The sequence below is a fragment of the Pseudomonas sp. GM50 genome (assembly GCF_000282375.1).
Lineage (GTDB): Bacteria > Pseudomonadota > Gammaproteobacteria > Pseudomonadales > Pseudomonadaceae > Aquipseudomonas.
Window position 1 is genome coordinate 56430 of the sequence record NZ_AKJK01000100.1, and the last position, 98766, is coordinate 155195.

88 protein-coding genes, 1 tRNA gene and 2 pseudogenes are annotated in these 98766 nt (G+C 57.8%); 38 read left to right on the forward strand and 53 right to left on the reverse strand.

Translation table 11 applies throughout. The features are described from left to right. Positions 1-370 precede the first annotated feature (370 nt). Entirely contained in the window at positions 371-970 is a 600-nt protein-coding gene (locus PMI30_RS06990) for a DUF262 domain-containing protein (protein WP_008012810.1), read from the reverse strand. A gap of 716 nt (positions 971-1686) precedes the next feature. Here PMI30_RS06990 and parS point away from each other — a divergent pair. The 3 genes from parS (at position 1687) to PMI30_RS0129845 (ending at position 4690) form a co-directional block, all read left to right on the forward strand. Then, a complete protein-coding gene (gene parS / locus PMI30_RS0129840; RefSeq protein WP_032835962.1) occupies positions 1687-2136 on the forward strand; it encodes a type II RES/Xre toxin-antitoxin system antitoxin in 450 nt (149 codons plus the stop codon). Between the two features lie 136 nt (positions 2137-2272). Further along, positions 2273-2941 (forward strand): hypothetical protein, encoded by a 669-nt coding sequence (locus PMI30_RS06985; protein ID WP_008012814.1) that lies wholly within the window; start codon positions 2273-2275, stop codon positions 2939-2941. A 1182-nt stretch (positions 2942-4123) separates the two neighbouring features. Next, entirely contained in the window at positions 4124-4690 is a 567-nt protein-coding gene (locus PMI30_RS0129845; protein WP_032835963.1) for a hypothetical protein, read from the forward strand. 482 nt (positions 4691-5172) lie between these two features. On the opposite strand, the gene PMI30_RS32200 is transcribed toward PMI30_RS0129845, so the two are convergent. The 4 genes from PMI30_RS32200 to PMI30_RS06965 form a co-directional block, all read right to left on the reverse strand. Then, positions 5173-5481, reverse strand: coding sequence for a DUF7693 family protein (locus PMI30_RS32200; protein ID WP_032835936.1), 309 nt, complete (start codon positions 5479-5481; stop codon positions 5173-5175). Between the two features lie 257 nt (positions 5482-5738). Continuing rightward, positions 5739-6935: a relaxase/mobilization nuclease domain-containing protein gene (locus PMI30_RS06975; protein WP_008012820.1), complete on the reverse strand. Its 1197-nt coding sequence runs from the start codon at positions 6933-6935 to the stop codon at positions 5739-5741. Next, positions 6932-7225 (reverse strand): plasmid mobilization protein, encoded by a 294-nt coding sequence (locus PMI30_RS06970; RefSeq protein ID WP_008012821.1) that lies wholly within the window; start codon positions 7223-7225, stop codon positions 6932-6934. Before PMI30_RS06970 ends, PMI30_RS06975 begins: the two co-directional genes overlap by 4 nt. Positions 7226-7648: 423 nt before the next feature. Then, positions 7649-9025 (reverse strand): recombinase, encoded by a 1377-nt coding sequence (locus tag PMI30_RS06965; protein ID WP_008012823.1) that lies wholly within the window; start codon positions 9023-9025, stop codon positions 7649-7651. Positions 9026-9096: 71 nt separating this feature from the next. On the opposite strand from PMI30_RS06965, the gene PMI30_RS06960 reads away from it, so the two are divergent. Next, a tRNA-Leu gene (locus PMI30_RS06960) sits at positions 9097-9181 on the forward strand. A 480-nt stretch (positions 9182-9661) separates the two neighbouring features. Here PMI30_RS06960 and PMI30_RS32205 read toward each other — a convergent pair. Next, positions 9662-9968: pseudogene (locus PMI30_RS32205) on the reverse strand (integrase); the annotation flags it as partial. Positions 9969-10327: 359 nt separating this feature from the next. On the opposite strand from PMI30_RS32205, the gene PMI30_RS06955 reads away from it, so the two are divergent. Next, the gene (locus tag PMI30_RS06955) at positions 10328-11677 is read left to right on the forward strand and encodes a hypothetical protein (RefSeq protein ID WP_008012825.1); all 1350 of its coding nucleotides are present in this window, start codon (positions 10328-10330) and stop codon (positions 11675-11677) included. A gap of 57 nt (positions 11678-11734) precedes the next feature. On the opposite strand, the gene PMI30_RS06950 is transcribed toward PMI30_RS06955, so the two are convergent. Together PMI30_RS06950 and PMI30_RS06945 are read right to left on the reverse strand one after the other, a co-directional pair. Beyond that, positions 11735-14320 (reverse strand): sialidase family protein, encoded by a 2586-nt coding sequence (locus PMI30_RS06950; RefSeq protein WP_008012827.1) that lies wholly within the window; start codon positions 14318-14320, stop codon positions 11735-11737. A gap of 259 nt (positions 14321-14579) precedes the next feature. After that, the gene (locus PMI30_RS06945) at positions 14580-15656 is read right to left on the reverse strand and encodes a nucleoside hydrolase (protein WP_008012830.1); all 1077 of its coding nucleotides are present in this window, start codon (positions 15654-15656) and stop codon (positions 14580-14582) included. A 190-nt stretch (positions 15657-15846) separates the two neighbouring features. Here PMI30_RS06945 and PMI30_RS31795 point away from each other — a divergent pair. Next, a pseudogene (locus PMI30_RS31795) lies at positions 15847-15968 on the forward strand (inositol monophosphatase family protein); the annotation flags it as partial. A 120-nt stretch (positions 15969-16088) separates the two neighbouring features. Here the strand turns inward: PMI30_RS31795 and PMI30_RS06940 are convergent. Continuing rightward, complete coding sequence (locus PMI30_RS06940; protein ID WP_008012832.1) at positions 16089-16925, reverse strand: NAD(P)H-binding protein; 837 nt, start codon at positions 16923-16925, stop codon at positions 16089-16091. A 180-nt stretch (positions 16926-17105) separates the two neighbouring features. Here PMI30_RS06940 and PMI30_RS06935 point away from each other — a divergent pair, with 180 nt between their 5' ends. Beyond that, positions 17106-17771, forward strand: coding sequence for a TetR/AcrR family transcriptional regulator (locus tag PMI30_RS06935; protein WP_008012833.1), 666 nt, complete (start codon positions 17106-17108; stop codon positions 17769-17771). 24 nt (positions 17772-17795) lie between these two features. Here PMI30_RS06935 and PMI30_RS06930 read toward each other — a convergent pair whose 3' ends face one another. The 8 genes from PMI30_RS06930 to PMI30_RS06895 form a co-directional block, all read right to left on the reverse strand. Then, a complete protein-coding gene (locus PMI30_RS06930; RefSeq protein ID WP_008012834.1) occupies positions 17796-18080 on the reverse strand; it encodes a hypothetical protein in 285 nt (94 codons plus the stop codon). 305 nt (positions 18081-18385) lie between these two features. Next, positions 18386-18616 (reverse strand): hypothetical protein, encoded by a 231-nt coding sequence (locus tag PMI30_RS06925; protein WP_008012835.1) that lies wholly within the window; start codon positions 18614-18616, stop codon positions 18386-18388. 378 nt (positions 18617-18994) lie between these two features. After that, complete coding sequence (locus tag PMI30_RS06920; RefSeq protein ID WP_008012836.1) at positions 18995-19252, reverse strand: hypothetical protein; 258 nt, start codon at positions 19250-19252, stop codon at positions 18995-18997. Positions 19253-19309: 57 nt separating this feature from the next. After that, the gene (locus tag PMI30_RS06915) at positions 19310-20347 is read right to left on the reverse strand and encodes a DNA topoisomerase IB (protein ID WP_008012837.1); all 1038 of its coding nucleotides are present in this window, start codon (positions 20345-20347) and stop codon (positions 19310-19312) included. Positions 20348-20422: 75 nt separating this feature from the next. Further along, positions 20423-21502: a molybdenum ABC transporter ATP-binding protein gene (gene modC / locus PMI30_RS06910; RefSeq protein WP_008012838.1), complete on the reverse strand. Its 1080-nt coding sequence runs from the start codon at positions 21500-21502 to the stop codon at positions 20423-20425. A gap of 3 nt (positions 21503-21505) precedes the next feature. Further along, positions 21506-22186, reverse strand: a complete 681-nt coding sequence (modB, locus tag PMI30_RS06905) for a molybdate ABC transporter permease subunit (RefSeq protein ID WP_008012839.1) — start codon at positions 22184-22186, stop codon at positions 21506-21508. Continuing rightward, the gene (modA, locus tag PMI30_RS06900) at positions 22187-22945 is read right to left on the reverse strand and encodes a molybdate ABC transporter substrate-binding protein (protein ID WP_008012840.1); all 759 of its coding nucleotides are present in this window, start codon (positions 22943-22945) and stop codon (positions 22187-22189) included. A 264-nt stretch (positions 22946-23209) separates the two neighbouring features. Beyond that, on the reverse strand, positions 23210-24271 hold the full coding sequence (locus PMI30_RS06895; protein WP_008012841.1) for an NAD(P)H-dependent flavin oxidoreductase: 1062 nt from the start codon (positions 24269-24271) through the stop codon (positions 23210-23212). Positions 24272-24431: 160 nt separating this feature from the next. On the opposite strand from PMI30_RS06895, the gene acuI reads away from it, so the two are divergent. Continuing rightward, on the forward strand, positions 24432-25415 hold the full coding sequence (gene acuI / locus PMI30_RS06890; protein ID WP_008012842.1) for an acrylyl-CoA reductase (NADPH): 984 nt from the start codon (positions 24432-24434) through the stop codon (positions 25413-25415). Between the two features lie 60 nt (positions 25416-25475). Further along, positions 25476-25964 carry a GyrI-like domain-containing protein gene (locus tag PMI30_RS06885; RefSeq protein WP_008012843.1) on the forward strand — a complete coding sequence of 163 codons (489 nt, stop codon included), beginning with the start codon at positions 25476-25478 and terminating at the stop codon, positions 25962-25964. Here PMI30_RS06885 and ada read toward each other — a convergent pair. The 5 genes from ada to PMI30_RS06865 form a co-directional block, all read right to left on the reverse strand. Continuing rightward, positions 25928-27001, reverse strand: coding sequence for a bifunctional DNA-binding transcriptional regulator/O6-methylguanine-DNA methyltransferase Ada (ada, locus tag PMI30_RS06880; protein WP_007900029.1), 1074 nt, complete (start codon positions 26999-27001; stop codon positions 25928-25930). The two genes, PMI30_RS06885 and ada, sit on opposite strands and share 37 nt — an antisense overlap. Positions 27002-27088: 87 nt before the next feature. Further along, the gene (alkB, locus tag PMI30_RS06875) at positions 27089-27769 is read right to left on the reverse strand and encodes a DNA oxidative demethylase AlkB (RefSeq protein WP_008012845.1); all 681 of its coding nucleotides are present in this window, start codon (positions 27767-27769) and stop codon (positions 27089-27091) included. Further along, on the reverse strand, positions 27759-28469 hold the full coding sequence (locus tag PMI30_RS06870; protein ID WP_008012848.1) for a 2OG-Fe(II) oxygenase: 711 nt from the start codon (positions 28467-28469) through the stop codon (positions 27759-27761). Before PMI30_RS06870 ends, alkB begins: the two co-directional genes overlap by 11 nt. A gap of 127 nt (positions 28470-28596) precedes the next feature. Then, the gene (locus PMI30_RS31555; protein ID WP_162232616.1) at positions 28597-28767 is read right to left on the reverse strand and encodes a hypothetical protein; all 171 of its coding nucleotides are present in this window, start codon (positions 28765-28767) and stop codon (positions 28597-28599) included. Positions 28768-28795: 28 nt separating this feature from the next. Then, on the reverse strand, positions 28796-29098 hold the full coding sequence (locus PMI30_RS06865; RefSeq protein WP_007900033.1) for a DUF1883 domain-containing protein: 303 nt from the start codon (positions 29096-29098) through the stop codon (positions 28796-28798). 212 nt (positions 29099-29310) lie between these two features. Here PMI30_RS06865 and PMI30_RS06860 point away from each other — a divergent pair, with 212 nt between their 5' ends. Then, positions 29311-29667 (forward strand): hypothetical protein, encoded by a 357-nt coding sequence (locus PMI30_RS06860; protein ID WP_008012853.1) that lies wholly within the window; start codon positions 29311-29313, stop codon positions 29665-29667. Between the two features lie 72 nt (positions 29668-29739). Further along, entirely contained in the window at positions 29740-29970 is a 231-nt protein-coding gene (locus tag PMI30_RS06855; RefSeq protein ID WP_008012855.1) for a hypothetical protein, read from the forward strand. Between the two features lie 157 nt (positions 29971-30127). Here the strand turns inward: PMI30_RS06855 and PMI30_RS0129850 are convergent, their stop codons facing one another. Beyond that, the gene (locus tag PMI30_RS0129850; protein WP_032835965.1) at positions 30128-30409 is read right to left on the reverse strand and encodes a lipoprotein; all 282 of its coding nucleotides are present in this window, start codon (positions 30407-30409) and stop codon (positions 30128-30130) included. A 139-nt stretch (positions 30410-30548) separates the two neighbouring features. Continuing rightward, on the reverse strand, positions 30549-30737 hold the full coding sequence (locus tag PMI30_RS06850) for a hypothetical protein (RefSeq protein ID WP_008012859.1): 189 nt from the start codon (positions 30735-30737) through the stop codon (positions 30549-30551). A 281-nt stretch (positions 30738-31018) separates the two neighbouring features. Here PMI30_RS06850 and galU point away from each other — a divergent pair, with 281 nt between their 5' ends. Together galU and gorA are read left to right on the forward strand one after the other, a co-directional pair. Further along, complete coding sequence (gene galU, locus PMI30_RS06845; RefSeq protein WP_007900040.1) at positions 31019-31858, forward strand: UTP--glucose-1-phosphate uridylyltransferase GalU; 840 nt, start codon at positions 31019-31021, stop codon at positions 31856-31858. Positions 31859-31987: 129 nt separating this feature from the next. After that, positions 31988-33346 carry a glutathione-disulfide reductase gene (gene gorA / locus PMI30_RS06840; protein WP_008012862.1) on the forward strand — a complete coding sequence of 453 codons (1359 nt, stop codon included), beginning with the start codon at positions 31988-31990 and terminating at the stop codon, positions 33344-33346. On the opposite strand, the gene PMI30_RS06835 is transcribed toward gorA, so the two are convergent. Then, the gene (locus PMI30_RS06835) at positions 33343-34362 is read right to left on the reverse strand and encodes a DNA-binding protein (protein ID WP_008012863.1); all 1020 of its coding nucleotides are present in this window, start codon (positions 34360-34362) and stop codon (positions 33343-33345) included. The genes gorA and PMI30_RS06835 overlap by 4 nt on opposite strands. Before the next feature lie 177 nt (positions 34363-34539). Here PMI30_RS06835 and PMI30_RS06830 point away from each other — a divergent pair, with 177 nt between their 5' ends. From PMI30_RS06830 to ahpF, 3 genes are all read left to right on the forward strand, one after another. Next, the gene (locus PMI30_RS06830) at positions 34540-35478 is read left to right on the forward strand and encodes a site-specific integrase (RefSeq protein ID WP_008012866.1); all 939 of its coding nucleotides are present in this window, start codon (positions 34540-34542) and stop codon (positions 35476-35478) included. A gap of 137 nt (positions 35479-35615) precedes the next feature. Further along, entirely contained in the window at positions 35616-36179 is a 564-nt protein-coding gene (ahpC, locus tag PMI30_RS06825) for an alkyl hydroperoxide reductase subunit C (protein ID WP_007900047.1), read from the forward strand. 125 nt (positions 36180-36304) lie between these two features. After that, complete coding sequence (gene ahpF, locus PMI30_RS06820; protein WP_008012869.1) at positions 36305-37867, forward strand: alkyl hydroperoxide reductase subunit F; 1563 nt, start codon at positions 36305-36307, stop codon at positions 37865-37867. A 177-nt stretch (positions 37868-38044) separates the two neighbouring features. On the opposite strand, the gene gloA is transcribed toward ahpF, so the two are convergent. After that, entirely contained in the window at positions 38045-38566 is a 522-nt protein-coding gene (gloA, locus tag PMI30_RS06815; RefSeq protein ID WP_008012870.1) for a lactoylglutathione lyase, read from the reverse strand. 156 nt (positions 38567-38722) lie between these two features. On the opposite strand from gloA, the gene PMI30_RS06810 reads away from it, so the two are divergent. After that, on the forward strand, positions 38723-39226 hold the full coding sequence (locus PMI30_RS06810) for a DUF4946 domain-containing protein (protein WP_443216310.1): 504 nt from the start codon (positions 38723-38725) through the stop codon (positions 39224-39226). 174 nt (positions 39227-39400) lie between these two features. Here the strand turns inward: PMI30_RS06810 and PMI30_RS06805 are convergent, their stop codons facing one another. The 3 genes from PMI30_RS06805 to PMI30_RS06795 all read right to left on the reverse strand — a co-directional run bounded on the left by PMI30_RS06805 (position 39401) and on the right by PMI30_RS06795 (position 42509). Then, positions 39401-39766 carry a histone-like nucleoid-structuring protein, MvaT/MvaU family gene (locus PMI30_RS06805; RefSeq protein ID WP_007900052.1) on the reverse strand — a complete coding sequence of 122 codons (366 nt, stop codon included), beginning with the start codon at positions 39764-39766 and terminating at the stop codon, positions 39401-39403. A 233-nt stretch (positions 39767-39999) separates the two neighbouring features. Next, positions 40000-41535: an EAL domain-containing protein gene (locus tag PMI30_RS06800; RefSeq protein ID WP_032835947.1), complete on the reverse strand. Its 1536-nt coding sequence runs from the start codon at positions 41533-41535 to the stop codon at positions 40000-40002. A 101-nt stretch (positions 41536-41636) separates the two neighbouring features. Further along, the gene (locus PMI30_RS06795) at positions 41637-42509 is read right to left on the reverse strand and encodes a LysR family transcriptional regulator (protein WP_008012873.1); all 873 of its coding nucleotides are present in this window, start codon (positions 42507-42509) and stop codon (positions 41637-41639) included. 78 nt (positions 42510-42587) lie between these two features. On the opposite strand from PMI30_RS06795, the gene PMI30_RS06790 reads away from it, so the two are divergent. Beyond that, positions 42588-43535 (forward strand): DMT family transporter, encoded by a 948-nt coding sequence (locus PMI30_RS06790; protein ID WP_008012874.1) that lies wholly within the window; start codon positions 42588-42590, stop codon positions 43533-43535. A 248-nt stretch (positions 43536-43783) separates the two neighbouring features. Continuing rightward, the gene (hppD, locus tag PMI30_RS06785; RefSeq protein WP_008012875.1) at positions 43784-44860 is read left to right on the forward strand and encodes a 4-hydroxyphenylpyruvate dioxygenase; all 1077 of its coding nucleotides are present in this window, start codon (positions 43784-43786) and stop codon (positions 44858-44860) included. Between the two features lie 188 nt (positions 44861-45048). Here the strand turns inward: hppD and rarD are convergent, their stop codons facing one another. The 3 genes from rarD to PMI30_RS06770 form a co-directional block, all read right to left on the reverse strand. Beyond that, positions 45049-45936 (reverse strand): EamA family transporter RarD, encoded by an 888-nt coding sequence (gene rarD / locus PMI30_RS06780; protein ID WP_007900067.1) that lies wholly within the window; start codon positions 45934-45936, stop codon positions 45049-45051. Between the two features lie 426 nt (positions 45937-46362). After that, complete coding sequence (locus tag PMI30_RS06775; RefSeq protein WP_008012876.1) at positions 46363-47376, reverse strand: aldo/keto reductase; 1014 nt, start codon at positions 47374-47376, stop codon at positions 46363-46365. Between the two features lie 299 nt (positions 47377-47675). Beyond that, the gene (locus PMI30_RS06770; RefSeq protein WP_008012877.1) at positions 47676-48986 is read right to left on the reverse strand and encodes an MFS transporter; all 1311 of its coding nucleotides are present in this window, start codon (positions 48984-48986) and stop codon (positions 47676-47678) included. A gap of 169 nt (positions 48987-49155) precedes the next feature. Here PMI30_RS06770 and PMI30_RS06765 point away from each other — a divergent pair, with 169 nt between their 5' ends. The 4 genes from PMI30_RS06765 (at position 49156) to PMI30_RS06750 (ending at position 54956) form a co-directional block, all read left to right on the forward strand. Beyond that, positions 49156-50283: a sugar diacid recognition domain-containing protein gene (locus PMI30_RS06765; RefSeq protein ID WP_008012878.1), complete on the forward strand. Its 1128-nt coding sequence runs from the start codon at positions 49156-49158 to the stop codon at positions 50281-50283. A gap of 276 nt (positions 50284-50559) precedes the next feature. Further along, positions 50560-51702, forward strand: coding sequence for a glycerate kinase (locus PMI30_RS06760; RefSeq protein WP_008012879.1), 1143 nt, complete (start codon positions 50560-50562; stop codon positions 51700-51702). A 400-nt stretch (positions 51703-52102) separates the two neighbouring features. Further along, on the forward strand, positions 52103-53728 hold the full coding sequence (locus PMI30_RS06755; RefSeq protein ID WP_008012881.1) for a methyl-accepting chemotaxis protein: 1626 nt from the start codon (positions 52103-52105) through the stop codon (positions 53726-53728). 40 nt (positions 53729-53768) lie between these two features. Next, positions 53769-54956 carry a pyridoxal phosphate-dependent aminotransferase gene (locus PMI30_RS06750; RefSeq protein WP_008012882.1) on the forward strand — a complete coding sequence of 396 codons (1188 nt, stop codon included), beginning with the start codon at positions 53769-53771 and terminating at the stop codon, positions 54954-54956. A gap of 129 nt (positions 54957-55085) precedes the next feature. Here the strand turns inward: PMI30_RS06750 and PMI30_RS06745 are convergent, their stop codons facing one another. From PMI30_RS06745 to PMI30_RS06725, 5 genes are all read right to left on the reverse strand, one after another. Next, positions 55086-56063 (reverse strand): 2-hydroxyacid dehydrogenase, encoded by a 978-nt coding sequence (locus tag PMI30_RS06745; protein ID WP_008012885.1) that lies wholly within the window; start codon positions 56061-56063, stop codon positions 55086-55088. Positions 56064-56084: 21 nt separating this feature from the next. Continuing rightward, positions 56085-57371 carry an MFS transporter gene (locus PMI30_RS06740; protein ID WP_008012887.1) on the reverse strand — a complete coding sequence of 429 codons (1287 nt, stop codon included), beginning with the start codon at positions 57369-57371 and terminating at the stop codon, positions 56085-56087. A 101-nt stretch (positions 57372-57472) separates the two neighbouring features. Continuing rightward, on the reverse strand, positions 57473-58459 hold the full coding sequence (locus tag PMI30_RS06735; RefSeq protein WP_008012890.1) for a sugar kinase: 987 nt from the start codon (positions 58457-58459) through the stop codon (positions 57473-57475). Continuing rightward, positions 58452-59234, reverse strand: a complete 783-nt coding sequence (locus PMI30_RS06730) for a sugar phosphate isomerase/epimerase family protein (RefSeq protein ID WP_008012892.1) — start codon at positions 59232-59234, stop codon at positions 58452-58454. The genes PMI30_RS06735 and PMI30_RS06730 overlap by 8 nt, the downstream gene beginning before the upstream one ends. Before the next feature lie 165 nt (positions 59235-59399). Next, on the reverse strand, positions 59400-60425 hold the full coding sequence (locus PMI30_RS06725; RefSeq protein ID WP_008012893.1) for a LacI family DNA-binding transcriptional regulator: 1026 nt from the start codon (positions 60423-60425) through the stop codon (positions 59400-59402). 271 nt (positions 60426-60696) lie between these two features. On the opposite strand from PMI30_RS06725, the gene PMI30_RS06720 reads away from it, so the two are divergent. From PMI30_RS06720 to PMI30_RS06710, 3 genes are all read left to right on the forward strand, one after another. Further along, the gene (locus PMI30_RS06720) at positions 60697-61518 is read left to right on the forward strand and encodes a hypothetical protein (protein ID WP_008012895.1); all 822 of its coding nucleotides are present in this window, start codon (positions 60697-60699) and stop codon (positions 61516-61518) included. 212 nt (positions 61519-61730) lie between these two features. Then, positions 61731-63785: a hypothetical protein gene (locus tag PMI30_RS06715; RefSeq protein WP_008012897.1), complete on the forward strand. Its 2055-nt coding sequence runs from the start codon at positions 61731-61733 to the stop codon at positions 63783-63785. Between the two features lie 254 nt (positions 63786-64039). Beyond that, complete coding sequence (locus PMI30_RS06710) at positions 64040-66580, forward strand: autotransporter outer membrane beta-barrel domain-containing protein (RefSeq protein ID WP_008012898.1); 2541 nt, start codon at positions 64040-64042, stop codon at positions 66578-66580. Positions 66581-66877: 297 nt separating this feature from the next. On the opposite strand, the gene PMI30_RS06705 is transcribed toward PMI30_RS06710, so the two are convergent. The 5 genes from PMI30_RS06705 to PMI30_RS06690 form a co-directional block, all read right to left on the reverse strand. Further along, positions 66878-67306 carry a hypothetical protein gene (locus PMI30_RS06705; protein WP_008012899.1) on the reverse strand — a complete coding sequence of 143 codons (429 nt, stop codon included), beginning with the start codon at positions 67304-67306 and terminating at the stop codon, positions 66878-66880. A 187-nt stretch (positions 67307-67493) separates the two neighbouring features. Beyond that, a complete protein-coding gene (locus PMI30_RS31930; RefSeq protein WP_008012901.1) occupies positions 67494-67628 on the reverse strand; it encodes a hypothetical protein in 135 nt (44 codons plus the stop codon). 139 nt (positions 67629-67767) lie between these two features. Next, entirely contained in the window at positions 67768-68409 is a 642-nt protein-coding gene (locus tag PMI30_RS06700; protein WP_007900112.1) for a DUF1345 domain-containing protein, read from the reverse strand. A gap of 172 nt (positions 68410-68581) precedes the next feature. Further along, a complete protein-coding gene (locus PMI30_RS06695) occupies positions 68582-71680 on the reverse strand; it encodes an efflux RND transporter permease subunit (protein ID WP_008012903.1) in 3099 nt (1032 codons plus the stop codon). Positions 71681-71694: 14 nt separating this feature from the next. Beyond that, the gene (locus PMI30_RS06690; RefSeq protein ID WP_008012906.1) at positions 71695-72852 is read right to left on the reverse strand and encodes an efflux RND transporter periplasmic adaptor subunit; all 1158 of its coding nucleotides are present in this window, start codon (positions 72850-72852) and stop codon (positions 71695-71697) included. A gap of 296 nt (positions 72853-73148) precedes the next feature. Between PMI30_RS06690 and PMI30_RS06685 the strand changes: the two genes are divergently transcribed. Continuing rightward, positions 73149-73850, forward strand: a complete 702-nt coding sequence (locus PMI30_RS06685; protein ID WP_008012908.1) for a response regulator transcription factor — start codon at positions 73149-73151, stop codon at positions 73848-73850. Between the two features lie 4 nt (positions 73851-73854). Next, positions 73855-75156 (forward strand): ATP-binding protein, encoded by a 1302-nt coding sequence (locus tag PMI30_RS06680; protein WP_008012910.1) that lies wholly within the window; start codon positions 73855-73857, stop codon positions 75154-75156. A gap of 167 nt (positions 75157-75323) precedes the next feature. Here the strand turns inward: PMI30_RS06680 and pncA are convergent, their stop codons facing one another. Continuing rightward, positions 75324-75953 (reverse strand): bifunctional nicotinamidase/pyrazinamidase, encoded by a 630-nt coding sequence (gene pncA / locus PMI30_RS06675; protein WP_008012912.1) that lies wholly within the window; start codon positions 75951-75953, stop codon positions 75324-75326. 327 nt (positions 75954-76280) lie between these two features. On the opposite strand from pncA, the gene PMI30_RS06670 reads away from it, so the two are divergent. Together PMI30_RS06670 and nudC are read left to right on the forward strand one after the other, a co-directional pair. Then, entirely contained in the window at positions 76281-77093 is an 813-nt protein-coding gene (locus tag PMI30_RS06670) for a crotonase/enoyl-CoA hydratase family protein (protein ID WP_008012914.1), read from the forward strand. 6 nt (positions 77094-77099) lie between these two features. Further along, positions 77100-77930, forward strand: a complete 831-nt coding sequence (gene nudC, locus PMI30_RS06665; protein ID WP_008012917.1) for an NAD(+) diphosphatase — start codon at positions 77100-77102, stop codon at positions 77928-77930. On the opposite strand, the gene PMI30_RS06660 is transcribed toward nudC, so the two are convergent. Continuing rightward, positions 77898-78677: a TSUP family transporter gene (locus PMI30_RS06660; RefSeq protein ID WP_007900140.1), complete on the reverse strand. Its 780-nt coding sequence runs from the start codon at positions 78675-78677 to the stop codon at positions 77898-77900. The genes nudC and PMI30_RS06660 overlap by 33 nt on opposite strands. 223 nt (positions 78678-78900) lie before the next feature. Continuing rightward, a complete protein-coding gene (locus PMI30_RS06655; RefSeq protein ID WP_008012918.1) occupies positions 78901-80139 on the reverse strand; it encodes an acyl-CoA dehydrogenase family protein in 1239 nt (412 codons plus the stop codon). Positions 80140-80473: 334 nt separating this feature from the next. Here PMI30_RS06655 and sfnG point away from each other — a divergent pair, with 334 nt between their 5' ends. After that, positions 80474-81568, forward strand: a complete 1095-nt coding sequence (sfnG, locus tag PMI30_RS06650; RefSeq protein WP_008012919.1) for a dimethylsulfone monooxygenase SfnG — start codon at positions 80474-80476, stop codon at positions 81566-81568. 114 nt (positions 81569-81682) lie between these two features. On the opposite strand, the gene PMI30_RS06645 is transcribed toward sfnG, so the two are convergent. Together PMI30_RS06645 and PMI30_RS06640 are read right to left on the reverse strand one after the other, a co-directional pair. Further along, positions 81683-82159 carry a nuclear transport factor 2 family protein gene (locus PMI30_RS06645; RefSeq protein WP_008012921.1) on the reverse strand — a complete coding sequence of 159 codons (477 nt, stop codon included), beginning with the start codon at positions 82157-82159 and terminating at the stop codon, positions 81683-81685. A gap of 56 nt (positions 82160-82215) precedes the next feature. Beyond that, on the reverse strand, positions 82216-82779 hold the full coding sequence (locus PMI30_RS06640; protein ID WP_008012922.1) for a TetR/AcrR family transcriptional regulator: 564 nt from the start codon (positions 82777-82779) through the stop codon (positions 82216-82218). Positions 82780-83020: 241 nt separating this feature from the next. Here PMI30_RS06640 and pssA point away from each other — a divergent pair, with 241 nt between their 5' ends. Then, positions 83021-84364: a CDP-diacylglycerol--serine O-phosphatidyltransferase gene (pssA, locus tag PMI30_RS06635; RefSeq protein ID WP_008012925.1), complete on the forward strand. Its 1344-nt coding sequence runs from the start codon at positions 83021-83023 to the stop codon at positions 84362-84364. A gap of 134 nt (positions 84365-84498) precedes the next feature. Here pssA and efeO (PMI30_RS06630) read toward each other — a convergent pair whose 3' ends face one another. From efeO (PMI30_RS06630) to efeU, 4 genes are read right to left on the reverse strand one after another with little or no spacing between them, the layout of a single operon-like run. Further along, complete coding sequence (efeO, locus tag PMI30_RS06630; protein WP_008012927.1) at positions 84499-85323, reverse strand: iron uptake system protein EfeO; 825 nt, start codon at positions 85321-85323, stop codon at positions 84499-84501. A gap of 19 nt (positions 85324-85342) precedes the next feature. Next, positions 85343-86641, reverse strand: a complete 1299-nt coding sequence (gene efeB, locus PMI30_RS06625) for an iron uptake transporter deferrochelatase/peroxidase subunit (protein ID WP_008012928.1) — start codon at positions 86639-86641, stop codon at positions 85343-85345. Between the two features lie 18 nt (positions 86642-86659). Beyond that, positions 86660-87859: an iron uptake system protein EfeO gene (gene efeO / locus PMI30_RS06620; RefSeq protein ID WP_008012931.1), complete on the reverse strand. Its 1200-nt coding sequence runs from the start codon at positions 87857-87859 to the stop codon at positions 86660-86662. Between the two features lie 8 nt (positions 87860-87867). Further along, entirely contained in the window at positions 87868-88707 is an 840-nt protein-coding gene (gene efeU / locus PMI30_RS06615; RefSeq protein WP_008012933.1) for an iron uptake transporter permease EfeU, read from the reverse strand. Positions 88708-88973: 266 nt separating this feature from the next. On the opposite strand from efeU, the gene PMI30_RS06610 reads away from it, so the two are divergent. From PMI30_RS06610 to PMI30_RS06585, 6 genes are all read left to right on the forward strand, one after another. Beyond that, complete coding sequence (locus PMI30_RS06610) at positions 88974-89990, forward strand: AraC family transcriptional regulator (RefSeq protein WP_008012935.1); 1017 nt, start codon at positions 88974-88976, stop codon at positions 89988-89990. A 357-nt stretch (positions 89991-90347) separates the two neighbouring features. Beyond that, entirely contained in the window at positions 90348-92012 is a 1665-nt protein-coding gene (locus PMI30_RS06605) for an AMP-binding protein (RefSeq protein ID WP_008012937.1), read from the forward strand. A 16-nt stretch (positions 92013-92028) separates the two neighbouring features. Then, positions 92029-92790 (forward strand): SDR family NAD(P)-dependent oxidoreductase, encoded by a 762-nt coding sequence (locus PMI30_RS06600; RefSeq protein ID WP_008012938.1) that lies wholly within the window; start codon positions 92029-92031, stop codon positions 92788-92790. A 12-nt stretch (positions 92791-92802) separates the two neighbouring features. Continuing rightward, positions 92803-93996 (forward strand): acetyl-CoA C-acyltransferase, encoded by a 1194-nt coding sequence (locus tag PMI30_RS06595; protein ID WP_008012941.1) that lies wholly within the window; start codon positions 92803-92805, stop codon positions 93994-93996. 193 nt (positions 93997-94189) lie between these two features. Further along, on the forward strand, positions 94190-95317 hold the full coding sequence (locus PMI30_RS06590; protein ID WP_007900180.1) for an acyl-CoA dehydrogenase: 1128 nt from the start codon (positions 94190-94192) through the stop codon (positions 95315-95317). Positions 95318-95442: 125 nt separating this feature from the next. Next, complete coding sequence (locus PMI30_RS06585; protein ID WP_008012943.1) at positions 95443-96216, forward strand: enoyl-CoA hydratase; 774 nt, start codon at positions 95443-95445, stop codon at positions 96214-96216. Between the two features lie 100 nt (positions 96217-96316). Here the strand turns inward: PMI30_RS06585 and PMI30_RS06580 are convergent, their stop codons facing one another. Together PMI30_RS06580 and PMI30_RS06575 are read right to left on the reverse strand one after the other, a co-directional pair. Further along, complete coding sequence (locus PMI30_RS06580; protein ID WP_008012946.1) at positions 96317-97468, reverse strand: acyl-CoA dehydrogenase family protein; 1152 nt, start codon at positions 97466-97468, stop codon at positions 96317-96319. Between the two features lie 3 nt (positions 97469-97471). Then, positions 97472-98578 (reverse strand): enoyl-CoA hydratase/isomerase family protein, encoded by a 1107-nt coding sequence (locus PMI30_RS06575; RefSeq protein WP_008012948.1) that lies wholly within the window; start codon positions 98576-98578, stop codon positions 97472-97474. Positions 98579-98766 lie beyond the last annotated feature (188 nt).

Sequence of the window (98766 nt, forward strand, 5' to 3'; positions counted from 1 at the left end):
GGAGAATGGCAGGTCGCAGGGTCAATGCGCGCCTCCACGAAGCCTGGCTATCCACTTGCTACAACTCCAAGGCCTATGAGGTTGCTGCTGCACAGAGGCCTCCTTTAGCGTCCATTTTTTTGCCGACCTGTGCCGGTCATCTTTCGTGCGCGCATTGGTTAACCGGAAGCAAAGGAAGGCCTCCACGAACGCAAATGCCTGATCACTAGCACTGCAATTTGGTATTTATGTGCAATGCAATCATGCTAACGGAGCGCGCAGACCAGGAGGTCGAAGGGCATGAGGATCGAAGCCTAGCGGGCCAAGACCCGCGGGCTTGGTTCACGACAGCAGCCCCCTCGGGGCATGCCTCAAACAGAATATATAAAAGCTATTGAGCTGCACGCTGATCGAGCGCGCGAGGCGCTAAACCCTGAGCGTAAAGATCATACGTTTTGCGCAACTCCAGCTCATCGTCGCAGCAGATGCTTGAATGCGCGAAGATGGCTGAAAGGAACCGCTTGCGCTCGACATTACCGAGCTCCGACCATACTCGCGGCAGACCTTGAACGTCTGGAATAGCTAGCCTATCCAAAAAATATTCTTCCAAGCTGTGTAGGCGTTGCTGTCCGTCCAGAACGATTTCGCCGTTTTCCAAGAGCGCTCTGCCCACACCTGAGCTGCACCATTCATTCGAGACATAACTCCCAAGGTCTTGGCCCGACCAGATGGCAGAAATAAAACGGGCCTTCTGACCTACATTCCATACCAAGGGACGCGCCCAGATTGGAACTGGAATACCCATCACGAACCGCGCGGCCCAAGGATAACGATCATGGGTGCTCGACGGATCGGCTTGGTACTTTTCGAATCGGCATGCAAGCACATCAATCGAGTGCTGATGGGTCGTTGTGGGCAAGAACTGTTGAGGCATCTGGATCCTGTGATCTGCATTTTCTTCATCGCGGCGACGCTGAAAAATGATCGACATGTATTTCCTTTGAAAAGAGTGGTGCTACAGGTAGTCGGAGTGTTCACGTAAGCGGTGCAGTCGCCACTCCATACGGTGTCGATCTGCTTGCTGTGCTACAGCATACTGGCCGCCCGAGCCTCGTCGCAGACAAACCCAGGTAGGGAAGAAAATGACTCCGTGTAGCCGCTCGAACGCTCACTGGCTCTGCGCTTGCGATTACCTGGTTTCGTCGGTAAACAATAAAGCGGCGTTCAAGCACTGGGCGAACGTGGATACTGTCAAGCTGGTTCCTTGTCACGTTCATACAGATGAAAAACGGATGGTTCTCAAAAACCTTGAGCGCGATCGAAGAATTTTTTGCCGTAACGGGATGTGAGGTGATGAATCATCGCCCCTTTTAAAGTCCCCAAAAAGGGACATTAACCTCGCTTTTGGCACTTAATGTCCCATTTTTGGGTCATTAACGGATGCCCGTTTTGAGCTCAGCAGAGTGACGACCATCCAATGGCGCTGAATTGGGCAGTGGTAATATCTGTGGAGAAAGGTAGTCGTGATGACTTGGGAAGTGTCCTGAATTTCGTTCAGCCATCAGCTTTGTGATCGAGGCAAGCGGAGCGCGCAGGCCAACGGCCGAAGGCGTGCGGATGGAAGCCCACCGGGCCATGACTGGCGCTTGCGCCAGGCTTGGTTCACGACAGCCGTCCCCGAACGGGCACGCAATCTTAGGTGAATTGATGCAGCCTTTTGTTGAAGAGTATTTACCAGGCGCGCGTTCCTCCGCGGGCTTATGGGCTAGCCTCGGATTACCTAGTCGTGGCTCCGAGCTAAATGAGTGCATCCGTAATGGACTGCCATTTTCTCTACTTGAGAGGCTATCGTTCAGCGCAGAGATTGAGATGAGGGTGCTCAGTGAGAGCTTGGGCATGTCTCGTTCCACGCTGGCGCGGAGAGCTAAAGATGGCCGTTTCACAAGCGTCGAAGGCGATCGCTTGTATTCGCTGGCAACGGTTTTAGACGCAGCTTATGAGCTGTTCGAAGGCGATGTTTCGACGGCGCGAGACTGGATGATCTCACCGGCGCGTGGGCTTGGTAGGAAAGCTCCGCTGTACATGCTGCGCACCAGGGTAGAAACGCAAGCAGTGCTCGACCTCATCGGTCGGCTAGAAAATGGAGTACTCGCGTAAGTAAAGCCATGGCCAATAACTCCAGCACCATTAAGGCCAACGGTCTCACTGAGAATTCGAAAAGTATTTTGCCTCGATAGCTAAAGTTTTTCCGTCAAAAAACCGTTAGGTATAGAAACCACGCGGAGTGTTGGCGATGAGCCCAGTTTCAAGCAAAAAATCTCGATCATTTTATGTCCCGCAGAGCGCTGACTTTTCACACGAAGCCGTAAGCTCGGTGTCTGTGAGGACGGAAGATGGACGCTCTGTAGTTATGACACTTGGGGATTCCCATCATCAATTAAGTGCCCGACAGGCCGACGCTATCGCGCAGGGGCTGTTGATGTCCGTGCTGCGCACTGACCTAGAAATAACCAACATGCCATGGGATGGTGGATGTCATTTGAATGTGGCCTCTCACAACGGAGACCGGGCTGCCCTCAGGTTTCCGGACGACACGCTCTATCATGCCAATGCGACGTTTCGTTATTTCGGAATGTGCTGGTTGTTCGAAGGCACTGGTGAAGACCCCGATTATCCCGCAAACGTGCTGTGTGTCCGCACGCTACATGACGGTGGAATTCTGTTCGGTAAGGGCAATGACAAATACCTGCTATCAGCTCAGCAAGCGCTCCAGCTCTGTCACGATCTCAGCGGCTCTGCTTATTCACTGGAGAACAGGTCATGGAGGGTTTGGGACAAAATGATCGATTGGCAAGCTAGGTCGGACGCCGATGTGACTGATCAAACTCCCGAAGAGAGAGCTCTCCTCAATCACCTCAAAAGCTACAAGATTTGTCGAAAGGCAAAACGCAACGCTAGATAGTTCAGCCAGACTTTAACCTCGGGTGCCTAGCTCTAACAGCACCTAGGTACCACGTGGTATGGCCGAGCAAGTCCCTCCGGGAATGCGAGTAACTTGCTGCGCAGCATCGGTCGATTATTTTTTTCTAGGCTTTCCAGCGTCATCACGCTTATCGCGAACGGAACCGTCCTGATTGCGCGAGCGTGGCTGCACGCCGCCGCCTGGCTTCGGAACGGTTACATTAGGGTTTAGCGGTCGTCTGTCAGTCATGTTGTCGTCCTTGTATAAAACCTTGAGCATTGTTGGACTGGCTCAACCGTGAACGCACATGCCCTTGGGGCTATCTCAGCGTTGATGGCGCCGAAATCCAGCGTAGCAGAGAGTTTCCTTTGAGGACGTGGCTAGACACCCAGCAGCGAAAGGACAGGGGAGGTGATGCCTACGGTTTTCTCACGAAATGCTTAAGCGCATGACGACTCTCAATTACGCGCTCGCGTATCTCCTGGGGATCTATTGACATGCCGCCGTCAGGCGTGACCTGTAGCGTTTTCAATCCGTTTACAGACGCGATAAACGCACGCTCACGTCCTTGTTCAGATAGCGATCTCTTGTCTCGCCAAAACCACGCGATGCACTGCCCAAGCCTGTTCATGTCTTTCTCTGAGCGCCCAGAGTTATGGAAGGCATCATCGACGATGGGAAGAGAAATGTCCTGAGCTTTTTTGCGGCGCCCCTAAACTTTCAGTGAACAGCTACTGCCGGTGACCAGGGCCTGTGACTTCTCCGGCTAGCTGGAGGAGAACCTACAACCTCATGTCTCATCATCAGGGGCGGTTGCAACTCTGCTCCCGCGCCTGCACCGAAGTACCCCTAATACAGCACTCACTCGGGACGTTTGATGCTATCCATCAGATGATCGATATTTCGGGCCCTCGCAGCCCGGCTCAATGTCTCGTTCTGACTGATAGCCTGGCTTGATACGAGTAATCGAGTCCGCATCCCGCTGGGATGCAATTTTCTCAATCCGCTTTCTGCCATGAACCCTTCAATTGTTGCTGGCGGGCAACACGTTGTCATCGTCAACCAGGTAAGTGTGATTTAAAGGCCTGTAATTTTAGTATAAAAAAATATTTAACTTTTTCGCTAAAGTTTTTCGTCCCAGCATCCGTTGTTATTTTTAACAATAAGGCGATGGTGAAGTTTATGAGCAAAACTAAAATGCAACCGGCAGCGTTTTTTGCAGAACGCGAACTCATATACTGGCGTGGGCGTGAGGATGACGAACAGTATCCGTGCCAAGTATCCAGGCAGGTTGATCACTATGTCAGTTTAAATTTAGACATCATGCCTTTTAGATTTGCCGACGCCGTAGCTGAAGATATCGCACACTGTCTTTACGATGCAGTGCTCATAACCGTGGGAAATCTCGCAGGTTTTGTACCAACGCCAGCCTATCGCGACAGTATTCTTGACAGGACATATCGAAAAAGAGTGTCTGGAGAGTGGAGTTTCAGTGCCATTAGTCGGTTCAGCTGCTATGAGACAGAAGGTGACGTCTATGTTGTTGAGCTTGCGACGGATGAAAGCGAAAAAACTGGAAAGGTGAGCGTCTACACAATTGAAGACGGTGGAGTAGAGCTTGTTTTCGATTTCATGTGCTATTCGTTCAGCATGCACGACGCAGTGTGGCTTTCTAACGCTTTGATGGAGGCCATGGGGCGTGACCCACTGGATGCATTGGAAACAGTGAGTGCGGGTTGCAGGCCTTGAGCGGGCATTGGCGTTCGGTGAAACGGTGGCCAGTGTCGACCAGAGAGGAGCAAACAAGGCGTCTTACTCACCCTCATACCGAGTGAGACATCCCGGCTCCAACAGCCATGCGATCGATGGTCTGTAACGTAATTTTGTGCTCTGTAACACTGCTTACGTTACAGCGCATAAAATTAGGTTACAGACCCCAGAAGGCGAAGGGCAGGCAAGCGGAGCGCACAGGCGTGCGGATGGAAGCCCGCAGGGCCAAGACCGGCGCCTCGCGCCAGGGCTTGGTTCACGACAGCCATCCCCGAGCAGGGGCACGCCCAAAACCATAGGCGCCTTTCTACCAGAAGTCTTATCAAAGACCCTCGCCCAGATGGTCTCGCTAACGCTGAACAACCATTGAGTACTGGTTTGATCTAGGATGGCTAATCCCCTGGTCAGTAGGGCTCAGTACGCAGGATTCGCAGCTTGTTCGCTCAGTGTCCGATGGCGGGTCAGATATGACGAAGCAGTTCTTCTAGCTGACGGTGCTCGTCAGGAGATAGAAGTCCGACTGGATCAAAAGCGTCTTTTGCACTGAAGTCATACTTTCTCCCGTCCGGTGAGAAGCAGCTGTCGCAGTAATCTAGGTCACCACAATCGATGAAGAGTGTGATCTCCCATCCGCCGACATCCACGGTCATTAACCCGCAGTAAATCTCGTCCCAACCAGTCTTGGTTATTCGACGCATTGAGCGGGTACCCCTCGAGGTATCACGCAGTATCTGGTAGACCTCATGAGCAGTGAGCATTTTTACCTGCATTTCGACACATGGAGTGGACTGAGCGGGGAAGCCCTCAGAATTTTCACCTCGCCTCCTATTGCTCACTGATTCAGCTTGATTAAAAATATTTTTGTCAAGCCCTTGAAATCAAAAAAAATAAACGGAGTTCTTATATTTGTTACCAAAAAAAAGCAAAGAACCTTCGAGTCGTGCATTTTCAATGCAAAGATGAGGTTTGTTTCGGAGCGCTCTTAAATCAAAAGCTAGCAGCGACTTACGTCGCAAAATAACGAGCATCATTGCCAGAGGTGGCCCTTGCCCGCATCATTCTGCCAATCAGGACTATGTACGAGTTGAAATTGATTCGTGTCAAGCTTGTTCAATCCTTTGCCCGGAATGTATTCGATGTAGTACCTTTCTATATTCGATTCTTTTGCTGTAAAGCCACCACCAAAAATCAGCTCGATAAGTTTCATAATGGCCTCGACAATTTTCATGACTTCGATTTGTCGGGCAGTGAACTTGATGTAGATTCCTTGGTTTCTGCGGCGGAACTCGTAGTAGTAGATTCGGATAGCTCTTTCTTGTTCCTCTGAATCTCGGCGTTTAATTTCTGCCTGAAGTTGATGAATGGTTTCTGAGTCATACGATATTCCTTCTTGCGTAGTGAGTTTGTGCCAGGTAAGTCTTGAGCGCTTGAGCTGTCTGCCGGAGATATGTTTGCCCTGAAACTCAAACGAGATCCCCTTGGGCTGACCTTCGTCGTTGAGAGTCAGATGAATGAAGACCTTCTGTTTCCTTAAGAGCCGTGTGAACGTGAACATATCGCCGTTCTGAGCGTTCGTGGCTTCAATTGCACCGGCGATCTTCGCGATCATTTTGTGCTTTAGCGGGAAATCGTTGTCACGGATCGAAGCTTGAAGTTCAGCGTGAGTAATCGAGACGCCCCATGTGTCTTTCGGCCTTGAGGCTTTGGTGAGGCCGAAACGGTCTTCCAGCTTAGAGACGGAGTCCATGCTGGTGGAGCGCTCGTTGCTGTCCTTTACCACGCTGAAGGTGTCGTCCAGGCGTATTCGGTTGGCGACGATGTGGACGTGCAAATGATCCTTGTCCTGGTGCATTACAGCCACGAATTGATTCGTCTCATCAAAGCCCAATTCAGTCAGGTATGTCTGGACTGCTGAGCGCCATTGAGCTGTCGTCAGGGACTCGCCAGGGCTTAGGGACAGCATTGCGTGGAAGACAGGCTTGATTGGCTTGTCTGAGTCGATAGAGAGTCGTCTGAGAGTCTCGACCTGGTCGAACTCCCGGATCATCTCCAGCACGTCTGTCTCGTCGCCTTGGAGGATTGCAGGAAGGGGATCGCGGCTCATGGTATTGAAGCCAATAGTACGGATTCCGCTGATCTCGTGATCGTGCTTCGTGCAACCAAACATATAGCGGATTCGGTTTTTGAAGGAGCCTGCAGACTTGGGAAAGATCTTGCCGATCATTTCACACCTCCCAGATTCACTTCGGCGATGTACTTCACCTTCTCAAGCAACTCGCAGCCTGGACGGTCGGCGTTGATCATCGAGGCGAGCTTCATGAGCTCACGGGCGATCTGAACAACGTTTTGGCCGACTTTGGGCTTCACCTGGCCGTTAGCTACGAAGTCTCTAATGAACGCGCCTGCTGACTGGTAGCCAGCTTCAGCGATCTTGGTATTCAAGGTTTCAAGCTCAGATTCGTTAAGCCTGAATGTGATGCGAGACTCCTTGTTCTTCTTTTCATTTGCTTTCATTTTGGCCCACCTTTATTGTTTTGATTGTCGAGCCTATTAACGCAACACCCGGAGGGGTGTGAGTATCCAATCGCCTTTTGTCTGACATAGACACAACTGGCTAAAAAAAAGCTCTAAGATCATTATGGGAAATGAGCAAAAGGTGATTCAAGTGTTTTGTTATTGTTTTTTGATTATTTATTTGTATGCCTAATGTTTCGTAATGTGTGAATGCGAAATCGCAGTATAAGAGTGCGAAGTGTTTTGTTTTCGCATTAGGGTGGTGCGGATTCGCAATAGGGGAGTGTGCATTGAACTGATGCTTGCACTAGGGGAGTGCGAATTCGCATTATGGGAGAGCGACAATCACAAGGCGTGACTGTGGTTTCGCTATGACTTAGTGCGAATTCGGCAGGTGTTGAATGATAGGTTGGGTGTTAGTAATTACAGGCTAACGGATTTGGTGCTTAGTGTCCGTGAATCAAGATCGATCAAAGTGGAAAGTAGGCCGCGACAAACATAGTCCCTCTCAAGACCTGCAGATGTAATTATTTCTGCCTCTACTTTTGAGGTTGCGTCTCTGATTTCGGACAGGTAAGCCATTTTATAACCGTCGGTTACATCGACAGACTGGCCGCTACCATCATGATTGCAAAGTACTTTAATGTAAAAAGCACCTACGCCCGCTCGTTCAGCAATTGAAATGAAACTAGCGCGCATGATTTTCCGTGGAAGATTCTTGCCAATACTTGACGAAATCCTTTGCAGAAAATCTCGAACATTGGACTCACTGACCTTTTCTTGCTGAACCCCTGGAAAAACGTAGTCACCAGTTGAGTGTTTCATTGAGTAAAGTAGCTGGCAGTAGGCGGAGTCATTAAGCACCAAATGAAACTCGTGTCCATTTTTCAATGTGTCATCTTCGTTAGTCTTGTTCCGTTTTGGAAAAATCACCGAACGAGTTTTGTGGCAGATGTAGCTTCGTCGGATTTTGCTGATCTCACCTGGCCGCACACCTGAGAACAACATAAATAGTATGGCAGCCGAGACGCTCTTAAAAGAAGTTGGAACATCTCTAAGCGGTGGGGTGTCGGCAATTCTAATACAACCATCAATAAAGCTGCCTAGCTCGTTGGGGTTGATCCGAATCTTATCCCTGCTACTCTCGTGCCATTGATCGGTTTTTTTCATGATGTCTACTGGGCTAAATTTATATATCCGCGCCCCTTCATCATCATGATAAAACGCCATCGAAAAAGAAAAAATCAGTCTCAGTAAGCCAACAGCCTTATTTGCTGAGCGCTCTCGTGGGGCTGTAACGCGACCGTTAGGCCTAACAGCTGGCTTAGTGGTTTCCTCGTGCAAGTTAAGAACGTCTGCTGTCGTGATACTTGAAAGTGGGCGATTACCATATTTCGGTTTAATATGGTTTCGGTAGCTTTTTGTGTAGTCATCAACTGTTGTTTTAGTAAGTTTCTTTTTTCTCTGTATTAAATTATCAAAAGCCATATCCAAGGTGACGCTGTCACGCACAGACTTAGCCTCCTTGGCGTCCAAAATCACGTCAAGGTTGGCATATGTCTTTGTAGCAGACTCCCTAACCATTGGTAATTTGGTAGTCTTGCCGTGGAATGCTCCCATCTTAATCCGGTGGTCTTTTCCCCTAACTTTACGAACGACGTAGAAGGTCTTGCCTCCGGCCTTAGTGACGCGGATTACTAGGCCTTTAGTTTTAGTGTCATAAACGTACATGTCCGCTTTGCCTTCGGGGCATACAAGCGCCTCCAAGGCTTCCTTTGTGAAGTTGATTCTCATAGACATGGGGAGTCCTTACGGTCTTAACCTGTTGATTTATTCTGTCTTTTCGTGTCTAATCGCCGCCTGCTTGCACCGCCTCGATGGTGAAATTGGTAGACACATCGCACTTAAAATGCGCCGCCGAAAGGTGTACCGGTTCGACTCCGGTTCGAGGCACCATCACTCCCCGCACCGCTATCAGATACAGCCTCCCACCCAAAACCCCAAAACTGTCATCTGCGTCTAACGCACCATGGATGATTTTCGTGTTCGGCTTCGCATTTTTTTACCAATTTCAGCTCGTGGGCGCTTGGTAGCTCTTGGGAGCCGCCTGGTAGCTGCCACAAAAAGCCGCCAACATTCTTACCCTGCCCAGCTCAGCTCTCGCCATCCGCTGACTGCCCGGTAAGAATCGAGCTAAGTGATTGATTAGACAAGTTATTAAGCTCAGAAACACGGTCAAAAGCGTTGCTCAGCTCTCGACTGCTTTCACCTGCTGAAGTAGCCCACGGTGACTTAAAATCCCCCGCTCGTAAGGGCGTGCCGGTTCGATTCCGGCTTCGGGCACCATGAATATCAAGGGCTTGCGTGATAAACCTCACGCAAGCCCTTATTTTTTTCCGCGATAATAAAATCCTTTCCGCAATTCGCCGCCGTCGATCACTTTGTCGGGGTTACCTTCATGCCTTTGCGCATTCGAATGTACTGCTCAGTCATGCCGACGATTGTGTGTTTCCGGTTGATCGCGCGCTGCACGAATATTGCCTGTTGATTTCCTCCTTGTCCGTCGCAGCCTTCGCCCGTAAATCGCCGCATTTGAAATGCCTTGGGGGATGCAGTTTTTCGCGCCAATTACCAGTTCGCCGATGATCTCGATTCTGCGCTTTGCCCCTGCCTTTCCTTGCTGAACGAAAAGTTTTCCATCTTTTATGTCACGTTCGTCCGTCTTCGATGCATCGGCCGCCCTGGGGTCTTCGGCGGTCGCAAAAGTATTGATGTGAAAAGGATGGCACTTTTCTGGAAATGGCCTACACCTGAAAGCAAGGAAGAACGGCAAGAGATCGACAGGAGTCGATAGGCAGTATCCCTCGCATCCCCTGCGCACAATCCGTTTCCTCTCTTTTTATCATTCCGGGCAAATCGGCGGGGGGGATTGAGCGCATTCCTCCGGCGCTGCCGAGGAGGTAGAACACCCAATACCCGGTTCACCCGTGAAGCCGGTCTCGGCTATCAAACCGAGCCCCTGAACAAGAATAAAGGAAGCCCCGCATTGACGGGCAAAAGCCCAAACGATGCCAGGCGTTTTCGCTATCAAGGAGATCATCGATGAACCAGCCCCAAGGAAAGCTCACAGCATTCGCGGTGACAGCCGCGTTGTTCAGCGTCGCAGCCCAGGCCGGAACCTACCCTGACTATGGCTACGCACCACCCGACAGCTATACCGGCGCCAAATTCGTACTCAGCCAGAACTATCCCACCACACCGCCCAAAGGCCAGCTACCGGCGTTCTTCAAGAACCTGCCGGCCAAGCAGGACAATAATTTTGAAACCTGGCGTGCCTACATGGACGAAGTGAAAAACTATTGTCTGGAAGGTAATGTCGACGTTAATTGGGACGTCCAGAAAAACAAGGTTCGTCATTGGTATCATATGCCGTGGCAGCACTATGGCCCACTTGGGCGTGAGGGCATTCATGGCTTGACCAAGGAAGCACAGATTCAGAAGCAGCAACTGGCGCCTACCCAAACCGCCACCGGCCAGACGTATGCCGTGGGTATTTACAACGACATTGGCGCCTACACCATCGGCCAGGTCTGGAAAGACCCACAGAACCCTGATCCGAGCTACACCTCACAGCCCAAAAGCTTCGCCAACGGTACAGTCGTGTGCAAGGCACTGTTTGCCGACATCGACCGCAACACCGTGCCGTTCCTGGTCAATCCGGTTTTGTGGCAGGGCTATATCACGGAGACCTTCACGTCCGCCAAGCGCCAGGTGAAGGAAGTCGCCCTGATCCAGATGGACATCGCCGTGCGTGATACCCGCATGAGCGCTACCGGCTGGATCTTCGGCACCTTCCAGTACAACGGCGCCATGACCGGCAAGGCCGGTTGGGACAACCTGATACCGGTGGGGATCATGTGGGGCAACGATCCGAAAGAAACCGGCAATGACTTCACCAACCCGACACCGACCATCACCAAGATCAACACGGCGCTGCAACAGACCGCCATCAACACTAACACCAAGGAACTGCCGCCGACCCACCTGGGCTGGAACGGTCGCCTCAACGGTCCTGTGGACAATCCCAACAGCTCCTGCCAGAGCTGCCACATGACGGCCGAGTCACCGCAAGTGGCGATCATGAATCCGCTGTTCCAGAAAAATCCGCCAGCGGTGGGCTCGTCTAAATGGATGGAGTGGTTCCAGAACATCCCGGCAGGTCATCCGTTCACCCCGGGCAGCCAGAGCACGGATTTCAGCCTCCAGATGTCGGGCGGACTGGTGAACTTCTATCAGTGGAAGTGTGACATGAGCGGGATCTACGAGGACGGCTTCAACGCTTGTACGAAAATTGCCAGCATGAAGTCGAAGATGATGAAGTCCGGCAATGCGGCGCCGCAGCCGATGCAGCGAGTGATCCGCGATCCAAGCCTGGAACAACTGCTCGAGTAATATGCGACAACCTCCGGGCACTTGTTGCCCGGAGGCTTACTCACGCCATTGGCCGATTTAATATTCCCCTTTATCGTTCGAGGTGTTTGGCTGCTGCGTGCCCGTCTTCCCAACGGCGACTTTATTCTCAGGGTTGAGGGCGTATTTCAGGGCCCGTTTCTGCATGGTGCCGGCATCTGGATAACCTACGGTCTCCGGATTCCTGAAGCCGGTGGGGACAACGAAGTTGATCGTATGAGGTTTGGCCGTAGGAGGTTTGATCGCATCAAACAGGAAACTGAAACCTTGTTTCAGTACGGACTGGGCGATGCCGTGACATCCCATACAGCCGCCCATGGTCTCGCTTTGAATGTTGTGATCATAATCAGGCACCCTGATGTTCTTCATGTCGCGCGTATTGGTCAGGATGTGGTCTTTCGGAATGGGGAATGAGTTCCCCCCGCGAAACAGTTGAATCCCCGGCTGGCTGCTTTCGACCATGATATTGGCCAGGTAATAATCCGGGTCGGTTTCAATGCTCGACGGGATAGCCTGCACCCCTTTAAGCCGGTAGTACTTCCAGACCGAATTGTTGAATTCGCTGCTGTCGTTCATTAGCTGCTTGACCTGGTTGTTGACCGCAGTGACTTCGGAATAGATGGTTTGTGGTTGCACTACGCGTATCGGGCCGGCCTGCCCTTCATGGATCCCGTTGCTGCCGGAGTAGACGGGCGGATTAAGGTTCGAACCTACAAAATCGCTCTTGGGCAGGGTAACCTTATGGGTTGTAGTGCCGTCAGAGAAGGTAGCGACCGGTGGTTGCGTCGATAGGGGGTTGGCAATCTTGTCGTAGTTGGCCGGGTAGGTAATCTTGTTGTAGTTGGCGAAATAGTAGAGGCCAGTCGGCGAGTTACTGTCGGGCAATTGCAGGGAATCCTGCTGCTCGAAAGTGGCGAATATGAAGGTCGGGTAGTTGGGCGTCTTATGGATGATATGCAAGGCCACCAGAGCGTAGTCTTCATTGTACGCCACAGGCGCATCATCGCTGCCCTGATAGGTCACCACCGTCGCCGTATGGTAGCGCTTGCGCTGCATTTCCGGAATGTCTGCCAGCTTGCGCCATGCTGCCTTGACCTCCACCGCGCCGTCGGGCAGAACGATATGATCCGGGTAACTGCCGAGGCTTTTCGCATACTCGTAAACGACGGGATTCGCCTTGGCCTCAAACAGGATCTGGCTGTCTTTTGAAGGGGTATAGTCGGTCCCTGTCATTGCCGCTTGCGGAGGGTTGACCGGGAAAAATATAGCGTTTTGTCCTATTTGGGTCGCCTCGTCCAGATTGTTGTAATGAGCATAGCTGGCGCCTGATGCCAAAGGCGCACCGTTGGGGAACTCGATATAGCTGTATTGCGGGTCAGAAGCAAACGGACGCGTAGGGCCGCCTACGGGGTTTTGCTGTTTTTTATCCCCTGGAAACAACTCGGTGCGGTGGGCGAAGGTTTGCCACAACAAGGGGATGGAAGACGCCAAGGGGCTGGACGCCTTGCCCGAATCGGCAAAGCTGCTGCCTGGATTGCCGACGCCGCGGTTAGCTGGTAACGGAGTGTTGGCCGCATTGTTCAGTGCGATAAAACTCCGCCAGGCGAAGGTTGCATAGTCGGTATGGCTGAGGCCCGAAGCCAGATCCGCAGGTAGCTGCGGGTTGTCTGCGGTTAAATCGTTTGCGGTAATGGCATAGGAAACGCCCAGTCCCGACGGGTAGGCAGAATGCCCGGGGAAACTCTTGGAGAAATACGGACTCCAGTTAAGCCCATCCTTTGAATAAAAAGTATTGGAGCTGCTACTGATGAACACGCGCTCGCCGATCATCGTTGCACTGTTCAGAAACGTCTTGCTGGTTATACCCGCCAAGTCTTTCTTCACGCCCCATTGGCGGGCCCGGTCGTAAGTGCGTGCGAATTGGCCGCCATTATAAAGAGAGTAATAGACCCATAAATTACCGTTATAGACGACGGGAACCAAATTCAGAATCGTGTCGGCGCCTTCCTGGAACGCTACATTTTCCCGGTCCCACAGAACGCCGTCATTCGAGGTGACATAGTAAACAGCTTTACCTGCGTTTTCGTTATAAAAGACAAACAATTGCCCGTTATACACGACAGGTTTGTTATTGATGGCCCTATGGAGGGCGGTATCGACAAGATTAACCTTGGACCAAGCGACGCCGTCTTCGGAGCTGATGGTCTTTAAGTGACGACTCTGGGCATCGGCAAAGGTCAATACCAGTTTTTGCTTGAATACGGTAACGGAGACATCACCCAAGATGCTATCCACTGCGAGGGGTTTTGGGGTGGACCAGCTTTTTCCCTCCGCTGAAGTGGAAAAATAGATATGACTTTGATCATTGTTGTTGGACCAAAACATATAAATTTTGCCCTTGAACGACTGCACCACGGGTGTATATAATCCTGTGGGGCGGAATGGCACCATGCTCGTCGAAGAAGGCTTATCGCCTGGGGTATCTGGACTGTCAAAGACATCGACTGCGATCCCCACACCTTGTTGGGGCGTCGCGATGATCACGCTCTCCGCATAAGCCGATGAGACTGCCAATAAACCCCATAGGCACAGCATCAGACGGCTAAGTATCGCTTTAACGTTCATATATCCATTCCTTTGAATGATTTGCTACTACGGGCCGTGGGTGCGCCCTGACAGATGTAGTTGTTCCATTGCTGAAGCGCGATCTGCATTCGCAGCGAGATGTCCGGGTTCAATAGGTTTGCATTCCCCTCCGTTGTAATTCATGGGATAGCGTGTGAACTGGAAGTCATTGACTGCGTTGCGATAGGCAAGCTTCCTCGGAATGGCGACGTCATCGGCAAAGGCCGATGACGTCAATCACGCCAAGAATAGAGGGTATTCACTCATCTGCCGCTACCGCCGTTGCGTTGGCCATGTTTTCGGCGGTGGCTTCGGCCGAGTTCCCTGCAATGGTGTTTAGATAAAGTGCCCTGACGAACCCGGGTGCGGTTCCTAGGGCAACGTCGACCGGAGCGCCAGAGTTATCCGGCACCAACTTCCCGCTTGTATCCTGTTCTTCGTTTAGCTCCTGTTCTACCTGCAGGCCATAGCGGGTAAATTGGATAAGCTGAGGGTCGGTTACCGCGATGGCCGCCAATGGATCCCAAAAATACAGATAGGTGCCGATACCGGGCGCGATGGTCGAGCTTTGCAGCACTTGTGTGAGGAATTGAGCAATCGGGTTGGAAATGCGGGAGAGTTGGCGCAGGAAATCCTGCGTAATGGGGATCTGGTTACATGCGTTTAGCGCAACCAATTGCACTGGGATCCCGCCATTAAAAACATATTGAGCAGCAAGCGGATCCAGGAAGATGTTCCATTCGGCAACATTGTTGGTGTAGTAGGGGGTGTCACCCAGAGCGTCAATAATATTGCCGGCCGCGCCGGGCTGGGCGTATTGCGGCAACAAATTGCCCCCCATCATAACGATGCGGTCTATTTTGGTGAGCAACAAGTCTTGCAATGCGTCGTCGGTTTCAGCTTGCTGGAACAAATGCCCCCACGTCGTACCGCCGCCTATCATTAATACGGTAAAATTATGATCGGCATTTTCCAGTGTTTCCCTTAAGAAAGCGACCGCATCTGTTCGCGCGGGATTCAGGTTTGTTCGCGGAAACGGGGCGTCGTAATGTTGATCCGATGCCTGGCGTGTTTCAAAGGGAAAGGTATTGCTGTACACCATGGGGCGCTGAAAACCAGCGGCGACGGAGATGCGCTCTATCTCAGGGTCATCGAACAGCGTGAGGAAGTTACTGATGTTTTCAACGCCGTGACTTAAGTGAACAGCGCCCACCCCCGTCACTGTGATGCCTTCGACCTTTACCGCGTGATGCTTTAGCAAATACGAGATGGCCATGTAGTCGTCGAAATCGACATCGGTATCTATGAGTAGGTGTGTGAGGGGTTGTACAGACATATGGTCAGCCTCCTGGCTAATGAAGAATTTACGTCCGATGTCAAGTATAGGAAAAATCACCCAGTTCGCCCAAAGATAGTAGACGCCTGTTTAATATCGTCTAGTGGTCTGAGCGATTAATCTATTTATTTACTTATAACGATATGCTATGGATTCAGTGTGATGGATTTATTATGTGCATCACTATTGAGTTGTGGACTCTAACGATGGCACAAGTGATTTTCTGAAGGGATTGAAGGGGTCTGCTTTATCGGTGGGGCTACTGCATAAAGCGATCCCGGTGCTGGGGTTGTATATGCACCTGCCACGCCAACTGAAAGACAAGCCCTTGGTGCTTACCCACCATATCTATCAAAGGCCCGCATGAGAAAATTCATGCAGGCCTTTGTCGTTTCTGTCTCGTAATTTCTGCCAGGCTCCACCCGCTGCGATTCAACCCTCACCGCCCCAAACACCCGTAGCCGCCGTGCGCCGAACATAATCGGTGAAGTCCCGCGCGGGCCGGCCCAGTGCGCGCTGTACACCGTCGGCAATCGGGGTGTTGCGACCATCGAGCACCGTTGTGAAGAGATACAGCACCAGGTCGATCAGCTGAGCGGGCAATTGCTCCTGTTCCAGCGCCTGGCGATAGGCTTGCGGCGGTACGGCGATGAACTGGATATCACGTTGGGTCTCGCGGGCGATTTCATTGACGGCTTCGGCAAATGTCAGCGCTCGTGGCCCTGTCAGTTCATAGAGCTGGCCTGAATGGCCGGGTTTGGTCAGCGCCTCGACGGCGATTTCGGCGATGTCTTCTACGTCGACGAAGGGCTCTGCGATATTGCCGACGGGCAGTACCAGTTCGCCCTGAAGAATCGGCTCCAGAAAGTGCGCCTCGCTGAAGTTCTGGCTGAACCAGCTGGCACGCAGGATAGTCCAGTCGACGCCGCTGTTTTGTATGACACGCTCCGCTTGTTCCGCTTCGACTTCACCGCGTCCGGACAGCAGGACCAGTTTGCTGACGCCGCTTTTGACTGCCAGATCGGTGAACGCCTGAACGGTTTCGACAGCGCCTGGGACGGCGAGGTCTGGCTGATAGGCGATGTAAACGGCGTGGATTCCATCCAGCGCGGCATCCCAGGTGGCTCTATCGTCCCAGTCGAAGGCTGGATTCGCCGCGCGCGATCCCTGGCGTATGGGGTGTCCGGCAGTTTTTAGTCGTTGGGTGATCCGCCGCCCGGTTTTGCCGGTGGCGCCGAGGATCAGGATTGTGTCTTGGGCAGTCGTCATCGCGTTCATCTCCATCGGTTAATGTGAGTGATGCTCACGTTTAAAAGATGATAAACGCTCATGTTCTGCCGTCAACCGACAACATCGAAGAAGCCGACGTATGGCTACTGCCTATTGGGCGCGGTGGTAGGCGGTGCTAAGGTGAGTCCTTGTCATGTTTATTAATCGGGAAATCCGCCAGTGCAAAAGAAAGCAGCCGCTGGGCTCGAACAATCTGTTTCAGAGCAGACCCGACGCAACCCCACGCAGCAACGCAGCCGCGAGCGTCAGGAGCGAATCCTGGGCGTGGCGACTCAACTGATCGCGACCAAGGGCAGCGATCAGGTGAAGATGAGCGAAATCGCCGAACGTTCGGAGATTTCGATCGGCTCTCTGTATCAATATTTTCCCGATAAGAGTTCGATCATCCGCACGCTGGCCGAGCGCTATAACGCCGAGAGTCGTCGCTGTATCGAAGGGGCACTGGCTGCGGTCGAGGATGCGCAAGGATTGCGCGAAGCCTATTCGGACTTGCTCGATCAGTATTACGAGATCGTCCTGGCTACGCCTGCGATGCGGGATATCTGGTCCGGCATGCAGGCGGACAAGCAGCTTCTGGCGCTGGAGCTGGAGGAGAGTCGTGTCGCCGGCGGTTTGTTGGCCGATGCGATGCTGCGGGTGTTTCCCGGCAGCGATGCGCAGCAAGTAACCGATGCAGCCTTTTTGATCTGGCATCTGGGTGAGGCGACCATGCGATTGGCCATCTCTTGCGCGCCCGACGAGGGCCGGCGCCTGGTCGAGGCGTTCAAGCGCATGTCGCTGGGTGAAATCATGGCACCGGCGACCATGAGTACGTTCGAGTCATAAACCGGGCGGGGCCAAGCGTGTCAGCTACACGAATGGCTGGCCGGTAAAACCTCGTGGCAGTCTTTGCAACCCGGGCATTTCGATCAGCCGTTGGGTCCAGGCTGCGCGCCAGTCATTGGCGGTGTGGGTGGCTTTGGCCTTGCGCGCGGCCCGACGTGCAGCGTTGCGTTCGGCTTTGCGCGCTTCTTTGAACGCATCGGTGTTGCGGCAGCTTCTGCATTTCACGCGGGTCAGTATGCTGCTTGAGGTCAGGTTGCTGCCTTTGTGTCCGCAGGCCAGGTGCCCGCCGACTTTGAAGTGAGTGACCATGGGACATCTCCTTCGTGATGTGTAATCGTTCGACAGGCGGGCGAGGGCGTTCGTTCGCTCTATACAGCAGGCAAAAAAAGGCCCGCATGCGGGCGGGCCAATGGGCATTCTTGAAAAGGAGTGGATGCACTGTAGGGGGGGAGTTGTGAAGGCGGTGTGAAATGGGAAAGGGCTTAAACAAAAAAGCCCGGCAAACCTGGCCGGGTGGGTGTGTAGCGCAGACAGGGATAAGCCTGGTGACGATGATGTCACCGATCAGGCGTCCTGACTCAGGCTCTGTCCCTGGTTTGAGTACCGTGGTCGACTCATCTGAAGCGAGGCAGCGGCGGCTCGACAGGTTTGAGTGAAGAGAGCGCGCTGCGAATCTGCGGCGTGTCTTTCTCGATGTCGTTCAGACGATCGCGAATCCTGAGGGCTGTCGGATGCCCCCCTTGATTATCAACCCAATCGGCGATTTCCTTGCACGCGGCGGCAAGGCGCGCCTGACGGGAGTCAAGCAGGGTGAGCAGGGTGGTGATGGACTCTTTCTCGGACATGACATACACCTCCGTTCAAAGAAATCGGGTAAAGGGCAACAAAAAGCCCGCGGGGAGCGAGCTTTCTGCCGATGGGTCGCTGATCCTTCAGCTCCTTTGAGTATAGACCCGGAAATAAAACAGGTCAGCTTCAGGCTTGCTGCCGGTCAGTCAAGTCAAGGCGCCAGACACAAACCTGTGGCGAGGGGGCTTGTCGGAATGCCGCATCACCCCGTTCGGCTGCGAAGCAGTCGCAATTCGGTGCATGCGGTGTGCCTGGCAAAACAGGATTGCAGGTTTTAGGACTGCCTCGCAGTCCAACGGGGGCAAGCCCCCTCGCCACAGAAGCCTCTCGCCGCAGGTTCTTCGCTTGGCATGTCCTTTTCTTGACTGACTGGCTCAGGCTTGCTGGGGCTTCGGCGAGCTGACCGCGTTAAGCCGCCGACATTCGCGCGCGGCGTCCTCTTCAAGATCGAAGCCGTCACCGATGAAGCCACGGGTGCGGGTATCGGTAATGCGATACCAGATGGCAGCATCGGGTGGTGGGTGATCGGGCTCTCCGGCCCGGCGGCCATGAATGATGATCTTGTTGCAGCGTTTCACAACGAAAATGTCTTCCATGGCGTCACCGAAGCTATTCGTATTCAGATCAAGCATAGAAGCCCTTTGAAATCACGCCGGTCAGTTCGTCGGTTTGTTCGCCTCGAAGAGGTCCTACGGTGTTTCGGCCGTTTCGATAAGCTTTTCGAGAAACACAGCCAGCGCGACTTCTTCGGCCCTGAGCCTTTTACGTCCCCTCGATCGCGGCAGTTCGGCCAACGCCCCCTGCATGAAACCATCGACGACGGCCGGGTGGATGTAGCACTTGCGGCAAACCGCCGGGGTATTGCCCAACTGCCGGGCGACATTCTTGACCATTTCCACCACATGCCGCTTCGCGTCGGCTTCCGATTCCCACTGCAACTCGCGCAACACCGCCAATGCCAGTGCGCTGCCGGCCCAGGTGCGGTAGTCCTTGGCGGTGAAATCGGCGCCGGTCAGCGTCTGCAAGTAGGCGTTGACGTCGGAGGAACTGATGGTGTGCCGCTCGCCGTTTTCGTCCAGATACTGAAAGAGGTTTTGCCCGGGAATTTCCAGGCAACGCTTGATGATCCGCGCCAGCCGCCGGTCTTTTACGGTGATCTGGTGCTCGATGCCGCTCTTGCCGCGAAACTGGAACAGGATTGCGCTGCCGTTTACCTCGACGTGACGACTGCGCAGGGTCGTCAGGCCGTAGGAGCGATTGTCCCGGGCGTATTGCGTGTTGCCGACCCGGATCAGTGTCGCATCGAGCAAGGTAATCACCGTGGCCATGACCTTGTCGCGGCTGAAACCGGGCGCGGCCAGCAGTGTTTCCAGTTGTTTGCGAAGTTTCGGCAGGGCCAGGCCGAAGTCCCGCAAGCGCGAGTATTTGTCGGCATCGCGCACTTCCCGCCAGCGCGGGTGATAACGGTATTGCTTGCGGCCACGAGCGTCGCGGCCGGTGGCTTGCAGATGGCCGCGCGGGTCGGGGCAAATCCATACATCGGCGTAGGCGGGCGGCACCGCGAGTGCGTTGATGCGTTTGATTTCATCCGGATCGGTGATGCGCTGGCCCGTCGAGTTGAAGTAGCAAAACTTGCCGCGCAGGAGCTTGCGGGTGATGCCGGGCTGGCTGTCATCGACGTAATGCAGGTCGGGCGGCAATCCGTCGGGCAATGCAGTGTCTGGCATGGCGGCTCATCCTGGGCGGCGAATCATGGGGCGTTAAGCCATTGACCGCGCGCCAACGTCGGGGTGCCGACGGATTCAGGCCAGCACCGCCACCGCTTTGATTTGCGCCCAGAGTTGCTGTCCGGGGTGCACGCCCAATTGATCCCGGGAATAACGGGTGATCCGCGCCAGTAGCGGTGTACCGGCCGCGTTCAGGCGGATCAGTACGTGAGCGGCGTTATCTGCACCGATTTCGCTGATCACCGTGACTGGCAGACGATTGAGAATGCTGCTTTGTTCGGCGCCTTGCAGGCTTAGGCTGACATCCCGCGCCTGGACCTTGCAGCGCAGTGCCTGGCCTTCAGCCATCGGCGAATGAGCGACTCGAATGCTCAGGTCCGTGTTGGGTAGTTGCAGGGTCAACAACTGATAGTCGGCGTCATAGGTGCTGACGTGCCCTTCGATCACCACGCCGGCGTCGTCGCCCAGCGCCAGCGGCAGATCGAGCCGGGCCAGGGTTTCGCCGATGGGGCCGCTGGCCAAAGCCTTGCCATTGCTGAGCAGAACGAGGTGGTCGGCGAGCCGCGCGACTTCATCCTGAGAATGGCTGACGTACAGCACGGGGATGTCCAGCTCATCGTGCAGCCGTTGCAGATACGGCAGGATTTCGTTTTTACGCTGGGTATCGAGTGCCGCCAACGGTTCGTCCATCAGCAGTAGTTTCGGGCTGGTGAGCAGGGCGCGAGCGATGCCGATCCGCTGGCGCTCACCGCCAGAAAGGTTCTGCGGATCACGGCCCAGCAAATGGCCAATCCCCAGCAACTCAGTGGCATGCGCCATGTCGACTCGGCGCTGTTGGCGGGGAATACGCCTGAGGCCGAACTCCAGATTGGCCCGCACCGATAAATGTGGGAACAGGCTGGCTTCCTGGAACACGTAACCGAGGGCGCGTTTATGCGGCGATACGAAAATCCCCTTGTCGCTGTCTTCCCAGACTTCATCGTTGACCTGAATAAAACCCTGCTCGGCCTGTTCCAGACCGGCGATGCAGCGCAGGCACGTGGTTTTGCCCGAGCCGGAATGGCCGTAAAGTGCCGTCACTCCGCGGCCGGGCAGTTGCAGGTCCACATCCAGGGAGAATCCCGAATAGTTCAGTTTCAAGCGCGTGTGAATCATCGATCAGCTCCAGACCGCTTTGGTTTTACGGCTGGAGTAGAGCGCCAGCAATACTGCAAACGAGAACACTAGCATTGCCCCGGCCAGCCAATGAGCCTGGGCGTATTCCATGGCTTCGACGTGATCGTAGATCTGCACCGAGACCACGCGGGTCTTGTCGGGAATGTTGCCGCCGATCATCAGTACAACGCCGAACTCGCCGACGGTGTGGGCGAAACCGAGAATGGCTGCGGTGATGAAACCAGGGCGGGCAAGCGGCAGAACGACACTGAAGAACGTGTCCCAAGGATTGGCGCGCAAGGTTGCAGCCACTTCCAGTGGGCGAGTGCCAATGGCAGAAAAAGCATTTTGCAGCGGCTGGACCACGAACGGCATCGAGTACAGCACCGAGCCGATCACCAACCCCGCAAAACTGAAGGTGAGGGTGCCGAGCCCCAGCGATTGGGTGAAGTGGCCGACCCACCCGTTAGGACCGAGCGCGAGCAACAAGTAAAAGCCGATCACCGTGGGCGGCAGCACCAGGGGCAGGGCGACGATCGCCCCGATCGGGCCGCGCAGCCAGGAGCGGGTGCGCGACAGCCATAACGCAATCGGAGTGCCAATGATCAGCAGGATGGCCGTGGTCAGGGACGCCAGTTTCAGGGTCAGCCAGATCGCGGAATAATCGGCACTCGATAGCGTCATTTAGAGTTGGTAACCGTAGGATTTGATGACAGCGGCGGCTTTCGGACCTTTGAGGTAGTCAACCAGTGCCTGGGCGGCCGGGTTGTCCTTGCCCTTATTGAGGATCACCGCGTCTTGTTTGATCGGATCATGCAGATCGGCCGGAACGATCCAGGCCGAACCGCTGGTGACTTTGCCGTCTTTGTAGATCTGCGACAAGGCCACAAAACCGAGTTCGGCATTGCCGGTGGACACGAATTGGTAGGCCTGGGTGATGTTCTGGCCTTCAACGATCTTGTCTTTGACCTTGTCGGTCAGGCCTTGCCTGGCCAGCACCTGAGTGGCGGCCAAGCCATACGGGGCAGCTTTCGGGTTGGCGATGGACAGATGCTGATACTGATTGTCGCTCAGAACTTTGCCCTTGGCGTCGACGTAACCTTCCTTGGCCGACCACAGCGCCAAGGTGCCGATGGCGTAGGTGAAGCGCGAGCCTTTGACCGTGTCGCCTTCGGTTTCGAGTTTTTTCGGGGTGGTATCGTCTGCCGAGAGGAACACTTCGAACGGCGCACCGTTTTTGATCTGGGTGTAGAACTGGCCGGTTGCACCAAAGGAGGTGACCAGTTTGTGCCCGGTGTCTTTCTCGAAATCGGCCGCAATGGCCTGGATTGGCGCGGTGAAGTTGGCAGCAACGGCGACCTGGACTTCATCCGCCTGGGCGGACCCGAAAGCGAACACGATGAACAGGCACGCGGGGGCAAAACGTGAGGCACGAATGGTCATGGAACGGCTCCGTGGTAGGCGAGATGAAACGCTATATATCGGAATATATAGCGAATTGCCTGTAAACGGAACTTGTTGGATGCAGAGAGCAGGTTTGGCACCGGATTTGTGGTGAGGGCGCTTCCTGTGGCGAGGGGGCTTACCCCCGTTGGGTTGCGAAGCAGCCTCAGAATCTAGAAGTTATCGTAGATTTTGCGAGTGCTACGCACTCGAACGGGGGCTAGCCCCCTCGCCACAGGAAGCCCGCTCCCACAGGTTTTGTGCCTAGTGAGTCAATTTGGCCAACGCCTCATCCGCCAACCGCCGGGTCAGCTCTGCCGAAGTCATTTCAACCCCCAACGTGAACGCCTGACCGGCCCAAAGGCTGCTGAAATCCGCTTCCCCCTTGGCCCGCAGCGGCATCAACGCACCGCCCGCCAGGGGAAACGCCGGCGCCTTGGCGCTCATCGGCCCCAGTTCACGCATCACCCGATTGAGAATCCCGCGTGCCGGGCGGCCGGTGAAAATATTGGTAACCGCCGTTTCGCTTTCCTTGGCCGTTCGCAACGCCTTTTGGTGAGAAGCGCTGACCTTGGCCTCCGGCGTGAACAAATAAGCCGTACCCACCTGGACCGCCGAAGCGCCCAGCAGAAACGCCGCCGCGACACCCCGCGCATCGCCAATCCCGCCCGCCGCAATCACCGGCACATTCACCGCATCGACAATTTGTGGCACCAGGGCAAAGGTCCCCACTTGGCTGCTCAGGTCATCACTGAGGAACATCCCCCGGTGGCCGCCGGCCTCGTAACCCATGGCGATGATCGCGTCGCAGCCATGTTGTTCCAGCCAGACGGCTTCTTCGACCGTAGTCGCCGAGGAGAGGATTTTCGCCCCGGTGGCTTTTACCCGATCCAACAGAGACTTTTCCGGCAGGCCAAAGTGAAAACTCACCACTGCAGGACGAAACTCTTCGATCACTTCGCAGGCCGTATTATCGAACGGAGCGCGATTGCACACCGGCGTCGGCGCGTCGAAATCGACCCCCAGTTCCCGGTAATACGGTTCCAGCAGATTTTTCCAGTCCCGAGCGCGTTGCTCATCGGGTGCCGGAGGTTGATGGCAGAAGAAATTCACGCTGAACGGGCGCTGGGTCTGTTGGCGAATCGTTTTCAGCTCCTCGCGCAACTGCTCGATGCTCAGCATCGCGGCGGGCATCGAGCCCAGGCCGCCAGCGTTGCTCACCGCAATCACCATGGCCGACGTCGTCGCGCCGGCCAAGGGGCCCTGGATGATCGGCAGTTCGATCCCGAGCAGGTCAAGAATGCGGGTGTCTGGCCATTGACTCATGTGCAGTGTTCTCCGACGTCGGTAGAAGCGAATTTGTATCAGCAATGACTGACCCAAGGCCAGTCGAGTTTGAGGATTGGCTTAAAGTCGGCTACGGCGATGTGCTTTCATGTGCTATTTCAACAGCACGACAACTGAGTGATTCCATCGGGAGGCAGTGATGTTCAAAGGCATTTTGATCGACAAGGACGACAACGGTTACCGGGCCACCTTGCAAGAGATCAGTGACGATCAATTGCCTGAAGGCGATGTGACGGTGCGCGTGGCGTACAGCACGCTGAACTTCAAGGATGGCCTGGCGATCACCGGTAGCAGCCCGGTGGTGCGCAAATTCCCGATGGTGCCGGGGATCGATCTGGCGGGCACTGTCGAAGTCAGCGGTCATCCGGACTACAAGGTCGGTGATCAAATCCTGCTCAATGGCTGGGGTGTGGGCGAAGGACATTGGGGCGGATTGGCGCAGAAAGCTCGCCTGAATGGCGACTGGCTGATCCCGTTGCCCAAAGCATTCACCGCCGCGCAAGCGATGGCCATCGGCACGGCCGGTTACACGGCGATGCTGAGCATCCTGGCGCTGGAGCACAACGGCGTGACCCCCGATCAAGGCGAAGTGCTGGTGACGGGCGCCAATGGTGGCGTAGGTAGTTTCGCCATCGCGCTGCTGAGCAAACTCGGCTATCGCGTGGTGGCGTCCACCGGCCGCACCGCCGAGCACGACTACCTCAAGCAATTGGGTGCCAGTGAAATCATCGATCGCGCCACGTTGTCGGAGCCGGGCAAACCATTGGCCAAGGAACGTTGGGCTGCAGTGATCGATTCGGTCGGCAGCCACACGCTGGCCAATGCTTGCGCAAGCACTCGGGCCAACGGCACTGTCGCTGCCTGCGGTCTGGCACAAGGCATGGACTTTCCAGCCTCCGTCGCGCCGTTCATTTTGCGCGGTGTGACCCTGGCCGGCATCAACAGCGTGACCCAACCCAAAGCCAGGCGGATACTGGCCTGGAATCGCCTGGCCAAGGATCTGGACTTCGCCTTGCTGCCGCTGATCAGTCACGAAATCGGCTTGAGTGAAGCCATCGACGCGGCGCCGCGCTTGCTCGCCGGCCAATTGCGCGGTCGGGTGGTGGTCGACGTCAATCGTTGATCATTGATCGTCTCGGCGCCAATCAAACAGACAAACTGTAGAAACAAGGAACTAGCGACAATGGATGTAAAGCTGCGTGAAGTGCTGCCCTTTAGCGTCTCGGGATTGCAGGTGCGAACCCTTAATGCCGCAGAACAGCAGCCAGATACCGCGCGTATCGGCCCTATGTGGGAACAATTTTTCGTTGAGGACGTTTTCGACAAGATCGCCCACAAACAGCCGGATTCCTTTATGTACGGCGTCTATTCCAACTACGAGTCCGACGCATCGGGCCACTTCGATGTAACCGCGGGTGCTGCGGTCACTGCGCCCTCCGAGGACTTTGCGCAGATTCAGATTGAGGGCGGCGATTACCTGGTGTTCAGTGCCAAAGGGCCGATGCCCGACAGCGTCATTCAGACGTGGGGCCTGATCTGGGCTTACTTCGAGGATAACCCGCAAGTTCGCCGCAAGTTCGCCACGGACTTCGAGGTCTACACCGGTCCGGAGTCCGTGGCGGTCTACATCGGCATTCAGGACTCAGCCGCGTTTTCGCGTTCCAGCAACTGACGCTTGCGCTCCACGCCCCAGCGATAGCCCGACAGGTTGCCGTCGCTGCGCACCACGCGATGGCAAGGGATCGCCACCGCCAGGCTGTTCGCGCCGCAGGCCTGAGCCACGGCGCGTACGGCTTTGGGCGCGCCGATGCGCTGAGCGATATCGGCATAACTGGCGGTGCTGCCAGCGGGAATCTCCCGCAGGGCTTGCCACACCCGCTCCTGGAACGCCGTGCCGCGTACGTCCAGCGGCAAGTCCAGGCCAAGCGCCGGGGCTTCGATAAAGCCCACCACTTTAGCGATCAACTGCTCGAACTCATGATCGGCACCAATCAGGTTGGCGCGCCGAAACTTGTCCTGCAGATCACAGACCAATTGATGCGGATCGTCCCCCAGCAGAATCGCGCAGACGCCGCGCTCACTTTGCGCCACCAGAATCGCTCCCAGAGAGCACTGGCCGACGGCAAAACGAATGTCGTTGTTCTGCCCGGCCGCGCGGTAATCGCCAGGTTTCATGCCCAGCAGTTGATCGGCGGCCTCATAGAAACGGCTGTTGGAGTTGAATCCGGCGTCATACAGCGCGTCGGTGACCGTGCCGCCGTCCGCCAGGCGTTCGCGAACCTTGCGTGAGCGATGGGCAGTGGCGTAACCCTTGGGCGTCAGGCCGGTGATGGCCTTGAACACGCGATGGAAGTGGAAACTGCTCAGGCCGGCAGCGTCCGCCAGTTCATTCAACGCCGGTAGCGTCTCGGCGGATTCAATGTGACGGCATGCGGCGGCCACGGTCGTGGCGTGTTGTGCGGCGACGTCGCTTTGATCCTTCGCGGCCCGTTTGCTGGGACGATAACCCGCTGCCTGGGCTTGCTCGGCGGTGTCGAAGAATTCGACATTCTGCGGCTTCGGCAAACGTGCCAGGCTGCTGGGGCGGCAGTAGATGCCGGTGGTTTTCACCGCATACACAAACTGCCCGTCGGCGCGGGGATCGCGCGCGACCACGGCGGCCCAGCGAGGATCGTTCTCGGTGGCGATTTTTGTCGATTGAGTTGTCATGGCTTCATCTCCGTTGACCCGTTTCATGCAGATTAACCAGCCGACAGAGGCGCCACACTCCGGGTCTTGCGGTTGAATTCAACGGTTTCATCCCGCGGTACGAAAGGTGAAGTTGATCCGTTGTTCGCCCAACTGAGGGTGATAACCCTCCTTGATCGGTAATATGCCGTGATAACGCAAACGATCCACGCCGCCCCACACCACGATATCGCCATGCAACAGCGGCACCCGCTGACTTTTGGCACTGCGTTCGAAGCCACCGAACAGGAACGTCGCCGGCAACCCCAAGGACACCGACACAATGGGCGCCGCGTAGGAATCTTCGTTTTTGTCCTGATGCAACGACATCCTGGCACCGGGAATATAGCGGTTGATCAGGCAGGAATCCGGTACGAAATCGATAAACCCTGCCTCTCGCGCCGCCGCTTGCGCCAACTCGAAAAACACCTTAGGCATTTCCGGCCAAGGGTCGCCAGTCTGCGGATCATTGCGGGTGTATTGGTAGCCGCTGCGGTCGGTGGTCCAGCCCCAGGTGCCGCAACTGCTCAGTGCAACCGACATGGTAAAGCCGCCGGGCGTGACCATCTGCCGAAAGGGCGCGGCCGCCAGAACCGACTCCAGGGCCGGTAGCAACCGCTCGAGCCAAGGCAGGGCGAAGCCTCTGAGAACGTAGGATTGTTCGCCGATTTGCTCGCGCCTGGGTTGTTGCTCGGGTTCGGCGTCGGCAAACAGATCGAAGGTGATCGGGCTCATGGGGTCATAGCGCATCGTGAAAGATGATTCCAAGGGTATGCCGTTTTCCACTGTGCAGGCGACTCACCCCGTGACGCATGGTCACTCGGTAATAGCCGCGAACGCCTTTTACCGGGCGCTGATTCACGGCAAAAATCAACGCGTCGCCTTTCTTCAGATCGATGACTTGCGGGCGCGACTGCATCCGTGGACGTTGTTCAGTCAGCACAAATTCACCGCCGGTGAAATCCTCGTTCGGTTCTGACAGAAGAATCGCTACTTGCAGCGGGAAGACGTGTTCGCCGTACAGATCCTGATGCAGACAGTTGTAGTCCTGAGGCCCATATTGCAGCAACAAAGGTGTCGGGCGTTCCTGACCGGCGGCATGACAGCGTTGCAAAAATGCTTCGTGTGATTCGGGGAAACGGGTCGGCAGGTCCATGCATTCGTACCAGCGATTGGCGATCGGAACCAGTCGAGGGTAGAGCGCGCTACGCAACCGGGCCACCGGATCCGGCAGCGGGTACTTGAAGTACTTGTACTCACCACGGCCAAAACCATGGCGAGCCATCACCACTTTCGAGCGAAAGGGTTCGGGCCGGTCGTACAGGGCGCTTACTTCATCGCAAGTCTCATGGCTTAAAAACGATCTGATGACTGCGCAGCCGTCCTGATCGAGTTGCTGCGCAAGCGCGCCCCAGTCGAGGGCATCGTGGTGAATAGGGTCGGTAAACAAGGGTTCTGCCTCCTTGACCAAAAGGTCGAGGCGGCCAGTTTAGTGAGCGTTGCGGGAGTGGACACTCCGGCGCTTGCGGTCGAATTCGAAAGGGGAGCAGACGTCCATGTTGTCGCTCCAGATCGCTTTACAGCGCTTTGCTCACGCTGATCTCGCTGATGACATCTTCAGTCTGGCCATGAATAACGTCCAGTGCAGCCTTGGCTTCTTCTTCGGTGCCGTTTTCCAGCTGGGCGAATTCGAAGCGGCGCTCGCCGTTGAGTTTGTATTTGATGACGTACTTGGTCGTCTGGGCCACGGTCATACCTGCCTGTTTTGGTGTGGGCTCAGCTCAGTTTCGAGCTGGAGCGGCGGATGATTTTGATCGAGTGGGTCAGGGTCGGTTTGCGGGTCACGCTGATCGGCCGGCGATTGACCGTGTCGATGGTGATGTTCCAGAAACCGGTGCTTGGCGCAGTGATGCGGGCCGGGAAGGTGTCGAATGCGCCGCCGTGGTAAGTATGACGGCCGCCATTCTTGAAGCTGCGGAAGTTAGCGTCATTCATCAAGCGGATGTTGCACATTTGGGAGCACTGGATGACGACGATGTCGTCTTCGTTGAGGTGCTCGCGCTGGTGGATAAATTTCATGAGGCGCCTCCAGAAGGGCTTTTTCTACAAAATCAAAACGATAGCATGGGCGATTGGCGCAGTTTATCAGCCCGAACAGGTTATTATCCGGCTGTCGGGGTCCGCTTTGACAATTAAAAACAGTTATTCGGAATTCTATGAGCGATAAAAGCAATGAGCCTCGGAGAAAAACAGTATTTGTGCTGTCGGAGGGTCTTTATCGGAGGTTTTGTATGAAGTGGGGTGTTCTGGTCGTGCCGTTTGCATTGGCAGTGGGTGGATGTGCGACTGTCTCGGACATCAATGAGTCGCTGCCTACTATGAGCGTGATTTCAGGCAAGAAACCCCATGAGTACGCGCAGTGCCTGGTCGAGAAACTGGCCGATAGCCGTGGAGCCCTGCAAGTCGAGCCGCAGAAGGACGGTGTGCGGGTTATCGTGCCGCAGAAGTTCTCGTCGGGGCCGGCAGCGGTGTTTGACATCGAAGATCGCTCCGGCGGCAGCAGCATCAAGCTGCATGAACGCATCTCCAATGTGCCATTGCGCCCATGGGATGTGCGCAATGCCGCCACCGCGTGCATTTCCGGCTGATAAACTACCCCCAGTCAGCATCGATGCCGTCAAAGTCGCGCTTTGACGGCATTGTCATTTCTGGAGTCAAGCATGAAGCGAGAGCAGGTGCGGGAGCGCCACGCAGAGGGTCATATCTGTGCCACCCACGTGATTCAGAACCCGGCGAATCCGGGGGAGTGGATCGTGTTTTTCAAGAAAAGCGCCGGGCGCAGTTTTTTCCTGGTGGATGACAACGATGAAGTCGAGTCCTTCAGTCGCCTCGACGATTTAATCGAGACCGTGCGCGGGCTCGGGATCAAATTCGCCGAAATCCATATGTAGGGGCAGCGAGAAACCTGTAGGAGCGAGGCTTGCCCGCGAAGAACGATGACGCGTAATACCTGAAAAAACGCGGTGCATTCTTCGCGGGCAAGTCGGATCGCCGCACCGCTCGCTCCTACAAGATTTGTGTAGCTCAAGTTTCTCGACATGGGGAGAGTTACTTGCAGACCACCACCACGCTGCGGTTTTTGTAGTTCCCGACGTCGGCCCCCAGGGTCTTGTCGCTTTCCTTGGTCGAAGGTGTGCCGTCGGTACCGACAATTCGATAGCCGGTGCCGGCGCACGAGGCATCGGCTTTTTCGTAGCAACTGGCCCAGGCGTTGGCTTCCCCGGAGCAATCGATGCTCAGGCCTTGCTCGCCATTTTTCAGGTAAGTCGTCTCAGACGTGGCACACCCGCTCAGGGCCAGGACTGCGATCAGTGGCAAAAATTTATTCATGTCGTGATGGTCGTCAGTGATGGTGGCTAAAAGCTGTGACCGCGGCGGCATCGAAAGGTTATAGCCAATGGCCATTTCTTTGCAGGCAATCACAAAAAAGCCCTGCGCAAAGGCAGGGCTGCGTCATGTCAGGCTCAGCTCAAGGCTTGTCCTTGCCACGCCGCTTGGGGGCTGCGGGTTGATCTTGCAACACCGATGCCACTTCGATCGCCAACGCTTCCGTAGGGAACGGCCCGGCAATATTCTCGCCGCCGACGCTGTCTACCCACCACTGGCCGTCTTTCGCCTGATTGATCAGGTACCCGTTAACGCTTTTTGCTGCCGACATCTATCTGCCTCGTTGGCTGGTTCAATCGCACAATGATAGCGCCAAATGCCCTCAACAGGTGCCGATGGGTGTAGGGTGGGGCAGATTGCCTTTCGGCTGATGGTCATGCAGATCTGTCGATCTCTGCTATCTATAAGAGGTTGTGCAATGTATCTGCGGAACTATCCATCAGAATATTTCTCTATGATGGCATCGGTTAGCCAGTGCAGGGCATTGTAAGGTGCCCGCCGCCTGATTAGACTGCGCCGAAACTCGAACACACAGCCCTTTCAAGGACTTATATGATCAAGAAATGCTTGTTCCCAGCAGCCGGTTACGGTACTCGCTTCCTGCCAGCGACTAAAGCCATGCCCAAAGAAATGCTGCCGGTGGTAAACAAGCCACTGATCCAGTACGGCGTCGAAGAAGCACTGGACGCCGGGTTGACCGAAATCTCCATCGTCACCGGTCGCGGCAAGCGTGCTCTGGAAGACCACTTCGACATCAGCTACGAGCTGGAAAACCAGATCAAGGGCACCGACAAAGAGAAATACCTGGTCGGCATCCGCAAGCTGCTCGACGAGTGCTCCTTCTCCTACACTCGCCAGACCGAAATGAAAGGCCTGGGCCACGCGATTCTGACGGGTCGTCCGCTGATCGGCGACGAACCGTTCGCCGTGGTGCTGGCGGATGACTTGTGCGTAAACCTGGAAGGCGACGGCGTACTGACCCAGATGGTCAAGCTGTACAAGCAGTTCCGCTGCTCGATCGTTGCCATTCAGGAAGTCGACCCGCAAGAAACTCACAAGTACGGTGTGATTGCCGGTGAGATGATCCGCGACGACATCTACCGCGTTCACAGCATGGTTGAAAAACCAAAGCCTGAAGATGCGCCGTCGAACCTGGCGATCATCGGTCGCTACATCCTGACCCCGGACATCTTCGACCTGATCGAACAAACCGAGCCAGGCAAGGGCGGCGAAATCCAGATCACCGACGCCCTGATGAAGCAGGCACAAAACGGCTGCGTCATGGCCTACAAGTTCAAAGGCAAGCGTTTCGACTGCGGTGGCGCCGAAGGCTACATCGACGCGACCAACTTCTGCTTCGAGAACTTCTACAAGACTGGCAAGGCTTACTGATAGCGCCTGAGCTGCTTGTATTGAAAAGCCACCTTCGGGTGGCTTTTTCATTTTCCGGCCCCACATAGTTTGCAAAGCTTGCCCAAAGGCCGCCCGCAGGTATGCTGGTGGCCTGCCGAGGAGATAGAAATGGCCTACGATTTTGACCTATATGTGATTGGTGCCGGTTCCGGCGGTGTGCGGGCTGCGCGGTTTGCGGCCGGTTTTGGTGCGAAAGTCGCCGTGGCCGAGAGCCGTTATCTGGGCGGTACGTGTGTGAACGTCGGCTGCGTGCCGAAAAAATTGCTGGTCTATGGCGCGCACTTCGCCGAAGACTTCGAGCAGTCGCAAGGCTTCGGCTGGACCCCGGGTGAGGCGAAGTTCGACTGGGCGACGCTGATTGCCAACAAGGATCGCGAGATTAATCGCCTGAACGGCATCTATCGCAATCTGCTGGTCAACAGCGGCGTGACCTTGCATGAAGGCCACGCGAAAATCGTCGATCCGCATACCGTCGAGTTCGATGGCAAACGCTACACGGCCAAGAACATTCTGATCGCTACCGGTGGCTGGCCGCAGATTCCTGAGATTCCGGGGCACGAGCACGCGATCAGTTCCAATCAGGCATTCTTCCTTAAAGAGCTGCCAAAGCGCGTTCTGGTGGTCGGCGGTGGTTACATTGCGGTGGAGTTTGCCGGGATTTTTCACGGGCTGGGTGCCGAGACCACGCTACTGTATCGCGGTGATCTGTTCCTGCGTGGCTTCGACAGTGCGGTGCGCAAACATTTGCAGGAAGAGCTGACCAAGCGCGGCATGGACCTGCAATTCAATGCCGATATCGAGCGCATCGAAAAGCAAGCCGATGGCAGCCTGAAAGCCACTCTCAAGGATGGTCGTGTACTGGAGGCGGACTGCGTGTTCTACGCTACCGGTCGGCGTCCGATGCTCGACAATCTGGGGCTGGAAAACACCGGCGTCAAACTCGACAAGAAAGGTTTTGTCGAGGTCGATGAGCAGTATCAAACCGCTGAATCGTCGATCCTGGCCCTTGGCGATGTGATCGGTCGGGTACAGCTCACGCCGGTTGCGTTGGCCGAAGGCATGGCCGTGGCGCGGCGTTTGTTCAAGCCTGAGCAATATCGCCCGGTGGATTACAAGATGATCCCGACCGCCGTGTTCAGCTTGCCGAACATCGGCACTGTCGGCCTGACCGAGGAAGAAGCGCTAGAGGCCGGGCACGATGTGGTGATCTTCGAAAGCCGTTTCCGGCCGATGAAGCTGACCCTGACCGAATGCCAGGAACGGACCTTGATGAAGCTGGTGGTGGACGCCAAGACCGACAAGGTCCTGGGCTGCCACATGGTCGGTCCAGAGGCTGGCGAGATCGTTCAGGGGCTGGCGATTGCGCTGAAGGCGGGCGCGACCAAACGTGATTTCGACGAAACCATCGGCGTGCACCCGACGGCCGCCGAAGAGTTCGTCACCATGCGCACGCCAGTCGCGAGTTAATCGTCCTTGCGCGAGGCTGATGCGTCTGGCGCTGTCGCAACGACAGCCGCCAGGCGCACGCTTTCATCCAGGCTTGCCTGCAACTTGATCAGTTCAACTTCCAACGCTTTGTTGATATGCGACTGCTCGTCGATGTTCTGCTTGAGTGACTGACTTTCCAGCAGGGCAATGCGCAAGCGTTCCTGGAGGAGGGTGCGCTCGCTGTCGATCCGGTTGACCTGTTCCAGCAGCTGATCCTGTCGGCTGTTGGTGTGCTTGAGCTGCTCTTGCGACAGGCTCAACTCTCGCAGTGTTCCACGGTTTTCCGTCAGTAAGCGCTCGTTGTCACGATGCAGCTGGGTGATTTCATCCTGACGAATCAGTGCGCTCTGCTGCGCCTGACGCAATTCCATCTGAAGCTGCTGCACCTGACCTTCGTGACGACGCTGTTCCTGCTCGCGCTGGTCTTTGACGGCGTTGCGGTAGTGTTCCAGCGCCTCACGGGCGTGCAGGTGCTTTTCTTCCAGCGAGCGGATCTGCTCGTCCTTGTCCTGCAAGCGTAATTCGAAATCTGCCAGCGCCTGATTCAGTCCGGCGTTGCGGGTTTGCTCGGTCTGCAGCATGGAGCGGGTGTCTTGCAGTTCTGCCGACTCCTGGGTGAGCGCCAGGCTTTGAATTTCGTATTGCTGGTGCAGTTCGATATTGGCCTCGCGGGCCTCGTGCAACTGGGTTTCCAGCTCTTTTCGTTGTTGCTCGAACTGTGCGCGTGCATGGTCGATGGGTTCTTGCGCCTGTTCTTTCAGGCGTTGCGCCAGGCGCGACACCAGGCTTGTCAGCTCATCGTCTATAGGCTCGGAAGGCGCTTGCTCGGGCTCGGCGCCGTCGTCGAGCTCCTTCATATAACGATGGATCGTGGTTTTTGAACCGGTATTGCCCATCTCGATCCGCACCGCGTCGATGCTCGGGTGTTCGCCCCGGGCGAGGATTGCCAAGCGTGCCGCCTGCACCAGTGCCTTGTTTACGCCGCCACGTGCCATGTGTTCTCCTACGATTTGATACTGTGGTACGTACCACTAATATGCGCAATGTACCACGGCACTAATAAAGTTAAAATCTTGATATTTATCATGCGGGATATACTGGTATTACCCCGTGTGATGCGCTGTAATCCAGGTTTCACCCGCTACAGCGGTACGTTTTCGAGAACTGAGCCCATGACCGATCTGGATCGCTACCTGCAAGCCGCCACCCGCGACAACACCCGTCGCAGCTATCGGGCAGCCATCGAGCACTTCGAAGTCAATTGGGGTGGGTTCCTGCCGGCGACCAGTGACAGTGTGGCGCGCTATCTCGTGGCTCATGCGGGCGTACTGTCGATCAATACCTTGAAGTTACGTTTGTCCGCGCTGGCGCAGTGGCACAACAGTCAGGGTTTCGCCGATCCCACCAAGGCGCCCGTGGTGCGCAAAGTGTTCAAGGGTATTCGCGCGCTGCACCCGGCGCAGGAAAAACAGGCCGAGCCGTTGCAACTTCAGCATCTGGAGCAAGTGGTGGCCTGGCTGGAGCAGGAAGCGCAAACCGCCAAGGCGCAGGGCGATCAACCGGGATTGCTGCGGGCCCGGCGTGACACAGCGCTGATCCTGCTGGGCTTTTGGCGCGGTTTCCGGAGCGATGAGTTGTGCCGGGTGCAGATTGAACATGTGCGTGCCAGCGCTGGCTCAGGCATCACCCTCTACCTGCCTCGCAGCAAGAGCGACCGCGAGAACCTCGGTCAGACGTACCAGACGCCAGCCTTGCAGCGCTTGTGTCCGGTTCAGGCTTACATCCAATGGATCACTGAAGCGGCCTTGGTCCGCGGGCCGGTGTTTCGGGGTATCGACCGCTGGGGACATTTGAGCGAGGAGGGCTTGCACGCCAATAGCGTGATCCCGTTGTTGCGTCAGGCGCTGGAGCGGGCCGGTATTGCGGCCGAGCACTACACCAGTCACTCCTTGCGTCGTGGCTTTGCCACTTGGGCCCATCAGAGCGGTTGGGATTTGAAGTCGTTGATGAGTTACGTGGGCTGGAAGGATATGAAGTCCGCCATGCGCTATGTTGAAGCCAGCCCGTTTCTCGGGATGACCCGCATCGCTGAACAGCCGTTGGCGCTGTAGATCACGTTTTCTTCTATTAATACTGTCGACTAATAGCGAAAACCAATCAGCAGCATCAGGTTTGCCAATGAGCCAGCCGGCGATCGACTGGGTAGGATCACCCATCAACTTCTTAACCCCCTGACGGAGAGTCATCGATGCCTATCATCAACAGCCAAGTTAAACCGTTCAAAGCTGACGCCTTTAAAAATGGCGACTTCGTAAAAGTGTCGGACGCTGACCTGAAAGGCAAGTGGTCTGTCGTGTTCTTCTACCCAGCTGACTTCACCTTCGTCTGCCCGACCGAACTGGAAGACCTGGCTGACAACTACGCCGAGTTCCAGAAGCTGGGCGTCGAGATCTACAGCGTTTCCACCGATACCCACTTTGCCCACGCTGCCTGGCACAACACTTCGCCAGCCATCGGCAAAATCCAGTACACCATGATCGGCGACCCGACTCACGCTATCTCCCGCAACTTCGACGTGCTGATCGAAGAAGCTGGCCTGGCTGACCGTGGCACCTTCGTGATCAACCCTGAAGGCCAGGTCAAAATCGTTGAACTGAACGACGGCGGTGTTGGTCGTGACGCTTCCGAGCTGCTGCGCAAAATCAAGGCTGCTCAGTACGTTGCTGCTCACCCGGGCCAGGTTTGCCCAGCCAAGTGGAAAGAAGGCGAGGCCACTCTGGCTCCGTCCCTGGACCTGGTCGGCAAGATCTAAGTCTGTGACGCGCTTCACCAGGGCGGAACTCCGCACCTCCTAAGTAAGCTGCACCGCCCTCAAAAACGCCCGGGCGAGATTCGCTCGGGCGTTTTTTTTCGACACGAATAAAGGAAATCGCCCGTATGTTGGACGCCAATCTTAAAGCCCAGTTGAAATCGTACCTGGAACGGGTCACCCAGCCGATCGAGATCGTTGCATCCCTCGATGACGGTGCGAAATCCCAGGAAATGCTCGCATTACTCAAAGACGTTGCCAGTCTTTCTACCCAGATTACTTTGCTCGACAACGGTGACGACGCACGCAAACCATCGTTCTCGATCAACCGCCCGGGGGCCGACATCAGCCTGCGTTTCGCCGGCATCCCGATGGGCCACGAATTCACGTCCTTGGTGTTGGCCCTGTTGCAAGTCGGCGGCCACCCATCAAAGGCCAGCGTTGAAGTGATCGAACAGATACGCTCGCTCAAAGGCGAGTTCAACTTCGAGACTTACTTCTCGCTGTCCTGCCAGAACTGCCCGGACGTGGTCCAGGCATTGAACCTGATGGCTGTACTGAACCCGAACATCCGCCACGTCGCCATCGATGGCGCGCTGTTTCAGGCTGAAGTTGACGAGCGCCAGATCATGGCCGTCCCAAGTATTTACCTGAACGGCGTCAACTTCGGCCAGGGCCGCATGGGCCTCGAAGAGATCCTCGCCAAGATCGACACCAGTGGCATCGAGCGCCAGGCCGAGAAAATCAGCGCCAAAGCTGCCTTTGATGTATTGGTTGTCGGCGGTGGCCCAGCCGGTGCTTCGGCGGCGATCTACGCTGCTCGTAAAGGCATTCGCACCGGTGTGGCGGCGGAGCGTTTTGGTGGTCAGGTGCTCGACACCATGGCCATCGAGAATTTCATCTCCGTGCAGGAAACCGAAGGGCCGAAACTGGCTGTGGCGCTGGAAGAACACGTCAAGCAGTACGACGTGGACATTATGAACCTGCAACGCGCCGACAAGCTGGTGCCGGGCAAAAATGGCGAACTGCACGAAATCCATTTCGCCAGCGGCGCCTCCTTGAAAGCCAAGACCGTGATTTTGGCGACCGGTGCCCGGTGGCGTGAAATGAACGTACCCGGTGAGCAGCAATACCGCAACAAGGGCGTGGCGTACTGCCCGCACTGTGACGGTCCGCTGTTCAAAGGCAAGCGTGTGGCGGTGATCGGTGGCGGTAACTCCGGCGTCGAAGCGGCCATCGACCTGGCTGGTATCGTATCTCACGTGACCCTACTGGAGTTCGACGTACAACTGCGCGCCGATGCGGTGTTGCAGCGCAAGTTGCACAGCCTGCCGAACGTCACCGTGATCACCAGTGCGCAAACCACTGAAGTGACCGGCGATGGCCAAAAGGTCAACGGCCTGCGCTACAAGGATCGTCAGTCGGACGAGTTGCGCACTGTCGAGCTGGAAGGGATCTTCGTGCAAATCGGTCTGTTGCCTAACACCGATTGGCTCAAAGGCACCATCGAGTTGTCACCACGTGGCGAGATCATCGTCGATGCCCGCGGTGAAACGTCGATGCCCGGCGTGTTCGCGGCCGGTGACGTGACCACCGTGCCGTACAAGCAGATCGTGATTGCGGTGGGCGAGGGCGCCAAGGCTTCCCTGAGCGCATTCGATCACTTGATCCGTACCTCGGCGCCTGCATAAGCGCTGACGCTGAAAACACAAAACCCCATGAGTGATCATGGGGTTTTTTGTGTCTCACACATTCCCAATTGTGGGAGCGGGCTTGCTCGCGAAGGCGGCCTGCCAGCCAGCATCACTGGTGAATGACACACCGCTTTCGCGAGCAAGCCCGCTCCCACAGGGGATCTGTGGTGGTGCTTACAGCGGTGCCGGCTGAATGATCTCGACCCAGTAACCATCCGGGTCCTTGATGAAGGCCAGGCTCTTCATGCGACCGTCGTTCAGGCGTTTCTGGAAATCGCAGCCCAGCGCTTCGAAGCGCTCGCACGCGGCACGAATGTCCGGCACCGAAATGCAGATATGACCGAAGCCGCGTGGGTCGGTGTTGCCATTGTGATAGGCGAAATCCGCGTCGTTCTCGGTGCCGTGGTTGTGAGTCAGTTCGAGAATGCCGGGGATCGATTTCATCCACTCGGTACGAGCCGCGGCATCGGCCGGGATCTGGTTTTTATCGACCAGCGCCAGGAAATACAGGCTGAACTCGGCTTCCGGAAAATCGCGTTTCTCCACCAGCGAGAAGCCCAGGACGCGGGTGTAGAAATCCAGGGACTTGGTGATGTCCTTGACCCGCAGCATGGTGTGGTTGAAGACGAACTTCTGGGTGGAGGTGTCGGGTTGGGCGGTCACACCGGGAAATGTATTGAGTTCGTGCAGGCTCATGGGGCCCTCCGGAAAATCCAAGAATGGTCACAATGATACGCAAGGGCTCTGGCATCGCCAAACCAAAACCGCAGGCTTGCCTGACAGACGGGTGAGGCTCAGACTTTACGGCTCTATTCGTGAGTGTTCATTGCAATGACCCGATTCTGTCAATCGATGTTCGTCCTGATGTGTCTGCTTTCAGGTGTTACCACTGCTCATGCAGAGGCTCCGGTCGTGACCTGGCCAAACGGATGGGCCGTCGAGGTCGTTTCGCAAGATGAGGCCAACCCACAGGTTTCCCGGCAGCGCGCGGTAAAAAACGACCAGGACGGTACACCGGTGATGGTGATGGAGTTGACCATGACTCAGGTAGAAAGTGGTCACCAGGTGAATCTGGAAGGCGTGTTGCTGGAAATGCGCAAGTCGGTGCAAAAGGACTTTTTTCAGGGTGGGTATCAGAGCGTTTGCACTAAGATTCACCCGACTACCTTGAGCCGGCTATCGGCGCTGGAAACTACCTGCACGATTACGCAGAACGGTCGACATGTGCTGTCTCAAACATTGGTCGCTGCGGTAGACGCCGATAAGGCCTATGTTCTTTCCTATGCGGGGCAGGCAGAGGTTTATAAGGCAAGTCAGGACGACATAGCGGCTGCTCGAAACAGCTTGAAACTTTAGTTTAAGGTTTGCGTATCAGTAGGTTTCTGCGTGTTCGGCATTTTTTAGATAGCCAAAGGGATTAAGCATAAAGTTGATCAGCATGTAACGAGTTTATCGGCGACTATCGTTGCATTTAGACGCCATCCATGAAAAAGCCCTGCATTGGCAGGGCTTTTTCATGACCGCGAGTGCTTAGCCACGCAGCCAGGAATCAACGGTGGCGGCACCGTATTGTTCCTTCCAGGCTTTCAGGCCGCGATGGTTGCCACCCTTGGTTTCAATCAGTTCACCGGTGTGCGGGTTCTGATAGACCTTGACCACGCGAGCGCGGCGGGTTTTAGGCGCTGTTGCCTGCTGCAGGCCGGATTTCGCCGGGTTCGGATCGAGGATGGCGATGATGTCGCGCAAGCTCTTGCCGTAGGTTTTCATCAGCCCCTGGAGCTTTTCTTCGAATTCGATTTCTTTTTTGAGCCCGGCATCGTTTTTCAGCGATTCCAACTGCTTGAGCTGTTCTTGAAGGGCCTTTTCGGCTGCACGGAATTCAGCGAGTCTGGACAATATCTTTACTCCAATAGTGTGTTTGGCTGATACCAACCGCAAACAAAGCTATAAGCCAAGAGCCTTGAAGCGACTCGGTGATAATGACTCACCTGCCAGTTCTGCACAGGTATGAAAAATTGTAGTAGTTAATTGGCCAAGAGTAAATCCTGACTTTTTCTTCATGTAACAAGAGTAGTCTTTTGATTCAATTTGGTGCGCATCATCATGATCTCGGTGCTTAAGGTGGTTAGTTAATGATCACTTAATGCACTAATGAAGTCTGCGCCGGGCATCGGTCGACCGAACAGATAACCTTGCAGGAAGTTCACGCCGTGGGCGGTCAGATAGTCACTTTGCTCCTCGGTTTCCACGCCTTCGGCGACGATACCCAGATCGAGTTTGGCCGAGAGTTCGATGATGCTGTCCAGAATGTGTCGGGAGAGGGCGTCGATACCGATCATGGCGACAAAGCTCTGATCGATTTTCAGGAAGTCCACATTGAACTGACGCAAATAACCCAGGCTTGAGTGACCGGTGCCAAAGTCATCGATTGCGATCATCACGCCCAACCCGTGAAGCTGTTCGAACAATTGCAGGGTGATGGCTGTCGGCTCGATGAGTTCGCGTTCGGTCAGCTCCAGCACCAGGTTGATACTGCCCGGGGCGAAAGCGCTGAGGAACTCACGGCAGTCCTCGACCAGCTCCAGATCCCGGCAGTGGCTGGCGGTGATGTTGATGCCAATGTGAAACGGCCCCTCGAATGAGGCCGACAAGGGGGCCAGTAATGCAGCGGTTTGTTGCATCAACGAGCGAGTCATCGGCACGATCAGCCCGGAATGTTCGGCAAACGGAATGAACAGGTCAGGGCGTACCAAGCCTTCCTTGGGATGTTTCCAGCGCATCAATACTTCGGCACCGGACCACTGCTTATTGTCGCCATGCACCACGGGCTGAAAATACGGAATGAACTCTGCTGCCTCCAGCGCTCGCTGCATTTCACGACTAGGCGACGTCGAACGCTTCTGCAGGACATGCCCGATCGAGCCTGACACCACGCCGAAGAACATCAACAGACTGAACAGCGGCGGGTACTCACTGCGCATGTAACGCCAGATTTCTCCTTCGGGGAAACCGGAGGCCACTGTGAAGGCATATCGCGCAGACCTCAGCGTGTTTTGCGCCACCGGCAATATGGGCAGGGCGTCGTTGTGGACTTTGCCGTCGGCGGACAGCCAATTAGGGCCTACTCGCAGTAACAATAATGTTTTGCGACCAATCAGGCGCAGCACATTACTCAGGTGATAACCGTCCAGCGTGGTCAATGCGCCCTGGTTTCCTTCATTCAGCCGATACACCAACAACGCGGTATTGGGCGTGACCGGATTGCCGTTCATGAGCCATAGCTTGCCTTGTGTGTAGTCGCCGGGATTGATCTTTTCCTGATATTCACCGAACAACGAACTGCAATAGAGGTTGTTGTCCCACACAAGGTTGGTCGAGCGCACGAACGGCCGGCGGGTGACTTGTTCACGCAGGGCCAGTTTGACGCCGTTGCAGTTTTGACCGGCCAGCGGCAATAGCTCTTGCGCCGCTTGGGCGGTGTTGTCGAGCATCAACTCGAATTGGCGAATGGCTTCTTCGCCAGTCAGTTCAGTACTTTGCTTGAGGGTACGTTCAGCCTGCAGATAGAGAATGGCGAACCCCAGCAAAACCGGGAGTAGCCCGCTCAGAACAGTCACAACGATCCGGGCGCCACGTTTACGGCGGCTTTTGACGTTCAGTGGCATTCGCAAATCCATCGCGATAAAAAGAGGGCTCTCAAAGGCTGGCACGACACGCCTCCCAGAAGAGTTCAGTCATGATAGTTGGCTGTCGGCGCTTATGTCGCTCAACGATCATTCAAACCTGAGGCCAGTTTGATAAAGGCCAGCGTCGCAGGTGATGACTGACGCTGATCGAGCACCGCCAGACCGACCTGGCGGCTGATCGGTGGCGACAGCGGTTTTTTCACGTAGCGCTTGTCGTTGTCCTCAGGCAATGAGCCTTCGGCGACAACGGTCAGGGCATCGCCACGGCCTACGGTGTCCAGCGTGCTGAGCAACTGCGAGCAGCGATAGCGAATGTTCGGCGTCAACCGCGCTGCATTAAACAGGCGCGACACCAGTTCCGAAGAGCCGGCTTCGGTCAGTACAAAAGGGTCGTGGCATAAATCGCTCAAGCTCAAACTGTCGCGACCGGCCAGCGCATGGTCGGCCGGCAGCAGCGCGACCATCTGGTCCTCGATCAGCCTGAAAGTGTCGAAACGCTCCAGGGGCAACACCACGAAGCCGATATCGATACGCCGTTCTTCCAGCCATTGGATCACCTGGCGATCCGGCCCTTCGTCGATGTGAACCTCAATGCCCGGGTGTGCGGCGCGGTAGAGCTGCAGGATCCTCGGCAGCAATTTGATCGATGAGGTTGGGCCGAACGAGCCGATGCGCAGGGTGCCGCGTTTCATCCCGCGAGCATCGGCCGCTTCCTGGCGCAACGTGTTGGCCAGCCCGAGCATCGCCCGAGCGCGCAGTAACAGCTGCTGGCCGATGTCACTCAGCTCGACCTGGGACTGATGCCGACGCAGCAGTTCAACGCCCAATTCCTGTTCCAGGGATTTGAGCGCGTGGGACACCGCGGATTGGGAAATCTCCAAACGATGGGCCGCTGCCGTGAAGCCGCGCAGTTCGGCCACCAGCGAGAAAATCTCGAGTTGAGTCAGGGTCATGAGTATTTACTCATTTTACGATGATGGGGAATTAGTCGAATGATACGCCATGTACCCGATTTCTGATGGTGGAGACTTATGACTGCGTGTGAACAGACCCTGGCGAATTCTTCGGATGTACCGGTTTATCTGAAGCTTGCCGCCGTCACCATGATCTGGGGCGGGACGTTCGTCGCCGGGCGATTTCTGGCCGACAGCCTCAGTCCGTTGTTGGCCGCGAGCCTGCGGTTCTTGCTGGCGAGCGTGGCGTTGCTGCTGTTTCTGTTGCTGGCGCGGGTACCCTTGGTGCGGCCCAGTCTTCGGCAATGGCTGCAATTGATGCTGCTGGGATTCTTCGGAATTTTTTTCTACAACCTGTGCTTCTTTTATGGACTGCACTACATCAACGCCTCACGGGCGTCCTTGATCGTGGCCTTGAATCCGGCCGTGATCGGCCTGGCGTCGTGGCTGCTGTTCAAGGAACGACTGAGCCGGGCGAAAGTGGCCGGTATTGCGATCTGCATAGCCGGAGCCAGTCTGGTGATCGTCAGTCGCAATCCGCAATTGCTGGCCGGTGGTACTGATGCCTGGATCGGCGATCTGTTGATCTTCGGTTGCGTGGTCGGCTGGGGCATTTATTCGCTGTTCTCCAAAGGCCTGAATCAAACGCTGGGGCCGGTGCAGACAGTCACGTACTCGATTCTGTTGGGCACGCTGATGCTCTGGGTGACCAGCGCCGTGCGTGGTGAGTTGAGTGTCGCGGCGCTGGCCGAACTCGGTACGCAACAATGGTTGAGCCTGATGTACCTGGGCATGCTGGGTTCGGCATTGGCCTATATTGGTTATTACGACGGTATCCGCAAAATCGGTGCAACGCGTTCGGGTGTGTTTATCGCCTTGAACCCGCTGACCGCCGTTCTTTTTGGCGCGTTGCTGCTGGGCGAGCAATTGACACTGGTGATGTGCCTGGGTGGCGTGCTGATCCTGACGGGGATTGTTCTGTGCAACAAACCGCTTGCGCAGGCCACAAAAAGGGGGATTTTATAAGAAGGCGGACAAACTGATTTACGCTGTGTAGAATCGGTTTACGCATATAAGAATAATCGTCTTCTGGCAGCAGAAGCCTCGCCCGCAAGAGCCTTGGGTCGACAATGAAGAGTTTCGGGTTTCAATTGATCTACGGTGACTTCCTCGCCCGCAGCGTGCGGGGCATCTCCTGCGCGCCGCCCGCCAGTCTCAGCATTGCTAGCAACTAACGATCCGTTAATTGACAAGAAAATGATGAGGCGCCAACCATGGCAGATTTATACGAAAACCCAATGGGCCTGATGGGCTTTGAGTTCATCGAATTCGCATCGCCGACCCCTAACACCCTGGAGCCGATCTTCGAGATCATGGGCTTCAGCAAGGTTGCGACCCACCGTTCCAAAGACGTGCACCTGTATCGCCAGGGCGCGATCAACCTGATCCTCAACAACGAACCCAACAGCGTGGCGTCGTACTTCGCGGCAGAGCACGGTCCGTCGGTGTGCGGCATGGCGTTCCGGGTCAAGGATTCGCAAAAGGCCTACAAGCGTGCCCTGGAACTCGGCGCCCAGCCGATCCACATCGAAACCGGTCCGATGGAACTGCATCTGCCGGCGATCAAAGGCATTGGCGGTGCGCCGCTGTACCTGATCGACCGTTTCGGTGAAGGCAGCTCGATCTACGACATCGACTTCGTGTTCATCGAAGGCGTGGACCGCAACCCGGTCGGCGCCGGTCTGAAGATCATCGATCACCTGACCCACAACGTATATCGCGGTCGCATGGCTTACTGGGCCAACTTCTACGAGAAGCTGTTCAACTTCCGCGAAATCCGTTACTTCGATATCAAAGGCGAATACACCGGCCTGACCTCCAAGGCCATGACCGCGCCGGACGGCATGATCCGTATCCCGCTGAACGAAGAGTCGTCCAAGGGCGCGGGGCAGATCGAAGAGTTCCTGATGCAGTTCAACGGTGAGGGCATCCAGCACGTGGCCTTCCTCAGCGATGACCTGATCAAGACCTGGGATCACCTGAAAAGCATCGGCATGCGCTTCATGACGCCGCCGCCGGACACCTACTACGAAATGCTTGAAGGCCGTTTGCCGAACCACGGCGAGCCGGTCAACGAATTGCAAGCACGGGGCATTCTGCTGGACGGTTCGTCCGAGTCGGGCGACAAGCGTCTGCTGCTGCAGATTTTCTCGGAAACCCTGATGGGCCCGGTGTTCTTCGAATTCATCCAGCGTAAAGGTGACGATGGTTTCGGTGAAGGCAACTTCAAGGCGCTGTTCGAATCCATCGAGCGTGATCAGGTTCGTCGGGGTGTGCTCTCCACCGATTAACCCGTTTCAGGCGTGAAAAAGCCCGGTCAGCAGTAATGCTGGCCGGGCTTTTTTTGGATCGTGAAAAACCATTTTCGGATCACGCAAAATTATTCTGGATCACACAAAACCACTGTAGGAGCGAGGCTTGCCCGCGAAGGGGACCTTGAAGACGCTAAAAGCTTCGCGGGCAAGCCTCGCTCCTACAACTACATCGGCCGGCGTCGTTGCCGGACCAGGTGCTTGAACCCTTCAAACACCAACACCACCACCGCCAACCAGATCGGAATATAGGTCAGCCATTCGCCGGCCTTGATACTTTCCCCCAGCAGCAACGCAACGCCGAGCAACAGCACCGGCTCGACGTAACTCAACAACCCGAACAGGCTGAACGGCAGCAGTCGGCTGGCAATGATGTAGACCACCAGCGCCGAAGCACTGATCACCCCGAGTATCGGGATCAACAGCGACAGCCACGGATGTTGATCAAACACGCCGAAACCTTGTTCGCCGCCCTGCACGAACCAGAACGCCACTGGCAGCATCAACGCCATGTCCAGCCAGAGCCCGCCGAGGTTGTCGGTGGCCAGGCGCTTGCGCACGATGAAATAAATCGGATAACCGACCACCACCAGCAAGGTCGCCCAGGAAAAACCGCCGACTTGATACAACTCGTTGAGCACGCCGAGGCTGGCGAAGAACACGGCTATTTTCTGCAGATAGGAAAGGCGCTCGCCATAGGCGATTCGACCGGTCAGGACCATCGACAGTGGCAACAGGAAATACCCCAGCGACACGTCGAGGCTATAGCCGTTGAGCGGCGCCCACATGAACAACCAGAGCTGCAGACCCAGCAGCACTGCAGAGCCGATCAGTCCGACAAGCAATTTCGGCTTGCTGACCAGCCGTCGCACAATCTCCACCACGCGTTTCCATTCGCCGGACACCACCATGAACACGGTCATGCACGGCGCGGTCAGCAGCATCCGCCAACCGAAAATCTCTACGCCGCTCAAGGGGGAGAGCAGCGAAGTGTAGTAATACATGACGGCAAACAGCACCGAGGCTGTGACCGATAGAGCGATACCTTTAGACAAACTGTCCTCGCGGGTTGAAGGTCAAACGGGGCGCGCAGGATACGTGGTTTTTGTGCTGAATATTGGCCGAGTGATCAATATTTACAACATCCTGGCTGATCCTCAACCAAAGCATAGTCAGCAGACCGACACTGGGAGCTGGCTTGCCTGCGAAGAGGCTGGTACATCCAACAGCCCTGGTGACTGACCCACCGCTATCGCGGGCAAGCCCGCTCCCACAATGACCGTGATCGCTAATAGATCTTGTGAACGACACAAAACCCTGTGGGAGCTGGCTTGCCTGCGAAGAGGCCGGTACATCCAACAGCCCTGATGACTGACCCACCGCTATCGCGAGCAGGCCCACTCCCACAGTAGACCGTGATCGCCAACAGATCTTGTGAACGACACCAAACCCTGTGGGAGCTGGCTTGCCTGCGATAAATCTCAAGCCGTATGCGGTTTACGCCCCGGCACAAAATGGCTCACGTCATTGAACCCCGGCGTCGACGCGTGCCCCGGTGTCACCAGCGAATCGATAAAGGCTTCATCTTCCGCTGTGATCTTCACCGCCTGCGCCTTGGTGTACGCGTCCCACTGTTCTTCGGTGCGCGGGCCGACGATGGCCGAGGTGATGGCGCGATTGTTCAGCACCCAGGCAATCGCAAACTCGACGATGCCCACGCCACGGCCCTGAGTGTATTCCTGGATCTGCTGGGCAATGCGCAGGGACTCAACCCGCCATTCGGTTTCCAGAATGCGTTTGTCCTGACGGCCCGCGCGGCTGTTGACGTCCGGTGTTACGTCGGGTGCGTACTTGCCGCTGAGCACACCACGCGCTAGCGGACTGTAGGGCACCACGCCAAGGCCATAGTTTTGTGCAGCAGTGATCTGCTCGGTTTCCGCCTGACGGTTGACGATGTTGTACAGCGGCTGGCTGATGACCGGTCTATCGACACCGAGTTTGTCAGCCACACGAATCACTTCAGCGATGCGCCAGCCACGGTAGTTCGACAGGCCCCAGTAGCGGATCTTGCCCTGGCGGATCAAATCGCCAATGGCCGACACCGTGACCTCCAACGGCGTGTTGTGGTCTTCGCGGTGCAGGTAATAGATGTCCAGATAATCGGTGCCCAACCGGGTCAGGCTGGCATCGATGCCGTTGAACAGATGCTTGCGGCTCAGGCCACTGCGGTTCGGCACACCGTCCACCGGACCGAAACCGACTTTGGTGGCGAGTACCCATTCCTGACGGCGACTGGCAATCGCTTCGCCGACGATCTCTTCGGAGCGGCCGTTGGTGTAGACGTCCGCGGTGTCGATGAAATTGATGCCCTGGTCCCAAGCCTTGTCGATGATCCGCAAGGAATCTTCGGTGCTGGTCTGTTCGCCGAACATCATGGTGCCCAATGTGAGGGTCGACACCTGTAAACCCGAATGACCCAGCGTGCGATAGCTCATGACGAAATCCTTTTACCGGTGAGAAAGCTTCAATCAAATACCAAGAACCGCTGCTCGGAGCAATCGGAATTATCGACTCACTTTCCTGTGGGGGCTGTGGCGAGCGGGCTGTTGTGGTTAGGGGGTGGTTGTGGTTAGAGGGCTGTTGTGGCGAGGGGGCTTGCCCCCGTTGGGGCGCGTAGCGGCCCCGGCATTTCAAAATTAAACCGCATGTAACGGATTTACGACTGCTTCGCAGCCGAACGGGGGCAAGCCCCCTCGCCACAAAAGTATCTGTGCATGCGCGTGAGCGTTAAACCTTACGCCCGCAACGTGCGCGTCATGCGCAACGCCAGCAAACTCCCACACACAATCACACCCGCCAGCAGATACAGCGCCGCATCGGTCGACCCGGTGCTGTCCTTGACCCAACCCACCAGATACGGGCTAAGGAAACCCGCCATCTGCCCCATGGAGTTGATCAACGCCAACCCGCCGGCAGCCGCACCCGCGCTAAGCATTGCAGTCGGCACTGGCCAGAACATTGGCAAACCGGTGAGGGCGCCCATAGTGGCGAGGGTCAGCCCAAGAATGGCGATGGCCGGGTTGGCGGCGAAGTTCACCGCGATCAGCAAGCCCGCCGCGCCCATCAGCATCGGCACCACCAAGTGCCAGCGGCGTTCTTTGCGCAGATCCGCCGAGCGACCGACCATCAACATGAACACCGCCGCCAGCAGGTACGGGATCGCACTGAGCCAACCAATCACCAGGTTATCGCTGAAACCCAGGTTTTTGATGATCGACGGCAGCCAGAAGTTGATCGCGTAGACACCGCTCTGAATGCAGAAATAAATCAGGCCGAAAGCCCAGATCGCCGGGTTCTTGAACACCGCCAACAGCGAATCGGTGGCGGTTTTCGGTTTGCTGGCCAGGTCTTGCGCGTGATCGGCCTCAAGCACCGAACGCTCGTAAGGGGTCAGCCATTTGGCGTTGGCGTAACTGTCGCTGAGCAGGAAATAGGCGAGGGCGCCGAGGATAACGGTCGGAATGCCTTGCAGCAGGAACATCCACTGCCAGCCGGCCAAACCGGCCTGGCCGGCGCCGAAGTGGTTGAGGATCCAGCCGGAAAACGGACTGCCGAGCAGGCCGGAAACCGGGATCGCCGACATGAACAGCGCCATGATGCGGCCACGACGGAACGTCGGGAACCACTGCGAGAGATAAAGCACCACGCCCGGGAAGAACCCGGCTTCGGCCGCACCGGTAAACAGGCGCAGGGTGTAGAACTCGGTCGGTGTGGTGACGAACAGCAGGCAGGTCGAGAGCGTGCCCCAGGTGATCATCATCAACGCGATCCAGCGGCGCGGGCCGAATTTGGTCAGGGCCAGGTTGCTCGGTACACCGCAGAGTACGTAGCCGATGAAGAAAATCCCGGCACCGAGGCCGTACACGGTTTCGCTGAATTTCAGTGCGTCGAGCATCTGCAGTTTGGCGAATCCGACGTTAACCCGGTCGAGGTAATTGAACAGGTAGCAGATGAAAATGAAGGGGGTCAAACGCAGGGTAATGCGTTTGTAGACGGCATTTTTGTCGTCAGCGTTGGCCAGGGTAGCTGTGGCGCTCTGTGACATGGCGGGCTCTCTCTTTATTATGATTTTTTGCGGCGCAAGGGTAACGTTGGTCGCCCGGTGAGTCTCGGTCACCCCTTGGGTAATTGTCTTTGTGCTTGAGCACAGGGTTTGCAACCAAGGCCTGTGCGGGTGAACAACCCGTCCCATCACGTTTTCAAGGAATCGCGCTATGTTCGAACTCGATCACGACCTGGCCCAGGACATCGTCGACCGGGCGATGGCCATCCTGCCGTACAACGTAAACGTCATGGACAGTCAGGGACTGATTCTCGGTAGCGGCGAACCGGAGCGCATCAACACCCGCCACGAAGGCGCGCAACTGGTGCTGGCCAACGGGCGCGTGGTGGAGATCGACGCGCAAACGGCGGTTCACCTCAAAGGCGTACAACCGGGGATCAACCTGCCGCTGTTGCTCGATCAGCGATTGATTGGGGTGCTGGGCATCACCGGCGAACCCGAGCAATTGCGTACTTACGCCGAACTGGTGCGCATGACCGCCGAGATGCTGGTGGGCCAGCGCAACCAGCAGGCCGAGCAGCAATGGCGGCGACAGCGTTGCGACGATCTGCTGGCGCTGCTGCTCAGCGAGGCGGGGGATTCGCCGCGGTTGCTGGACGAAGCGCAGCAGCTGGGACTCAAACCGCAGTTGACACGAGTGCCGTACCTGTTCGAATTGGGCCTGGAACACGGCCCGGGGCAGACCGTCGAAGCGCTCAGCGCCTGGCTGATGTCACGTTATCCGGACAGTTGGTGCGTGAGCTCGGCCAAGTCTTCGTTGCTGTGGTGCCGACCGGCGACACCTGCGATCGAGAACGATCGGTTGCTGGAAAAGCTCGATGGTCTCGGCTGGAATATTTTGCGCATTGCCGTGGGCGGGCAGGCCGATGGATTGTCGGGGCTGCGCCGTTGCTATCGTCGAGTCGGTGATTTACTGGCCTATGGACGCGATGTGTTGCCGCATTCGCGCCTGCTGACCCTGAACCGTTATCGGCTGCCGGTGATGCTCTGGCGGCACCGCAACGACGATGCGCTGGATGAACTGCTGCGGCCGCTGCGCAAAGTCATCGCCAAGGATGGCAACGGCCAACTGCTGGCGACCCTGCGCAGTTGGTGCGAACACGACGGCCAGAGCCAGGCCTGTGCCGATGCCTTGGGCATCCATCGCAACAGTCTGCGTTATCGCATGGAACGAATCGCTGAACTCAGCGGTGTCGACCCGCTAAAGCTGGACGGCATGCTCGCGCTGTACCTCGGCGTCCAGCTCCTGCCCCAAACCGACGCGCCAGCAACCCTATAGCGAAAAGGCTTGGGGTAGTGGCGTCCTCAGGATGCTATCGCGAGCAGGCTCGCTCCCACAGTGGTCCGTGGTGAAGCACGGATTTGTGAGCGACGCTGATCCCCTGTGGGAGCGAGCCTGCTCGCGATAGCGGATTGACAGCTCACATCAACGCCGGATCTGAAAATCTGGGTTTTGTGGAAATGAACAATAATCCTCATACCTGCTTGTGCAGCGGACCGGCGTTTTTGTTCATGGCGGCTGGCAGCATGGACGCATTGGAACTGGAGAATTCGCATGAAAATCGTCATCGCCCCCGATTCGTTCAAGGACAGTCTGAGTGCCCAAGGTGTGGCCGAGGCCATTGCGCTCGGGCTGGCGGAAGTCTGGCCGGACGCGCAATTGCTCAAGTGCCCGATGGCGGACGGCGGGGAGGGTACGGTCGAATCGATTCTGGCCGCGTGCCAGGGCGAACTGCGCCGTACCCATGTTCGTGGGCCGCTGGGTGCCACGGTCGATGCCGCTTGGGGCTGGTTACCGCAGAGCCACACCGCGATCATCGAAATGGCCGAGGCCAGTGGCCTGCAACTGGTTGCGCCGAACCTGCGCGATGCCTGCACCAGCAGCACCTACGGCACCGGTGAATTGATCCGCGCCGCGCTGGATGCCGGAGCACAACGGGTGATCCTCGCGATTGGCGGCAGCGCCACCAACGACGGTGGCGCTGGAGCGATGCAGGCTTTGGGGGTGAAACTGCTGGACGCTCAGGACCAAACCCTGGTGCCGGGTGGTCTGGCCTTGGCGCAACTGGCCCGCCTCGATCTGAGTGAAATCGATCCGCGTCTGGCCAAGGTGCGCTTCGACATCGCCGCCGACGTCAATAACCCGCTGTGCGGCCCTCATGGCGCCTCAGCAATTTTCGGCCCTCAGAAAGGTGCATCGCCCGAACAAGTCGAGCAACTGGACCAGGCCCTCGGGCACTTTGCCGAACTCTGCGCGCAAGCACTGGACAAAGACGTGCGCGACGAACCGGGCAGCGGCGCGGCGGGTGGCCTGGGGTTTGCTGCCAAGGCGTTTCTCGGTGCGCAATTTCAGGCCGGGGTGGAAGTGGTTGCTGAACTCGTCGGTCTGGCTGAGGCGGTCAAAGGTGCCGACCTGGTGATCACTGGCGAAGGTCGTTTCGATGCCCAGACGTTACGCGGCAAAACCCCGTTTGGCGTGGCGCGCATTGCACGGCAACACGGCGTGCCGGTCATCGTCATTGCCGGCACCTTGGGCGAGGGGTATCAGGCGCTGTACGAGCATGGCATCGATGCCGCCTTCGCGTTGGCAAGCGGGCCGACGACGCTGGAGCAGGCCTGCGCCGAGGCGCCGCGTTTGTTGCGCGAGCGCGCCTGTGATATTGCGCGGGTGTGGCGGGTGGCGGCCCGCAAGGACTGACCATAATCTGTGGCCAAAAGATTACTGTGGCGAGGGGGCTTGCCCCCGTTGGGCTGCGAAGCAGTCCTAAAATCTGCAACCTCGTTCCGCCAGGCACACCGCAGGCACCGGATTTGCGACTGCTGCGCAGCCGAACGGGGTGATGCGGCATTCCGACAAGCCCCCTCGCCACAAATGCAAGTCACAAAATTGCTTGAGTGTTTCACCGCTGAAACACTCATGCCTCCCTCAAAAAATATTTCTCCAACCCCTGCAAAAAACCTCAACCCCGGCCGATATAGCTGACAGGCGCACACAAACCAATTACAACAGTGGCGCCAAGCTGAAAGGTGCGCGCCATCGCCCGCCCGACAGTGATCACGGCAAGGATGCTCGCCGCCTCAATTACCGAGATCATCCTATGTCCCTGCGTAATCTGAAAATCGCGCCTCGAGCTTTCCTGGGTTTCGCCTTCATTGCCTTGCTGGTGATCGTGCTGGGTGTGTTTGCAGTGAACCGCATGTCGATCATCCGCCAGGCCTCTGTCGATATGGAAATGACGCAGTTACCCAGCATCGGGTTTCTGGGTAACATGACGGAAAACGTCCTGCGGCTGCGGATTCTCTCGTTCCGCGTACTGGTCAACCGTGATCCGGCGGCCCTGCAGGAAGCCCAGACCCGCATCGGCGTGCTCGTCGACAAGGTGCGCAGCGCCCAAACCAGTTATGCCGCCTTGCCGGCCGGTCCTGAAGAAGCGGCGCTGTACAAAACCTTCGCGGCAACCCTCGACAACTACATGCAAGCCCAGAGTCAGATGCTGGAGCTGTCGCGGCAGAACAAGCTCGATGAGATGCGTACCCTGATCAACACGCGGATCAAGGAGGGCACCGATCAGATGGGCGAGCAACTGAACAAACTGGTAGCGCTCAACGCCGCCGATGCCAAAGCCGCGTCGGCCAAGGCGGGCGAGCACTACAGCGAAGCCTTTATCGGCATCGTGACGGTGTCGGTGATCGCTTCGTTGCTGACCGTGCTGCTGGCCTGGCTGTTGACCCGCAGCATCCTCACACCGCTGAACCGTGCGGTGCTCGCGGCCGAAACCATTGCCGGCGGCAACCTGAGCAAGGTCATCGAAGTCGACGGCAACGACGAGCCGGCCCGTTTGCTTGGCGCCTTGTCCGCCATGCAGATCAACCTGCGCAAAACCATCGAACAGATCGCCGGCTCCGCGACGCAACTGGGCGCCGCCGCTGAAGAACTCAGCACCGTGACCCAAGAAGCGTCCCGTGGCCTGCAACAGCAAAATAACGAAATCGAACAGGCCGCCACCGCCGTCAACGAAATGACCGCCGCCGTGGAAGAAGTGGCGCGCAATGCGGTATCGACCTCCGAAGCATCGAACCAGTCGACACAAGCCGCTCGTGAAGGTCGTGACCGGGTGGTGGAAACCGTCGACGCGATCCAGACCATGACCCATGACGTGCAGAACACGGCGTTGATGATCGAGGGCCTGGCCGCTCAGGGCCGCGACATCGGCAAAGTGCTGGACGTGATCCGCGCCATTGCCGAGCAGACCAACCTGCTGGCCCTCAACGCCGCGATCGAAGCGGCCCGTGCCGGGGAGGCCGGACGTGGCTTTGCGGTAGTAGCAGACGAAGTTCGGGCGCTGGCTCATCGCACCGCGCAGTCGACCCAGGAAATCGAGAAGATGGTCGCCGGCATCCAGAACGGTACAGGCGAAGCGGTCTCGTCGATGCAGCAAAGCAATCAGCGCACCCAAAGCACCCTGGAAATGGCCCGTGCGGCGGGTGTTGCCCTGGAGCAGATCACTTCATCGATTCACCTGATCAACGAGCGCAACCTGGTGATCGCCAGCGCCTCGGAAGAACAGGCTCAGGTGTCCCGTGAAGTCGACCGCAATCTGGTAAACATTCGCGACTTGGCCACCCAGTCCGCCGCCGGTGCCAACCAGACCAGCGCCGCCACCCATGAATTGTCGCGATTGGCGGTTGATTTGAACGCGATGGTGGCGCGTTTCGTGATTTGAGATAGGGTTGAAACTGGACCTCGCGCGTTAGGAGAAGTACATGCGCTATTCAGCCTTGACCCAACGAATCGATGGTGACGGAGCGGCAGCCTGGAAGATTCATGATCGAGCGCTGGAATTGCGCGAGCAGGGCGTCGACGTGCTGCTGCTGTCGGTCGGCGACCCGGATTTCGATACACCGCTGCCGATCGTTCATGCCGCGATCGACAGCCTGTTGGCTGGCGACACCCATTACTCGGATGTACGCGGCACCCGCACACTGCGCAGCAGCATCGCCAGCCGTCATCAGCGGCGCAGCGGTCAGGAGGTGGATGCCGACCATGTGATCGTGCTGCCCGGTGCGCAGTGCGCGGTGTATTCGGTTGCCCAATGCCTGCTCGACCCAGGCGACGAAGTGATCGTTGCCGAACCGATGTACGTGACCTATGAAGGCGTGTTCGGCGCCTGCGGGGCCAGCGTGGTGCCGGTGGCGGTGCGTCCGGAGAACGGCTTTCGGGTTGAACCGGCGGATGTCGCGGCGCTGATCACCCCGAAAACCCGCGTCATCCTGCTCAACAGCCCGAACAACCCTTCCGGTGCCAGTCTGTCGTTGAAGAGTTGGCAGGCGTTGGCGGCGCTGTGTGTGCGGCACGACCTCTGGCTGATCAGTGACGAGGTCTACAGCGACCTGTTGTATGAAGGCGAGCACATCAGCCCGGCCAGTCTGCCGGGTATGGCCGAGCGCACGGCTACCCTCAACAGTTTGTCCAAATCCCATGCCATGAGTGGCTGGCGGGTGGGCTGGATGATCGGCCCCAAACCATTGGCTGAACACTTGATGCATCTGTCGCTGTGCATGCTGTTCGGGATTCCGGATTTCGTCCAGAAAGCAGCGCAAGTGGCGCTAGATAAAGATTTGCCGGAAGTGGCGCTGATGCGTGAGGAATATCGCCAGCGTCGCGATCTGGTGTGCGCGAGGCTGAGCGGTTGTCCGGGCATCCGGCCGATCAAACCCGATGGCGGGATGTTCGTGATGGTCGATGTGCGCCAGACCGGGCTCGGCGCGCAAGATTTTGCCGAGCGGCTGCTTGAAGTGTATGGCGTGTCGGTGCTGGCCGGCGAAGCCTTCGGGCCTAGCGCGGCGGGGCATATTCGCATTGGCCTGGTGGTGGATCAGGTGAGGCTGGCGGATGCGTGTCAGCGGATTGCGTCGTGTGCGGCGGAGTTGCTGCAGGTGCGGCGGGCCTGATCGATTTGTGTTGAATTTGATGGCCTCTTCGCGGGCAAGCCTCGCTCCTACAGGGGATTTGTGGTGTTCACAAAACCCTGTAGGAGCGAGGCTTGCCCGCGAAGACTGACTCACAGACGCCAAATGTCCTCAGCCCTTCCACGCCCGCCCATTCACCAGATTAGCCGGTCGCTCCCCAGCCAACGCCGCCAACAGATTCTCCACCGCACATCGGGCCATCGCCTCCCGCGTCTCATGCGTCGCCGACCCAATATGAGGCGTCGCCACCACGTTGTTCAACTGCAACAACGGCGAGTCATTCCCCAGCGGCTCACGCTCGAACACATCCAGCCCCGCCGCGCGAATCCGCTTTTGCTGCAACGCTTCGATCAGCGCCGCTTCGTTCACCACCTTACCCCGGGAAATGTTGATGAAGATCGTCTCGGGACGCATCAGGGCGAACTGTTCGGCGCCGATCAACCCTTCGGTTTCAGCGGTCAGCGGCAACGTCAGGCAAACGAAATCGGCCTGCTGCAGCAATTCGCCCAGGCTACGGTATTGCGCGTTGAATCGCTGCTCCACCGCCGGTTTCGGTGAATGGCTGTGATACAAAACCGGCATGCCAAAACCGAAATGCCCGCGTTGCGCCAATGCCTCACCGATCCGCCCCATGCCAATGATGCCCAGCGTCTTGCCGTGCACATCGCTGCCGAAATGCGCCGGGCCGATGTTGCGGTTCCACTGGCCGGTACGCACCATGTTCGCCAGTTCCACCACCCGCCGCGCGGTGGCCAGAATCAGCGCGAAACCGGTGTCGGCGGTGGTCTCGGTCAACACGTCCGGTGTGTTGCTGAGCAGAATCCGCCGTTCGGTCAGGTAGTCGATGTCGTAGTTGTCGACGCCGACGGACACGCTGGCAATGGCTTCCAGGTTTGGTGCCAGATCCAGTAACCCGGCGTCCAGTTTCAGACTGGCGCCGAGCAACCCTTGGGCGCGGGGCAGGGCCCGGCGCAGTTGCGCCAGGCCCTCGGCGTCGAGGCTGTCGATCAGCGTCACCTCGGTGTGCTCATGCAAGCGAGCCATCAGCAGCGGCGAGAGTTTCTTGTACAGCACAACCTGCTTTTTCATCGTCGTCATCTCTACATCAAATCAAGAATGAGCCGCCACCGGCCGGTGCACAGCGACCCGGTCACTGGCGCCGGGCTTGAGGAAAATCGTCAGCACCACCGACAGCAACAACGCGCCGCTCATCAGCAGATAAGAGGCACCGGGCGATCCGGTGGAGCTGTTCAGGTAACCGACCAGATAAGAGCCACCAAACGAACCGAGCGCGCCCATGCTGTTAATCAGCGCCATGGCCCCGCCTGCAACGTTGGCCGGAAGAATCTCCGGGACGATGGCGAAAAACGGTCCATAAGGTGCGTACATGCAGGCGCCGGCAATCACCAACAGCGTGTAGGACCACCAGAAATGTTCCGCGCCCAAGGCATAGGAGCCATAGAACGCAATCGAGGCGATCAGCAGCGGCGGCCAGACGAAGCGTTTGCGCTTTTGCAGTTTGTCCGAGCCCCAGGACACCAGCAGCATGCCGATCACCGCCGCCAGGTACGGCAACGCCGACAGCCAACCGGCTTCGATCATGTCCATTTTCGCCCCAGCCTTGAGGATCGACGGCAGCCACAGCACGAAACCATAGACGCCGATGCTCCAGCAGAAAAACTGCAAGGCGAGGATGATCACCTTCGGCGAGCGGAAGGCTTCGGCGTAGTTTTTCACCGCTTTGATGCCGACCTGTTCGGCGGCCAGGGCGCTTTCCAGGTCGTGCTTCTCCTGGTCGCTCAGCCACTTGGCCTGAGCCGGACGATCATCGGCCAGACGCCACCAGATAAATGCCCACAGCACCGCCGGCAAGCCTTCGATGATGAACATCCAGCGCCAGCTGAAATGCTGGATCAGGTAGCCCGACACTACCGACATCCAGAGCATGGTCACCGGGTTGCCGAGGATCAGGAAAGTGTTGGCGCGTGAGCGTTCGGCGCGGGTGAACCAATGGCACAGGTACACCAGCATCGCCGGCATCACCGCGGCTTCGACCACCCCGAGCATGAAGCGAATCACGATCAGCCAGTAGGCGTTGGAGACGATCCCGGTCAAGGTCGCCAGGCCACCCCAGAGGATCAGGCTGACGAAAATCAGTTTCTTCACGCTGTGCTTCTGGGCGTAGATCGCGCCCGGAATCTGGAAGAAGAAATAACCGAGGAAGAACAGCGCACCGAGCAGGGACGACAGCCCGGGGGTAATCATCAGGTCCGCCGCCATGCCGGAGGCGGCGGCGAACCCGTAGTTGGCGCGGTCCAGATACGCCAGGCTGTAGGTGATGAACACGATCGGCATGATGTACCACCAGCGGCGGGTGGCCAGTGTTGCGGTTTTCATAGTGATGCTCCTGAGCTTGTTGTTTTTGTCGCAGCAGGTAACGGTTTTGAATCGGTTTTTTGCGGTGACTGTCAGGGCCTCTTCGCGGGCAAGCCTCGCTCCTACGGGATCGCGCAAGACCTGTAGGAGCGAGGCTTGCCCGCGAAGACGGCCTCAAATTCAGCATCCATTTCGGCCCGATCGGGCAACCCCTCCATATCCCCACGGCTCTGCACCGCGCGGCTGCCGATCCAGTTGGCACGCTGCACGGCTTGGGCAATGCAGTGGTTTTCCAGCAGGGCACTGATCAGGCCGACGGCAAACCCGTCGCCGGCACCGACCGTATCGACCACCGTTTCCACCGGCACGCCTGCAACGAAACCTTCATCCAGATGGGTTCGGTAATACGCGCCGTGCGGCCCTAGTTTGATCACCACGGCTTCAGCGCCTTGGTCGAGGTAAAACGCCGCGATGTCGGCGGGGTCTTCGAAACCGGTGAGCAAGCGTCCTTCGCTCAAACCCGGCAGCACCCAATGGGCGAGAGCGGCGAGGCGGTTGATCTCGGTGATCATCTGTTGCTCGCTGGCCCACAGACTCGGGCGCAGGTTCGGGTCGAACGACACGCTACGCCCGGCATTGCGCATGCGGATCATCAGTTCGAAAGACATTTCCCGGGCCGATGCCGACAGCGCCGGGGGAATGCCCGTGGCGTGCAGATGCCTGGCCTCGAGCAGTTGCGGCGCAATGGACTGCACCGACAAATGACTGGCGGCCGACCCGCGTCGGAAGTACTCGACAACCGGATCGCTGCCATCATCGCAGCGGGACTTGAGCTGAAAACCGGTGGGGTGCGCCGGGTCAATGTCGATGTTGCTGCAATCCAGGCCTTCTTTCTCCAGCGTATCGATGACGAACCGACCCAGAGAGTCAGCACCCACCCGGCTCAGCCAGGCGACGTTAAGCCCCAACCGCGACAAGCCAATGGCGACATTACTGTCGGCGCCGGCAATGCGCTTGTGGAAGTGGCCGACGTCAGCCAGTTCACCGTTCTGCTCGGCGACGAACATCGCCATGGTTTCACCGAACGACAGAATATCGATCTCAGACATGAGCAGGCTCCAGGCGGGATTGACCGAGGCGGGCGAGGGTGGCGACGTGCTCGGTAGTCAACTGCACCAGGTCATCGCCTTGCAGCGGATACTCCGCCGCGCGCATCACGCCTTGATCCATGTGCCGTAGCAGTTGACCCCACAGATGCAGGTCGCTGGCGGCCGGCGGCACCGCTACCAATTTGCCGTCGGCCCGGCGAGCCACCGCTTTGCAGTGCACGTAACCGACGTGTCGGCCGAGTAAGCGCGCGGCACTGGCGGCGGACTGGTCATGCCATTGCCAGTTGCCGATGTCGAAGGTCATTTTGATCGGCAGCTGATGTTGTTCGACGTCGGCGAAGAAACGCTGGAACGGTTCGATGCGACCGCCGTGCAAGGTCTGGTCGTTTTCCACCAGCAGCTGCACCGGGCTCTGTTGCAACTGCAGCGCCAGTGTTTGCAGATCGTTGTTGTCGGTGAAATAGCCCAGGGAGACTTTCAGCCATTTGGCGCCGAATGCCTCGGCGCGCTTCAGGGTCGAGAGCAGTTCAGGATTGGGGGCCGACTGCCCGGCCAGCCACAATTCCATCGGTGAGGAATAGACGCTTTCGAGCCCCAGGGCCTGGCTGGCGTCGGCCAGTTGCGTGGGGCTTTCAAGGGTCAGCAACTCTTCGCGCCATTCGATGCGCGTGGCGCCAGCGGCGGCCAACACGCCGATAAACGAGCCCTGACCGCGTTCACGAACAAGGTCGGCGCCGTAGCTGGAAAGGCTGATGGAAACGGGTGGTTTGTTCATTGTTCTACACCTCTGAAACCGGTTTCATTTTTGGTCAAAAAAATATTGATGTGAGTTATGTGGTGATCTTTGGGGCCTCTTCGCGGGCAAGCCTCGCTCCTACAGGGATCTGTGGCGTTCACAAAACCGTAGGAGCGAGGCTTGCCCGCGAAGAGGCCCGAATATTCACCGAAGATTCCCCAGGGTTGACCCCCGAACAATCAACCGCGCCGGAAAATCCAGGGTCCGCACCGGCCCGTCATCCCCGCGCAGTCGCTTGAGCAAACACTCAAACGCACTCGCCCCAATCTCCGCCGTCGGCTGGGCCAGCGCGGTAATCCCGTTCCCCACCAGCGGATACCAATCCAGATCATCCAGGGCAATCAACCCGACATCCTCGAACAGATTGCACTTCAACTCACGCAACGAATGAGTGCTGGCCAGCGCGGCGATACCGTTGGCGCAAAACAGTGCTTTCGGACCAGGGCCAGGAGTTTGCAGAAAGGTTTTCAAACGAGCGGTCAGATCGCCGCCAGTTTCAACCACCGCCCCCGAGAGCGCCGGACGCTGCTCGATCTGCGCCTTGAAACTGCTGACCCGCTCGATCCGCGAACTGGTGCCGTCATACGGCTCGGTCACCAACAGCACATCGCGATAACCGCGTTCTTCAAGGTGGGCAACCGCCATCTCGACGGCGGCCGGATTGTCCAGCCCCACCAGATCGCTATCGAGCTGCTCGACCTTGCGATCCACCAGCACCATGGGCATTTCTTGATGTAACTCGCGCAGCTCATCGCGGTGATGGCCGAGGGTGTTCACGATCAAGCCTTCGATGTTGTACGAACGCAGCAACGCCAAGTGCTGGCGCTCCTGCTCATCATCGCGATCGGTGTTGCACACCACCAGGCTGTAACCGTGCTGACGGCAGGCGGTTTCCACCCCGTGCATCACGGCAATCGAATAAGGGTTACGGATATCGGCCACCAGCATACCGATCAGACGCGTGCGCCCACGTTTCAGGCCGCGGGCCATCTGGTTCGGGCGATAGCCCAATTCGCTGATCGCCTGCTCGATGCGCAAGGCAATGGCATCGGAGAGCAGGGCACGGTCGTCGCCAATGAAGCGCGAGACGCTGGCCTTGGACACGCCGGCGTGTTCGGCGACGTCGAGCATGGTCACGCGGCTGCGTTGGGCGGCGGAGAAGTCGTTCATGTTGGGCGACCTTGTTATTGGAATTATCAGGAGTCCAGTAATGTAAGCCTGAAACCGGTTTCATGAAGCACCAAATGCAAGGCCTGCGTCAAGTCGTCGCGGGATGATGCCAACCTGAACTGCCGTCACAATCCGACGAACGGCATTTATACCTGTCAGATCTGACAGTAGCCAATAAGAACACCCTCGGCGCCTAATCGATATCAAAGGACTGTGTGTTTTCAAGAGCGTGGGCATTAGCAACTTGTGCCATTCACTGAGGAATTTCCAGATGTCTATGGGCACTCAATCGACTGAAGAAAAATGTTCGCCCACGGCAAGCGAAGCATTGGCGGTTGAGATCACCGTGGATGGCGTTACAGATCCTGACGGCCTCATCCCTCTGCCGATTCTGATTAGCGGCACCATTGCCCGAATACCACGCTGGGCTGAAACGTCGTTTGATGACCATCTCGAAGTGTTTTGGCTTCAGGATGGCAGGGAGGAACTCCTGTTTGAGGACGAGTACCCGACGGGAATCGTTCCGCTGGAGATTGAAGTACCGATCCCGGCATCACGGATGGCCATGAATGGCATTGCATTGCTTTATTACATTGTGACTGCGTTCGGGATGCCCGATCCATCGCCGCGCAAACAATTGATTATCGATCACACTCAAGGACCTGAAGAGATACTTGTGAAGGCCATTTTTACCAACTTGACGGGAAATGGGTACTACAATTGCTTAACTCTTCCACCCTTGACATCGGGCATTATCATAATTATTCCAGCGCAGCCATTATCTCGTCCAGGTGATCAATTTTTCCTTCGCTTACAGGGCTATCGAACACTTAACGGGTCCCCAGGGGAAGATGGAAAAGACATAGTGCCAGAGGCGGTGGATACATTCGCCAGAGACTTGAATGCTAAGGAAGTTGCAGAAGGCTTTACTGAACTTGTGCCTTTTTCCCCCTGCATAGCGCCATTGCTCTATGACGACTCAATTACGGCGATCTATACCATTGCCAGGGGAGGTCGAATAATTGGAAGGTCTCGAGCCGCTCTGGCAAGGATAGATAGAGGTATTCCTGGCGACGCACCTTGTTACTCGTAAACAGTTTGTAGACGTTTCATTAGTGTGTTGGTGGCCAAAATTTAATGAGTATATAGCAAAGCACCATGAGCAATAAGCAAAGGGAAGTTTTTCATATTTGCTGATTCAGTCTGTGTTTTAACATTGCTTTCGCAGGAAAGCGGGCAAGTAGCTGTCGGGCTGATGGAGCAGGTCAAGCCATTTGGCTTAATGCGTAAAAGGAGAGCGTTAAAATGACTGCTAAAGAAAATACGGAAAATGATGATGAACGCAAAACGACTCGAACTGGGCTTTTTGCCGATCCGCCGGAAATTGTCGGCCAGATTGCCGGCGACGGCAGAATCCTGTTGGCAGAGTTGAATAAGCCCGCTATCAAAGTGACGTTAACTGAACTCAAAGACGGATTGTTTGGTGGCGGCATAGCAATGGTCATGGGAAATAAGGCTGGGCAACCTGAAAAAGAACTCGGAAAGATCAATATACCAGACGACTTTACAGACTTCTTTCCCGTTGATATCCCTGTGCTAAACAGTTTGATTCCAGATGACCCGGACATTCCGGGTCCAACGGAATATTACTGTCGCTTCCATATCATCGATGGGCTTGGCATTGAAGACTCCTCGACCCCTACTACATTTTTTGTCGACAAGAATGCACCCTATTATGTAAAGAAACCCTTCAGCAGAACGCCGCCGCCTTTCGCGATTTTTTTCAATCTGAATGTGGCTGGAGGGGAGGTGATTAACGAAGCCTGGGCCACTGCCAACTCTGGGGGGCTAGTGGTTCGCGTTGCAATAAACTACCCCAACCGTCAGGCCAATGATGAAATTACTTTTTGTATCGCTAATAGATCGGGCACGACCACAACCATGCCCGTCTTTTACCGCGGTCCGGTTACAGCTTCGGTGGATCCGCTTTTCGGAGAGTTCACGATTCCTCTCGTTGAGCTGAGGAAGCTTCCAAACGGAGGCTTGTTCCATCGCTATATGTGGCATGACGCGCCGAAAAACCCATCGCAGGACTCTGTTATCGCTGGCGCCCCCACGTTGCCGATCGCATTTCTGCCTCCCCCGGTGCTTAAGCCGCTTAGAGTTCCGGCGGCCGGCCCGGGTCATACGGAGGCCATCAGTCTTGGCACCTTTTTGCCTATTGGCACAGAGATTTTTGTCGAGATCGACTATCCAGATAACGGAGATCCGAAAGACCTTATAACCGTGACAGTCAAGGGAGACAAAGAGGTAGTGCTAGGTAGTGAAGAATTAGGCTCTCCTCCCGATCCGTTCAAAATGAAACTTACCTACGACATTCTGGATGAAGTGACTCAAGGTGCTACGGGGGAGAAGACCGTAGAAATCGCTTACACGTTGAAACGCGGCGCAGATGCTGCAATCCCATATCCAGAAACGACAATATTTGTCAATTTTGTATTTCCGGGGATACCTCCTGATCTGTTGCCCGAACTGGACAACGATAATCTGCTCCCGGTCGAAGTTCGCGGACGCGCGGGTGCTGGCGCCCCGAACCATCTGACAACGCTGGACATTAATCAGCCAATACGCTTCACCGCTACAAGGTGGGCAGGTGCGCCGAATCTAATAATGGATGCACTAATCACTTTCTACTGGGACGACAAGCCAGTAGGAACGAAGGAAATGAAAAATGCTGACGCAGCAGTCTTTATAGATGTTGAATACTCATTGATCTCGCCTACGGTGGGAAGCACCGAGTCTTATTACACCATTGAATACCCTGGTAATCCCAACATCATGCGGCAGTTGCCCAGGACTGACGTACTGGTCGAGACATTCGAGATCGCTCTGGATCCGCATAAAGGTCCATTTATTGTGCTGGGTGCCAAGCGGTATATCACCTGCAAAACAATGGTGCCTCGAACTGAAAACGCAGGGGTTACGACTGTACCTCCGCTCAAAGTGTCGGCGCCTGGCGGCCATCGCGATCTTCCGCCAGGAAGACCGGTCACCATGAAAATGGTGGGCTGGAAGGAGGAAACGCCCGTCACCCCGATCACCGGCGCGACTTTCACCGAAGCTAAAAACATGCCGGTAGGAGGAGCCGATCTTGACTACGATTTGCCTTACAGCCTTTTCAAGCTGATTCAGCAGGAGACACCAGAAGGTTCTCCGGTCACCTTCTATTTTGCGCAGATTTGGTACGAGATAGTGCTGGGTGGAACAACGTTCTCATCACCTAAAGAGATGCATCCTGTAAGGGTGCGTAATAGCAGTCTTGAGTACTGTGACGACTTGGGGGCGGGCAGTGACGGTTAATTAGCGGTTGGGCACCCAATCAATATGACTGACAAGATTTATGTTGGTTGGGTGTGATTTTGCCTACGGATTTTTACGATGAAGGCCACCAGAGATGAGTGTTCTGGAGACTTGTCCGTCGATATATGAAGATTAGTCCTACAGAGAAGTAACGGTTTCGCCTGTAGTCTTCGGCGCGCTTTCCATATTTATTGTCCGACGCTGGATTCGAGCTATTTCTTCTTTGGCGCTGGATATTACTAAGGGCTACTCGCATGCGTACCACGCCATCATTCAAATTCGACATTTTGGGTAATAAATGGGGGATTCCTTCCTTCACGCTGCTGATGTTGTCTGTCTCTGCCACTCACGCCGGTGTTCTGAATCCAGGGCAAAGCCAGACGATTGATAGCACCACTCCGTTTGAATCCTGGACGTTGAACCCAGGCTCCGAGCTGATTGCCAATGATGCACTCACTGGTGATATCGGAGCGGTAGGGGCGACGCTCGTGGTCAATGGGGGAAGCAATCAACAGATTGGTCTTGAACGACTGTCGGTCATGAACATGGTCGGGGGGACTGTTGAAAATACGTCGGGTTCCGGCGCGGCGATCCGCCTTGCCAGTAGCAGTGCGCAGATCACCAACAGCACAGTGACGAGCAATGCTACAGGCCTGTTATTGACACGTAACATTCAGGATCAATCCGGCTCCAGCGTGAAGTTGGTGAACAGCACCGTGACGGCTTCCAGTGTGGGGGCGCAGGTCAACGGTCTTGGTGTGCTCGATTTGATTGACAGTACCATCAACGCTACTGGTGCGACGTCGGACGGTGTCAGACTCCTGAATGGATCACTCTCGGCGATAAATAGCTCTATCAGCGGAGGAGACGCTGGTTTGCGCATCGGGAGCGAACCCGCTCGCGGGGAAGTTTCAACGGTAGTCCTGGATAACTCACGGATTGAAGGTCGAACTGGCCCCGCGATCTCTACCAGCTTGTTGAATTTGCAAGGCGCAAAGGCCAGCATTTATGTGCTGAACGGTTCCACATTGGTGGCAGGTAACGGCAACATATTGGAGATTAACAATGGGGCAACCGTCGGGCTCACCGTTGACCGCAGTTCACTTGTGGGTAATGTGGTGGTCGACTCCGGCAGCGCAGCCAGCACCCGTTTTCAAAATGGCGCCTCATTGACCGGTAATTTGCAAAACGTCGTTCAGGCCACACTCGATACTCAAAGCATTATGACCGGTGATGTACTAGCACAAGCCGGCAGTGGTGCTGCGGTAATGATCGACAATGGCGCTGTACTCAAGGGTAATGTGAACAAGGTCCTCAGTCTTTCGCTGGATCATGGTGGCAGCATGACTGGTGATGTCCTGACTGATATCGCTGGCACGGTCGTGCTGGACAATGGATCCACGCTAACTGGCCGAATTGATAATTCAACGGCTGTTCAAATCAGCAATGCTGGCCAGTGGGTGACCACAGGTAACAGCTCGGTGCAAAACCTGGCGCTTGAAGCCGGCGTTGTTCGCCTGGGGGATAAAGATGCTTTCCACCAACTGGATGTGGAGAATCTGTCGGGCAAGGGCATCTTCATCATGCACGCCGACGTGGATATCGACCGTACCGATTTCCTGAATGTCACGAAGAATGCCAGTGGTGAGCACACCCTTCAGGTGACGGCGAGTGGCACCAATCCGGCGAGTCCCGATGTGGTGAAGATCGGTAACATTGCTGGCGGCGATGCGAGCTTCGCCTTGAGTGGTCTGGTCGATGCAGGCTCACGCACTTATGGCTTGTTGAGGGAGGGTGAGGGACTGTTCCTTCAACCCAATCAGACTGTCAGTACGTCCACCAATGCGGTGCTGGCTATTGCAGGCAGCGCGCCGAGCATCTTGTATGGGGAAATGACCACACTCAACAGTCGCCTGGGTGATCGCCGTCTTGGTAGTGGTGGTGAAGATACATCGACCATGGCACGAAGCGATGCCTCGGTGAAAAACCTGAGCAACAGTGTATGGATGCGTACCTACGGCAACCAGTACAACGTTGCCAACGCTTACGGTGGTGGTTACACCCAGAACCAACAAGGTTTCGCGCTGGGTGCCGATACTCAAGCGCAACTCGGTGGTCAGCAATGGCTAATCGGGGCGTTCGTGGGATCGGGGCGCACCGACATAGACCTCAAAAACGGTTCCACGGCAACGGTGGACAGCCTCAATGCGGGTATCTATGGCACGTTGCTCGACATAGCCAGTGGCATGTATGTGGACGTGGTGGGCAAGGTCAACCAGTTTGACAACAAGGCCAAGGTCACGATGAGTGACGGCACCCGCAGCAAAGGTAACTATAAAAATCGGGGAGTCAGTGCAACTGTGGAAGTGGGCAAACACATTCGTTTTGATAACGGTAACTTTATTGAACCGTTTGCTCAGATGGGTCTTGCGGCAGTCGAGGGCAAACAATACCGGATGGATAATGGCCTGGAGGTTGATGCGGATGCTGCGCGCTCACTGCTGGGTAAAGTGGGGATGACCGTGGGCCGTGAGATCGCTCTGGATAACGGCAGCAAACTACAACCAAGGGTGCGAATGGCAATAGGGCACGAATTTGTAAAAAGTAACGATGTGCAGGTTAATGATGATGACTTTAACAGTGACCCTTCCAGTACCAGCCTTGAATATACAGTGGGAATGAACTGGATCCCGGCGCAGAAGAACTGGCAGGTCTATGGCGAATTGGGGGGTAGTAAAGGTAATACTATCGATCAGAACTGGAGTGGTAGTGTGGGCTTAAGCTACAACTTTTAATCGCGGCTTTCAGCTGCCGAAACTAAAACTCCCCGACTAATCTCAGGGTGTTTTTTTGTGGTGCGCCCAGCATCGGCGCAATCTTGTTGGTGAAAGTCCCGCCGTGAGCTGACCGCAGCGAACGAAGTGAAGCGCAACTGCATGAGGGCGACCGAGTGTGGGGAGCAAGCGTGAATCGAAGCCGTGATGGGACTGGTGCGGCTCTAATAACCTCAATCTCTCGAACCGCCCGGTGCGGACCCGCATGCCAGGGGAGCGGCCTATGAAGGCCGCCCCTATGCCGATTGTTGTGGTGAGTCATGGAAGCAACATGTCGAAGCAACCATCAACCTTTAGTGTTGTATCGTGATTGTCATCCTCGACCGTGACGTCGAACGTAGCGGCCACGGAGGTGGGCTCGCTAGATTCGAAGAGCGTGATAGAACCTGAAATCCCTACATAGACGACGTTGTTTTCGCTACGGGCATCGATGTACTCGAAATGCACCGGAAAGTCAGTATCGGTCAATGAGTAAGTTTTGTATTCCAAAGCTTTCGGAAGAATTATCCGAATTTCCCTATAACTCAAATCCACTTCGCGCTGAGTGGCTGAAAAAACAAGATGTTCATCAAATGGTGGTGGGAAGTCAGCGTCCTTTACTTCCCTTTGATTAGCTTCGAAGAAGGCTTCATTAATGGTGCCGATAAAATACGGTGCCACGGGCTTTAGTTGGGCATTTGTTCTCATAATATAATCCTCTATGCAAGTGTGAGGTATCCAAAGGCCTGATCGGGACCCTGCTTATGGATAAGCTATCAGAGCTGATTACATCGTGGCTGTAAACTGTCATACCTGATAGTTTACAGCCACCTTGAAGTGTGATCCTTTTCCGCTATTTTGATGGGGTGTTAACAAACAGCTAACCGACCCGATTTCATATGGCAGAGAGTTCGGTGATCAGTGCCCCAGCCCATGTCGACCCTAATAACAGCCAGTTGGTTAGCGTTGCGGAAAACGTGCCGGTGGTTTCTTTCGGTTGATTGTTCGGAGGCAGAGAAAGCTTTTTCATGATCGATCCTTCGGTGACATCGAGAGGGCCGGCAATAGCGTGTCGGCGACATGTCCGATCATTTATCAGGGGAAACGCAAAATCTACTGTCATAAATGACAGCTATAAAAGCCAGGTTTGTTATCGCGAGTCAGAAAAATCAGCCGAAAAGCCCCGCCGCAATATTGATCGAAAACCCCAGAATCGCCGTATTAAACACAAACCCGATCAACGATTGCGCCAGCACGATCTTGCGCAGATCCCGCGTCGCTACGCCGACGTCGGCCGTCTGCACCGCCACACCGATGGTGAACGAGAAGTACAGAAAGTCCCAGTAATTGGGCGTTGTCAGCCCCTCGGCAAATCGCAGCGCCGGTTCCTTGCCGTTCCAGGTGTAATACAACCTTGCGTAGTGCACGCTGAAAATCACCCCGATCAGCAGCCATGAACCGATTACCGTCAGCGCCGTGAAGCCGTAACGCAGCAGTTTGCGGGTGGTTTCCAGATCCCTGCTGCCGGCGAGTTCGAAGGTGATGGTGGCGAGGCTGGCCAGTGCCGCGATGCTCACCAGCAGCAACACCAGACCGGCGTTTTCGTCTTCGACTTCGGCAATGCGTTTGACGTCCGGAGCCTTGGCACGCATGGTGAGCCAGAGCATCAGCACCAGATAGGTCCAGACCCCGGCGTTCCAGCCGATGAGGATTTTGCTGATGATTGAGTCTGCGGGGGCCAGAATGCCGACCGCGACGCCGAGTGTGGCTGCGGCGGACAGGCGTGGGTGGGTGCGGGCGAGTAGGGGCATGAGAACTCGATGGGTCTGGGTGTCTAAACACCTTAGCCCAGGTTGTGACCACAACGATAATCCCTTGTAGGAGCGAGGCTTGCCCGCGAAGGCGGTGTGTCAGTCGACATTAATGTTGAATGTGACGGCCTCTTCGCGGGCAAGCCTCGCTCCTACAGGGATGGGTTGTGGGTTAGATGTTTTTGTGGCGCTTGCGTACGAGCTTCATCACCACGACGAAGAAGACTGGGACGAACACCACCGCCAGGGTCGCGGTGATCATTCCGCCAATCACCCCGGTGCCGATGGCTTGCTGGCTCGCCGAGCTGGCCCCGGTGGCGATCGCCAGCGGTACCACGCCAAGGATGAACGCCAGCGACGTCATGACAATCGGCCGAAGGCGCAGGCGCGCGGCTTGCAGGGTGGCGTCGATCAGGTCGTGGCCTTCGTCGTACAGGCTTTTGGCGAATTCGATGATCAGGATCGCGTTCTTCGCCGACAGACCAATGATGGTGATCAGCCCGACTTTGAAGAACACGTCATTGGGCATCCCGCGCAACGTCACCGCCAAAACCGCGCCGAGTACACCCAGCGGCACCACCAGCAGTACAGAAGTCGGAATCGACCAACTCTCATACAGCGCCGCCAGGCACAGGAACACGATCAGCAGCGACAGCGCGAGCAGAATCGGTGCCTGGCTGCCGGACAAGCGTTCCTGCAACGACAGCCCGGTCCATTCCTGACCCAACCCCGCCGGGCCTTGCGCCACCAGTCGTTCGATTTCCGCCATGGCTTCGCCGGTGCTGTAACCGGGAGCCGGTTCGCCGGAGATGCTGATAGCCGGGTAGCCGTTATAACGGGTTAACTGCGCCGGCCCCTGGGTCCAGTTGGCCCGAACGAAGGCCGACAACGGCACCATGTTCTCGGCGTTGTTGCGTACGTGAATCTTCAGCAGGTCGTCGACCTGACTGCGCTGATCGCCTTCAGCCTGGACCACTACTCGCTGCATCCTTCCCTGGTTGGGGAAGTCATTGATGTAGGCCGAACCCACGGCGGTGGACAGCACGTTGCCGATGTCGGCAAACGAAATGCCCAGGGCGTTGGCTTGCTTGCGGTCGACTTCCAGTTGCACCTGCGGTGCTTCGGCGAGGGCGCTTTCGCGTACGTTCATCAAAACCGGGCTGTTCTCGGCGGAGGCCAGTAATTGGCTGCGCGCCTGCATCAGCGTGGCATGGCCCAGACCGCCACGGTCCTGCAGGCGGAACTCGAAACCGCTGGACGTGCCGAGGCCATCGACCGGCGGCGGCAGGACCGCAAAGGCCATGGCGTCCTTGATCTGACTTAGTGCGATGTTGGCGCGGTCGGCAATCGAACTCGCTGAGTCGTCGCTGCCCCGATCCGACCAATCCTTGAGCGTGGTAAACGCCAGTGCGGCGTTCTGCCCGCTGCCGGAGAAGCTGAAACCGAGAATCACCGTGCTGTCGCCGACGCCCGGTTCGGTGGCGTTGTGCGCTTCGATCTGCTCGACCACCTGCACCGTGCGGTTCTTGCTCGCACCCGGTGGCAGTTGAATGTCGGTGATCGTGTAACCCTGGTCTTCCACCGGCAGGAACGAGGAGGGCAGGCGACTGAAGCACAGCCCCAGACCGATCAGCAGCACGCCGTAGATCAACAGGTAACGCCCGGTGCGTTTCAACGCATACGCGACCCAGCCCTGATAGCGCTCGGTCAGTTGCTCGAAGCGCCGGTTGAACCAGCCGAAGAAGCCGCCCTTGGCGTGATGTTCGCCCTGGGCAATCGGTTTGAGCAGCGTCGCACACAGCGCCGGGGTCAAGGTCAGGGCGAGGAATGCCGAGAACAGGATCGACGTGGCCATGGAGAGCGAGAACTGCTGGTAAATCACCCCGACCGAGCCCTGCATGAACGCCATCGGAATGAACACCGCCACCAGCACCAGGGTGATGCCGATGATCGCCCCGGTGATCTGCTTCATCGCCTTGCGAGTCGCCTCCTTGGGCGACAGGCCTTCGGTGGCCATGATCCGCTCGACGTTTTCCACCACCACAATGGCGTCGTCCACCAGAATGCCGATGGCCAGCACCATGCCGAACATGGTCAGCACGTTGATCGAGAAGCCCAGCGCGAGCATGGTCGCGAAAGTCCCCATCAACGCCACCGGCACCACCAGCGTCGGGATCAGCGTATAGCGTATGTTTTGCAGGAACAGGAACATCACCGCAAACACCAATATCATCGCTTCGCCGAGGGTGTAGACCACCTTGGTGATCGAGACTTTGACGAAGGGCGAGGTGTCGTACGGAATCTTGTATTCCACGCCGGCCGGGAAGTAGCGCGCCAGTTCATCCATCTTCGCCCGCACCAGCGTCGCGGTGCTCAGGGCATTGGCGCCCGGCGACAGTTGCACGCTGACGGCGGTGGACGGCTTGCCGTTCAGGCGCGTGGAAAACTGATATTCCTGGCTGCCGATCTCGACCCGCGCGACATCACGGATGCGCACGGTCGAGCCGTCAGGGTTGGCCTTGAGCACGATGTCGGCGAATTCTTCAGGCGTCGACAGCTGACCTTTGACCAGAATGGTCGCGGTGATTTCCTGAGTGGTGCGAGTCGGCAAGTCGCCGATGCTGCCCGCGGAAACCTGAGCATTTTGCGCAACGATGGCGGCGTTGACATCGGCCGGGGTCAGGTTGAAGCCAATCAGTTTCTGCGGATCGATCCAGATCCGCATCGCCCGTTCGGCACCATACAACTGGGCCTTGCCGACGCCGTCCAGGCGCTTGATCTCGTTCATCACGTTGCGCGCCAGGTAATCGCTGAGCGCCACGTCGTCGAGTTTGCCGTCGCTGGAGGTGAGGGTGATCAGCAGCAGGAAACCGGCGGAGACTTTCTCCACCTGCAAGCCCTGTTGAGTCACCGCTTGCGGCAAGCGCGACTCCACAACCTTGAGGCGGTTTTGCACGTCGACCTGCGCCATTTCCGGGTCAGTGCCCGGCTGGAACGTCGCGGTGATGGTGGCGCTGCCGAGGCTGCTCTGGGATTCGAAATACAGCAGATGATCAGCGCCGTTGAGCTCTTCCTCGATCAGGCTGACCACGCTTTCGTCCACGGTCTGTGCCGAAGCGCCCGGGTAGGTGGCGTAGATTTCGACTTTCGGCGGCGCAACGTTCGGGTACTGCGCCACCGGCAACTGCACAATGGCCAACGCACCGGCCAGCAGGATGAACAAGGCGATCACCCAAGCGAACACCGGGCGGTCGATAAAGAACTGCGGCATAAAAAGCGTCCTGCTTACTGACCAGAAACCTGGGCAAGTGGAAGAGGGGTGTTGTCGATCTGGACTTTTTCACCGGGACGCGCGTGTTGCAGGCCCTCAGTGACGATGCGGTCGCCGGGCTTGAGACCGCCAGTGACGATCCAGCGATCGTTCTGCACCGGGCCCAGTTCGACCGGTTGCTGGCCGACCCGCTGCTCGGCGTCGAGCAACAGCACTTGGGCAACGCCGGCGCTGTCACGCTGAATGGCCCGTTGCGGCACGCTGATGCCTTGCTGATTGAACGCTTGCTCCAGACGCACGCGAACGAAGCTGCCCGGCAGCAAGTCGAGGTCCGGGTTGGGGAATTCGCTGCGCAGAATGATCTGACCGGTGCCCGGGTCGACGGTGATGTCGGTGAACAGCAACTTGCCCGGCAGCGGGTAGAGGCTGCCGTCGTCCTGAATCAATGTGGCTTTGGCCTGGCCCTGGCCCACTTCCTTTAACTGGCCGGAACGGAATGCGCGGCGCAGTTCGTTGAGTTCACGGGTCGATTGCGTCAGGTCCGCATGGATCGGGTTCAACTGCTGAATCAATGCCAAAGGGGTGGTTTCGTTCTGCCCGACCAGCGCGCCTTCGGTCACCAGTGCGCGGCCGATGCGTCCGGAAATCGGCGCCGTGACGGTGGCATAACCCAGGTTCAGTTTCGCTCGCTCCACGGCGGCTTTGTTGGCAGCGACATCGGCGGCGGTCTGCCGGGCATTGGCCCGGGCGTTGTCATAATCCTGGCCGCTGATGGCGTTGCCTTCGATCAACTGGGCGTAACGCTGCTCTTGCAGTCTGGCCTGGAACGCATTGGCCTCGGCCTTGCGCAGCGCCGCCTCGGCGCTGTCCAGGTCGGCCTTGAACGGTGCCGGGTCGATACGGAAGAGAACGTCGCCTTTTTTTACATCGCTGCCTTCACGGAAGGCCTGCTGCAACACCACGCCGGCAACACGGGCGCGCACTTCGGCGATCCGTGGCGCGACAATCCGCCCGCTCAGTTCGCTGCTGATCGATAGAGGGCGGGCTTGTATGGTTTCGATCCGCACGGTGGCCAGTGGTGCCTGTTCTTCGGCGGTCGAGGACTGGTCACAAGCGCTCAGCGTCAACGCCAGTGCAATCAGGCTGAGCGTGGCAAGCAGGTTCTTTGACATGTGAATACCCCAATAATGACCTCCCGCATCCTACGGGGAGCCGATCAAGCTAGCGGTGAAGCTTTGTAGGCGCTGTGTGAAATTGTGTAAGGGTTTTGCTCATGGGCGTGTGAGGGCGTATATCCTTGGCGACTTGATTCCTTTGCGCCTGGTAAATCGCTATCGCGAGCAGGCTCGCTCCCACAGTGGTCCGGTTGTGCTCACAGAATTTGTGTTCACATGAAATCCCCTGTGGGAGCGAGCCTGCTCGCGATGACGATCTATCCGGCGCCACAGCACTTTTCTGGAAACACCCCATGCCCAACATCCTCCTGGTCGAAGACGACACCGCGCTCTCCGAACTGATTGCCAGCTACCTGGAACGCAACGGCTATTGCGTCAGCGTGATCAGCCGTGGCGATCATGTGCGCGAACGGGCGCGGGTCAATCCTCCGGACCTGGTGATTCTCGATCTGATGCTGCCGGGGCTCGACGGTTTGCAGGTCTGCCGCTTGCTGCGGGCCGATTCGGCGACCTTGCCGATCCTGATGCTCACCGCCCGCGATGACAGCCACGATCAGGTGCTGGGCCTGGAAATGGGCGCCGACGACTACGTCACCAAACCTTGCGAACCACGGGTGTTGCTGGCCCGGGTGCGGACCTTGCTGCGCCGCAGCAGCCTCAGCGAACCGATGACCGCCAACGACCGCATTCTCATGGGCAATCTGTGCATCGACCTGTCCGAGCGCACCGTGACCTGGCGCGAGCAACTGGTCGAGCTGTCCAGCGGTGAATACAACCTGCTGGTGGTGCTGGCCCGGCATGCCGGCGAAGTACTGAGCCGAGACCAGATACTGCAACGCTTGCGCGGTATCGAATTCAACGGCACCGACCGCTCGGTGGACGTGGCGATCTCCAAGCTGCGGCGCAAGTTCGACGACCACGCCGGCGAGGCGCGCAAGATCAAAACCGTGTGGGGCAAGGGTTACTTGTTCAGTCGCTCCGAGTGGGAATGCTGAGTCGATGTTCAGAATTCTGTTTCGCCTCTATCTGGTGACCATTGTCTCGTTCAGCGCAGCGATCTACCTGGTGCCGGACCTGGTGATCCAGGTTTTCCATGAGCGCTTCGTGACCTATAACCTCGATTATTCCCGAGGCTTGCAAACGCTGATTGCCAAGCAGTTTCGCGCCGTGCCTTCAGAGCAGTGGCCAGCGCTGGCAGCTGAGATGGACAAGGAATTCCAGCCGCTGCACATCGTGCTGAACCGCAACGACGACGCCGAATTCACCCTCGATGAACGGGAACGCTTGCGGCGCGGTGAGAACGTGGTGCGCATCGGTGATTGGGGCTGGCGTACTCTGGCGGTGGCACCGTTGAACGAGCAGATGGTGGTGAAAATGGTCGTGCCGCCCGACCCGACGGACGTCAGTTGGCTGTACTGGAGCATCAACGTGCTGATCGGCGCGACCATGCTCGCCTGTCTGTTGCTGTGGTTGCGCCCGCACTGGCGCGACCTGGAACGCCTCAAAGGTACCGCCGAACGTTTCGGCAAGGGCCACCTGAGCGAGCGCACACAGATTTCCCCCAGCTCCAACATCGGCAGCCTGGCCAACGTGTTCGACACCATGGCCGGCGATATCGAAAACCTGCTCAATCAGCAGCGCGATCTGCTCAATGCTGTGTCCCACGAACTGCGCACGCCACTGACGCGACTGGATTTCGGCCTGGCCCTGGCGCTGTCCGACGACTTGCCGGCCACCAGCCGCGAACGTCTGCAAGGCTTGGTCGCGCACATTCGCGAACTGGATGAGCTGGTGCTGGAATTGCTGTCTTACAGCCGATTGCAAAACCCGGCGCGGCTGCCGGAACAGGTCGACGTGTCGCTGGATGAATTCATCGACAGTATTCTGGGCAGCGTCGATGAAGAGCTTGAGTCACCGGAGATCGTTATCGATGTGCTGCTCAACGGCCAGCTCGAACGCTTCTCGCTGGACCCGCGACTGACCGCCCGGGCGCTCCAGAACCTGCTGCGCAATGCGATGCGCTATTGCGAAAAACGGATTCAGATCGGCGTGCAGGTGTGCCCCAAGGGCTGTGAGATCTGGGTGGATGACGATGGCATCGGCATTCCGGAAGAAGAGCGGGAGCGGATTTTCGAGCCGTTTTATCGGCTGGACCGCAGCCGGGATCGCGCCACTGGCGGGTTTGGGTTGGGCTTGGCGATCAGCCGCCGGGCCCTGGAAGCACAGGGCGGCACACTCACCGCGCAACCGTCGCCGCTGGGTGGCGCGCGGTTTCGACTCTGGTTGCCGACACCTGCCTGAGTCTTACGACTTCCCTGTGGTGAGGGGGCTTGCCCCCGTTCGGCTGCGCAGCAGTCGCCAATCCGTCATCCGCGATGTGAATGAAGAAATGCAGGGGGCCGCTTCGCGACCCAACGGGGGCAAGCCCCCTCGCCACAGGGAATCACCCGTCACAGATTGTTGAGCGTTCAGCCGAGTATTTCGGTTGACGGAATCAACCCGACACCAGCCACTTGCATCCGGTCGATCGCTGCCGCCAGCGATCCATCCAGATCAATCGCCCGACATGCATCCATCACCACAAACGCATTGAACCCCGCCGCCCGCGCGTCCAGCGCAGAAAACATCACGCAAAAATCCAGTGCCAGCCCGACCATGTAAACCGTGTCGATGCCGCGCTCTTTAAGGTATCCGGCCAAGCCTGTGGTCGTGGTTCGATCCGCTTCCAGAAACGCCGAATAACTGTCGATGTCCGGATTGCAGCCCTTGCGGATGATCAGTTGGGCGTGGGGCAGGTCCAGTTCCGCGTGGAACTCGGCGCCGGGTGTGGCCCGTACGCAATGCTCAGGCCAGAGCGTTTGCTCGCCATAAGGTAACTGAATCACATCGTAAGGTTTGCGCCCCGGGTGGCTGGAAGCGAATGAGGCATGGCCGGGCGGATGCCAGTCCTGGGCAATGATGACCTGCTTGAACTGGCGACCCAGACGATTAATCAGGGGCACAATCAGGTCGCCCTCCGGCACCGGCAGTTGGCCGCCGGGGATGAAGTCGTTTTGTACGTCGATAACCAGTAAAGCTGCACGTGAAGAGATTGGCATGGGTGGGGTTCCTCCTTGGAAAGTCAGGTGCAAGCATAGTGATAACTTTGCTGGTGCGCTAAGTCGGGTTCATGAAATGGCTGAGTTTGTGGCGGTGAAGGGCAGTTGGGTCGGCGGTGTGGCCTTCGCGGGCAAGCCTCGCTCCTACAGGGGAATGGTGTCGGATACATAACACCCGTAGGAGCGAGGCTTGCCCGCGAAGAGGCCCGTCCAGACACCACAAAACCCGGAGCAGTCCCGCATTTGGCCGAACCGCTGCCTTACTGCCGGCACGGATGCCTTGTTATAGTTCTGGCCTCATATTCTGCCCGGTAAAGGATCACTGCCATGTCTCAATACACCGCCTTCAGCGTCGAATTGGCCGATAACATCGCCCATGTGCAGATCAACCGCCCGGAAAAGATCAATTCGATGAACGCCGCGTTCTGGAGCGAGATCATCGAGATTTTCCAGTGGATCGACGATACCGATGAAGTCCGGGTGGTGGTGCTCAGTGGTGCCGGCAAGCATTTTTCTTCGGGCATCGACCTGATGATGCTGGCCGGTGTGGCCAATGAACTGGGCAAGGATGTCGGCCGCAATGCGCGCCTGCTACGGCGCAAGATCCTCGCGCTGCAAGCCTCGTTCAATGCCGTCGACAATTGCCGCAAACCGGTGCTGGCGGCGATTCAGGGTTATTGCCTGGGTGGCGCCATCGACCTGATTTCGGCCTGCGACATGCGTTACGCCGCCGAGGACGCGCAATTTTCCATCAAGGAAATCGACATCGGCATGGCAGCCGATGTGGGCACTTTGCAACGCTTGCCACGGATAATCGGTGACGGCATGCTGCGTGAACTGGCTTACACTGGTCGCACCTTTGGCGCCGATGAAGCGCGCAACATCGGCCTGGTCAATCGCGTCTATAGCGATGCCGCCAGCCTGCTTGACGGCGTGATGGGCATTGCCCGCGAGATCGCCGGCAAGTCGCCGATTGCTATCACCGGCACCAAAGAGATGATCAGCTACATGCGCGACCATCGCATCGACGACGGCCTCGAATACGTCGCCACCTGGAACGCCGCCATGCTGCAATCCACCGATCTGCGCGTGGCCATGGCCGCCCATATGAGCAAACAGAAACCCGAATTTCTGGATTGATTAACCATGATTTCACGCTGGACCACCGCAGTACTGGACACCGATCAACCCGGCGGCTGGGCCGTGGCGCGCAGCCCCGAAGGTTTTTTGTTCGATGACAATGGCGCGCTGTTTCCACGGGAATGGCTCAAGCGTCAGGACCTGTCGATTCTCGCCGAGCATGGCATCGGTCACCTGGATGGCGAACCGGTCTATTTGCTGGAGCTGCGCAGTCACTGCGAAGTGCCGGGCTGCAACTGGAAAGGCCTGCGAGCGTTCATGCTCGAGGACGATCACACCGTCTACAAGGTGCTCGGCTATGCCGCGCAAATCGGTACCTGGGCCCGTGAACACCGTTTTTGCGGCAATTGCGGGCAAGTGATGAGCCAGGTGCCGCGTGAGCGGGCGATGTACTGTGAGCCGTGTGATATACGCCACTATCCGCGCATTTCACCGAGCATGATCGTGCTGGTGACCCGTGGCGACGAGGTTTTGCTGGCTCGTTCGCCGCGTTTTGTCGCCGGGGTCTACAGCACGTTGGCGGGGTTTGCCGAGCCGGGTGAGTCTGCCGAGGACTGCCTGATTCGCGAGGTCCGCGAAGAGGTGCGGATCGAGGTCAAGAACATCCAGTACATGGGCAGTCAATGCTGGCCGTTCCCGCATTCGATGATGCTCGGTTTTCACGCCGAGTACGCCGGGGGCGAGATTGTCTGTCAGGAAGACGAGATCGAAGACGCCCAGTGGTTCAACGTGCACGAGCTGCCGCCGTTGCCGGCGTCTCGCTCGATTGCCCGTTACCTGATCGACGTCTACGTGGCGCGGCGCTTAGGCCACGCTGAACCAGTGCTGCCAGGCTAACCGGACGGTCAAGCCGAGCACCACGGTGATGAACACCGGGCGAATGAACTTCGCACCGCCGCTGATGGCGGTGCGCGCACCGAAGAAGGCGCCGACCATCACCGACAGGCCCATGCTCAGGCCGATGATCCAGTCCACTTGGCCGGAAAATATGAACACCGACAGCGCTGCGATGTTGCTGACGAAGTTCATGCTGCGCGCCACGCCGCTGGCCTTGACCAGGTCGATGGGGTAGAGCAGCAGGCTGCTGACGGTCCAGAACGCTCCCGTTCCCGGACCGGCCACGCCGTCGTAGAAGCCGAGGCTGAAGCCTTGGGTCGATTGCCACTTTTTCTTGATCGGTGCGTCGCTGTCCAGCGGCGCCTTCGGTGTGCCGCCGAACAACAGGTACAGGCCACAAGCGAAAACGATCACCGGCAGCATCTTGTTCAGCCATTCCGCCGGCAAGTAATGAGCGACTACGGCGCCGGTGAGCGCACCCACCAACGTGCCGACGATCGCGTGCGTCCATTGCCGAGGATGGAACAACTTGCGCCGGTAGAAAGTGAAACTGGCCGTGGCTGAGCCGAAGGTCGAACTGAGCTTGTTGGTGCCCAGCACCAGATGCGGCGGCAGGCCGGCAGTCAGCAGCGCCGGAGTGGTCAACAGACCGCCACCGCCGGCGATGGCGTCGATGAAACCGGCAATGAAAGCGACGAGGGCCAGGACGGCCAGGGTAGTGAGGTCAACGCTGAGTTCGAAAGGCATGGAATGGGCTTATTCGGCAGGGCGCAGAAGAGGGCTGCGAGGAAGGCCGGTATCTTACCTATAACCACTTCTTGCGGCGACCTGTCTGGCCCTTTCGCGGGCAAGCCTCGCTCCTACAGGAGCGATGGTGAGCCGATCTTGGGCACGCCTCGTTCCTACAGAAAATCACGCGATCCTGTAGGAGCGAGGCTTGCCCGCGAAGGCGTCCCGCCCCGACGACACATTATTTGTGCTGCGGCCCATTACCGATCTGCCATACAAACGGCGGTTCAGTCCCGTTAATCGCCCAGTCCCCGACAATCCGCGCCTTGTAGATCACCGGATTGTGCGATGACACGGTCCGCGCATTGCGCCAATGCCGGTCCAGCGATTTGCCTTCGCGAACATCCGAAGCGCCCAAGGCATTGAACAACGACGTGGTCGCGCGCTGGATCAATTCCGAGACCACCACCTGAGCCTTCGCCGACTCGATCTCCGCTGCCACATTCGCCGCGCGCTCCAGCGCTTCATCCCCCGAGAACCGCGCCAGATAAGCCCGTTGCGCCGGTTGCGCAGCCTTCAAGGCACTGGCTTCGGCGGCATACACCCACGCGGCCACTTCACCGACAACCTGCTGCACTTGCGAGTCCTCGCTGACCCGTTGTGCATTGCCGTGGCTGTAGATGCGTTTACGCTCGCGTACCTGATGCGCCACATCGCGCAACGCGGCGCGGCCAATCCCGGCCAGGGTCGCCAGCAGCACCAACTGATAAAACGCCGTCTGGTATTTGAATCGGGTGGCGAAATCGATGATGTTCTCGGCGTCCACTTCCGCCTCGATAAACCGCGAAGTGCCGCTGCCCGTGGTGCGCTGGCCGAAACCGTCCCAGTCATCGCTCTGCACAATTGCCGGTTGGCGTGTGCGGACGGCAGCGATCACATCGCCGCCGGTATCGCTGCGTTGGGCATAGACATCGATCCAGTCAGAGAAAATGCTGCCGGTGCTGTAGAACTTCTCGCCGTTGAGCCGCCACCGATCGCCGTCGGGCGAGACCTTGGTAATCACATCACCGATCGCTACGCTGCCGATTTCGGTCCAGGCGCACCCGACGATATCGCCCTCCACGAAGCGTTTGAACCAGACATCCCGAGCCGGCCCCGGTGCCGCGTTCAAACGATCCTCGGCAAAGGCGAAATGCCCGCGCAAAGCCTGGGGCACGTTGGAATCGGCTTCGGCCAGTTCGATCAGCAGCTCGAACAGCTGCGGCAGAGACGCGCCGCCACCGCCATATTCAACCGGCACCCGCACCGCACCGAAGCCGGCGTCCTTAAGCCATTGAATCGGTTCGTAAGGCAGGCTACGGGTTTGCTCGCGCTCAACGGCACCGGCGGCGATGCGCTGGAAGATCGGCCGAAAACGTGCGGCCAACGCTTCATAGTCAGTGCCGGTGGACAGCGGGTTGATTACTTGATGTTCGGTCATGGGACAGCTCCTTGGAACGGCAGTGAGTGCCATAGGGGATTGCACGGACCATGCCGAAGCTCGCAGACCCTGGTTTACTGGATGTTGTGGATTTCGGTGTGGCCTGAATTGTTGTTGTGCCAACAGTGCATCAGCAAATTGCTCCAGCACATCACATACCTGTGGCGAGGGGGCTAGCCCCCGTTGGACTGCGCAGCAGTCCCTTTTTTGGGGCCGCTACGCAACCCAACGGGGGCAAGCCCCCTCGCCACAGTTCGCGCGCGCCTCAAGATTCAGCACTGGCACGGTTGCTGCTCTGGCCTCAGGACTTCCCTGAAAACCCGAGGACACGCCAATGAGTCAGCAATCCGTCAAATTTGCCTACTGGGTGCCGAACGTCAGCGGTGGGCTGGTGGTCAGCAAGATCGAGCAGCGCACCCACTGGGGCATCGACTACAACCGCAAACTGGCGCAACTGGCCGAAGAAGCGGGGTTCGAATATGCCCTGACCCAGATTCGTTTCACCGCCGGTTATGGTGCCGAGTTCCAGCATGAATCCGTTGCCTTCAGCCATGCACTGTTGGCCGCAACGACCCAGTTGAAAGTCATCGCGGCGATCCTGCCGGGGCCATGGCAGCCGGCGCTGGCGGCCAAGCAACTGGCGACCATTGATCAACTCACCAACGGCCGGGTGGCGGTGAACATTGTCAGCGGTTGGTTCAAGGGTGAGTTTCAGGCCATCGGTGAACATTGGTTGGAACACGACGAACGTTATCGCCGCTCCGAAGAATTTATCCGCGCATTGAAGGGCATCTGGAGCCAGGACAACTTCACCTTTCGCGGCGACTTCTACCGCTTCGACAACTACAGCCTCAAACCCAAGCCGCTGGGTCAGCCGGAAGTCTTCCAGGGCGGCAGTTCCCGTGCGGCCCGGGACATGGCGGCGCGGGTTTCGGACTGGTACTTCACCAACGGCAACACCCCCGAAGGCATCAAGGCCCAGGTCGACGACATCCGCACCAAAGCCGCTGCGAACAATCATTCGGTAAAGGTCGGGGTGAATGCCTTCGTCATCGCACGAGACACCGAAGAAGAAGCGCGGGCGGTGCTGGCGCAGATCATCGATCAGGCCGACCCGGAAGCCGTGAATGCGTTTGGCGATGCGGCAAAGCAGGCGGGCAGGGCGTCACCCGAGGGCGAGGGCAATTGGGCAAAATCAACCTTTGAAGATCTGGTGCAGTACAACGATGGTTTCAAGACCAACCTGATCGGCACACCACAACAGATTGCCGAGCGGATCGTCGCGTTGAAAGCGGTGGGCGTGGATTTGGTGCTGGCGGGGTTTCTACACTTTCAGGAAGAAGTGGAATACTTCGGGAAGCGGGTGTTGCCGTTGGTGCGGGAACTGGAAGCGAAGGCGGCTGTAACGCCGCAAGCCGCGGTCGCCTGAACACCAAAAAAACATTGTGCGAGCCTGCTCGCGATGACGGTTGAACATCCAACAAACAAGTTGACTGTCAGATTGCTATCGCGAGCAGGCTCGCTCCCACATTTGGATCAGTGTTTACAGGCCCAGATCGGACAAGCCCGGGTGATCATCCGGCCGGCGGCCCAGCGGCCAGTGGAACTTGCGGTCGCTTTCCTTGATCGGCATGTCGTTGATGCAGGCGTAACGGTTGAACATCAAGCCGTTCTCGTCGAACTCCCAGTTCTCGTTGCCGTAGGAACGGAACCAGTTACCCGAATCGTCATGCCATTCGTAGGCATAACGCACGGCAATACGGTTATCGCCATGGGCCCAGAGTTCCTTGATCAGCCGATAGTCCAATTCCTTGGCCCATTTACGGGTCAGAAAACCTTTGGCTTCTTCGCGGTTGTGAGCGAACTCGGCGCGGTTACGCCACTGGGTGTCCAGGGTGTAGGCCAGGGACACCCGTTCCGGGTCGCGGGAGTTCCAGCCGTCTTCGGCCAGGCGAACTTTTTCGATGGCCGATTCACGGGTGAATGGCGGCAATGGCGGACGAACTTCGGCAGTAGACATATTAAGTCTCCCTATCAAATTAACGTACAAGCAAGTTGTCGGGCTTATTAAAAGTGTTACAGGTCCAATAACTTTCGCGCCATGCATTGCGCATTATCGGCGGCACTGTGATCACCCATCACAAGCGCTACGGTAATGGCACCGTCGATCAGGATCAGCAGCTGTTTGGCCAGCGTCTCCGGGTCTGTTGCGCCATGTTCGGTACAGAGCTCGCGCACGTAGTCGAGCAGCTTCTGTTTGTGGTCTTTGGCGACCAGGCGAACCGGGTCTTGCGCATCACCGGTTTCGCCGCTGGTGTTAATGAATGCGCAGCCGCGGAAGCCTTCGGAGGCGAACCAGGCCTTGAGCACGGTAAACAGGTTGAGCAGCCGGTCGGCCGGGCTCTCGGCCTTGCCGACTTCGCTTCGATACCAATGCATCCAGCGCACATCGCGGCGTTGCAGGGCCGCGACGGTGAGCTCCTCCTTGTTGGCGAAGTAGCGGTAAATACTTTTTCTGGAAACGCCGGCGGTTTTCACCAGAAGATCCATGCCCGTGGCAGCGATGCCACTTTTGTAGATCAACTTTTCGGTGACATCCAGAATGATGTCGCGTGTGTCATTGCTAGTGATTTCGTTCATGCGGCCAACAGTAGAATGATCGTTCTCCTTGGTCAAGCAGTTATTTGTGGTGACTGTGAAATTGTCTTCGCGGGCAAGCCTCGCTCCTACGGGATTTGTGCAGTCACAATTATCCCGAACGATGAAAAACCGTAGGAGCGAGGCTTGCCCGCGAAGAGGCCTTTACAGACACTAACAAGACCCAAACCGATCCATGGTGTAAGCTCTCGGGTTCTTCGGATTCGACCCTTTTGCGAGCCCTATGCCGTCGCTTTTCAAACGCTCTCTGCTGCCTAAACTGCGCAGTTTTCCGCTGACCGCCGATGCTGTCACCATCCTTTCTGGCGCCGCCGAGTTCCGTCGTTGCCTGCTGGAAAAAATCGCCCAGGCCACCCAGCGCATCTATATCGTCGCGCTGTACCTGCAACAAGATGAGGCCGGCCAGGAAATCCTCGATGCCCTGCACGCGGCCAAACTGGCGCGCCCGGAACTGGACGTGGTGGTAGTCGTGGACTGGCTGCGCGCCCAGCGCGGTTTGATCGGTGCGGGCAAGCAGCCGGGCAACTCGGCCTGGTATCAGGAAACCACCCGCACCCACGAAAGCGTCGTGCCGGTGTACGGCGTGCCGGTGCAGACCCGCGAGCTGTTCGGCGTGCTGCATTTGAAGGGCTTCGTGATCGACGATTGCGTGCTCTACAGCGGCGCGAGCCTGAACAACGTTTACCTGCATAAATTCGACAAGTACCGTTTCGACCGCTATCACCTGCTGCAGAACCACGCGCTGGCCGATTCGATGCAGCACCTGATTCAGCACGGTCTGATCGCCTCCAAAGCGGTGCATCGCCTCGACCTGCCGAACCTGCCGACCACTCGCAGCCTGCGCAACGACATCGGTGACCTGCGCAGCCGTCTCAAGCACGCGGCGTACGACACCACGGCGGGCAGCACGGCGAAGGGCGGTTTATCGGTCAGTCCCTTGCTCGGCGTGGGCAAGAACAACCCGTTGAGTCGAGTGATCTGCGAGCTGATCGCCAGCGCCCAACATCAGCTGACCATTTGCACGCCGTACTTCAACCTGCCGCTGGCGGTGACCCGGGAAATCAACCGTGCCCTGGCCCGTGGCGTGAAGATCGACATCATCGTCGGCGACAAAACCGCCAACGACTTCTACATTCCGCCAAGCGAACCGTTCAAGGTGATCGCGGCGCTGCCGTACCTTTACGAAATCAGCCTGCGGCGCTTCGCCAAGCGTCATCAACGCAGTATCGACAGCGGCAAGCTGAACCTGCATTTGTGGAAGGATGGCGATAACACCTATCACCTGAAGGGCATGTGGATCGATCAGCGCTATACCTTGCTGACCGGCAACAACCTCAATCCACGGGCGTTCCGTCTCGACCTGGAAAACGCGCTGCTGATCGATGATCCGAAAGGTGAGTTGCTGGAGCCGCGTGGCAATGAACTGGCGGAGATTTTCCAGCACACCAGCCGCATCGAGCGGTATCAGGATCTGGAAACATTGCCGGATTATCCGGCGGGAGTGGCCAAGTTTCTCAAGCGTGTGAGCCGGGTAAGGATCGAGCGGTTGTTGTATCGGATTTTGTGAGGATTAACACGGCGTGGCGGGTGTGGCGCCAGTAAGGACGCCTTCGCGGGCAAGCCTCGCTCCTACAGAGGAATGCAATCAACCGTAGGAGCGAGGCTTGCCCGCGAAGAGGCCCGCTCAGACGCTACAAAAACTCAGTTCAACCCCAACTTCCCCCGCAACATCGACAAATCCTCGGCCAACGTATTCACCGGCCCGACCAGCGCCTTGCGGTCACTGTCCTTCACCTTGTCATACGTCTCAAAACCACCCCCCGTGGTTTTGTACTTGGCCAACGTCTTGTTCACCGTGGCGAAGTTCTTGTCGACCTTGGCCATGAACGCCGCGTCCTGCTTCTCGATCTGCGGACGGAACAGGTCGACGATTTTCTTCGCGCCGTCGATGTTGCCCTGGAAGTCATAAAGGTCGGTGTGGCTGTAGCGGTCTTCCTCACCGGAAATCTTGGTGGCGGCCACTTCTTCAAGCAACGCGGCAGCACCACCGACGACTTTTTCCGGCGGGAAGGTCAGGCCGGCGACGCGGGTTTGCAGGTCTTTCACGTCTTTGTTCAAGCCGTCGGCCAACTCGTCCAGGCCCTTAGTGCTGTTCTCCGAGAACAGTGAATATTCGAGGCGATGGAAACCGGTGAAGTCTTCAGCCTTCACACCTTTTTCGTGGTCGTCGACACGGGAGTCGATGGACGCATCGAGGTCACTGAACAGCTCGGCAATCGGCTCGATGGACTCGTAGTAAACCCGGGTCGGCGCATAGAGTTTTTTCGCGGTGGTCAAGTCGCCTTTTTTCACCGCATCGGTGAATTGCTGGGTGTGGCTGGCCAGTTCATCCAATTGTTCGGTGACGTAGATCTTGTAGTCCGAGATCGGCCCCACCAACTCCAGCGGCGCTGTTGCCGCGAAAGCTAAAAGCGGGGTATTGAGCAAACCAAGGGTCAGCAGTAACGCGAGGGGCGACTTTTTCATGGGGCGGTTCCGTAAGGGCCTATGCAGTGGTTTTTTGCTGTGTGGCATTCAGAAGCGAGCGACCGATGAAATCCTTGTCATCGGTCACACCAGGCAAGGTGAAGAAGTACCCGCCGCCGACCGGTTTGAGGTATTCCTCCAATGGCTCGCCGTTGAGTCGGGTTTGCACGGTGATGAAGCCTTTTTGCAGGTCTGCCTGGTAGCAGATGAACAACAAACCCATGTCCAGCTGACCGTTCTTGTTCACGCCGTTGGAGTAGTTGAACGGCCGGCGCAGGATCAGGTTGGCCTGGGTCGCGGCGGTGCGCGGGTTGGCCAGGCGAATGTGGGCATCGAGCTTGGTCAGCTTGCCTTGCGGGTCCTTGGCGTAGTCCGGGACCTGGGTTTCGTGTTCGCCATCCATCGGTGCGCCGGTGCTCTTGACCCGGCCGAGGATGCTTTGCTGTTCTTGCAGCGGCGTGCGGTCCCAGCGTTCGACGAAGTTGCGGATGATCCTCACCGCCTGATAACTGCCGTTGACTGCCCAGGCCGGTTCGTCGCTGCCAGGCTGGACCCAGACGATGCTGTCCATGGCCTTGGCGTCGTTGGAATCGGGGTTGGCAGAGCCGTCGCGAAATCCCAGAAAATTGCGCGCGCTTTGCGCCGGTACACCGGATTTCGCCGGGGCTTGGGGCGGCACGCTGCCTTCCTGTTTCCAGCGCACCAGCAACAGGTCCGGCAGGTTTTTCACGATGTCGCGCAGGGCATGGATGTTTGTGTCAGCGGTGTTGGAACAGAACTGCAAGCTCAGGTCGCCATGGCAGCAGTCGGCCTCCAGCGCATCGTTGGGGAAACCGACCATGCGGCTCAGCCGCTTGGGCTTGGCGCCGGCCAGACCGAAGCGTTCGTCGAACAGCGACTCGCCTACCGAGACGGTGATGGTCAGGTTGTCCGGCGTCACCACCGGGCCAAGAATCCCTGAATCCAGTGGCGGCAGTTTCGGATCAACCTGGGCCACCGGGCCGCCCTGCATCAAAAACGCGATGCGTTCGTTGAGCGTGCGAAACAGCCGCTGCAGATCTTCACGGTCGCTGGCCAGCACGTCGAACGACACCAGCATGCCCGATGCCGGACGCGGGGTGACAATGCCGGTCTGGTGCTTGCCGTGGAACGCGTGGCGGTCCTCGGTTTTGTCGCTGCTCGGCGCTTCGGTGACTTGCGCGGGGTTGGCGGCCATGGCCGGGCAACTCAGCGCCGAACCGGCTAATGCCACACCGACGGCACCCATGCCCATCAAGACGCGACGGCGTTGTGCTGAAAACTGTTCTGAGTCGTTCATGTGAAAGTGGTCTTCTGCTTACAGGCCGGAAAGGCCAAGGGCGGGATCGATTCCATCGAGTGCATCGGCCAGAACCTTGGCCTTGTCGGCGATGTGCTTGCGTTGCTCGGCGCTGACGGTGTCGTAGCTGGCGTAGCCATCCTTGACCTTGAAACCGTTGAGTTCGGCATCGAAGGCAGTGATCGCGCTGTCGATTTTCGGCAGCAATTGGGCAGCGGATTTGCTCAGCAATGGCCGCAACAGGTCGACGACTTTGCGGGTCGCGTCGAGGTTGGCGGCAAAGCCGTTCAGGTCGGTGTGGCTGTAGCGTTCTTCTTCACCGCTGCTGGCCCGAACATCGGCGAGGCTGTTGAGGTTGCGCACCAGAATGCCCACCCATTGTTCTGGCGGCAGCGACTGGGCCAGCAGTTGCTGTTTGAGGGTGGTGACATCGCTGATCAGGCGCTGGGCAACGGGCGTCAAACCGTCGAGGTTGCGTTGCTGGAACAGTGCGTACTCAAGACGGTGGAAACCAACGAAACCCGGATCCTGCTCGCGCTTGTCGAAGTAATCGGCGCGGGCGTTGATCGCATTGTCCAGCTCCGCCAGGCGCTGGGCCGCTGGAGCCAGCCGTTGATAGGCGGCGCGCGCCGGCACATACAAGGCTTGCGCCTGGCTCAGGTCGCCGGCGTCGATCGCTTGCTCAAGGACAGTGACGGCTTTGATCAGCGCCGTGCTCTGGCTGTTCAGGTAGACGCGGAACTCCGACAGCGGACCAATGAACGCCACCATCGATGGGCGTGCTTTGGCCGCCGCATCGGAGGCGGCAGTCGGGGTGACATGCAAGGTGCCGCGTGGATTGCTCAGCAGGCCACAAGTGATTGCATAGTCGCCAGGCAGCAGGTTGGCGTTGATCACCTGGCTCAGGCCGGGGGCGATGTTCTCGCGCTCTTCGACCACCAGCACCCCGTCGAGGATTTCCCATTCGACGGCACGGTCCGAGCGGTTGACGATGCGGAAACTGGCGCGACCAGCCGGGACCGTCAGCGCATTTGGCTCGCAGCTGTGCGGGTGAATGATCACGACCACTTCGTCATGGTTAGTCTGGCGCTTGGCCGCGGCCATTTTCGAGGCGTAGTAGAACAGGCCGCCGGCAGCGATCATCACGATCACCGAGCCGGCCACCGCCCAGCGCAAGGCGCGGGGAGGGGAGGCCTGGGGAGTGGCTTGATTTGGCATGGGTGCCCTTACTGACTGGAAACGGAAGAGGGTGTTTGTGCGGGCGCGGCAGCCGGCAGAAAAAACATCAGCAGCGCCACCAACAGATAAATCAGATACGCCCCGAGGGTGCTGACGGTTGGCGTGTCCTGATAGCCAAACATCCCCGCCAGCACCGAGCCCAGCGGGCCGTCCATCGGCAGCATGGCGCTGAAGTCGAAGAGCACGGTTTGCAGGTGATTCCACACGCCGGCTTCATGCAGCGCCTGCACCGAATTGGCGAGAATCCCAGCGGCCACCACCAGGATGAACAGCCCGGTCCAACGGAAAAACGCCGAGAGGTTCAGGCGCATGCTGCCGGTGTAGATCAGGAAGCCGATGATGATCGCCAGGACCAGGCCGAGCAGGGCGCCAATGGGTGCCGCCGGGCCTTCGCTTTGCTGGAACACCGCGAGCAGGAAGAACACCGTTTCCAGACCTTCCCGGGCTACAGCAAAGAACACCATGGCGATCAGCGCGGTGACCTGGTGTTTGGAACCGGTCAACGCGTGATCGAGGGAAACGTGCAGCGAATGCTTGATTGAACGCGCCACCTTGCGCATCCAGAACACCATGGAACTGAGGATGCCGACCGCCACCAGACCGACCACACCTTCAAACATTTCTTGCTGCTTTTGCGGGAATTCGGCGCTGACCAGTTCCAGGCCTCCGCCCACCAAAAGGGCCAACGCTGCTGCGAGAAATACGCCGATCCACACGGCCGGCATCCACTGGCCGCGACCGGTCTGTTTGAGGTAACTGGCGATGATGCCAACGATCAGCGCGGCTTCAATGCCTTCGCGCAGCATGATCAGAAAAGGAACGAGCATTCAGCACCGGAGGGGAATTAGATAGGGTGCTAATTTGTAACATGATGAAACTTATTCTCATATGGCACTGATTGCCATTTGGCTGAACCTAAGCTGAACAACCCTCGATATCCTGTAGGAGCGAGGCTTGCCCGCGAATCAGACAACTCGGTCTTTCAATGACACCGCGTCATCGTTCTTCGCGGGCAAGCCTCGCTCCTACGGAATCGGTTCGCTGTGCGCTAATATGCCCACCACTCAAACTCGAACAAGGCTCACCTCGGTCAATGTCGGAAAAAGACACCATCTCCATTCAACTGGTGCGTGAAGCGCTGTTGCAAAGTTGCGCCCCGGGCGCTGCCACCGAAGAGGTGTTGAACAAGGTCGGCATCGATCCGGCGCTGCTGGAAACCACCGACGCCCGTGTTCCGGCCACCGCCTATGCGCGGTTGTGGCGCTTGCTGGCCCGGCGCGGGGACGATGAGTTTTTTGGCATGGACCCGCGCAAGCTCAAGTCCGGCAGCCTGGAGTTTCTCTGTCGTTGTTCGATGGTTCAGCCAAGCCTGGCTGCCGGGCTGACCGCGGGGCTGAGCTTTCTGTCGTTGATGCTCGAACGCATGCCCGCGCAATTGGTTCGCCAGCAAAGCCTGGCGGAAATCGTTCTGCTGGAGGACGACGAAGACCCGCGCCGCGCCTTCACCTATTTCACTTACTGGATGATCGTGCACGGCGTGGCCTGCTGGCTGGCGGGGCGGCGGATACCGATCCTGGCCATCGAGTTGCGTTGCCCGGCGCCGGATTTTTGTGATGACTATCGGGTGATGTTCTCCGAGAACCTGCGGTTCGACCGGCCGCGCACACGGATGATTTTTTCGGCCGATTGCCTGGATTTGCCGATCAAGCGCAGCCCTGAAGAACTCAAACGCTTCCTGGCCCATGCGCCGGCGAACATTCTGGTCAAGTACCGCGATCCCGAAAGCCTGGCCAGCCGGATCAAGCACGATCTGCGGCAACTGCCCGCCGAGCACTGGCCGGAAACCGAGGCGCTGGCGCAGCAACTGTGCATGTCGGCCTCGACCTTGCGCCGACGTTTGGCTGAAGAGGGCCAGACGTATCAAGGGCTCAAGGACAGCGTGCGCAAGGAGTTGGCCATCGTCTGGCTGGCCGAACCTGCCATCAGCTTCGCCGAAATCGCCACCCGTTTGGGGTTTGCCGATGCCAGCTCGTTCTACAAGGCGTTTCGCAAGTGGTCGGGGTCCAATCCGGGGCATTATCGGAGTTTGATTCTTAACGAGGCTGACTGATCCGGACCTTGTGTCGATTGGTCTGGCGCCTTCGCGGGCAAGCCTCGCTCCTACGGGGGGCAGTGGTGAACCACTTAACGGAGCTGACTGAACCGGATTTCGTGTCGATTGGTCTGGCGCCTTCGCGGGCAAGCCTCGCTCCTACAGGGGGCGGTGGTGAACTTGGCGATCCGGGACCTGTAGGAGCGAGGCTTGCCCGCGAAGGCGTCCGTCCAGGCGACGCATCCCTTGAACCTTGGCCAAACCAGTCACACAACTTGATAGCTTTGACCATTGTCCCGCTCCCCCCGCAGAGCGAGTATTTCCCTGTTGTTTACGGTTCCCCCAACCTAATAAAAACACACAGGGATTCTGGCAATGCGCGATTACTTGTCTGCCACGTCACAGTTCAATTATCAGCACACCGTCGATGCCGCGCTCACAGGGTCGTTGAGCGCGCTCAATGCCTGCGTCGAGTGTTGCGACCGGCATGCCTTGCCGGGGCGCATCGCGCTGTTCTGGGAAGGCCGCGACGGCGCCAGCGCGACCTACACCTTCAGCGACTTGCAGGACAAAGCCGCGCGCTTCGCCAATTTCCTGCTGGCCCAGGGCGTGAAGAAGGGCGATAAAGTCGCCGGCCTCCTGCCACGCAACATCGAATTACTGATCACCGTGTTCGCCACCTGGCGCATCGGCGCGGTCTATCAGCCGCTGTTTACTGCCTTCGGCCCGAAAGCCATCGAACATCGTCTGAGCAGTTCCGGCGCCAAAGTAGTGGTGACCGACGCGGTCAACCGCCCGAAACTCGCTGAAGTGGCCGACTGCCCGACCATCGTTACCGTTGGCGGCGCCAAGGGCCAGGGCATCGTCCGTGGCGACTTCAGTTTCTGGGCCGAACTGGCCAACTACTCCAATGTCTGCGAACCGGTATTGCTGACCGGTGAAGACCCGTTCCTGCTGATGTTCACCTCGGGCACCACCGGCCCATCGAAAGCGCTGTCGGTGCCGCTCAAAGCGATCGTCGCGTTCCAAAGCTATACCCGTGACGCGGTGGATTTGCGCCCCGAAGACGCGTTCTGGAACGTCGCCGATCCGGGCTGGGCCTACGGCATCTATTTCGGCGTCACCGGGCCGATGGCGATGGGGCATCCGATCACCTTTTACGATGGCCCGTTCACCCTCGAAAGCACCTGCCGGGTGATCAACAAATACGGGATCACCAACCTCACCGGTTCACCCACCGCCTACCGCTTGCTGATTGCCGGTGGCGACGAGTTTGCCCGCTCGATCAAGGGCAAGCTGCGCATCGTCAGCAGCGCCGGCGAGCCGCTGAACCCGGAAGTGATCCGCTGGTTCGCCGATAACCTCGGCGTGGTGATTCATGACCATTACGGCCAGACCGAACTGGGCATGGTGTTGTGCAATCACCACGGCCTCGATCATCCGGTGCACGTCGGCGCTGCCGGTTTTGCCTCGCCGGGCCACCGCATCGTGGTGCTCGACGACGAATACAAAGAACTGGGCGTCGGTCAGCCAGGGATTCTGGCCATCGACCGGACCCAGTCGCCGATGTGCTGGTTCGGCGGTTACGAAGGCGCACCGACCAAGGCCTTCGTCGGCAACTATTACCTGAGCGGCGATACCGTCGAGTGGAACCCGGACGGCAGCATCAGCTTCGTCGGCCGCAGCGACGACGTGATCACCACCTCCGGCTACCGCGTTGGTCCGTTCGACGTGGAAAGCGCGCTGATCGAACACCCGGCAGTGGTCGAAGCGGCGGTGATCGGCAAGCCCGATCCGGAGCGCACCGAGCTGGTCAAAGCCTTCGTCGTGCTCAGCCCTCAATACCGCGCCGAACCTGCACTCGCCGAAGAGCTGCGCCAACACGTGCGCAAGCGTCTGGCGGCACACGCGTACCCCCGTGAAATTGAATTTGTCAGCGAATTGCCGAAAACCCCAAGCGGCAAATTGCAGCGCTTTATCTTGCGCAACCAGGAAATCGCCAAGGCTCAAGAGGCCACCGCGAAGAACGTTTCAGCTTGAATCCAAGGAAACAATGATGCAGATCGAAAACAAGGTTTTTCTCGTCACCGGCGGTGCGTCCGGCCTCGGTGCCGCCACCGCTGAAATGTTGGTGGCTGCCGGCGCCAAGGTAATGCTGGTGGACATGAACGCCGAAGCCGTCGCGGCCCAGGCTTCACGTCTGGGCGCGCAAAGCGTGGTGGCCGACATCAGCAATGAAGCGGCTGCGCAAGCGGCGGTGCAGGCGACGGTCAAAGCGTTTGGCGGCCTCAATGGCTTGGTCAATTGCGCCGGCATCGTCCGTGGCGAGAAGATCCTCGGCAAGAACGGCCCCCATGCACTGGCCAGTTTCAGCCAGGTGATCAACGTCAACCTGATCGGCAGTTTCAACATGCTGCGCCTGGCGGCGGCGGCCATCGCCGAAACCGAAGCCAATGAAGATGGCGAGCGTGGTGTGATCATCAACACCGCTTCGGCCGCAGCCTTCGACGGCCAGATCGGTCAGGCCGCGTATTCGGCGTCGAAAGGCGCGATCGTCAGCCTGACCTTGCCCGCCGCACGTGAACTGGCACGCTTCGGTATCCGCGTGATGACCATCGCCCCGGGCATTTTCGAAACGCCGATGATGGCCGGCATGACCCCGGAAGTGCGCGAGTCCTTGGCCGCTGGCGTGCCGTTTCCACCTCGCCTGGGCAAGGCGAGCGAGTACGCCGCGCTGGTCAGGCATATCATAGAAAACAGCATGCTCAACGGCGAGGTGATCCGTCTCGACGGTGCTCTGCGCATGGCCGCCAAATAAGGAGGATTAGACATGACACTTTCCAACGATCCGATTGTTATTGTCAGCGCCGTCCGCACCCCGATGGGCGGTTTCCAGGGCGAACTGAAAAGCCTGACCGCGCCGCAGCTGGGCGCCGCGGCGATTCGTGCTGCCGTTGAGCGTGCCGGTGTTTCCCCTGAATCCGTAGAAGAAGTGCTGTTCGGCTGCGTACTCTCCGCCGGCCTCGGCCAGGCCCCGGCGCGGCAAGCGGCACTGGGCGCCGGGCTGGATAAATCGACTCGCTGCACGACACTGAACAAGATGTGCGGCTCGGGCATGGAGGCCACGATCCTGGCCCACGACATGCTGATCGCCGGCAGTGCCGATGTGGTCGTCGCCGGTGGCATGGAAAGCATGTCCAACGCGCCGTACCTGCTGGACCGCGCCCGCAGCGGTTACCGCATGGGCCACGGTCGGGTGCTCGATCACATGTTCCTCGATGGCCTCGAAGATGCCTACGACAAGGGCCGCCTGATGGGCACCTTCGCCGAGGATTGCGCCGAAACCAACGGTTTTACCCGCGAAGCGCAAGACGCCTTTGCCATCGCTTCGACCACTCGCGCCCAACAGGCGATCAAGGACGGCAGCTTCAACGCCGAGATCGTGCCGCTCACCGTGACCGTCGGCAAAGAGCAGGTGCTGATCAGCCACGACGAACAGCCACCGAAAGCCAAACTGGACAAGATTGCCTCGCTGAAACCGGCATTCCGCGACGGCGGCACCGTGACGGCGGCGAACTCCAGTTCGATCTCCGACGGCGCGGCGGCATTGGTGTTGATGCGGCGTTCCGAAGCAGAGAAACAAGGCCTGAAACCGCTGGCGGTGATTCATGGCCACGCCGCATTTGCCGACACGCCGGGGCTGTTCCCGGTGGCACCGGTGGGCGCGATCAAGAAACTGATGAAAAAAACCGGCTGGTCGCTGGACGAAGTCGAGTTGTTCGAAGTCAACGAAGCGTTCGCGGTGGTGAGTCTGGTGACCATGACCAAACTGGAAATCCCCCACGAGAAGATCAACGTCCACGGTGGAGCCTGCGCCTTGGGCCACCCGATCGGTGCGTCCGGCGCGCGGATCCTCGTGACCTTGCTCTCGGCCCTGCGCCAGAAAGGCCTGAAACGCGGCGTTGCAGCGATCTGCATCGGCGGCGGCGAAGCCACGGCCATGGCTGTTGAGTGCCTGTACTGAAACTGACGCTATCCCATTGTGGGAGCGGGCTGTGGCGAGGGGGCTTGCCCCCGTTGGGCTGCGCAGCGGCCCCAATAATCTGCGAGCGCTGCGCACTCGAACGGGGGCAAGCCCCCTCGCCACAAGGCGCTCCCACAGGTTCAGCGTTTCAACCAGGCATTTTGTGCGTTAGGCTCATTTTTAAGGACTTGGCATGATTCCCAATGACGAACAACTCCAGATCAGCGACGCGGCCCGGCAGTTTGCCCAGGAACGGCTGAAACCGTTCGCCGCCGAATGGGATCGCGAACATCGCTTCCCCAAGGAAGCCATCGGCGAGATGGCCGACCTGGGCTTCTTCGGCATGCTGGTGCCGGAACAGTGGGGCGGTTGTGACACCGGTTACCTGGCCTACGCCATGGCCCTGGAAGAAATCGCTGCCGGCGACGGCGCCTGCTCGACCATCATGAGCGTGCACAACTCGGTGGGTTGCGTGCCGATTCTCAAGTTCGGCAACGACGATCAGAAAGAACGCTTCCTCAAGCCTCTGGCCAGCGGCGCGATGCTCGGTGCGTTTGCCCTGACCGAACCGCAAGCGGGCTCCGATGCGAGCAGCCTGAAAACCCGCGCCCGGCTCGACGGCGATCACTACGTGTTGAACGGCTGCAAGCAGTTCATTACCTCCGGGCAAAACGCCGGGGTGGTGATCGTGTTTGCGGTGACTGACCCGAGTGCCGGCAAGCGCGGGATCACGGCGTTGATCGTGCCCACCGATTCGCCGGGCTATAAAGTCGCGCGAGTCGAAGACAAGCTCGGTCAGCACGCCTCCGATACCTGCCAGATCCTCTTCGAGGATGTGAAAGTGCCGGTGGCCAATCGACTGGGCGAGGAGGGCGAAGGCTACAAGATCGCCCTGGCCAACCTCGAAGGCGGCCGTGTCGGCATCGCCTCGCAATCGGTGGGCATGGCCCGTGCCGCGTTCGAAGCAGCCCGCGACTATGCCCGTGAACGCGAGAGCTTCGGCAAGCCGATTATTGAACACCAGGCGGTGGCCTTCCGGCTGGCGGACATGGCGACCCAGATCGCCGTGGCCCGACAAATGGTGCATTACGCGGCGGCGTTGCGCGACAGCGGTAAGCCGGCGCTGGTGGAAGCATCCATGGCCAAGCTGTTCGCCTCGGAAATGGCCGAGAAGGTCTGCTCCTCGGCGTTGCAAACCCTTGGCGGTTACGGTTACCTGAACGACTTCCCGCTGGAGCGGATTTACCGCGACGTGCGGGTGTGCCAGATCTACGAAGGCACCAGCGACATTCAGCGCATGGTCATTTCGCGCAATCTTTGAGAAGGAACCCCGATAGGAGCTGCCGAAGGCTGCGATCTTTTGATCTTGCTCTAAGAAAATCAAGATCAAAAGATCGCAGCCTTCGGCAGCTCCTACGGGGATCGAGTGTTTATCAGGAGTCATATATGAGCTACGAAACGATTTTATTGGAGATCAAGGACCGCGTTGGCCTGATTACCCTCAACCGTCCGCAAGCCTTGAACGCGTTGAATGCGCAAATCGTCAGCGAGCTGAACCACGCCCTCGATGGCCTGGAAGCTGATTCGAACATTGGTTGCATCGTGCTGACCGGCTCGAAAAAAGCCTTCGCCGCCGGTGCCGACATCAAGGAAATGGCCGAGCTGACCTACCCGCAGATCTACCTCGACGACTTGTTCAGCGACAGCGATCGAGTGGCCAACCGCCGCAAGCCGATCATCGCCGCGGTCAACGGTTTCGCCTTGGGCGGTGGTTGTGAACTGGCGTTGATGTGCGACTTCATTCTGGCGGGCGACAACGCCAAATTCGGTCAGCCGGAAATCAACCTCGGTGTGCTGCCGGGCATGGGCGGCACTCAGCGTCTGACTCGCGCGGTGGGCAAGGCCAAGGCCATGGACATGTGCCTGAGCGGGCGTTTGATCGATGCGGTGGAAGCGGAGCGTTGCGGCATCGTTGCGCGCATCGTGCCGGCGGATGAGCTATTGGAAGAAGCGCTGAAAGTCGCGGCACTGATTGCCAAGAAGTCGCTGCCGATTGCGATGATGATCAAGGAAAGCGTCAACCGCGCGTTTGAAGTCAGCCTGTCGGAAGGCGTGCGTTTTGAGCGTCGGGTGTTCCATGCGGCGTTTGCGACGCAGGATCAGAAGGAAGGGATGGCGGCGTTTATTGCCAAGCGTGAGGCGGAGTTCGTCGGCAAGTAATGCGGCGTCCTCGCGGACGTCATCGCGGGCAAGCCTCGCTCCTACAGAGGATATGTATTCCCCTGTAGGAGCGAGGCTTGCCCGCGAAGCTTTTTAGCCATCACACCAAGTAGTTTTTCAACTCCCGGGCAATCACCATCCGCTGTATCTCGCTCGACCCTTCATAAATCTGCGTGATCCGCGCATCCCGGTAGTAGCGCTCCACCGGGTAATCTTCCAGATACCCATACCCGCCATGAATCTGTATCGCCGACGAGCAGACCTTCTCGGCCATTTCCGAGGCAAACAGCTTGGCCTGTGAAGCCTCCGACAGACACGGCTTGCCGGCACTGCGCAACCGCGCGGCGTGCAGGATCAGCAAACGTGCAGCATTCAGACGGGTGTGCATGTCGGCCAGCATATTGGCGATGCTTTGGTGCTCGATGATTGGCTTGTCGAACTGCACCCGATCCCGCGCATAAGCCAGCGCCGCTTCGAACGCTGCCCGGGCGATGCCCAGGGCTTGCGCGGCGATGCCAATGCGGCCGCCTTCGAGGTTGGAGAGGGCGATGGCCAGGCCTTTGCCGCGTTCGCCCAGCAGATTGGCCTCGGGAACAGTGCAATTGTTCAAGGTGACGGCGCAGGTATCGGAAGCGCGGATGCCCATCTTGTGTTCACTGCGGTCGACGATGAACCCCGTGGTTTCGGTCGGCACCAGGAACGCTGAGATGCCGCGCTTGCCCAGCTCCGGATCGGTCACGGCGAAGACAATCGCCAGTTTCGCCCGTTTGCCGTTGCTGACGAATTGCTTGGCGCCGTTGATCACCCACTGGCCATCGCGCAATTCGGCGCGGGTGCGCAGGTTATGCGCTTCGGAACCGGCCTGGGGTTCGGTGAGGCAGAAGCAACCGATGGCCTGGCCGCTGGCGAGGTCTGGCAACCATTGCTGTTTCTGCTCTTCGGTGCCGTAGTTGAGCACCGGCCCGCAGCCCACGGAGTTGTGGATGCTCATCAGCGCACCGGTGGCGCCGTCACCGGCGGAAATCTCTTCCACCGCCAAGGCGTAGGCGACGTAGTCGACATACGTGCCGCCCCATTCTTCGGGCACCACCATGCCCAGCAGACCCAGTTCACCCATCTTCGCCACCAGACCGTCATCGATCCACCCGGCCTTTTCCCAGGCCTGTGCGTGGGGCGCGATTTCGCCACGGGCAAAATCCCGGGCCATGTCGCGGATCATCACTTGCTCTTCGCTCAATTCGATATCGTGCATGGCTCAGCTCCCGCTCTGGTCGAACCCGGTGAAAAAACTCGCCACGTGCCCGGCGTCCAGCGCCTGCAGAGTCGGCGGGTTCCAGCGCGGGCTCTTGTCTTTGTCGATCAGCAAGGCGCGCACGCCTTCGATCAGGTCGCCGCGTTCGAACCACTGGCGATCCAGGTGCAGTTCGAGGGCGAAGCACTGTTCCAGGCTCAGGCGCCGACCGCGCCGCAGCATTTCCAGGGTCACGCCCATGGCCAGCGGTGAACGGCTTTCCAGCAAATCGGCGGTGGCCATGGCCCACTCGTGGCTATCGGCGACGGTCACTGCACGCAGTTGTTCCACCATACTCGGCACATCGGGCAGGGCGAAGAAGTGATCGATGGCCGGCCGCAATGCCGCTAATGGTGCCGCCGGCAGTTGTTGCACGGCGAGTTTCGCCAGCACACCTTGAAGGTCCTTCAACGGCGTTTCGTGCCATTGGAGCTGATCGAGTTGCTCGTCCAGAGTGCCCAGCTTGTTGCTTTCCAGGTACCAGTCGGCCAGGCCGCAATAGAGCGCATCGGCGGCGCGAATCTGCACGCCGCTGACACCGAGGTAAATACCCAGTTCACCGGGAACGCGCGGCAGAAAATGGCTGCCACCGACATCCGGGAAATAACCGATGGCCACTTCCGGCATCGCCAGACGGCTGCGCTCGGTGACCACGCGCAAATCGGCGCCTTGCACCAGCCCCATGCCACCGCCCAGCACAAAACCGTCCATCAAGGCCAGGACCGGTTTGCGATAGTGATGGATGGCGAGGTCGAGGGCGTATTCCTCGACGAAGAAGTCTTCGTGCAGGGTGTCGCCGCTTTTGAAACTGTCATATAGCGAGCGAATATCGCCGCCGGCACAGAACGCTTTCTCACCAGCGCCGCGCAACACCACCGCGTGCACCTGCGGATCCTGTGCCCAGGCATCGAGCTGCTGTTGCAGGCTGCGAACCATGTCCAGGGTAATGGCGTTTAGGCCGGCGGGGCGATTGAGGGTCAGGTGACCGATGTGATTGCGAACCTCGGCCAACACTTCGTTTTGCGTGGCATCCATGGACTGTGTTGCCGGGGATGAAACCTGAGCAGTCATCACTAACTCCCTGCTTTTATTGTTCTTTATAGGACGCTCGCGCGCGAGCGATGCTGGATCGTAACAGTGCAAATTTGTGATGTACAACCGGGATATGTGCAGCGTTAGTTTGCGTTTTTGCCTTAAGGCAAGATCAAAGGATCGCAGCCTTCGGCAGCGCCCGCCAAGGCGCGTAGGAGCTGCCGCAG

Excerpts from the sequence above, each read along its gene's own strand:
- PMI30_RS06990 (WP_008012810.1), bottom strand. The coding sequence starts at position 970 with ATGTCGATCATTTTTCAGCGTCGCCGCGATGAAGAAAATGCAGATCAC.
- parS (WP_032835962.1), top strand. The coding sequence starts at position 1,687 with ATGCAGCCTTTTGTTGAAGAGTATTTACCAGGCGCGCGTTCCTCCGCG.
- PMI30_RS06985 (WP_008012814.1), top strand. The coding sequence starts at position 2,273 with ATGAGCCCAGTTTCAAGCAAAAAATCTCGATCATTTTATGTCCCGCAG.
- PMI30_RS0129845 (WP_032835963.1), top strand. The coding sequence starts at position 4,124 with ATGAGCAAAACTAAAATGCAACCGGCAGCGTTTTTTGCAGAACGCGAA.
- PMI30_RS32200 (WP_032835936.1), bottom strand. The coding sequence starts at position 5,481 with ATGCAGGTAAAAATGCTCACTGCTCATGAGGTCTACCAGATACTGCGT.
- PMI30_RS06975 (WP_008012820.1), bottom strand. The coding sequence starts at position 6,935 with ATGATCGGCAAGATCTTTCCCAAGTCTGCAGGCTCCTTCAAAAACCGA.
- PMI30_RS06970 (WP_008012821.1), bottom strand. The coding sequence starts at position 7,225 with ATGAAAGCAAATGAAAAGAAGAACAAGGAGTCTCGCATCACATTCAGG.
- PMI30_RS06965 (WP_008012823.1), bottom strand. The coding sequence starts at position 9,025 with ATGTCTATGAGAATCAACTTCACAAAGGAAGCCTTGGAGGCGCTTGTA.
- PMI30_RS06955 (WP_008012825.1), top strand. The coding sequence starts at position 10,328 with ATGAACCAGCCCCAAGGAAAGCTCACAGCATTCGCGGTGACAGCCGCG.
- PMI30_RS06950 (WP_008012827.1), bottom strand. The coding sequence starts at position 14,320 with ATGAACGTTAAAGCGATACTTAGCCGTCTGATGCTGTGCCTATGGGGT.
- PMI30_RS06945 (WP_008012830.1), bottom strand. The coding sequence starts at position 15,656 with ATGTCTGTACAACCCCTCACACACCTACTCATAGATACCGATGTCGAT.
- PMI30_RS06940 (WP_008012832.1), bottom strand. The coding sequence starts at position 16,925 with ATGACGACTGCCCAAGACACAATCCTGATCCTCGGCGCCACCGGCAAA.
- PMI30_RS06930 (WP_008012834.1), bottom strand. The coding sequence starts at position 18,080 with ATGGTCACTCACTTCAAAGTCGGCGGGCACCTGGCCTGCGGACACAAA.
- PMI30_RS06925 (WP_008012835.1), bottom strand. The coding sequence starts at position 18,616 with ATGTCCGAGAAAGAGTCCATCACCACCCTGCTCACCCTGCTTGACTCC.
- PMI30_RS06920 (WP_008012836.1), bottom strand. The coding sequence starts at position 19,252 with ATGCTTGATCTGAATACGAATAGCTTCGGTGACGCCATGGAAGACATT.
- PMI30_RS06915 (WP_008012837.1), bottom strand. The coding sequence starts at position 20,347 with ATGCCAGACACTGCATTGCCCGACGGATTGCCGCCCGACCTGCATTAC.
- modC (WP_008012838.1), bottom strand. The coding sequence starts at position 21,502 with ATGATTCACACGCGCTTGAAACTGAACTATTCGGGATTCTCCCTGGAT.
- modB (WP_008012839.1), bottom strand. The coding sequence starts at position 22,186 with ATGACGCTATCGAGTGCCGATTATTCCGCGATCTGGCTGACCCTGAAA.
- modA (WP_008012840.1), bottom strand. The coding sequence starts at position 22,945 with ATGACCATTCGTGCCTCACGTTTTGCCCCCGCGTGCCTGTTCATCGTG.
- PMI30_RS06895 (WP_008012841.1), bottom strand. The coding sequence starts at position 24,271 with ATGAGTCAATGGCCAGACACCCGCATTCTTGACCTGCTCGGGATCGAA.
- acuI (WP_008012842.1), top strand. The coding sequence starts at position 24,432 with ATGTTCAAAGGCATTTTGATCGACAAGGACGACAACGGTTACCGGGCC.
- PMI30_RS06885 (WP_008012843.1), top strand. The coding sequence starts at position 25,476 with ATGGATGTAAAGCTGCGTGAAGTGCTGCCCTTTAGCGTCTCGGGATTG.
- ada (WP_007900029.1), bottom strand. The coding sequence starts at position 27,001 with ATGACAACTCAATCGACAAAAATCGCCACCGAGAACGATCCTCGCTGG.
- alkB (WP_008012845.1), bottom strand. The coding sequence starts at position 27,769 with ATGCGCTATGACCCCATGAGCCCGATCACCTTCGATCTGTTTGCCGAC.
- PMI30_RS06865 (WP_007900033.1), bottom strand. The coding sequence starts at position 29,098 with ATGAAATTTATCCACCAGCGCGAGCACCTCAACGAAGACGACATCGTC.
- PMI30_RS06860 (WP_008012853.1), top strand. The coding sequence starts at position 29,311 with ATGAAGTGGGGTGTTCTGGTCGTGCCGTTTGCATTGGCAGTGGGTGGA.
- PMI30_RS06855 (WP_008012855.1), top strand. The coding sequence starts at position 29,740 with ATGAAGCGAGAGCAGGTGCGGGAGCGCCACGCAGAGGGTCATATCTGT.
- PMI30_RS0129850 (WP_032835965.1), bottom strand. The coding sequence starts at position 30,409 with ATGAATAAATTTTTGCCACTGATCGCAGTCCTGGCCCTGAGCGGGTGT.
- PMI30_RS06850 (WP_008012859.1), bottom strand. The coding sequence starts at position 30,737 with ATGTCGGCAGCAAAAAGCGTTAACGGGTACCTGATCAATCAGGCGAAA.
- galU (WP_007900040.1), top strand. The coding sequence starts at position 31,019 with ATGATCAAGAAATGCTTGTTCCCAGCAGCCGGTTACGGTACTCGCTTC.
- gorA (WP_008012862.1), top strand. The coding sequence starts at position 31,988 with ATGGCCTACGATTTTGACCTATATGTGATTGGTGCCGGTTCCGGCGGT.
- PMI30_RS06835 (WP_008012863.1), bottom strand. The coding sequence starts at position 34,362 with ATGGCACGTGGCGGCGTAAACAAGGCACTGGTGCAGGCGGCACGCTTG.
- PMI30_RS06830 (WP_008012866.1), top strand. The coding sequence starts at position 34,540 with ATGACCGATCTGGATCGCTACCTGCAAGCCGCCACCCGCGACAACACC.
- ahpC (WP_007900047.1), top strand. The coding sequence starts at position 35,616 with ATGCCTATCATCAACAGCCAAGTTAAACCGTTCAAAGCTGACGCCTTT.
- ahpF (WP_008012869.1), top strand. The coding sequence starts at position 36,305 with ATGTTGGACGCCAATCTTAAAGCCCAGTTGAAATCGTACCTGGAACGG.
- gloA (WP_008012870.1), bottom strand. The coding sequence starts at position 38,566 with ATGAGCCTGCACGAACTCAATACATTTCCCGGTGTGACCGCCCAACCC.
- PMI30_RS06810 (WP_443216310.1), top strand. The coding sequence starts at position 38,723 with ATGTTCGTCCTGATGTGTCTGCTTTCAGGTGTTACCACTGCTCATGCA.
- PMI30_RS06800 (WP_032835947.1), bottom strand. The coding sequence starts at position 41,535 with ATGCCACTGAACGTCAAAAGCCGCCGTAAACGTGGCGCCCGGATCGTT.
- PMI30_RS06795 (WP_008012873.1), bottom strand. The coding sequence starts at position 42,509 with ATGACCCTGACTCAACTCGAGATTTTCTCGCTGGTGGCCGAACTGCGC.
- PMI30_RS06790 (WP_008012874.1), top strand. The coding sequence starts at position 42,588 with ATGACTGCGTGTGAACAGACCCTGGCGAATTCTTCGGATGTACCGGTT.
- hppD (WP_008012875.1), top strand. The coding sequence starts at position 43,784 with ATGGCAGATTTATACGAAAACCCAATGGGCCTGATGGGCTTTGAGTTC.
- PMI30_RS06775 (WP_008012876.1), bottom strand. The coding sequence starts at position 47,376 with ATGAGCTATCGCACGCTGGGTCATTCGGGTTTACAGGTGTCGACCCTC.
- PMI30_RS06770 (WP_008012877.1), bottom strand. The coding sequence starts at position 48,986 with ATGTCACAGAGCGCCACAGCTACCCTGGCCAACGCTGACGACAAAAAT.
- PMI30_RS06765 (WP_008012878.1), top strand. The coding sequence starts at position 49,156 with ATGTTCGAACTCGATCACGACCTGGCCCAGGACATCGTCGACCGGGCG.
- PMI30_RS06760 (WP_008012879.1), top strand. The coding sequence starts at position 50,560 with ATGAAAATCGTCATCGCCCCCGATTCGTTCAAGGACAGTCTGAGTGCC.
- PMI30_RS06755 (WP_008012881.1), top strand. The coding sequence starts at position 52,103 with ATGTCCCTGCGTAATCTGAAAATCGCGCCTCGAGCTTTCCTGGGTTTC.
- PMI30_RS06750 (WP_008012882.1), top strand. The coding sequence starts at position 53,769 with ATGCGCTATTCAGCCTTGACCCAACGAATCGATGGTGACGGAGCGGCA.
- PMI30_RS06745 (WP_008012885.1), bottom strand. The coding sequence starts at position 56,063 with ATGAAAAAGCAGGTTGTGCTGTACAAGAAACTCTCGCCGCTGCTGATG.
- PMI30_RS06740 (WP_008012887.1), bottom strand. The coding sequence starts at position 57,371 with ATGAAAACCGCAACACTGGCCACCCGCCGCTGGTGGTACATCATGCCG.
- PMI30_RS06735 (WP_008012890.1), bottom strand. The coding sequence starts at position 58,459 with ATGTCTGAGATCGATATTCTGTCGTTCGGTGAAACCATGGCGATGTTC.
- PMI30_RS06730 (WP_008012892.1), bottom strand. The coding sequence starts at position 59,234 with ATGAACAAACCACCCGTTTCCATCAGCCTTTCCAGCTACGGCGCCGAC.
- PMI30_RS06725 (WP_008012893.1), bottom strand. The coding sequence starts at position 60,425 with ATGAACGACTTCTCCGCCGCCCAACGCAGCCGCGTGACCATGCTCGAC.
- PMI30_RS06720 (WP_008012895.1), top strand. The coding sequence starts at position 60,697 with ATGTCTATGGGCACTCAATCGACTGAAGAAAAATGTTCGCCCACGGCA.
- PMI30_RS06715 (WP_008012897.1), top strand. The coding sequence starts at position 61,731 with ATGACTGCTAAAGAAAATACGGAAAATGATGATGAACGCAAAACGACT.
- PMI30_RS06710 (WP_008012898.1), top strand. The coding sequence starts at position 64,040 with ATGCGTACCACGCCATCATTCAAATTCGACATTTTGGGTAATAAATGG.
- PMI30_RS06705 (WP_008012899.1), bottom strand. The coding sequence starts at position 67,306 with ATGAGAACAAATGCCCAACTAAAGCCCGTGGCACCGTATTTTATCGGC.
- PMI30_RS31930 (WP_008012901.1), bottom strand. The coding sequence starts at position 67,628 with ATGAAAAAGCTTTCTCTGCCTCCGAACAATCAACCGAAAGAAACCACC.
- PMI30_RS06700 (WP_007900112.1), bottom strand. The coding sequence starts at position 68,409 with ATGCCCCTACTCGCCCGCACCCACCCACGCCTGTCCGCCGCAGCCACA.
- PMI30_RS06695 (WP_008012903.1), bottom strand. The coding sequence starts at position 71,680 with ATGCCGCAGTTCTTTATCGACCGCCCGGTGTTCGCTTGGGTGATCGCC.
- PMI30_RS06690 (WP_008012906.1), bottom strand. The coding sequence starts at position 72,852 with ATGTCAAAGAACCTGCTTGCCACGCTCAGCCTGATTGCACTGGCGTTG.
- PMI30_RS06685 (WP_008012908.1), top strand. The coding sequence starts at position 73,149 with ATGCCCAACATCCTCCTGGTCGAAGACGACACCGCGCTCTCCGAACTG.
- PMI30_RS06680 (WP_008012910.1), top strand. The coding sequence starts at position 73,855 with ATGTTCAGAATTCTGTTTCGCCTCTATCTGGTGACCATTGTCTCGTTC.
- pncA (WP_008012912.1), bottom strand. The coding sequence starts at position 75,953 with ATGCCAATCTCTTCACGTGCAGCTTTACTGGTTATCGACGTACAAAAC.
- PMI30_RS06670 (WP_008012914.1), top strand. The coding sequence starts at position 76,281 with ATGTCTCAATACACCGCCTTCAGCGTCGAATTGGCCGATAACATCGCC.
- nudC (WP_008012917.1), top strand. The coding sequence starts at position 77,100 with ATGATTTCACGCTGGACCACCGCAGTACTGGACACCGATCAACCCGGC.
- PMI30_RS06660 (WP_007900140.1), bottom strand. The coding sequence starts at position 78,677 with ATGCCTTTCGAACTCAGCGTTGACCTCACTACCCTGGCCGTCCTGGCC.
- PMI30_RS06655 (WP_008012918.1), bottom strand. The coding sequence starts at position 80,139 with ATGACCGAACATCAAGTAATCAACCCGCTGTCCACCGGCACTGACTAT.
- sfnG (WP_008012919.1), top strand. The coding sequence starts at position 80,474 with ATGAGTCAGCAATCCGTCAAATTTGCCTACTGGGTGCCGAACGTCAGC.
- PMI30_RS06645 (WP_008012921.1), bottom strand. The coding sequence starts at position 82,159 with ATGTCTACTGCCGAAGTTCGTCCGCCATTGCCGCCATTCACCCGTGAA.
- PMI30_RS06640 (WP_008012922.1), bottom strand. The coding sequence starts at position 82,779 with ATGAACGAAATCACTAGCAATGACACACGCGACATCATTCTGGATGTC.
- pssA (WP_008012925.1), top strand. The coding sequence starts at position 83,021 with ATGCCGTCGCTTTTCAAACGCTCTCTGCTGCCTAAACTGCGCAGTTTT.
- efeO (WP_008012927.1), bottom strand. The coding sequence starts at position 85,323 with ATGAAAAAGTCGCCCCTCGCGTTACTGCTGACCCTTGGTTTGCTCAAT.
- efeB (WP_008012928.1), bottom strand. The coding sequence starts at position 86,641 with ATGAACGACTCAGAACAGTTTTCAGCACAACGCCGTCGCGTCTTGATG.
- efeO (WP_008012931.1), bottom strand. The coding sequence starts at position 87,859 with ATGCCAAATCAAGCCACTCCCCAGGCCTCCCCTCCCCGCGCCTTGCGC.
- efeU (WP_008012933.1), bottom strand. The coding sequence starts at position 88,707 with ATGCTCGTTCCTTTTCTGATCATGCTGCGCGAAGGCATTGAAGCCGCG.
- PMI30_RS06610 (WP_008012935.1), top strand. The coding sequence starts at position 88,974 with ATGTCGGAAAAAGACACCATCTCCATTCAACTGGTGCGTGAAGCGCTG.
- PMI30_RS06605 (WP_008012937.1), top strand. The coding sequence starts at position 90,348 with ATGCGCGATTACTTGTCTGCCACGTCACAGTTCAATTATCAGCACACC.
- PMI30_RS06600 (WP_008012938.1), top strand. The coding sequence starts at position 92,029 with ATGCAGATCGAAAACAAGGTTTTTCTCGTCACCGGCGGTGCGTCCGGC.
- PMI30_RS06595 (WP_008012941.1), top strand. The coding sequence starts at position 92,803 with ATGACACTTTCCAACGATCCGATTGTTATTGTCAGCGCCGTCCGCACC.
- PMI30_RS06590 (WP_007900180.1), top strand. The coding sequence starts at position 94,190 with ATGATTCCCAATGACGAACAACTCCAGATCAGCGACGCGGCCCGGCAG.
- PMI30_RS06585 (WP_008012943.1), top strand. The coding sequence starts at position 95,443 with ATGAGCTACGAAACGATTTTATTGGAGATCAAGGACCGCGTTGGCCTG.
- PMI30_RS06580 (WP_008012946.1), bottom strand. The coding sequence starts at position 97,468 with ATGCACGATATCGAATTGAGCGAAGAGCAAGTGATGATCCGCGACATG.
- PMI30_RS06575 (WP_008012948.1), bottom strand. The coding sequence starts at position 98,578 with ATGACTGCTCAGGTTTCATCCCCGGCAACACAGTCCATGGATGCCACG.